The 113,020-nt window shown below is 68.9% G+C and carries 100 protein-coding genes and 4 tRNA genes (2 of these 104 cut by a window edge); 41 read left to right on the top strand and 63 right to left on the bottom strand.

The annotated features are described in order from the left end of the window. The 5 genes from panD to pcnB all read right to left on the bottom strand — a co-directional run. Nucleotides 1-79: the start of an aspartate 1-decarboxylase gene (gene panD / locus NUG20_RS09790; protein ID WP_003470181.1), read on the bottom strand. 302 nt of this gene lie to the left of the window's left edge; the window shows 79 of its 381 coding nt (coding positions 1-79); the start codon lies at nucleotides 77-79; its stop codon lies off the left edge, out of view. Nucleotides 80-702: 623 nt separating this feature from the next. Beyond that, nucleotides 703-1,542 carry a pantoate--beta-alanine ligase gene (gene panC / locus NUG20_RS09785; RefSeq protein ID WP_263398129.1) on the bottom strand — a complete coding sequence of 280 codons (840 nt, stop codon included), beginning with the start codon at nucleotides 1,540-1,542 and terminating at the stop codon, nucleotides 703-705. Then, complete coding sequence (gene panB, locus NUG20_RS09780; RefSeq protein ID WP_263398128.1) at nucleotides 1,539-2,357, bottom strand: 3-methyl-2-oxobutanoate hydroxymethyltransferase; 819 nt, start codon at nucleotides 2,355-2,357, stop codon at nucleotides 1,539-1,541. The genes panC and panB overlap by 4 nt, the downstream gene beginning before the upstream one ends. A gap of 31 nt (nucleotides 2,358-2,388) precedes the next feature. Further along, a complete protein-coding gene (folK, locus tag NUG20_RS09775) occupies nucleotides 2,389-2,901 on the bottom strand; it encodes a 2-amino-4-hydroxy-6-hydroxymethyldihydropteridine diphosphokinase (RefSeq protein ID WP_263398127.1) in 513 nt (170 codons plus the stop codon). Further along, nucleotides 2,898-4,241 carry a polynucleotide adenylyltransferase PcnB gene (gene pcnB / locus NUG20_RS09770; RefSeq protein WP_263398126.1) on the bottom strand — a complete coding sequence of 448 codons (1,344 nt, stop codon included), beginning with the start codon at nucleotides 4,239-4,241 and terminating at the stop codon, nucleotides 2,898-2,900. The genes folK and pcnB overlap by 4 nt, the downstream gene beginning before the upstream one ends. Nucleotides 4,242-4,344: 103 nt before the next feature. Between pcnB and NUG20_RS09765 the strand changes: the two genes are divergently transcribed. Next, nucleotides 4,345-4,419 (top strand) — tRNA-Glu (locus NUG20_RS09765). 192 nt (nucleotides 4,420-4,611) lie between these two features. On the opposite strand, the gene NUG20_RS09760 is transcribed toward NUG20_RS09765, so the two are convergent. From NUG20_RS09760 to NUG20_RS09710, 11 genes are all read right to left on the bottom strand, one after another. Beyond that, nucleotides 4,612-6,042, bottom strand: a complete 1,431-nt coding sequence (locus NUG20_RS09760; protein WP_263398125.1) for a sugar porter family MFS transporter — start codon at nucleotides 6,040-6,042, stop codon at nucleotides 4,612-4,614. A 90-nt stretch (nucleotides 6,043-6,132) separates the two neighbouring features. Further along, nucleotides 6,133-7,473, bottom strand: coding sequence for a xylose isomerase (gene xylA, locus NUG20_RS09755; protein ID WP_263398124.1), 1,341 nt, complete (start codon nucleotides 7,471-7,473; stop codon nucleotides 6,133-6,135). A gap of 39 nt (nucleotides 7,474-7,512) precedes the next feature. Continuing rightward, a complete protein-coding gene (gene xylB, locus NUG20_RS09750; protein WP_263398123.1) occupies nucleotides 7,513-9,006 on the bottom strand; it encodes a xylulokinase in 1,494 nt (497 codons plus the stop codon). Further along, on the bottom strand, nucleotides 9,003-11,411 hold the full coding sequence (locus NUG20_RS09745) for a glycoside hydrolase family 95 protein (RefSeq protein WP_263398122.1): 2,409 nt from the start codon (nucleotides 11,409-11,411) through the stop codon (nucleotides 9,003-9,005). The genes xylB and NUG20_RS09745 overlap by 4 nt, the downstream gene beginning before the upstream one ends. Before the next feature lie 37 nt (nucleotides 11,412-11,448). Beyond that, a complete protein-coding gene (locus NUG20_RS09740; protein WP_263398121.1) occupies nucleotides 11,449-14,343 on the bottom strand; it encodes a TIM-barrel domain-containing protein in 2,895 nt (964 codons plus the stop codon). 53 nt (nucleotides 14,344-14,396) lie between these two features. After that, nucleotides 14,397-16,121, bottom strand: a complete 1,725-nt coding sequence (locus tag NUG20_RS09735) for a DUF5597 domain-containing protein (protein ID WP_263398120.1) — start codon at nucleotides 16,119-16,121, stop codon at nucleotides 14,397-14,399. A 17-nt stretch (nucleotides 16,122-16,138) separates the two neighbouring features. Next, nucleotides 16,139-18,010, bottom strand: a complete 1,872-nt coding sequence (locus NUG20_RS09730; protein WP_263398443.1) for a sialate O-acetylesterase — start codon at nucleotides 18,008-18,010, stop codon at nucleotides 16,139-16,141. Between the two features lie 168 nt (nucleotides 18,011-18,178). Further along, entirely contained in the window at nucleotides 18,179-20,362 is a 2,184-nt protein-coding gene (locus NUG20_RS09725) for a cellulase (RefSeq protein WP_263398442.1), read from the bottom strand. Between the two features lie 187 nt (nucleotides 20,363-20,549). Further along, a complete protein-coding gene (locus NUG20_RS09720) occupies nucleotides 20,550-23,282 on the bottom strand; it encodes a TonB-dependent receptor (protein ID WP_263398119.1) in 2,733 nt (910 codons plus the stop codon). 376 nt (nucleotides 23,283-23,658) lie between these two features. After that, nucleotides 23,659-26,511 carry a TonB-dependent receptor gene (locus NUG20_RS09715; protein WP_263398441.1) on the bottom strand — a complete coding sequence of 951 codons (2,853 nt, stop codon included), beginning with the start codon at nucleotides 26,509-26,511 and terminating at the stop codon, nucleotides 23,659-23,661. Nucleotides 26,512-26,990: 479 nt separating this feature from the next. Next, a complete protein-coding gene (locus NUG20_RS09710) occupies nucleotides 26,991-27,950 on the bottom strand; it encodes a LysR substrate-binding domain-containing protein (RefSeq protein ID WP_263398118.1) in 960 nt (319 codons plus the stop codon). Nucleotides 27,951-28,277: 327 nt separating this feature from the next. Between NUG20_RS09710 and NUG20_RS09705 the strand changes: the two genes are divergently transcribed. The 5 genes from NUG20_RS09705 to fdxA all read left to right on the top strand — a co-directional run bounded on the left by NUG20_RS09705 (nucleotide 28,278) and on the right by fdxA (nucleotide 32,329). Next, the gene (locus tag NUG20_RS09705; RefSeq protein WP_263398117.1) at nucleotides 28,278-28,898 is read left to right on the top strand and encodes a 2-dehydro-3-deoxy-6-phosphogalactonate aldolase; all 621 of its coding nucleotides are present in this window, start codon (nucleotides 28,278-28,280) and stop codon (nucleotides 28,896-28,898) included. Further along, entirely contained in the window at nucleotides 28,895-30,046 is a 1,152-nt protein-coding gene (gene dgoD / locus NUG20_RS09700) for a galactonate dehydratase (protein ID WP_263398116.1), read from the top strand. Before NUG20_RS09705 ends, dgoD begins: the two co-directional genes overlap by 4 nt. A 4-nt stretch (nucleotides 30,047-30,050) precedes the next feature. After that, on the top strand, nucleotides 30,051-30,974 hold the full coding sequence (locus tag NUG20_RS09695; RefSeq protein WP_263398115.1) for an SMP-30/gluconolactonase/LRE family protein: 924 nt from the start codon (nucleotides 30,051-30,053) through the stop codon (nucleotides 30,972-30,974). Further along, nucleotides 30,971-31,870 carry a 2-dehydro-3-deoxygalactonokinase gene (locus NUG20_RS09690; protein ID WP_263398114.1) on the top strand — a complete coding sequence of 300 codons (900 nt, stop codon included), beginning with the start codon at nucleotides 30,971-30,973 and terminating at the stop codon, nucleotides 31,868-31,870. Before NUG20_RS09695 ends, NUG20_RS09690 begins: the two co-directional genes overlap by 4 nt. A 135-nt stretch (nucleotides 31,871-32,005) precedes the next feature. Further along, nucleotides 32,006-32,329 (top strand): ferredoxin FdxA, encoded by a 324-nt coding sequence (gene fdxA, locus NUG20_RS09685; protein WP_046980845.1) that lies wholly within the window; start codon nucleotides 32,006-32,008, stop codon nucleotides 32,327-32,329. Nucleotides 32,330-32,659: 330 nt separating this feature from the next. Here the strand turns inward: fdxA and NUG20_RS09680 are convergent, their stop codons facing one another. Further along, complete coding sequence (locus NUG20_RS09680) at nucleotides 32,660-33,193, bottom strand: hypothetical protein (protein WP_263398113.1); 534 nt, start codon at nucleotides 33,191-33,193, stop codon at nucleotides 32,660-32,662. A gap of 17 nt (nucleotides 33,194-33,210) precedes the next feature. Beyond that, a complete protein-coding gene (dapA, locus tag NUG20_RS09675) occupies nucleotides 33,211-34,119 on the bottom strand; it encodes a 4-hydroxy-tetrahydrodipicolinate synthase (RefSeq protein WP_263398112.1) in 909 nt (302 codons plus the stop codon). A 156-nt stretch (nucleotides 34,120-34,275) separates the two neighbouring features. On the opposite strand from dapA, the gene NUG20_RS09670 reads away from it, so the two are divergent. The 9 genes from NUG20_RS09670 to NUG20_RS09630 all read left to right on the top strand — a co-directional run bounded on the left by NUG20_RS09670 (nucleotide 34,276) and on the right by NUG20_RS09630 (nucleotide 40,193). Beyond that, nucleotides 34,276-34,851, top strand: coding sequence for a glycine cleavage system transcriptional repressor (locus NUG20_RS09670; protein ID WP_003475101.1), 576 nt, complete (start codon nucleotides 34,276-34,278; stop codon nucleotides 34,849-34,851). Nucleotides 34,852-34,912: 61 nt separating this feature from the next. Then, on the top strand, nucleotides 34,913-35,392 hold the full coding sequence (locus tag NUG20_RS09665; protein WP_263398111.1) for a peroxiredoxin: 480 nt from the start codon (nucleotides 34,913-34,915) through the stop codon (nucleotides 35,390-35,392). Nucleotides 35,393-35,476: 84 nt separating this feature from the next. Next, a complete protein-coding gene (locus tag NUG20_RS09660; RefSeq protein WP_179564215.1) occupies nucleotides 35,477-36,877 on the top strand; it encodes a PhoH family protein in 1,401 nt (466 codons plus the stop codon). Continuing rightward, nucleotides 36,874-37,365: a hypothetical protein gene (locus NUG20_RS09655; protein ID WP_263398110.1), complete on the top strand. Its 492-nt coding sequence runs from the start codon at nucleotides 36,874-36,876 to the stop codon at nucleotides 37,363-37,365. The genes NUG20_RS09660 and NUG20_RS09655 overlap by 4 nt, the downstream gene beginning before the upstream one ends. A 69-nt stretch (nucleotides 37,366-37,434) precedes the next feature. Continuing rightward, the gene (locus NUG20_RS09650) at nucleotides 37,435-38,103 is read left to right on the top strand and encodes a YoaK family protein (RefSeq protein ID WP_263398109.1); all 669 of its coding nucleotides are present in this window, start codon (nucleotides 37,435-37,437) and stop codon (nucleotides 38,101-38,103) included. A 43-nt stretch (nucleotides 38,104-38,146) separates the two neighbouring features. Next, on the top strand, nucleotides 38,147-38,956 hold the full coding sequence (thiD, locus tag NUG20_RS09645; protein WP_263398108.1) for a bifunctional hydroxymethylpyrimidine kinase/phosphomethylpyrimidine kinase: 810 nt from the start codon (nucleotides 38,147-38,149) through the stop codon (nucleotides 38,954-38,956). Next, nucleotides 38,953-39,804, top strand: coding sequence for an alpha/beta hydrolase family protein (locus NUG20_RS09640; RefSeq protein ID WP_263398107.1), 852 nt, complete (start codon nucleotides 38,953-38,955; stop codon nucleotides 39,802-39,804). The genes thiD and NUG20_RS09640 overlap by 4 nt, the downstream gene beginning before the upstream one ends. A gap of 63 nt (nucleotides 39,805-39,867) precedes the next feature. After that, nucleotides 39,868-39,944 (top strand) — tRNA-Arg (locus NUG20_RS09635). A gap of 172 nt (nucleotides 39,945-40,116) precedes the next feature. Then, nucleotides 40,117-40,193 (top strand) — tRNA-Arg (locus NUG20_RS09630). A gap of 89 nt (nucleotides 40,194-40,282) precedes the next feature. Here NUG20_RS09630 and NUG20_RS09625 read toward each other — a convergent pair. Both NUG20_RS09625 and NUG20_RS09620 read right to left on the bottom strand, forming a co-directional pair. Next, complete coding sequence (locus NUG20_RS09625; RefSeq protein WP_263398440.1) at nucleotides 40,283-41,272, bottom strand: DedA family protein/thiosulfate sulfurtransferase GlpE; 990 nt, start codon at nucleotides 41,270-41,272, stop codon at nucleotides 40,283-40,285. 110 nt (nucleotides 41,273-41,382) lie between these two features. Next, entirely contained in the window at nucleotides 41,383-42,309 is a 927-nt protein-coding gene (locus NUG20_RS09620) for a LysR substrate-binding domain-containing protein (protein WP_263398106.1), read from the bottom strand. Between the two features lie 161 nt (nucleotides 42,310-42,470). On the opposite strand from NUG20_RS09620, the gene NUG20_RS09615 reads away from it, so the two are divergent. The 5 genes from NUG20_RS09615 (at nucleotide 42,471) to NUG20_RS09595 (ending at nucleotide 48,955) form a co-directional block, all read left to right on the top strand. Continuing rightward, complete coding sequence (locus NUG20_RS09615) at nucleotides 42,471-43,172, top strand: pirin family protein (protein WP_263398105.1); 702 nt, start codon at nucleotides 42,471-42,473, stop codon at nucleotides 43,170-43,172. Between the two features lie 301 nt (nucleotides 43,173-43,473). Beyond that, nucleotides 43,474-43,869: an NAD(+)--rifampin ADP-ribosyltransferase gene (gene arr, locus NUG20_RS09610; protein WP_343237623.1), complete on the top strand. Its 396-nt coding sequence runs from the start codon at nucleotides 43,474-43,476 to the stop codon at nucleotides 43,867-43,869. Between the two features lie 205 nt (nucleotides 43,870-44,074). Then, nucleotides 44,075-44,692, top strand: coding sequence for a TetR/AcrR family transcriptional regulator (locus tag NUG20_RS09605; RefSeq protein ID WP_263398103.1), 618 nt, complete (start codon nucleotides 44,075-44,077; stop codon nucleotides 44,690-44,692). Nucleotides 44,693-44,771: 79 nt separating this feature from the next. Beyond that, a complete protein-coding gene (locus NUG20_RS09600) occupies nucleotides 44,772-45,890 on the top strand; it encodes an efflux RND transporter periplasmic adaptor subunit (RefSeq protein WP_263398102.1) in 1,119 nt (372 codons plus the stop codon). Further along, complete coding sequence (locus NUG20_RS09595; RefSeq protein WP_263398101.1) at nucleotides 45,887-48,955, top strand: efflux RND transporter permease subunit; 3,069 nt, start codon at nucleotides 45,887-45,889, stop codon at nucleotides 48,953-48,955. The genes NUG20_RS09600 and NUG20_RS09595 overlap by 4 nt, the downstream gene beginning before the upstream one ends. Before the next feature lie 172 nt (nucleotides 48,956-49,127). Here the strand turns inward: NUG20_RS09595 and NUG20_RS09590 are convergent, their stop codons facing one another. Beyond that, the gene (locus NUG20_RS09590; protein WP_263398100.1) at nucleotides 49,128-50,018 is read right to left on the bottom strand and encodes a class I SAM-dependent methyltransferase; all 891 of its coding nucleotides are present in this window, start codon (nucleotides 50,016-50,018) and stop codon (nucleotides 49,128-49,130) included. 412 nt (nucleotides 50,019-50,430) lie between these two features. Between NUG20_RS09590 and NUG20_RS09585 the strand changes: the two genes are divergently transcribed. Both NUG20_RS09585 and NUG20_RS09580 read left to right on the top strand, forming a co-directional pair. Continuing rightward, a complete protein-coding gene (locus NUG20_RS09585) occupies nucleotides 50,431-50,844 on the top strand; it encodes a hypothetical protein (RefSeq protein WP_263398099.1) in 414 nt (137 codons plus the stop codon). A gap of 102 nt (nucleotides 50,845-50,946) precedes the next feature. Further along, nucleotides 50,947-51,408 (top strand): GNAT family N-acetyltransferase, encoded by a 462-nt coding sequence (locus NUG20_RS09580; RefSeq protein ID WP_263398098.1) that lies wholly within the window; start codon nucleotides 50,947-50,949, stop codon nucleotides 51,406-51,408. 24 nt (nucleotides 51,409-51,432) lie between these two features. Here NUG20_RS09580 and NUG20_RS09575 read toward each other — a convergent pair whose 3' ends face one another. Further along, a complete protein-coding gene (locus tag NUG20_RS09575) occupies nucleotides 51,433-52,590 on the bottom strand; it encodes an MFS transporter (protein WP_263398097.1) in 1,158 nt (385 codons plus the stop codon). A 245-nt stretch (nucleotides 52,591-52,835) separates the two neighbouring features. Here NUG20_RS09575 and NUG20_RS09570 point away from each other — a divergent pair, with 245 nt between their 5' ends. Beyond that, on the top strand, nucleotides 52,836-53,747 hold the full coding sequence (locus NUG20_RS09570; RefSeq protein ID WP_263398096.1) for an AraC family transcriptional regulator: 912 nt from the start codon (nucleotides 52,836-52,838) through the stop codon (nucleotides 53,745-53,747). Between the two features lie 118 nt (nucleotides 53,748-53,865). On the opposite strand, the gene NUG20_RS21845 is transcribed toward NUG20_RS09570, so the two are convergent. The 15 genes from NUG20_RS21845 to rlmE form a co-directional block, all read right to left on the bottom strand. Next, nucleotides 53,866-54,297, bottom strand: coding sequence for a DUF6538 domain-containing protein (locus tag NUG20_RS21845; protein WP_317852740.1), 432 nt, complete (start codon nucleotides 54,295-54,297; stop codon nucleotides 53,866-53,868). Nucleotides 54,298-54,377: 80 nt separating this feature from the next. Then, nucleotides 54,378-54,470, bottom strand: a tRNA-Ser gene (locus NUG20_RS09565). Nucleotides 54,471-54,551: 81 nt separating this feature from the next. Continuing rightward, on the bottom strand, nucleotides 54,552-54,764 hold the full coding sequence (gene csrA, locus NUG20_RS09560; RefSeq protein ID WP_263109581.1) for a carbon storage regulator CsrA: 213 nt from the start codon (nucleotides 54,762-54,764) through the stop codon (nucleotides 54,552-54,554). A 133-nt stretch (nucleotides 54,765-54,897) separates the two neighbouring features. Continuing rightward, a complete protein-coding gene (alaS, locus tag NUG20_RS09555; protein ID WP_263398095.1) occupies nucleotides 54,898-57,546 on the bottom strand; it encodes an alanine--tRNA ligase in 2,649 nt (882 codons plus the stop codon). 106 nt (nucleotides 57,547-57,652) lie between these two features. Continuing rightward, nucleotides 57,653-58,147, bottom strand: a complete 495-nt coding sequence (gene recX / locus NUG20_RS09550; protein ID WP_263398094.1) for a recombination regulator RecX — start codon at nucleotides 58,145-58,147, stop codon at nucleotides 57,653-57,655. A gap of 118 nt (nucleotides 58,148-58,265) precedes the next feature. Continuing rightward, entirely contained in the window at nucleotides 58,266-59,315 is a 1,050-nt protein-coding gene (recA, locus tag NUG20_RS09545) for a recombinase RecA (RefSeq protein ID WP_263398093.1), read from the bottom strand. Between the two features lie 196 nt (nucleotides 59,316-59,511). Then, nucleotides 59,512-60,147 carry a transcriptional repressor LexA gene (lexA, locus tag NUG20_RS09540; protein WP_263398092.1) on the bottom strand — a complete coding sequence of 212 codons (636 nt, stop codon included), beginning with the start codon at nucleotides 60,145-60,147 and terminating at the stop codon, nucleotides 59,512-59,514. A gap of 306 nt (nucleotides 60,148-60,453) precedes the next feature. Beyond that, entirely contained in the window at nucleotides 60,454-62,130 is a 1,677-nt protein-coding gene (locus NUG20_RS09535; RefSeq protein WP_263398439.1) for an ABC1 kinase family protein, read from the bottom strand. Nucleotides 62,131-62,156: 26 nt separating this feature from the next. Beyond that, nucleotides 62,157-62,651, bottom strand: coding sequence for a CinA family protein (locus tag NUG20_RS09530; protein WP_263398091.1), 495 nt, complete (start codon nucleotides 62,649-62,651; stop codon nucleotides 62,157-62,159). 361 nt (nucleotides 62,652-63,012) lie between these two features. Then, complete coding sequence (gene hflX / locus NUG20_RS09525; protein WP_263398090.1) at nucleotides 63,013-64,338, bottom strand: ribosome rescue GTPase HflX; 1,326 nt, start codon at nucleotides 64,336-64,338, stop codon at nucleotides 63,013-63,015. 26 nt (nucleotides 64,339-64,364) lie between these two features. Further along, nucleotides 64,365-64,640 carry an RNA chaperone Hfq gene (gene hfq, locus NUG20_RS09520; RefSeq protein ID WP_009604477.1) on the bottom strand — a complete coding sequence of 92 codons (276 nt, stop codon included), beginning with the start codon at nucleotides 64,638-64,640 and terminating at the stop codon, nucleotides 64,365-64,367. A 118-nt stretch (nucleotides 64,641-64,758) separates the two neighbouring features. Further along, complete coding sequence (miaA, locus tag NUG20_RS09515) at nucleotides 64,759-65,709, bottom strand: tRNA (adenosine(37)-N6)-dimethylallyltransferase MiaA (protein WP_263398089.1); 951 nt, start codon at nucleotides 65,707-65,709, stop codon at nucleotides 64,759-64,761. Beyond that, complete coding sequence (gene folP / locus NUG20_RS09510) at nucleotides 65,709-66,608, bottom strand: dihydropteroate synthase (protein ID WP_263398088.1); 900 nt, start codon at nucleotides 66,606-66,608, stop codon at nucleotides 65,709-65,711. The genes miaA and folP overlap by 1 nt, the downstream gene beginning before the upstream one ends. Nucleotides 66,609-66,947: 339 nt before the next feature. Continuing rightward, complete coding sequence (gene ftsH / locus NUG20_RS09505; RefSeq protein ID WP_263398087.1) at nucleotides 66,948-68,882, bottom strand: ATP-dependent zinc metalloprotease FtsH; 1,935 nt, start codon at nucleotides 68,880-68,882, stop codon at nucleotides 66,948-66,950. A gap of 59 nt (nucleotides 68,883-68,941) precedes the next feature. Continuing rightward, on the bottom strand, nucleotides 68,942-69,574 hold the full coding sequence (gene rlmE / locus NUG20_RS09500; RefSeq protein ID WP_263398438.1) for a 23S rRNA (uridine(2552)-2'-O)-methyltransferase RlmE: 633 nt from the start codon (nucleotides 69,572-69,574) through the stop codon (nucleotides 68,942-68,944). A 66-nt stretch (nucleotides 69,575-69,640) separates the two neighbouring features. Here rlmE and yhbY point away from each other — a divergent pair, with 66 nt between their 5' ends. Together yhbY and NUG20_RS09490 are read left to right on the top strand one after the other, a co-directional pair. Further along, the gene (gene yhbY, locus NUG20_RS09495) at nucleotides 69,641-69,946 is read left to right on the top strand and encodes a ribosome assembly RNA-binding protein YhbY (protein WP_263398086.1); all 306 of its coding nucleotides are present in this window, start codon (nucleotides 69,641-69,643) and stop codon (nucleotides 69,944-69,946) included. Nucleotides 69,947-69,965: 19 nt separating this feature from the next. Beyond that, complete coding sequence (locus NUG20_RS09490; protein ID WP_263398085.1) at nucleotides 69,966-70,340, top strand: Mth938-like domain-containing protein; 375 nt, start codon at nucleotides 69,966-69,968, stop codon at nucleotides 70,338-70,340. 378 nt (nucleotides 70,341-70,718) lie between these two features. Here the strand turns inward: NUG20_RS09490 and NUG20_RS09485 are convergent, their stop codons facing one another. From NUG20_RS09485 to surE, 4 genes are all read right to left on the bottom strand, one after another. Continuing rightward, nucleotides 70,719-71,531, bottom strand: a complete 813-nt coding sequence (locus NUG20_RS09485) for a peptidoglycan DD-metalloendopeptidase family protein (protein ID WP_263398084.1) — start codon at nucleotides 71,529-71,531, stop codon at nucleotides 70,719-70,721. Continuing rightward, a complete protein-coding gene (locus NUG20_RS09480; protein ID WP_263398083.1) occupies nucleotides 71,510-72,124 on the bottom strand; it encodes a YqaA family protein in 615 nt (204 codons plus the stop codon). Before NUG20_RS09480 ends, NUG20_RS09485 begins: the two co-directional genes overlap by 22 nt. A gap of 79 nt (nucleotides 72,125-72,203) precedes the next feature. Beyond that, the gene (locus tag NUG20_RS09475) at nucleotides 72,204-72,881 is read right to left on the bottom strand and encodes a protein-L-isoaspartate(D-aspartate) O-methyltransferase (RefSeq protein WP_263398082.1); all 678 of its coding nucleotides are present in this window, start codon (nucleotides 72,879-72,881) and stop codon (nucleotides 72,204-72,206) included. Beyond that, nucleotides 72,878-73,657 carry a 5'/3'-nucleotidase SurE gene (gene surE / locus NUG20_RS09470; protein WP_263398081.1) on the bottom strand — a complete coding sequence of 260 codons (780 nt, stop codon included), beginning with the start codon at nucleotides 73,655-73,657 and terminating at the stop codon, nucleotides 72,878-72,880. Before surE ends, NUG20_RS09475 begins: the two co-directional genes overlap by 4 nt. Nucleotides 73,658-73,758: 101 nt before the next feature. On the opposite strand from surE, the gene NUG20_RS09465 reads away from it, so the two are divergent. Beyond that, complete coding sequence (locus NUG20_RS09465) at nucleotides 73,759-74,292, top strand: Smr/MutS family protein (RefSeq protein ID WP_263398080.1); 534 nt, start codon at nucleotides 73,759-73,761, stop codon at nucleotides 74,290-74,292. A 271-nt stretch (nucleotides 74,293-74,563) separates the two neighbouring features. On the opposite strand, the gene truD is transcribed toward NUG20_RS09465, so the two are convergent. The 10 genes from truD to NUG20_RS09415 form a co-directional block, all read right to left on the bottom strand. Next, nucleotides 74,564-75,628: a tRNA pseudouridine(13) synthase TruD gene (truD, locus tag NUG20_RS09460; protein WP_263398079.1), complete on the bottom strand. Its 1,065-nt coding sequence runs from the start codon at nucleotides 75,626-75,628 to the stop codon at nucleotides 74,564-74,566. Further along, entirely contained in the window at nucleotides 75,625-76,125 is a 501-nt protein-coding gene (gene ispF, locus NUG20_RS09455; protein WP_263398078.1) for a 2-C-methyl-D-erythritol 2,4-cyclodiphosphate synthase, read from the bottom strand. The genes truD and ispF overlap by 4 nt, the downstream gene beginning before the upstream one ends. 42 nt (nucleotides 76,126-76,167) lie before the next feature. Beyond that, a complete protein-coding gene (locus NUG20_RS09450; RefSeq protein ID WP_263398077.1) occupies nucleotides 76,168-76,638 on the bottom strand; it encodes a hypothetical protein in 471 nt (156 codons plus the stop codon). After that, a complete protein-coding gene (ispD, locus tag NUG20_RS09445; protein WP_263398437.1) occupies nucleotides 76,638-77,336 on the bottom strand; it encodes a 2-C-methyl-D-erythritol 4-phosphate cytidylyltransferase in 699 nt (232 codons plus the stop codon). The genes NUG20_RS09450 and ispD overlap by 1 nt, the downstream gene beginning before the upstream one ends. Next, the gene (gene ftsB / locus NUG20_RS09440; protein WP_263398076.1) at nucleotides 77,333-77,686 is read right to left on the bottom strand and encodes a cell division protein FtsB; all 354 of its coding nucleotides are present in this window, start codon (nucleotides 77,684-77,686) and stop codon (nucleotides 77,333-77,335) included. Before ftsB ends, ispD begins: the two co-directional genes overlap by 4 nt. 3 nt (nucleotides 77,687-77,689) lie before the next feature. Further along, entirely contained in the window at nucleotides 77,690-78,982 is a 1,293-nt protein-coding gene (gene eno / locus NUG20_RS09435) for a phosphopyruvate hydratase (RefSeq protein ID WP_263398075.1), read from the bottom strand. Nucleotides 78,983-79,107: 125 nt separating this feature from the next. Further along, nucleotides 79,108-79,395 (bottom strand): hypothetical protein, encoded by a 288-nt coding sequence (locus tag NUG20_RS09430; protein WP_317852739.1) that lies wholly within the window; start codon nucleotides 79,393-79,395, stop codon nucleotides 79,108-79,110. Between the two features lie 71 nt (nucleotides 79,396-79,466). Beyond that, nucleotides 79,467-80,297 carry a 3-deoxy-8-phosphooctulonate synthase gene (gene kdsA / locus NUG20_RS09425; protein ID WP_263398073.1) on the bottom strand — a complete coding sequence of 277 codons (831 nt, stop codon included), beginning with the start codon at nucleotides 80,295-80,297 and terminating at the stop codon, nucleotides 79,467-79,469. A 173-nt stretch (nucleotides 80,298-80,470) separates the two neighbouring features. Continuing rightward, nucleotides 80,471-82,135, bottom strand: coding sequence for a CTP synthase (locus NUG20_RS09420; protein ID WP_263398072.1), 1,665 nt, complete (start codon nucleotides 82,133-82,135; stop codon nucleotides 80,471-80,473). A 138-nt stretch (nucleotides 82,136-82,273) separates the two neighbouring features. Then, a complete protein-coding gene (locus tag NUG20_RS09415; protein ID WP_185826391.1) occupies nucleotides 82,274-82,528 on the bottom strand; it encodes a hypothetical protein in 255 nt (84 codons plus the stop codon). A gap of 168 nt (nucleotides 82,529-82,696) precedes the next feature. Here NUG20_RS09415 and parE point away from each other — a divergent pair, with 168 nt between their 5' ends. Then, a complete protein-coding gene (parE, locus tag NUG20_RS09410) occupies nucleotides 82,697-84,586 on the top strand; it encodes a DNA topoisomerase IV subunit B (RefSeq protein WP_263398071.1) in 1,890 nt (629 codons plus the stop codon). Between the two features lie 205 nt (nucleotides 84,587-84,791). On the opposite strand, the gene NUG20_RS09405 is transcribed toward parE, so the two are convergent. Further along, on the bottom strand, nucleotides 84,792-85,244 hold the full coding sequence (locus tag NUG20_RS09405; protein WP_263398070.1) for a hypothetical protein: 453 nt from the start codon (nucleotides 85,242-85,244) through the stop codon (nucleotides 84,792-84,794). On the opposite strand from NUG20_RS09405, the gene NUG20_RS09400 reads away from it, so the two are divergent. From NUG20_RS09400 to NUG20_RS09390, 3 genes are all read left to right on the top strand, one after another. Further along, nucleotides 85,243-86,181 carry a hypothetical protein gene (locus NUG20_RS09400; protein WP_263398069.1) on the top strand — a complete coding sequence of 313 codons (939 nt, stop codon included), beginning with the start codon at nucleotides 85,243-85,245 and terminating at the stop codon, nucleotides 86,179-86,181. The two genes, NUG20_RS09405 and NUG20_RS09400, sit on opposite strands and share 2 nt — an antisense overlap. 52 nt (nucleotides 86,182-86,233) lie before the next feature. Continuing rightward, a complete protein-coding gene (locus NUG20_RS09395; RefSeq protein WP_263398068.1) occupies nucleotides 86,234-87,811 on the top strand; it encodes a hypothetical protein in 1,578 nt (525 codons plus the stop codon). An 89-nt stretch (nucleotides 87,812-87,900) separates the two neighbouring features. Continuing rightward, nucleotides 87,901-89,424 (top strand): hypothetical protein, encoded by a 1,524-nt coding sequence (locus NUG20_RS09390; RefSeq protein WP_263398067.1) that lies wholly within the window; start codon nucleotides 87,901-87,903, stop codon nucleotides 89,422-89,424. Here NUG20_RS09390 and NUG20_RS09385 read toward each other — a convergent pair. Then, nucleotides 89,369-90,250, bottom strand: a complete 882-nt coding sequence (locus tag NUG20_RS09385; RefSeq protein WP_263398066.1) for a CDP-diacylglycerol diphosphatase — start codon at nucleotides 90,248-90,250, stop codon at nucleotides 89,369-89,371. The genes NUG20_RS09390 and NUG20_RS09385 overlap by 56 nt on opposite strands. A gap of 226 nt (nucleotides 90,251-90,476) precedes the next feature. Here NUG20_RS09385 and NUG20_RS09380 point away from each other — a divergent pair, with 226 nt between their 5' ends. Beyond that, complete coding sequence (locus NUG20_RS09380) at nucleotides 90,477-91,931, top strand: S10 family peptidase (protein ID WP_263398436.1); 1,455 nt, start codon at nucleotides 90,477-90,479, stop codon at nucleotides 91,929-91,931. Nucleotides 91,932-92,029: 98 nt separating this feature from the next. Here NUG20_RS09380 and NUG20_RS09375 read toward each other — a convergent pair whose 3' ends face one another. Further along, nucleotides 92,030-93,151, bottom strand: coding sequence for an inorganic phosphate transporter (locus tag NUG20_RS09375; protein WP_263398065.1), 1,122 nt, complete (start codon nucleotides 93,149-93,151; stop codon nucleotides 92,030-92,032). 97 nt (nucleotides 93,152-93,248) lie between these two features. Next, the gene (locus NUG20_RS09370; protein ID WP_263398064.1) at nucleotides 93,249-93,878 is read right to left on the bottom strand and encodes a DUF47 domain-containing protein; all 630 of its coding nucleotides are present in this window, start codon (nucleotides 93,876-93,878) and stop codon (nucleotides 93,249-93,251) included. A 251-nt stretch (nucleotides 93,879-94,129) separates the two neighbouring features. On the opposite strand from NUG20_RS09370, the gene NUG20_RS09365 reads away from it, so the two are divergent. Continuing rightward, the gene (locus tag NUG20_RS09365) at nucleotides 94,130-95,473 is read left to right on the top strand and encodes a hemolysin family protein (protein WP_263398063.1); all 1,344 of its coding nucleotides are present in this window, start codon (nucleotides 94,130-94,132) and stop codon (nucleotides 95,471-95,473) included. After that, nucleotides 95,457-96,107, top strand: a complete 651-nt coding sequence (locus NUG20_RS09360) for an exopolysaccharide biosynthesis protein (protein WP_263398062.1) — start codon at nucleotides 95,457-95,459, stop codon at nucleotides 96,105-96,107. Before NUG20_RS09365 ends, NUG20_RS09360 begins: the two co-directional genes overlap by 17 nt. 246 nt (nucleotides 96,108-96,353) lie before the next feature. On the opposite strand, the gene NUG20_RS09355 is transcribed toward NUG20_RS09360, so the two are convergent. Further along, nucleotides 96,354-96,518, bottom strand: a complete 165-nt coding sequence (locus tag NUG20_RS09355) for a hypothetical protein (protein ID WP_263398061.1) — start codon at nucleotides 96,516-96,518, stop codon at nucleotides 96,354-96,356. A 194-nt stretch (nucleotides 96,519-96,712) separates the two neighbouring features. Continuing rightward, complete coding sequence (locus tag NUG20_RS09350) at nucleotides 96,713-97,708, bottom strand: LLM class flavin-dependent oxidoreductase (RefSeq protein ID WP_263398060.1); 996 nt, start codon at nucleotides 97,706-97,708, stop codon at nucleotides 96,713-96,715. A 346-nt stretch (nucleotides 97,709-98,054) separates the two neighbouring features. Here NUG20_RS09350 and NUG20_RS09345 point away from each other — a divergent pair, with 346 nt between their 5' ends. After that, nucleotides 98,055-98,861 carry an SDR family oxidoreductase gene (locus NUG20_RS09345; RefSeq protein WP_263398059.1) on the top strand — a complete coding sequence of 269 codons (807 nt, stop codon included), beginning with the start codon at nucleotides 98,055-98,057 and terminating at the stop codon, nucleotides 98,859-98,861. Between the two features lie 344 nt (nucleotides 98,862-99,205). Here the strand turns inward: NUG20_RS09345 and NUG20_RS09340 are convergent, their stop codons facing one another. Beyond that, nucleotides 99,206-99,961, bottom strand: coding sequence for a sulfurtransferase (locus tag NUG20_RS09340; RefSeq protein ID WP_263398058.1), 756 nt, complete (start codon nucleotides 99,959-99,961; stop codon nucleotides 99,206-99,208). Nucleotides 99,962-100,146: 185 nt separating this feature from the next. Beyond that, the gene (locus NUG20_RS09335; protein ID WP_263398057.1) at nucleotides 100,147-100,512 is read right to left on the bottom strand and encodes a DUF6164 family protein; all 366 of its coding nucleotides are present in this window, start codon (nucleotides 100,510-100,512) and stop codon (nucleotides 100,147-100,149) included. Nucleotides 100,513-100,577: 65 nt separating this feature from the next. Here NUG20_RS09335 and NUG20_RS09330 point away from each other — a divergent pair, with 65 nt between their 5' ends. Next, nucleotides 100,578-101,021, top strand: a complete 444-nt coding sequence (locus NUG20_RS09330) for an FKBP-type peptidyl-prolyl cis-trans isomerase (protein WP_263398056.1) — start codon at nucleotides 100,578-100,580, stop codon at nucleotides 101,019-101,021. Nucleotides 101,022-101,034: 13 nt separating this feature from the next. After that, nucleotides 101,035-102,288, top strand: a complete 1,254-nt coding sequence (locus tag NUG20_RS09325) for a TIGR03862 family flavoprotein (protein WP_263398055.1) — start codon at nucleotides 101,035-101,037, stop codon at nucleotides 102,286-102,288. Nucleotides 102,289-102,497: 209 nt separating this feature from the next. Here NUG20_RS09325 and NUG20_RS09320 read toward each other — a convergent pair whose 3' ends face one another. The 3 genes from NUG20_RS09320 to NUG20_RS09310 all read right to left on the bottom strand — a co-directional run bounded on the left by NUG20_RS09320 (nucleotide 102,498) and on the right by NUG20_RS09310 (nucleotide 106,048). Further along, on the bottom strand, nucleotides 102,498-103,007 hold the full coding sequence (locus tag NUG20_RS09320) for a GNAT family N-acetyltransferase (protein ID WP_263398054.1): 510 nt from the start codon (nucleotides 103,005-103,007) through the stop codon (nucleotides 102,498-102,500). Further along, entirely contained in the window at nucleotides 103,004-104,629 is a 1,626-nt protein-coding gene (locus NUG20_RS09315; protein WP_263398053.1) for an FMN-binding glutamate synthase family protein, read from the bottom strand. The genes NUG20_RS09320 and NUG20_RS09315 overlap by 4 nt, the downstream gene beginning before the upstream one ends. 126 nt (nucleotides 104,630-104,755) lie before the next feature. Next, nucleotides 104,756-106,048: a nucleotide sugar dehydrogenase gene (locus tag NUG20_RS09310; RefSeq protein ID WP_263398052.1), complete on the bottom strand. Its 1,293-nt coding sequence runs from the start codon at nucleotides 106,046-106,048 to the stop codon at nucleotides 104,756-104,758. 318 nt (nucleotides 106,049-106,366) lie between these two features. On the opposite strand from NUG20_RS09310, the gene NUG20_RS09305 reads away from it, so the two are divergent. Together NUG20_RS09305 and NUG20_RS09300 are read left to right on the top strand one after the other, a co-directional pair. Further along, on the top strand, nucleotides 106,367-106,690 hold the full coding sequence (locus NUG20_RS09305; protein ID WP_263398051.1) for a transposase: 324 nt from the start codon (nucleotides 106,367-106,369) through the stop codon (nucleotides 106,688-106,690). An 18-nt stretch (nucleotides 106,691-106,708) separates the two neighbouring features. After that, a complete protein-coding gene (locus tag NUG20_RS09300; RefSeq protein ID WP_263398050.1) occupies nucleotides 106,709-106,885 on the top strand; it encodes a hypothetical protein in 177 nt (58 codons plus the stop codon). A 193-nt stretch (nucleotides 106,886-107,078) separates the two neighbouring features. Here the strand turns inward: NUG20_RS09300 and NUG20_RS09295 are convergent, their stop codons facing one another. Next, complete coding sequence (locus NUG20_RS09295; protein WP_263398049.1) at nucleotides 107,079-108,059, bottom strand: LacI family DNA-binding transcriptional regulator; 981 nt, start codon at nucleotides 108,057-108,059, stop codon at nucleotides 107,079-107,081. Nucleotides 108,060-108,216: 157 nt separating this feature from the next. On the opposite strand from NUG20_RS09295, the gene ptsP reads away from it, so the two are divergent. The 3 genes from ptsP to NUG20_RS09280 form a co-directional block, all read left to right on the top strand. Then, nucleotides 108,217-110,736 carry a phosphoenolpyruvate--protein phosphotransferase gene (ptsP, locus tag NUG20_RS09290; protein ID WP_263398048.1) on the top strand — a complete coding sequence of 840 codons (2,520 nt, stop codon included), beginning with the start codon at nucleotides 108,217-108,219 and terminating at the stop codon, nucleotides 110,734-110,736. Then, nucleotides 110,733-111,686, top strand: coding sequence for a 1-phosphofructokinase (pfkB, locus tag NUG20_RS09285; protein ID WP_263398047.1), 954 nt, complete (start codon nucleotides 110,733-110,735; stop codon nucleotides 111,684-111,686). The genes ptsP and pfkB overlap by 4 nt, the downstream gene beginning before the upstream one ends. Before the next feature lie 97 nt (nucleotides 111,687-111,783). Further along, a protein-coding gene (locus tag NUG20_RS09280) for a PTS fructose transporter subunit IIC (RefSeq protein ID WP_263398046.1) crosses the window boundary here: on the top strand, nucleotides 111,784-113,020 show its 5' portion. 491 nt of this gene lie beyond the right edge of the window; the window shows 1,237 of its 1,728 coding nt (coding positions 1-1,237); the start codon lies at nucleotides 111,784-111,786; its stop codon lies off the right edge, out of view.

The following is a 113,020-nucleotide window of genomic DNA, read 5'->3' as shown; positions in this document are numbered from 1 at the left end:
CGATCGACCCTTCGTAGTTGAGCTCCGAATGGGTGACGGTGGCGCGGTGGATCTTGGTCTTCAACAGGCTCAGTTGCATGCTTGCGGTGCTGCGGTGGGGAAAGGCGCAGTTTAGCAGCCGGGGGGTTAAGCGGCAGTGGCAGCAGGGCTTGGCGGCAGGTGTATGCGTTGTCCGCTGCGCGTCCCGGCGTGCCGGCCGCAGGACATGATTTGGCTGCCGGATGCGGCAATGCGCACTGCGAGCGACGCCAGCCGTGGCCGGCCGAGCGGCGGATCCTGCTATTGCGGATGGCATCGCCAAGCGGTGGCCTGACAGCTTCGGAAAGCGTCGGGGCTGAAGCCCCTCCCACAATGCACCCAGCCGGCTCGCCGCAAGTCTCTATAGGAGCGGCTTCAGCCGCGACGAACGAAACGGCAGGCGCGACGGCTTCGGACACAGTCGGGACTGAGGCCCCTCCTACAGTGCACCCAGCCGGCTCTCCGCAAGTCCCTGTAGGAGCGGCTTCAGCCGCGACGAACGAAGCGGCAGGCTCGGCGGCTTCGGACACAGTCGGGGCTGAAGCCCCTCCTACAGTGCACCCAGCCGGCTCACAGCAACCCCTGTGGGAGCGACTTCAGTCGCGACGCGCAGCCCCAACCGACATTGCGCATTCCAAACGATGCGTCCGACACCTATCGACGCATGCGCCGCACCAGTCGCGCTCAGAACTCCAAGTTGTCGATCAACCGGGTGCGCCCCAGGCGCGCGGCGATCAAGGCCACGCGCGGGCCTTCCTGGTCGTGCGGTTCGCTCAGGTCGAGCAGCCGCAGCACGGTGTAGTCGACGTCGAAGCCGGCGTCCTGCAACTGCCTGGTCGCCGCCGCCTCGATCTCGGCGCGCGGGTTCCCGGCCAGGTGGCCGTCGCGCATCGCCAGCAGGGTCTGGCGGATCTGCGCCGCGCGCGGCCGCTCCTCGGCCGACAGGTACTGGTTGCGCGAGCTCATCGCCAGGCCGTCGGCCTCGCGCACGATGCTGCCACCCAGGATCTCGATCGGGAACGCCAGGTCGGCGACCATCTGCCGGATCACCGCCAACTGCTGGTAGTCCTTCTTGCCGAACGCGGCCAGGTCCGGCTGCACCTGGTTGAACAGGCGCGCGACCACGGTGCAGACGCCATCGAAATGGCCGGGCCGGCAGGCGCCCTCCAGCACTTCGCTGACCCCGGGCGTGTGCATGCGCAACGCCAGCTCCACGCCCAGCGGGTACATGCTCTCCACCGTCGGCAGCCACAGCGCGTCGCATCCGGCGTCTTCCAGGCCGCTGGTGTCGGCTTCGGGCGTGCGCGGATAGCGGGTGAAGTCCTCGTTCGGGCCGAACTGGGTCGGGTTGACGAACACGCTGGACACCACCCGGTCGGCGTATTGCCGGGCCAGCATCACCAGCGAGAAATGCCCGGCATGCAGGTTGCCCATGGTCGGCACGAAGGCCACGCGCAGGCCCTGCCGCTTCCAGCCGGAAACGACGGCGCGCAGCCGGGCCAGGTCGGTGATGGTCTCGATCATTTGGCGTAGGCGTGTTCGGCGTCGGGGAAGGTGCCGGCGCGCACGGCGTCGGCGTAGGCGCGCACGGCGCCGGCGATGGAGCCGCCTTCGGCCAGGAAATCCTTGACGAAGCGCGGGCGGCGATGGCCGCTGTCCAGGCCCAGGAAGTCGTGCAGCACCAGCACCTGGCCGTCGCAGTCCGGGCCGGCGCCGATGCCGATGGTGGGGATGTCGACTTCGGCGGTGATCCGCGCGGCCAGCGGCGACGGCACGCATTCGAGCACCAGCAGCGTGGCGCCGGCCGCGGCCACCGCCTTGGCATCGGCCAGCAGCTTGGCCGCGGCGGCCTCCTCGCGGCCCTGGATCTTGTAGCCGCCGAAGGTCAGCACCGACTGCGGGGTCAGGCCCAGGTGCGAACACACCGGGATGTCGCGCTCGCTGAGGAAGCGGATTACCTCCAGCTTGTGCCCGGCGCCCTCCAGCTTGACCATCTCCGCGCCGGCCTGCAGCAACCGGGTGGACGCGTCCAGCGCGCGCTCGGGGGTGGCGTCGGACTGGAACGGCAGGTCGGCCACCAGCAGCGCGCGCTGCAGCACCCGCGCTACCGCGGCGGTGTGGTAGGCGATGTCGTCCACGGTCACCGGCAGGGTCGAGTCGTGGCCCTGCACCACCATGCCCAGCGAATCGCCGATCAGGATCAGGTCCACCCCGTTGGCGTCGAACGCGCGCGCGAACCCGGCGTCGTAGGCGGTCAGCATCACCAGTTTCTTCCCGCGGCGCTTGGCCTCGGCCAGGGCGGGGACGGTCCAGGGCTTGCTGTCGGCGTGGCTGCTCATAAGCTCATGCGGTGCGGTGATAAGCCGGGCATTATCTACCGATTGGCACGATCCCGTCGGTTTCGATGCGGTCGCGTATGTCACGCACCGTTCCATGGCCGGGGACCGTCGCGTCGGCCGCGATCTCGGCCAGCGGCAGCAGCACGAAACCGCGCTGGTGCAGGTAGGGATGCGGCACCTGCAACCCGGGCAGGTCGATCACCGCCTCGGCGTACAGCAGCAGGTCCAGGTCCAGGGTGCGCGGCCCCCAGCGCTCGCCGGGGGCGCGCTGGCGGCCGTGGCGGCCTTCCAGCGCCAGCAGCGCCTGCAGCAGCTCGGGCGCCGGCAGCGCGGTGCTCAGCACGGCGGCGGCATTGATGAAGTCCGGCTGCGCTTCATTGCCCCACGCCGGGCTGCGGTACAGCTGCGAGGCGCGCAGCAGGCGGGTGTGCGGCAGCGTGTCCAGCGCGGCGATGGCCGCGCGCAGGGTCGCGGCGGCATCGCCGAGGTTGCCGCCCAGGCCGATGCAGGCCTGCACCGGCGCGGCGGAAAGCGGCTCGCTCACTCGGCCGGGGCGGCGGCATCCGGACGCCGGCGCCGGCGCCGGCGGCGCTTGGGGGTTTCCTCGCTGTCGGCCGGGGCCATCGCCACCTCGTCGCCGACGTAGTCGATTTCCGGGTCGAAGCCGCGCGGCGGCGGCGCGTAGCCGGGCTGCTGCTGCAGTTCGCGCCAGTAGGCGATATCGGCCTCGTGCTCGGCCGAGGCCGACTGGCGCAGGATCAGGAAGTCGAATGCGGCGCGGAAGCGCGGGTGCGACAAGGTCCGCACCACCCGCTTGCGCTGGCGCGAGGTGAAGCGCGACTGCAGCAACCAGATCTCCTGCATCGGCAGCGAGAACCGCCGCGGCAGCGCGACCGTGCTCAGCTGGTGCAGGGTCACCCGGTCGGCGGCGCGGCGCTGCGCCTCCTCCAGCTGCATGCCCTGCTTCTGCAGCGCCATCAGCGCGCGGCAGTAGGCCGGCCAGAGCAGCAGCGCGAACAGGAACGCCGGCGACACCGGCTCGTCGTTGGCCACCCGCGCATCGGTGTTGCGCAGGCCTTCGATCAGCATCCGCCGCAGCGCGCCGCTGCGGTTGGAGGCGAGCGCCGCCGCGCTCTCCGGGAACAGCGCGGCGAGCAGGCCGTAGCGCTCCAGGCCTTCGAAGCTGGCCACGCCGTCGCCGGACAGGAACAGCTTCAGCACTTCCTCGAACAGCCGTGCCGGCGCCGCTTCGGCCAGCAGCCCGGCCAGGCGCGGGATCGGTTCGGCGGTGGTCGGCTCGATCTCGAAATCCAGCTTGGCGGCCAGGCGCACCGCGCGCAGCATGCGCACCGGGTCTTCGCGGTAGCGCTGCTCGGGGTCGCCGATCATGCGCATCAGCCGCGCCTGCACGTCGGCGAAGCCGCCGGTGTAGTCGCGCACCGAGAAGTCCTCGATCGCGTAGTACAGCGCGTTGCAGGTGAAGTCGCGGCGCACCGCGTCGTCCTCGATGCTGCCGTAGACGTTGTCGCGGACCAGGCGGCCGTTGTCGAGCTCGCGGTCGCCACTGCCGTCGTCGACGTTGGCGCGGAACGTGGCCACCTCGATGATCTCGCGGCCGTAGACCACGTGCGCCAGGCGGAAGCGGCGGCCGATCAGGCGGCAGTTGCGGAACAGCTGCTTGACCTGTTCGGGGGTGGCGTCGGTGGCGACGTCGAAGTCCTTGGGCTGCAGCTCGACCAGCAGATCGCGGACCGCGCCGCCGACCAGGTACGCGCCGAAGCCGGCTTCGCGCAGCCGGTACAGCACGCGCAGCGCATTGGGACTGATGTCCTTGCGCGAGACGTTGTGCTGATCGCGCGGGATCAGCTGCAGAGTGAACGGCACAGGAACTGGCGGGTTGATGATGGCGCTTCCGTATCGAGTTGCGGGATTGCCGGCGGGCGGCTAGCCCCATATACTAGCGCCCTGCAATCGATGCGACCAACCTGCTCCCTTCGTCTAATGGTTAGGACGTGGCCCTCTCAAGGCTAAAACAGGGGTTCGAGCCCCCTAGGGAGCACCATCGCCGCCTCGCCTGCAGTGAAAACCACAAAAGCCCCGCATCTGCGGGGCTTTTGCGTTGTGGGGCCGGCCGAGGCGGCGCCCCGCACTGAGCGAGGCACCGCGCGCTGCGAAACCGGCCGTGGCCGCGATCCGCCCCACCGGCGGCCGTTTCGCCCGGCACCGGCGCGGCCTGGGCCGCGCCGGCGCGGACTCAGCCCTGCATCTGCTCCAGCTCGCGACCCTTGGTCTCGTACACATACTTGAGCACGAAGAACACCGAGATGAACGCGGCCACGGTGTAGATGCCGTAGGCGCCAGCCAGGCCGATGCTGCCGAGCAGAATCGGGAACGACACGGTGATGGCGAAGTTCGAGGTCCACTGCGCCGCGCCCGCCACCGCCAGGCCGGAGCCGCGGATCTGGTTGGGGAACATCTCGCCCAGCATCACCCACATCACCGGGCCCCAGGACATGTTGAAGAAGATCACGTAGACGTTGGCCGCGATCAGCGCCAGCCGGCCCATGCCCGGCGACATCGCCAGCTTGCCGGCTTCGTCCAGCGAGGCGCTGGCGAAGGCCAGCGTGACCAGCGCCAGCGACACCGCCATGCCGGCCGAGCCGACCCACAGCAGCGGTTTGCGCCCGATCTTGTCGATCAGCATCACCGTGATCAGGCAGGCGCCGATGCTCAGCGCGCCGGACAGCACGTTGATCAGCAGCGAATCGCTCTCGGAGAAACCCACCGCCTGCCACAGCACCGCACCGTAGTAGAACACCACGTTGATGCCGACCAGTTGCTGGAAGGTGGCCAGGCCGATGCCGATCCACACGATCGGACGCACCTTGCCGGTGACCTTGCTGACCAGGTCCGACAGCTTCGGCTTGTGCTGGTCGGCCGCCAGCGAGGCGGAGATCTCGGTCAGCTTGGCCTGCGCCTCGCGCGGGCCGTAGAGCTTGGTCAACACCACCAGCGCGGCGTCGCGGCGGCCCTTGACCACCAGGTAGCGCGGGCTCTCCGGGATCGCCAGCAACAGCAGCAGGAACACCAGCGAGGGGAACGCCTGCATCCAGAACATCCAGCGCCACGCGGCCTGGCCCAGCCACAGCGGCTCGGTCGAGGCGCTGGCCAGCTTGACCAGCACGTAGTTGCTCAGGAACGCGGTGAACAGGCCGCTGATGATGGCGATCTGCTGCACCGTGGCCAGCCGGCCGCGGTAACGCGCCGGCGCGACCTCGGCGATGTACGCCGGCGACATCACGCTGGCTGCGCCGACCGCGAAGCCGCCCATGACCCGGGCGAAGACGAAGAACAGGGAGCTGTGCGCGGCGCCGGCGCCGATCGCCGACAGCAGGAACAGCACCGCGGAGATGATCAGCACCGCGCGGCGGCCGAGGCGGTCGGCCAGCCAGCCGGCGAAGAACGCGCCGAACGCGCAGCCCAGCAGCATCGAGGCGACCTCGAAGCCGGTGCCGGCGGCGCTGGAATGGAAGGTCTGCTTGAGGCCGTCGACGGTGCCGTTGATCACGCCGCTGTCGAAGCCGAACAGGAACCCGCCGATGGTGGCGACGCAACTGATGAGGATGATGAGACGCGTGTTCTCGCCTGCGCCATCGGCGTGGCGGTCTAGGGATACGCTGGACATTGAGTCACCTGGTGTCGTGCAGAAAGGAGAACGGCCATCGCGGGAAGAGACGGCACGGCCGGCGGTCGCGCGACCGCCGGCCGTCGCGCATCAGCGGATCAGGTACTGGTTGATCAGGTTCTCGTAGGCTTCCTGGCGGCCGCTGACCTGCTTGGGCGCGCCGGCCTTGGCCGCGTGCGCCGCCAGGTCTGCCAGCGTGCTGCTGCCGGCCGCGAACGCCGCGCCGGCGCCGCTGTCGAAGCTGCTGTAGCGCTCGGCGCGCCACTGCTCCAGCGGCGAGGACGTCAGCAGCGCGTGGGCAACCTCCAACCCGCGCGCGAACGCGTCCATGCCGCCGATGTGCGCCAGGAACAGGTCCTGCGGATCGGACGACTCGCGCCGCACCTTGGCGTCGAAGTTCAGCCCGCCCGGCGCCAGCCCGCCCTGCCGCAGCACCACCAGCATCGCCCCCACCGTGTCGTACAGGTCGGTCGGGAACTGGTCGGTGTCCCAGCCGTTCTGCGGGTTGCCGCGGTTGGCGTCGATGCTGCCCAGCAGGCCCGCATCGGACGCCACCTGCAGGTCGTGCTCGAAGCTGTGGCCCGACAGCGTGGCGTGGTTGGCCTCGATGTTGAGCTTGAAGTCCTGGTCCAGCCCGTGCTGGCGCAGGAAGCCGATCACCGTGGCGCTGTCGAAGTCGTACTGGTGCTTCATCGGCTCCATCGGCTTGGGCTCGATCAGGAAATTGCCGGTGAAGCCGATGCTGCGGCCGTAGTCGCGGGCGATGGTGAGGAAGCGCGCCATATTGTCCTGCTCGCGCTTCATCTGCGTGTTGTGCAGGCTGGCATAGCCTTCGCGGCCGCCCCAGAACACGTAGTTCTCGCCGCCCAGTTCGACGGTGGCGTCGAGCGCGGCCTTGACCTGCACCGCCGCGCGCGCGACCACGTTGAAGTCCGGGTTGGTCGACGCGCCGTTCATGTAACGCGGGTGCGAGAACAGGTTCGCGGTGCCCCAAAGCAGCTTGATGCCGGTGTCGGCCTGGCGCTGCTTGGCGATGCCGACCATGTGCGCGAGGTTCTTCTCGTACTGGCCGACGTCGTCCGCGTCCGGCGCCAGGTCGATGTCGTGGAAGCAGTAGTACGGCACGCCGAGCTTGGTGAAGAACTCGAACGCCGCATCGGCCTTGGCCTCGGCGCGGCCCAGCGCATCGCTGCCGGCGTCCCACGGATAGGCGCGCGTGCCCGGCCCGAACGGATCGGCGCCGTTGCCGCAGAAGCTGTGCCAGTACGCCACCGCGAAGCGCAGGTGCTCGGCCATGGTCTTGTCGCCGATGCGCTTGGTCGCATCGTAGACCTTGAACGCCAGCGGGTTGTCCGAGGCCTTGCCTTCGAACGCGATGCGGCCGATGCCCGGGAAGTATTCCTTGGCGCCGATGTAGACGGAGTTGCTCATGACGAAATCCTGGTGTGCGTTTGCGGGGGAAAGTGGGGGTCAGCCGGCGTAGAGCGGGCCAATGGCGTGCAAGTGTTTCAGGAAGGTCTGGTAGTGCGCCTGGTACTGCGCGCCGCGTTGCGGATCCGGCTGCGCGGACAGCGCGGCCTCGTCCTGCTGGTGCTGCAGCACCACCTCGGCCAGGCTGGCGCGGTCGCCCTGCGCGTGGCCGTCGGCCCACAGCGCCTGCAGCGCGGCGCCGAACGCGGCGCCCTCGGCCTGCGCCGGCACGTGCACCGGCAAGCCGAACAGGTCGGCGATGAGTTGCCGCCACCCTGCACTCTTGCTGCCGCCGCCGGTGACGTAGATCGAGTCGAACGCCAGCCCGGCATCGACGAAGGCGTCATAGCCGTTGCGCAGGCTGTAGGTCGCGCCTTCCATCGCCGCGCGGTAGAAATGCGCCGGGGTGGTGTTGTGCAGGTCCATGCCGGTCATGCAGCCGCGCGCGGCCGGCAGGTTCGGGGTGCGCTCGCCGTTGAAGAACGGCAGCAGCACCAGTCCGCCGGCGCCAGGCGCGGTGGCGTCGAGCAAGGCCTCGCCCTGCCCGGTCTTGATCCCGAACAGGCGCGAGATGGTCTCGGTGGCCACGGTGCAGTTCATCGTGCAGATCAACGGCAGCCAGCCGCCGCTGGACGAGCAGAACGCGGCCCAGCGCGCGGCATCGTCGACCACCGGCCGGTCGGCGTACGCGAACAGCGTGCCGGAGGTGCCCAGGCTCATCGTCAGCCGCCCGGGCACCACGTTGCCGGTGCCGATCGCGGCCATCATGTTGTCGCCGCCGCCGGTGGCCACGCGCACGTCGCCCGGCAGCCCCAGGGTCTGCGCCGCGGCCGCGGACAGGGCGAAGGTGGTCTCGGTCGGCACCAGCGGCGGCAGCGCCGCGGCCAGGTCGCGCTGCGGATCGATCGCCTGCAGCAGCGGCGCCGACCATTGCCGGGTGCGCACGTCCAGCCAGCCGCTGCCGGAGGCGTCGCCGAACTCGGTGTAGCGCTCGCCGGTCAGCCAGAAATTGACGTAGTCGTGCGGCAGCAGCACCGAGGTCATGCTGGCGTAGGCCTCGCTGCGGTGCTTGCGCGTCCACGGCAGCTTGGAGGCGGTGTAGCCGGCCAGGATCGGGTTGCCGGCCAGTTCCACGCAGCGCTGTTCGCCGCCGGCGGCCTGCATGATCTCCTCGCACTCGCGCTGGGTGCTGGTGTCGCACCACAGCTTGACCGGCGCGGTCACCTGTCCTTGTGCATCCACCGGCACGAAGCCGTGCTGCTGGCCGGACACCGAAATCGCGCGCACCTGCGCGCGTTGCTCGGCGCTCAGCGCGGCGAAGCAGGCGACGATGCCGTCGATCCACCACTGCGCCTGCTGCTCGCGGGTGCCGTCGTCGCGGCTGATCAGTTCCAGCGCGTGGCCGTGCGTGGCGACCACGCGCCGGCTGTCCGCATCGTAGGCCAGCAGCTTGACGCTCTGCGTGCCCACGTCCAGGCCGATGTACAGACTCATTGCCGCACCAGCCGATCGTTGCGCAAACCCAGTTCCATCGTCGCTCCAGGGGAAAGGTCGGCGGTCAGGGTCTGCCCGCCGTAGACCAGAGTGTAGTGCCCGCCGCGGTCGCTGCTCAGTCGCGCATGCTGCAGGCGACCGTCGCGCCACGCCAGATCGACACCGGCCGCGCCGCGCACGCGCAATCCGCGCACCTCGCCGCGCGGCCACGCCTGCGGCAGCGCCGGCAACAGCCAGATGCTGTCGCCCCAGCTCTGCAGCAGCATCTCGGTGATGCCAGCAGTGCCGCCGAAGTTGCCGTCGATCTGGAACGGCGGATGCGCGTCGAACAGATTCGGGTAGGTGCGCTCGGGCGACAGCAGCATCGCCAGAATACGATGCGCGTGCTCGCCGTCGTGCAACCGCGCCCACAGGTTCAGGCGCCAACCGATGCCCCAGCCGGTAGCGCTATCACCGCGGATCTGCAAAGAGCGCCGCGCCGCGGCGGCCAGCTGCGGGGTGTCGCGTAGATTGATCTGGCTGGAGGGATGCAGCGCATACAGGTGCGAGACGTGGCGATGGTGGATTTCCGGGGCCTGCATGTCCCAGTCCTGCTGCCATTCCTGCAGCTGCCCGGCACGGCCGATCCGGTCCGGCGGCAGCTGCGCGCGCAGTTCGGCCAGGCGCGCGCCGAAGGCCGCATCCACGCCCAGCAGCTCGCCCATTTTGATGCACTGCGCAAAAAGATCGCGCAACAATTGCGCATCCATCGCCGGGCCGGCGCACAGTGCGGCACCGAACGGATGCTGGTTCTCCGGCGACAGCGACGGGTTGGTCACCATCGCACCGGTGTGCGGATCGCGCACCAGGGTGGCGACGAAGAACTCGGCCGCGCCCTTGAACAGCGGATAGATGCGTCGCAGGTAGGCGCGGTCGCGGCCGTAGTCCCAGCGGTCCCACAGCTGCTGCAGCAGCCACACCCCGCCCATCGGCCACAGGCTCCACTTCACGCCGTCGATCGGTCCGGCCTGGCGCCACAGGTCGGTGTTGTTGTGCACCACCCAGCCCGGCGCGTCGTACATCGCCCGCGCGGTGCGGGCACCGGTTTCTGCCAGATCGAACAACATGGATTCCAGCGGCTCCACGCATTCGTGCAAGGCGTTGGCTTCGCTGGGCCAGTAGTTCATCTGCGTGTTGATGTTGATCGTGTACTTGCTCTCCCACGGCGGCTGCATCAGGTCGTTCCAGATGCCCTGCAGGTTGGCCGGCTGGCTGCCCGGCCGCGAGCTGCTGATCAACAGGTAGCGGCCGTACTGGTGGTAGAGCGCGGCCAGCGCCGGATCGTTGCCGTCGGCGAAGCGCTGCACGCGTTCGTCGGTGGGCAGCTGCGCGGCGTCGCTGCTGCCCAGGTCGATCGCGACCCGGCGGAACAGCCGCCGGTGCGCGGCCAGGTGCCGTTCCAGCAATTGCGCGTAGGGCAATGCGGCCGCCTTGCGCAGCTGCGCGGCGCTGAGCGCGAGCGGATCGCCGCCGACGTCGTCGTAGCGGCGGTAGCTGGTGGCCGCGGTCAGCAGCAGCACCACCTCGTCGGCGCCTTCGATGCGGATCCGCCCGCGCTCGACGCGGGTCTGGCCGCCAGTGGCCTGCGGCAGCACGCGCAACGCAAAGCGCAGCCCGCCCTCGATGCCGGCGAATCCGGCATTGCGCCCGGCGTACAGCAGCGCGCCCTGCTCGTCGCTGACCTCGCCCGCCTGCGGACTGTCGATGCCGATGCGCAGCGAGATGCGGCCGGGTTTGTCGCAGGACAGCCGCACCACGATGCACTGCTCGGTCGACGAGACGAACACCTCGCGCAGGTGGGTGGCGCCGCCGGAGGCGAAGCGGGTGCTGGCCAACGCCGTGTCCAGGTCCAGTTCGCGCCGATAGCCGTCGATGCCGTCGGCACGGTCGTAGTCGAGCAGCAGGTCGGCCAGCGGCTGGTACGGCATCTGCTTGCGCGGGCGCGACAGCATCTTCGCGTCGGCCAATGCCTCGGCCTCGGCGTAGCGGCCGGCGAAGATCAACGCGCGCACCTGCGGCAACGCCGCCAACGCCTCCGGCGAGGTCGCATCGTAGGGCTGGCCCGCATACAGCGTGTCTTCGTTCAACTGCAGGCGTTCGTGGGCGATGCCGCCCCACACCATCGCACCGAGCCGGCCGTTGCCGACCGGCAGCGCCTCCACCCACTGCGTGGCCGGGCGCGGGTACCACAGGGTCAGCGCGGCCGGATCGGCAGGCGCTGCCGCAGTCGCGGCCGCGTCCCCGGCCGCCGACGGTGTGCGCTCGGCGGCCGCGGCTGCGCCGGCCGCGACCGGCACGGACAGCCCGGTCACCAGGCCGGCGCCGATCGCCTTGCACAGTTCGCGGCGGGTCAGCGCGATGCTCATCCTGCCTCCCCGCGCGGATGGGCGTACGCCGCGGGCATCACTTCGCCTTGCCCTTGCGCTTGGCGCCCTTCGCCGCCTTGCGCGCCACGCTCAGGCTCTTGCCGCTGTACTGCACGCTGGCATCGGCCTTGGGCTCCAGCGCGCCGGTCTCCTCGCGCACGCCGTCGACGAAGCGCACGTTGATGGTGCGCTTGGCCTGCATGCCCGGCCAGCTGCCCTGGCGCGCGCCGATGGTCAGTACGCCCTTGGCCTGGTTCCAGCTCAGCGGAATGCGGCTGAACTCGCCCTTCTCGTAGCCATAGCCCTTGCCGTCGTCCTCGTACAGCGAGAACTGGCCGTCGGCGCCGGTGTAGACGACCACGGTCAGCGGCGCGTTCGGCACCTCGTCCACGTATTGCTGCACGGTGGTGGTGGGCACGATGGAACCGGCGCGCACGAACAGCGGCATGCGCTGCAGCGGCGCGGCGGCATCGATGCGCTGGCCGCCTTCGTAGCGCTTGCCGCTGTTGAAGTCGATCCACGAGGTACCGGCCGGCAGGTAGACCTGGCGCGAGGTGGCGCCGAAGCGGGTCACCGGCGCGACCAGGAACGCCGGCCCGAACAGGTACTGGTCGTTGATGTCGGCGACCTTGGGATCGTTGGGGAAATCCATCGGCAGGCCGCGCATCATGCTGCCGTCGCGATGGTAGGTGTCGCCGGCCAGCGTGTAGATGTACGGCAGCAACGCATAGCGCAGGCGGCTGTAGTACGCCATGCTCGCGTAGTACGGCGTGCCTTCCGGGGCGATGTTCCAGATCTCGCGGAACGGGAACTGGCCGTGCGAGCGGAACAGCGGCACGAACGCGCCGAACTGGAACCAGCGCGTGTTGAGTTCGCGCCATTCCGCCTGGTGCGCCGGCTCCTGGTCCTCATAGCGCTTCTCCACCGCGAAGCCGCCGATGTCGAAGGTCCAGTTCGGCAGGCCCGACATGGAGACGTTGACGCCGGCGGAGATCTGGTCGCGCATGTCGTCCCAGCGCGAGACGATGTCGCCGCTCCACACCGCCACCGCGTTGCGCTGGGTGCCGGCATAGCCCTTGCGCGAGAGGATGAACACGCGCTTGCCGTCGGCGGCGCGGTCGCCCTCGTAGACGCCATGGGTATGCGGCAACGGGTAGGAATTGAAGAACTCGGTGGACGGCCCCAGCGCGGTCGGCGTGGTGCGCGCCTTGCGCTCGCCGATGTCCAGGTTGGAATGCACGTCCGGCTCGTCGGCGTCCATCCACCACGCGTCGAAGCCCTTGCTGTTGAGCTTGTCGTTGATCTGCCGCCAGTAGATCGCCTGCGCGTCGGCCGAGTACGGGTCGTAGAACGAGTTCTTGTAGCCCTTGCCGATCCAGTCCAGCTCGCCGACCTCGACGTTGCGCTTGTACATGTGCCCGGCGGCATCGAGTTCCTTGTAGTTGGCGGTGGTCGGATAGAACTTGGGCCAGATCGAGATCATGATCTGCGCGTGCATGTCGTGCACCGACTTGACCATGCCGTCCGGGTCCGGGAAATGGGTCTTGTCGAAGTCGTGCGAACCCCACGCGTTCTCCGGCCAGTACGACCAGTCGAGCACGATGTTGTCGATCGGCAGCTTGCGCTTGCGGTACTCGGCCAGCGCGCCGACCAGTTCGTCCTGGCTCTTGTAGCGCTCGCGGCTCTGCCAGAAACCGTAGGCCCACTTCGGCAACAGCACCGCCTTGCCGGTCAGTTCGCGGTAGCCGGCGATGACCTGATCGGCGTCGGCGCCGGCGACGAAGTAGTAGTCGATCATCTGCCCGGCCTCGGACCACAGCGACAGGTCCTTGGCTTCGGCCGCCGGCAACGGGTCGCGGTGCAGCAGCGCGATGTAGCTGGGGTCGATCAGGTCCCATTCGACCTTGACCTTGTGGCGCTGGCCCGGCTGCAGCGCGAGGGTGAATTCGTTGTGCCACGGGTTCCAGTTCTGGCGCCAGCGGTCGACCACCAGCTTGCCGTCCACGTACAGCTTGGCGTATTCGCTGGCGTACAGCGAGAAGCTGTGCTCGCCGCCGCTCCTGGCTTCGATCTCGCCTTCCCAGGTGACCTGCATGCGGCTCTTGTCGCTGGGCTTGGCCTTCTTCGGGAACTTGCCCAGGTCCTTCAGGTACTGGTAGTTGAGCTCTTTTTCGCGGCGTTCCAGCACCTGCTTGCCGTTGACCGAATAGCGCGCGGTCAGCGCGCCCGGCTTGCCCTTGGCGTCGTACAGCTTCAGCGACGCCGGCAGCGGCTGCAGGCCGCGCGGGTCGCCCATGCGGGTGATCGAATTGTTGTCCCACAGGATGCCGTAGTTGCGGCTGGACACCAGGTACGGCACCGCCAGGTCGATATTGCTCTGCAGCAGCTCGACGTTGCGGCCTTTCTGGTTCATCCAGCCCTGCTGGTGCTGGCCGAAGCCGTAGAAGGCCTCGTCGTCGGGCGAGGCGAAGCGCTGGCGCGTGCTCAGGTAGGACTTGCCCTCCACCTTCAGCGGCGCGAAGCTGCGCCCGCCCGCCACTTCCGCCAGCAGCGGCTTGCCGCTGGCATCGGCGAAGCTGACGTGGCCGTCGACGGCGGACACCTGCGCGGTGACCTTGGCGGTCTTGACCCGCACCGTGCCGCCCTGCTCGTCCAGCTGGAACGCGGTATCGCCCTGCACCGGCACCCGCATCAGGCTCGGGGTGCGCTTGAAGTCGCCGTCCGGATCGGCGCTGACGCGGATGATGCCGCTGTCCACCACCTGCAGGCGCACCGGCGCGGCGCCCTTGGCGCTGGGACGCACGGTGACGCCGTCGGCGTCCTTCTTCACTTCCTGCGCGTGGGCGCCGGCGGCGAGCACCGCCAGCGACAGGGCCAGCAGGCGCGGCAGCGGCTTCAGTGCCAGGCGGATGGGTCGGTTCGAGTTGTGCATGTTCACTCCCTCTGTAGCGGGTGACGGCGCCGCACGCTGGCGGCGCCGAGGTATCAGTAGGTGGCCAGCTTGATCTTCAGCAATTGCGGCCTGTCGGAGAAATTGACCCCGTAGTCGGTCTGGTCGCCGTTCCAGTTGCGCTGGAACCGCCACTGCTCGCCATCGTAGAAGCCTTCCTCGACGCGGTCGTAGACCATGTTGGCGGTGGCCTCGCTGGCCGGATGCAGGGTCACCCGCACGTGGTAGCCGGTGACCAGGAATTCGTCCGGGCCCAGCTCGGCGATCAGCGCCGCACCGCTCGGCTCGGGGTTGCCGGGCGGCGTGCCCTTGAACCAGAACTGCGGCACGCCGTAGGTGATGGTCGCGCTCCAGCGCTCGTTGAGCCGCAGCTCCTGCACCGGCTGGCCCGGCTCCTCGGCGGTGCCGTGCAGCTTGCCCTGCGAGGCGGCCTTGGCGAACGGGCGCATGCCCAGGCTCACCGACTTGAAGCCCAGCGCGAACGGCGCCATGGTCGGCTCGTCCACGGTCTTGGCGCCCAACGGCCAGTTGGAATACCCGCTGTAGTCGATGCCGAAGGTGGACCAGCCGATGCCGTCGTGGCCCAGCGTCGGGTACAGGTAGCGCGCGTACTCCGGGCGGTTGCCGGTCTCGGCCACGAACAGCGCGTTGTCCGGGCGCGCGTAGCGTTCCAGCACCGTGGTGTACATGCGGTACTCGGGCATGTAGATGTCCGGGGCCAGCAGGTCGATGTGCGGCGCGGCCGCCTTCCACACGTCGAGCACGTTGTCGGTGGGGCCGCCGCTGGCGTACTGGCCCGGCTGGCCGGGATTGAACGGACCGCGCAGCGCCGCGTTGACGTACATCGGCAGCGGGTACTCGGCCTTGCCGGCCGCGGCCACCTGGTCGATGAAGCGGCCGATGTGCCAGGCATGGAAGAACTCGTCGGCATCGGCGCCGAACACCTGCGCCCAGGTGCCCGGCTGCCGGCCCAGTTTCTGCAGCAGCGCCTCGGGCACCGGACCGTCGAAGGCCTGCTGCGCCAGCGGCGAGAAGTCGCGCACGCTGCCGTAGGTGCCTGGTTCGTTCTCCGGCTGCACCATGATCACGGTGCGCTGCGGATCGGCCTGCTTGAGGTGCTTCATGAAGGCGACGAAGGCCTTGCGGTCGGCCTCCAGCGTGGCCGGCGCCAACGGCGACAGCGAGCCGATGTGCTTGCCGTCGCGGGTGACCACGCGCGGGAAGCGCGCGTTGTCGGTCTTGACCCAGTGCGGCGTGTAGGCCGGGCCGTTGTTCTTCCAGGTGCCGAACCACAGCAGCACCAGCCGCACCTTGCGCTCGCGCGCCTGCGCCAGCAGCGTGTCGACGAAGGAGAAGTCGAACGTGCCCTCCTCCGGCTCCACCTGCTCCCAGGCGATCGGCACCTGCACGGTGTTGGGACCGAGGAACTGCATCGCCGGCCATACCTGTTCCAGCGCCGCCGGGTAGTTGCTGGAATTGTTGACCTGCGCGCCGAGGATCAGGAACGGCGCGTCGTCGACCAGCAGCGTGTGCTTGCCGTCCTTGCTGACGAACTGCGGGATCGGCGCCTGTTGGGCCGGCGCAGGCGCAGGTGCCAGCGCGGCGCCGGGCTTGGCCGTGGACGCGCCGGCGGCGGCATCGGCGGCGGGCGGCGCGGACTGGTCGGACTGGCATGCGGCCAGCGCCAGCGACAGCGCGCAGGCCAGCAGCGGACGCCAGCGCAGGGCGGCTGCGCGAGTGCGCGGAACGGGGGATTTCATGCGGTCAGCACTCCGTGTCACCAGGTGTCGGTTCGGAAAGGGGAGACAGGCAATTGTTCGCGATTGACCAGGTTGGCCTCGGCCGGGTTCTCGCTCCAGGCGTAGCGCAAGGCCTGCGGCTGCGTCACCTCGGCGCTCTCGACCAGCACGCTGTCGCCGTCGATGCGCGCCTGCGCCGGATGGAAGCGGCGATCGGCGCCGGCGACGCTGAAGCCGCGCAGCGGGCCGCCGCCGCGCACCGCCAGCGCGCTGCCCATCGGATCGAACTGCAGCCTCGCCGTGCGCCCATCGAACTCGGCGCGGCGCAGCGTCGGCGCGCTGTAGACCAGCGCTTCGCCGTAGGCGACGTGGCGCGCGGCCAGCGCCAGGCGATGGCCGACGTCCTGCTTGTTGGTCGGATGGATGTCGCCGGGCTCGCCGATGTCGATGGTCACCGCCTGCGCGGTCGCCGGCAGCGCCAGGGTCTTGGACTGCGACTCGCGCAGCAGCGCCCACGGACTGAGATCGCCCTTGTCGGCGCCGGCGCGGAAGTTGGCCAGCTGCACCCACAGGAACGGCAGCTGCGGCTGTCCGCGTTCGGTGCGCCAGTGCCGGATCATCGCCGCGAACTGCTCGCGGTAGCGCAGCGCACCGCCAGCGTTCGCGTTGCTCTCGCCCTGGTACCAGATCACCCCCTTGAGTGGGAACGGCTGCAGCGGATGGATCATGCGGTTGTACAGCAGCGTCGGCTGCTGGTTGCGGCTGTCGTCCAGCGCCACCACCACCTTGGCCGGACGGAACGTCCAGCCCTGCAGCGGGCGCCGGGCTCCCTCGCCGGCCTGCACGAAGCGCTCAGCGTCGTCGCCGTGCAGGCCGCCGCCGCCGCTGAGGTCGGTGACCCGCACCGCGACGTGGTTGACGCCGGCCCGCAGCGCCGCCGCCGGTACGCGATACACGCGCGGCAGGTTCCATTGCTTTTCGGTCTGCCCGACCGGCTGGCCGTTGACGTAGGTGACATCCGAATCGTCGATCTGGCCGACGCCCAGGGTGACGCCGGCCTTGGCTTCGGCGGCGCTGAGGGTGAACGAGGTGCGGTACCAGGCGATGCCGTCCATGCCGTCGTAGCCGCTGGCTTCCCAGTTGCGGTCGACCGGGATGCGGTCCCAGTCGCTGTCGTCGAGGTCGGCCGCGCGCCACGCCTCGGCGCCGTCCTGCACCGCCGGCCAGCGCGCGATGCGCTGCCGCACCGCGGCCAGGGTGCGCGCATCCTTGGCCTTCATGTCGGCGACGCTGCGTGCGGTCTGCGTCGCATCCATGCCCAGTGCGGATGCGTCCATCCACGCCTCGATCGCGCTGCCGCCCCAACTGCTGTCGACGATGCCGATCGGCACGCCGGTGCGCTGGCGCAACTCGCGCGCGAAGAAATAGCCCACCGCGGAGAACGCGCCGGCGTCGTCGGGCGTGGCGGCTTTCCACTCGCCGCCGGCCAGTTGCCGTTCCGGCTGCGCCGACCACGACTTGGGGATCTTGAAATGGCGCAGTTGCGGATCGGCGGCCGCGGCCACTTCGCGCGCACCGTCGCGCGCCTGCGCCAGCGGCCACTCCATGTTGGACTGGCCGCTGGCCAGCCACACGTCGCCGACCAGCACGTCGCCGATGCGGCGCCGCGTGCCGTCGCCTTCCACTTCCAGCACGTACGGGCCGCCGGCCGCATGCGTCGGCAGTTGCACCTGCCAGCGCCCGTCGCCTGCGGCGACGGCGCTCGCCGCGGCGCCGTCCAGGCGCACCTGGATGCGCGCGCCGGGCGTGGCCCAGCCCCACACGCGCATCGGCACATCGCGCTGCAGCACCGCGCCGTCGGCGAACAGCAAGGGCAGTTCCAGCGTCGCCCAGGCCGATGCAGGCAGCATCGCCAGTGCCAGCGCGGCCAGCCATTTCGCGGCGGGAGGCAGAGAGAGGGTCATGGCGTCGATCCTGTGCTGTTCGATACGGAGGGATGCGGACGCGGCATCGCCACGCCCGCGCGCCGGCAGGCGCCGTTGCTCCCCGGCCGCGCCATCAGGCCGCTGTGCGGGCGACTATCGCGCATCGCCATAGAAGATGCCTCGGCCGCCGGTAGCGAAGTAGACGCGGCCGATCACGCGCGGATCGCCGGTGACGGCATAGGGACGGCCGAAGCCGTGCGCGTCGTCGTCGATGCGCCGCCAGCGCCGGCCCTCGTCCTCGGAGCGGAACAGCCCGCTGACGCCATCGACGCTGCCGGCGAGGAACAGCATCGGCGGCGCGCCGTCGCGCGGCGCGCGGCCCAGGCCCAGCGAACGCGCCTCCACCTTCGCCAGCACGGCGAGCGTGCCGTGTTGCCAGCGCATCACGCCGCGGCTGGGGCTGGCCAGGTACACCACGCCGGCGCGCAGCGGGTCCGGGCGCAGCTGCGGGCGGGTGCGCTCGGCGTCCGCCGGCACGCCGATCCCGACGCCGCTGTCGCGGAACCGGCGACCGCCGTCCTCGCTCAGATAGAAGCGCCCGCTGGCCGCATCGACCGCGTACCAGCGCTGCGCATCGACCCGGTCGGCTTCGATCAGCAGGGTGCCGGAGGAACCTTCCACCCGCTCCCAGTGCCGGCCCCAGTCGTCGCTGGCCCAGGCGCTGCCGCCGTTGCGCGGCGACCAGATCACGCGGCTGCCGTCGGCGTTGATGGCGATATGCCCGGCGCCCTCGCCCGCCGGCGGTTCGTTGGCGAATGCGCTCCAGCTGGCGCCGCCATCGCGCGACCAGGCGGCACGGACCTCGCCGTCGCGCCGCTCGCGCAGCGTGCCGCTGCGCACCACCAGCTGCGGCGCCTGGCCGGCGGCATCGATGCTCTCGCCGTTGGTCAGCCGCGGCCCGGCGAACTGCGACTGCGCGCGGTCCAGCGTGTCGTGGCGGAAACCGTCGATATCGCCGAGCGCGCTGAGCAACGGCGCGCCCTGCGCCGGACTGAGCAGATCCAGCGGCACCGTCTCCTCCAGCCCCGCGTCGGCGAACCACCACTGCACTACGCCCTCGGCCGCATCGAACGCGCGCAGGTTGCACGAGGCCCAGACCCCGTAACCGGTGACGAACCAGGCGCGATCGCTGTCGAACGGATCGATGGCCAGCGACGCCATCCAGTGCGGGCGGGCCTGCGCGGTCCATGGGGCGGTGTCGTGAGCGAAGCGCGAGCGCGGGAACAGCGGTGCCCAGCGGCGTCCGCCGTCGGTGCTGCGGTAGATGTCGTCGCCCGGCGTGTAGCGGCGGAAGGTGCTGGCGATCAGCGTCTGCGGCTGGCGCGGATCCACCGCCACCGCGCCCCAACCGAAGCCCGGCCCGGCATGCGGCTGCGGCACCGGGCTGATGTCGGTCCAGCGCTGCGCGGCCGGCTCGTATTTCCAGACCGCGCCGTCGGCCATCAGGTCCGGGCCCGGCTGGTCGCCGTAGCTGAGGTAATAGATGCCGTCGCTGGAGCGCACCATGTGGCTGGGACGCAATCCGGTGGGCTGCCCAGGCACCGGCTGCCAGCTACGCCCGCCGTCCTCGGACACGAACACGCTGCGTTCCTGCGTGGACACGCCGACGTAGATCCGCTGCGAAGCGCCGCCGCCGGCGGCGCTGGCAGGGTCGAACACGACGAAGGCGATACCGACCTGCTGGCGGCGCCCGGCGTGGTTGACCGCGCTGGCGGCCGCGCTGGTGGCGACTGCCGGAAAGGACGTCACCCGCTGCCAGTGCACACCGCGGTCGTCGCTGCGCCACAGCCCGGCATCGCGCGAACCGAGCAGCAGCACGCGGCCATCGTTCGGATCCACCGCCAGCCGTTCGCCATTGCCGCGGCCCAGTTCGTTGCCGCCCAGCTTGAACGGCAGCTCGGTGCGCGCGAAGCTGCGCCCCTGGTCGTGCGAACGCAGCAACGCGGCATTGCCGGCGCGCGGGTGCAGGTAGGTGCCTGCGGCCAGGTACAGCGCCTGCGGATCGTGCGGATCGATCGCGAACGCGTCGATGCCCATCAGATTCTGGTCGGCCGCACCGAGCCAGTCGGTCAACGCGACCCAGTGCGCGGCCGCCGCATCCCAGCGGTACGCGCCGCCGACGTCGGTGCGCGCATACAGCAGGCCCTGCTGCGCCGGATGGAACAGCAGGCCGGAGACGAAACCGCCGCCGCCGATGGCGACGCTGCGGAACTGGTACGGCAGCGGCGCCGCGGCGAGCGCCGGCAACGCGCTCCACAACAACGCCAACAGCAGCAGCGCCGGCCATGCCGAGCGCGACCGCACTGCGCGCTGCCACTTGCCCGGCCACGCATCAGGTTTCAGCACGCGATGTTGCCGCATCGTGCGTTGCGCTCCGATTGCAGCCGACGGCCAGGCCATCGGCAGGAACTCCCCCGCCCCGGCGCGCGCGGCGCCGGAGCGGAGGACCGTGCCTGCGCCGTCCTCAGAAGCTGGCGCGCAGGGTCAGGCCGTAGCGACGGTCGTTGATGACGAAGTCGCGGTAGCGCGATTCCACGCCCAAGTAGCTCTCGTTGCGGGTATCGAGCAGGTTGACCCCGTCCACCGACACCGACCACACATCGTCGATGTTGTAGCGCACCGACGCGTCCAGCTGGCCGAAGCCCTTGTTGTAGACCGGCAGGTTGCCGGTGCCGTTGCCGGCCGTGGTCACCAGCCAGTCGCTGCGCCAGTTGTAGGCCACGCGCGCCTGGAAACGCGACAGCTCGTAGCTGAGGATCAGGTTGTAGCTGTTTTTGGACAGCCCCTGCAGCGGCACCGTCAGCGCCTGGCCGTTGGTGTCGGTGGCGGTCGGGCTCGGCGCCTCGCTGTCGACGTAGGTGTAGTTGGTCTGCAGGCCGAAGCCGCTCAGCCAGCCCGGCAGGAAGTCGAAGAACTGGGTGTAGCCCACTTCCACGCCCTTGATCCTGCCGTCCTTGCCGTTGACCGGACGGGTGATCTCCCAGGTGTCGCCGCCGTAGACCTCTTCGAACACCGCGTCGGCGATGAAGCCTTCGACCTTCTTGTAGAAGACCGTGCCGTACATCATCGAGCCCTTGCCGAAGTACCACTCCAGCGCGGTGTCGAACTGGTCGGCCTTCATCGGCGCCAGGTCCGGATTGCCGGCCGACCCGGTGCGCCGGGTCACGCCGTCGCCGCCGGTGGTGGTGCCCAGACTCAGGTTCGGGTTGAGCCGGTTGAGGTCCGGGCGCGAGATGCCGCGCGAGGCGGCGAAGCGCCACTGCAGGGTATCGGTGAGCATCCAACGCAGGTTCAGGCTCGGCAGCACGTCGGTGTAGGTCTGCTGCACGTCCACCGGCAGCAACCCGCCGCCCTCGGCGTCGGTGCCGGTGCGCACGCCCTGCGAATCGACCTTGGTGCGCACGATGCGGATGCCGATGTTGCCGTCGAACGGGATCGCGCCATCGTCCACGCCGAAGCGCAGCACGCCATAGGCGGCGTAGGTCTTCTCGCCCTGGCTGTTGATGTTGTTCGGCGCGAAGGTCAGCGGCGAGGCGCCGAACAGCGCCAGCGTCTGCTCGTAGTTGCCGACCAGCGCATCGGAGGCGGTCAGCGTCGGGCCGAACGCGCGCGAATCGCCGCGGAAGAAGTCGGTGATCGGGTTCTGCACCAGCTCCGCGTCCGGGTACTGCGAGAACGGCGCGCCCAGCCACATGTAGCGCCACACATTGCCTTTGTTCTCCGCATCGCGGTCGGTGTAGCGCACGCCGGCCTTGAAACTGCGCGCGAAGCTGTCGTCGAACGCCAGGTCCATGTCCGAGCGCCAGGCGAACTCGGTGCCCTTGTTGTCGTCCTGGTTGTCCAGGTGGAACTTCCAGCCGCTGTAGTTGGCCGCGTCGGTCAGGTAGCCCTGGTTGCCGCTGGCGTCGGTCACCGACAGCCGCGGCAGGTCGCCGCGGAAGTCGATGGTGTAGAACGGCACGCTGGTCATGCCGGTACCGACGATGTAGCGGGTGCCCTTGGTGGTGGCGTCGACGTACTGGAAGTCGGTGCTCAGGGTCAGGTTCGGGGTCACCGTCCACTTGGCGCCCAGCGAGTAGTCGGTGGTCACCGACTTGCGCCGGGTCAGGCTGGTGTTGGAATCGGCCGGGGTGTTCTGGAAGGTGCCGCTGACGAACTCGTTGCGGTCGTTGACCACGATGTCGTCGTAGCCCTGCATCGGGTCCTGGCCGCTGTAGGCGAAGAACGAATAGTCGTGCCAGCTGAAGTCGTAGTCCGAGCGCAGCACCTGCGCGGTGACCTCGACGTCGTCGTTCGGGCGCCACTGCAGCGCGAACGCGCCGGTCTTGCGCTTGCGCTCGCCGACCGTGGTGTTGATGCCGGCGCCGTGCGGCACCGAGATGCCCTGCCCTTCGTAGCCCGGCAGGTCGGTCTGCGTGTACCACGGCTCGACCGAGATGGTGTCCTGGCGGAACGGGCTGGTCTGCTGCGAATAGTTCACCAGCAGGCCGATCTCGCCGATGCCGGTCTGCCAGCGGTCGCTGTACATGCCCGAGAACGCCGGCTTGCTGTCGTCGGCCAGGTCGTAGTGGTTGTACTGCACGCTGCCGGCGATCTTGCGTGCGTCGTAGTCGAACGGCAGGCGCGTGCGCAGGTCGACGGTGCCGCCCAGGCCGCCTTCGATCATGTCGGCGGACGGGTTCTTGTAGACGTTGACGCCGGCCAGCAGTTCGGCCGAGACGTCCTCGAAGCTCAGCCCGCGGCCGTCGTTGGCGGTGAAGATGTCGCGGCCGTTGAGCTCGGTGCGGACCTGGGTCAGGCCGCGGATGGCGATGCTGCTGCCCTCGCCGTAGTTGCGCGCGATCTGCACGCCGGAGATGCGTTGCAGCGCCTCGGCGACGTTGTTGTCGGGCAGCTTGCCGATGTCCTCGGCCACGATCGAATCGACCAGTTGCTCGGAATTCTGCTTGACCAGCTGCGCCTTGGTCACGCTGCTGCGGGTACCGCTGACCTGCACGGTGTCCAGCTGCGTGGTGGCGTCGTCGGCCTGCGCAGGCGGGGCCTGCTCGGCTTGCTGGGCCTGCGCGGCGGATGCGGCGACCAGCGCGGCGACGGCCAGGGCGATCGCGGAACGGCGCACGCCGCGGTCGGAAACAACACGGGTAGAACGGAGCGCCACGGTCCGCGCAAGCGGACAATGGCTATGAGACGCTGACATGGTGCTTCCCTCCCAGGACACATGTGCAAACGGGTTCGGCGATCGCGCCAAGGGCGACGTCGCCGTGTCTGATTGTGCGGACGCACCTGCTTGATGGGTGCTGGCCGCAAGTCCGGCGCGGCGGGGTGCCGCAGCGCGCATGCGATCCAAGAAGATCACGACTCGGTCACGAGAATAGGGGCCCGTAGACATGCCATCCAATGAAATATTCACAGTTAGCTATACGTTTTCCACATACGAAACGCCGGTGCGTCTGTGAATCGCGGCATCCGCCGCTGCGCCGGCGTCTCCCGCCGGCTGCGACGCCGGCGGCGCCACAAAAAAGCCCGCATGCTCAGCGCATGCGGGCCTAGGGAAACGCCTTGGGCGGCGCCGCTTACCAGTTGGCGCGCAGCACCAGCGAATAGCGGCGGTCGTTGACGAACCAGCTGCGCGTGTACAGGTGGTTGTCGACTTCGCCGTCGGCATAGGAAGTCGGCCCCATCAACACCTTGGTCACCGTATTGGTCAGGTTGTTGGCCTGGATACCGAGCTGCAGATGCGGGGTGAAACGATAGAACGCCGAGGCGTCGAGTTGGCCGTAGTCGTCCGACCAGGTCGGCAGCTTGGTCGCCACGTCGCTGGCGGTCAGCAGGTAGCGCGAACGCCAGTTGTAGGCCAGGCGCATCGACAGCGGTCCCTTCTCGTAGATGCCGGCGAAGTTGTAGCTGCGCCGCGACAGCCCCTCCAGCGGCAGGCTCACGCCGGTGACCGTGGTCTGGGTGTAGGGATCGGTCGCCGAATTCACGCCACCGCTACTGTCCACGAAGGTGAAGTTGGCATTGACGCCGAAGCCACTCAGCCAGCCCGGCCACGAGTCGAAGAACTGCGTGTAGCCGTATTCGAAACCGCGGATGCGGCCCTTGGCCATGTTGTACGGCCGCGTCACCAGCCAGTCCTGGCCACCGTAGCTCTCGGTGGTGGTCTGGGTGGAGAAGTAGTCCTTGACGCTCTTGTAGAACAAGGTCAGGTACATCATGTCGCTGGTGTCGAAATACCATTCCAGCGCGGTGTCGTACTGGTTGGCCTTCATCGGCTTGAGGTTCGGATTGCCCGCGGTGCCCGTCCATTTGGACACCGTGCCGTCGTCCTCGGTGGTCGCTTCCAGCAGCAGATACGGCTGCAGTTGGGTGTAGTCCGGACGCGCCATCGCCTTGGACGCGGCGATGCGCCACTGCAGCGCATCGGAGAACTTGAAGCGCATGTTGAAGCTCGGCAACACGTTGGTGTAGCTGCCCTGTGCGTTGTTGGGGAAGAACTGGCCGGTGTACTGCGCCTTGAGCGCGTCCGACGCTGCGGTGGCCGACAGGTCGGGGAACTGGCCGTAGCCGGTGGCCTCGGTCTTGGTCTGCACGATGCGTACGCCGACGTTGCCGTCCACCGGCACGCCCAGTGCCTCGTCGTTGCCGAAGTACAGCACCGCGTAGGCGGCCTGGGTACGCTCGAACTGGCGGTTGGTGTCCTGCAACTGGTACTGGTCCGGCGCCCAGCCCCAGCCGCGCAGCGCCACCAGCTGCTCGATCAGCTTGGAGGTGCCGGCATAGTCCTTGACCGCGGCATTGGTGGGGAAGTACAGGCTGTTGGGCACGCTGATCTTGCCGCGGAACAGGTTCGAGTACGAATACAGCTGCGAGGACGCGGGCGAGTAGTTGGCCAGGTCGGCCAGGCCGGTCCCGTTCGCGGTACCGGGAATCATCGCCCAGTTGTCGCTGATCACGCCCCAGTTGTAGCCGGAATTCTTGTTGGTCTGGGTACGGTCGGTGGCGCGGATGCCGGCGCGGAAGCTGCGCAGCCACGGATTGTCGTCGTAGGTGTATTCCAGGTCGAAGCGCGTGGCCAGTTCGCGGCCGCGGTTCTTCGCCAGGTGGTCCATCGCCGCGCTCCAGAAATAGTTGGAGGGGTCGGAGGTATAGCCGGTGTCGGCGATCGATACCGCCGGGTACTTGCCGCTCAGGTCGAAGTTCAGGCCCGGCAGGTAGATCGAGCTGAACAGGGTGAAATCCAGCGCATCGCTTTCCGACCGCACCAGCTGCATGTCGCCGCGCACGGTGAGGTTGCTGGTGAGCTTGTGGCTGAAGCCGCCGGACAGGTCGGAGGTGGTGGTGGTCTGCTGCGCGTAGCGGTTGTCGGTGTAGAAGCGCACGCCATCATTGCCGGTGATGTTGCCGCGCCAGGAACTGGACACCGGCGAGCCGCTGACGAAACGGCCATCGGCGTCGTAGGTGAAGGTGCTGCCGGGGGCGGGACTGACCGCGTTGGTGTCGTCGTTGAAGAACGCCGCGCGCTCCTGCCAGTTCATGTCGTAGGTGGAGCGCATGTACTGCACGTAGATCTCGCTGTCGTCGCTGGGCCGCCACTGGAACGCTCCGGCCACGCCCTTGCGCTTGCGTTCGAAATCCAGCTGCCGCCAGTTGACGCCGCCGGGCACGTAGACCTTGTCGAAATCGGTGCCGGCCAGCAGCGCCGGATCGGTACGGCGCACGAACGGCTCCACCTGGATGCCGTCGCTGCGGGTGGCCAGTTCCGAATAGGCCAGGTCCAGCATCAGCCCCATCTCACCGACGCCGGTGTTCCAGCGATCGCTGATCAGGAACGAACCGGACGGCTTGTAGGTCTTGCTGAAGTCGCCGTAGTTCTCGTCGGCGGTGAAGCCGATCACCCGGCCCGGCTGGTCGAACGGCATGCGCGTGCGCAGGTTGACCGTGCCGCCGAGGCCGCCTTCGATGATCTCGGCCGAGGGGTTCTTGTACACGTCCACGCCGGCCATCAGTTCGGCCGGCACGTCCTCGAAGCTGAGTCCGCGGCCGCTGGCGGCGCTGAAGCTGTCGCGGCCGTTGAGTTCGCCGCGCACCTGGGTCATGCCGCGGATCATCACGCCGCTGCCTTCGGCGGAGAAGTGGTCCGGGTCGTTGCGCGCCATGAAGTGGTCGATGGTCACGCCGCTGACCCGCTGCAGGGTCTCGGTGACGCTGCGGTCGGGCAGCGCGCCGATGTCCTCGGCGCTGACCGAGTCGACGATCTGCTCGGCATCGTGCTTGATCGTCTGCGACTTGATCAGGCTGGCGCGCACGCCCTTGACCTCGACCGCGTCGAGCTGGGTCACCGGATCGGCGCCCTGCTTCCTGGTGGCATTGTCGGCGTCCTGCGCCAGCGCTTGCGCGCTCAGCAGCACGCAGATGCTCAGCGCCATGGCCGAGCGACGCAACACGCGGGTACTGCGAACCGCTGCGGTCGGCGAGGCCGGACCACGGTAATGACGCGATGACATGACGCTTCCCTCCCAGGAGACATGCATACACGGATGACGGCCGCGCAAGTGCGGCGTCCTTCAGGTTGTGACGGCGTCGCACCGTGGCCCGCTGCCGTATCGCTCGCGCCGGTGCGCCCCCCGGTGGATTGGGTGGCGCGACCCGATCTGGTCACGATCGGCCGAGCCTAGGAGTGGCCTCCACGTCAAACAAATGAAATATTTACACCAAGCTATGCGTTTTTCGACTAGCTGAGCGCATGAAATTTGATAGCGCAGCGCCAGTCACATACGCAGCGGCTGCTGTGTCCTATCCCTGGCCGCCGGCCATCGCGCCTTCCGATGGACAGCGTTCCGGGCAGCAAGCGGTCCAACGGTCGCTGCCTTCGGCCGCGGCGGACGACCCCATCGCGCAACCTCGCTCAGCCCGGCGCGCGCTCCGGATACAGCCGCTTGGCCGCATTGCGCAGCGCCAGCAGGATGCGTTCGGCGCCCGGCGGCAGCATGTAGTCGCGGCGGCGGATGATGCCGAACGACTCCATCCGCACCCCCAGCGCGATCGGCAGCACGGTCAGCAGCTTGGCCTGCACGTACGGCGCCACCGCGTCGGCCGGCAGCGCCGCCAGCAGGTCGCTGCCGCGCAGCAGGCTGGTCATCACCGGCAGCGACGAGGTCTCGATGACGTTCTGCGGCGTGGGCACGCCGTGCTCCAGGAACATCGCGTCCAGCCGCGCGCGCAGCACGCTGTCCACCGGCGGCAGCACCCAGCCGTAGCGCGCCAGGTCGGCATGGCGCAGGTCGGTGCGCGCCGACAGCGGATGCCCGGCGCGCGCCACCGCCGAATGCGGCTCGTCGGCCAGCGGCTCGAATTCCAGTTCGTCGCCGCCATATGGGCCGAGGATGCGCCCGATCACGATGTCGAGCTGGCCGTCCAGCAGCTTGGCCACCAGCGGCCGGCTGTAGTCCATCTCCACCCGCACCAGGATGCCGGGGAACTCGCGCTTGACCTCGGCGATCGCCTGCGGCACCAGGTTGGTGCCGGGATTGACCACGGTGCCGATCGAGACCTGGCCCATGCGCCCCTCGCGCAGCGCGGCGATCTCCTCCTGCGCGCGGCCGATCTCCGACATCGCCGAACGCGCGCGGCGGATCAGCACCTGTCCGTACCAGGTCGGCTCCACCCCGCGCGCATGCCGCTCGAACAGCTTGACCCCGAGCAGATCCTCCATTTCCGCCAGCAGTTTGGAGGCCGCCGGCTGGGTCATGCTCGCCGCCTCGGCCGCGCGCAGCACCGAGCGGTGCTCGTGCAGCTGCAACAGCAGCAACAGGTGCCGGGTCTTCAGGCGTGCGGCGTTGAACCAGGGATTGGCGGAAGCGGTCATAGCGGAGCGAGATCCTGGGGAAGATGCGTATTCACCAACGGAATAGCATATGTCTAAAATTTCATTTGCCGAGCATATCTCACACGCGCAGGCTATCGAACAGTCGCAGCTCCGGCCGCGATCCGTCCCACCGCCACACCCGCCTCGTGAAGGCGCCGGCGCGCCGCGCCAGCGTAGATGAGCAGGACGATCGGCCAGCGCAACGGCCGATGGCGCCCGCCAGTTCGTCGCCAACGGGACGGCCGCTCGACTGCGCGCCGCTGCGGCCGTGCGACGACGGCGTCGCGGTGGACGCCCTCCGCTCCACGCCCGTTGCCAGGTAAGCCGATGTCCGCCGTCTCCCCGTTCCACTTCCCCCTGATCGCGATCCTGCGCGGCATCGCCCCCGACGCCGCGCTGGAGCATGTCGGCGCGCTGGCCGACGCCGGCTACGACGCGATCGAGATCCCGCTCAATTCGCCGCGCTGGGAAACCAGCATCGGCGCAGCCGCGCAGGCGTTCGGCCAGCGCTGCTGGATCGGCGGCGGCACGGTGTTGAAGATCGCCGACGTCGACACCCTCGCCGACCTCGGCGCACGCTTCATCGTCACCCCGAACACGCGTCCGCCGGTGATCCGCCACGCGGTCGCGCGCGGCCTGCAGGTGGTGGCCGGCTTCGCCACCGCCACCGAGGCGTTCGACGCGCTCGATGCCGGCGCGCAGATGCTCAAGCTGTTCCCCGCCGCCACCTACGGTCCCGGCCACCTGCGCGCGCTGCGCGCGGTGCTGCCGGCGACGGTGCCGCTGTTCGTGGTCGGCGGGGTCAGCATCGACACCCTCGGCGATTACCTGGCCGCCGGCGCGATCGGCGCCGGCATCGGCGGCGAACTGTACCGGCCCGGCCAGGCGCTCGCGCAGACCCAGGCGCAGGCCGCCGCCTTCCGCCAAGCCTACTTGGACCACGCATGAAGATCGTTCGCCTCACCACCTATCACGCCGCGCCGCGCTGGCTGTTTCTGAAGATCGAGACCGACGAGGGCATCACCGGCTGGGGCGAGCCGGTCATCGAAGGCCGCGCGCGCAGCGTCGACGCCGCGGTGCACGAGCTGGGCGGCTACCTGATCGGCAAGGATCCGTCGCGGATCAACGACATCTGGCAACTGCTGTACCGCAGCGGCTTCTACCGCGGCGGGCCGATCCTGATGAGCGCCATCGCCGGCATCGACCAGGCGCTGTGGGACATCAAGGGCAAGGCGCTGGGCGTGCCGGTGTACGAACTGCTCGGCGGGCTGGTGCGCGACCGCATGAAGACCTACCGCTGGGTCGGCGGCGACCGCCCGTCGGCGATCATCGCCCAGATCCAGGGCTACCGCGAGCTGGGCTTCGACACCTTCAAGTTCAACGGCACCGAGGAGATGAAGCTGATCGACGGGCCGCGCGCGGTGGACGCGGCGGTGGCCAAGGTCGCGCAGATCCGCGAGGCGTTCGGCAACAGCATCGACTTCGGCATCGACTTCCACGGCCGCGTCTCCGCGCCGATGGCGCGCGTGCTGCTGCGCGAACTGGAGCCGTTCAAGCCGCTGTTCGTCGAGGAGCCGGTGCTGCCGGAACTGGCCGAATACTATCCGCGCCTGGCCGCCGCCACGCCGATCCCGCTGGCCGCCGGCGAACGCATGTTCTCGCGCTTCGACTTCAAGCCGGTGCTGCAGGCCGGCGGCCTGTCGCTGCTGCAGCCGGACCTGTCGCATGCCGGTGGCATCACCGAATGCCTGAAAATCGCCAGCATGGCCGACGCCTACGACGTCGGCCTGGCCCCGCACTGCCCGCTCGGCCCGGTCGCGCTGGCCGCCTGCCTGCAGGTGGATTTCGTCTCGCACAACGCGGTGCTGCAGGAACAGAGCATCGGCATCCACTACAACGAAGGCGCCGACCTGCTCGACTACGTGATCAACAAGGACGACTTCGCCTGCGACAATAGCGGCAGTATCGCCGCGTTGCCCAAGCCCGGCCTCGGCGTGGAAATCGACGAGGAGCGCCTGCGCCATGCCAACCAGAACCCGCCCGACTGGCACAACCCCGTCTGGCGCCATGCCGACGGCAGCATCGCCGAATGGTGACCCCATGAGCGCAACCCGATCGCCCGCGCACACCGCCACGCTGGCGGTGGACAGCCGCTGCATCCACGGCGAAGGCGTGGTCTGGTGCGAGCGCCGGCAGGTGCTGTTCTGGGTCGACATCAGTGCGCGCCAGCTGTGGCGGCACGATCCGGCCAGCGGCGCCACCCGCCACTGGAACCTGCCCGACCGTCCCGGCTGCCTGGGCCTGTACGACGACGGGCGCCTGCTGCTGGCGCTGGCCAAGGGCGTGTATGCGGCCGATCCCGATGCCAGCCCCGCCGACGCCACCGAACTGCCGCTGCACAAGCTCGCCGAGCTGGAGCCGGAGCGCGACGACACCCGCAGCAACGACGGCCGCGCCGACCGCCACGGCAACTTCGTGTTCGGCACCATGAGCGAACGCGCCGACCAGGCACCGGTCGGCAGTTTCTACCAGTGGTCCACGCGCCACGGCCTGCGCCGCCTGCCATTGCCCGGCGTGGCCATCCCCAACGCGATCTGCTTCAGCGCCGACGGCCGCACCATGTACTACTGCGACTCGGTACGCCCGCAGATCCTGTGCTGCGACTACGACGCCGCCAACGCGCAGACCAGCAACAGCCGCGTCTTCGCCGAACTCGAACATCCCGACGCCGAACCCGACGGCGCCATCATCGATGCCGACGGCCACCTGTGGAACGCGCAATGGCGCGCCTGGCGCGTGGTCCGCTACCGGCCCGACGGCAGCGTCGAGCGCAGCGTCGCGCTGCCGGTCAAGCACCCCACCTGCCCCGCGCTGGGCGGCGCCGACGGCAGCACGCTGTACCTGAGCACCTCGCGGATGGACCACAGCGACGAGGAACTGGCGCGTACCCCGCAGGCCGGCGGCCTATACTTGGCCGCGGCCGGCGTCGCCGGGCTGCCCGAAGGACGCGTCGCCAGCGCATGATCGCCATCGATTGGGGCACCAGCAGCCTGCGCGGCTACCGGCTCGCGGCCGATGGCCGAGTACTCGAGCAACGCCGCAGCGACCAGGGCATCGGCGCCTGCCAGGGCCGCTACGCCGCAACCCTGGCGGCGCTGGTCGAGGGCTGGCCCGGCGACGTGGTGCTGTGCGGCATGATCGGCAGCCGCAACGGCTGGATCGAACTGCCGTACGCGCCCTGCCCGGCCGACGCCGACGCGCTCGCCGCGGCGATGCAGCCGCTGCAGGATCCGGCGCTGCCGGGGCGCACGCTGTGGTTCGTGCCCGGCGTGGCCAGCAGCGCCGAGGCGGTGCCGGACGTGATGCGCGGCGAGGAGACCCAGTTGATCGGCCTGCTCGACACGCTGGCGCAACAGGCGCAAGACGCAAATCGGCACAGCGTGTGCCTGCCCGGCACCCACAGCAAATGGGTCGAGCTGGAACACGGCCGCATCGCCGCCCTGGCCACGATGATGACCGGCGAGTTGTACGCGCTGCTGCGCCAGCACAGCCTGCTGGCCCGCCTGATGGACGCCGACGACGCGCATTTCGACGCGGCCGGCTTCGAGGCCGGCCTGCAGCGCAGCGGCGAGCCCGGCGGCCTGCTGCACCATCTGTTCGGCGTGCGCAGCCTGGGCCTGTTCGAGCGGCTGAGCGCGGCCGCCGCGCCTTCCTACCTGTCCGGCCTGCTGATCGGCCACGAACTGCGCGCGCGCCTGCCGCTGGCGCCGCAGGTGCACCTGATCGGCGGCAGCGGCCTGCTGGACCGCTACGCGCATGCGCTGCGCGCGCTGGGCAGCCAGGTCCACACCCACTCCGAAGACCTGGCCGCGCGCGGTTTGTACCGCCTGGCGCAACGCCGCGGCGGCATCGGCGATTGATCCGCCGCGGCCTGCGCCGCGTGCCGGGCCTGGCGCCGAGGCCCTGACAGGCCGCTCCGACGCCGGTCAACGCGCATTCTCCACGCACCGACGCCGACTGCTTTAGAATTGCGCGGTTAATCGCCGGATCGAACCATGCCTTTTGTCGTCACCGAAAACTGCATCAAGTGCAAATACACCGACTGCGTGGAAGTGTGCCCCGTGGATTGTTTCCACGCCGGCCCCAACTTCCTGGTGATCGATCCGGACGAGTGCATCGACTGCACCCTGTGCGAGCCGGAGTGCCCGGCCAACGCGATCTACCCCGAGGACGACGTGCCGGCCGGCCAGGAAGGCTTCGTCGCGCTCAACGCGGAACTGGCCAAGGCCTGGCCGGTGCTGACCACGCGCCAGGAACCGCTGCCCGACGCCGCCGACTGGGACGGCAAGCCGAACAAGCTGCCGCTGCTGCTGAAGTAACGTTCCACATCCCGCCCCGCGTCGGCCGCGCACAGCGCGCTGCCCTGCCCCGCGCACACGCTGCCGGGCCGCTCCGGCCATTACCGCGGGACGTGCGTTACCCGCACCGCCATCGACGCCACTAGCGCTTGTTGTGGGAGCGACTTCAGTCGCGACGGGCCTTCTCGGTAAAGCCGGTCGCGACTGAAGTCGCTCCCACAGTCGCGCAGTCAAGCGCCAGCGCCGTCTGCGCAACGCTTTTACCTGTCCCCAAAACGAAAACGGGCGCCCTGCGGCGCCCGTTTCTGTTCATCGCAACGGCCGGCGCGAACGCCAGCCGGCGACGTCGGCTCAATGGCCGAGCTTGGCCTTCAGCGCCGCGATCAGCTTGACCGGCGCTTCGCCGCTGGCCGGCATGCCGCGCGGATCGACCGCCGACACGTAGACGCCGGATTCGACCGCGACCACGCGGACCAGGAAATTGCTGCCTTCGTAGGCCACGTCGTAGGAGCCCAGCACCTGCGCGCGGCTGGCGATGGTGACGCCTTCGATGCCGCCCAGCGCGTCGCCGACCTGGCCGAACACCTGGTCGCGCGCGCCCGGCACCACGAAGCCGCTATTCGACGCCGCCGGCGCCTGGCCCGGCGCGCTGCTGGCGCCGGGGCGCGGCGCGGCAGACGCCAGCGCCGGCACCTTCATCGCCGCCGAGGTATCCGGCGTGGTCAGGTCCGGCGGCACTTCCAGCGGACGCATCTCGGGGGCCAAGGCATAGTCGCCGCGCGGCTTGCCCTTGTGGAACCAGCTGCAACCGCTGGTGGCCGCGACCATGGTGGTCGCCAGCACGGCGGCCGACAACACGCGGACGTAGGGAACGGAAGCACGCATCGATAAATCTCCTGAGGTCAGGCCGCGAGCGTTTCGCGGCTGGATAGTTCTTCCAACGCGGCTGCGTCGGTGGCGAGACGGTCGGCCGTGGCCTGGTGCGCCGCGGACAGCGGCAGCAGCGGCAGCCGCAGTCCGTGGCCGATGCCGGCGCGCTGCAGCAGCGCCTTGACCGGGATCGGGTTGGATTCGATGCCGCAGAACGCGTGGAACGGCTGCAGCCGCGCGTCCCAGGCCTGCGCCGGCTCGGTCTGGCGCGCACGCGCCAGGTCGCACAGGCGCCGGTAGGCGGCCGGCAAGGCGTTGGAGGCGACCGAGATCAGCCCGTCGTAGCCGCCGAGCATGGCCTGCGCGGCGCTGCCGTCGTCGCCGCTGAGCACGGCGAAACGGTCGCTGCGCAGGGCCAGCAGCGCAGCGATGCGCTGCGGGTCGCTGCTGGCTTCCTTGATGCCGACGATGTTCGGATGCTGCGCCAGTTGCGCCACCGTCTCCGGCAGCAGATCGCAGCCGGTGCGTCCGGGCACGTTGTACAGCACCACCGGCAGGCCGCCGTGCTCGGCCACCTGCAGGTAGTGCGCGAGCAGGCCGGCCTGGGTCGGGCGCACGTACGGCGGCGTCACCACCAGCGCGTACTGCGCGCCGTTGGCCGCGGCGCGGCGGGTCAGCGCGACCGTCTTGGCGGTGCCGGACAGGCCGGTGCCGGCCAGCAGCGGCACGCGCCCGCCCAGCGCCTGCGCCGCTTCGCGCAGGATCAGGTCGTACTCTTCGTCCAGCAGCGTGGCCGCCTCGCCGGTCGATCCCGCCACCACCACGCCCTGCACGCCGCCGTCCAGCTGCCGTTTGAGCAGCCGCTGCCAGGCGTCGAGGTCGAGGTCGCCATTGCCCTGGAAGGGCGTGGCCAGGGCGGTGATGATGCCGGAGAGGGACAAGATGCCTGATGCTCGCTGTGAGAGAGGGCCGCGTGCGGCCTGCACGGACGGGATTCGTCCCGCATGTTACTTGCGGCCCGAAAGCGCGGGCAAGTATGCTGCATACTGCGCCGAGCGACCGCCCGGACGCCGTTCAGCCTTACGCAATCCTACGCAATGCCGGAAGCCCCTTTGACCGACACCACGCCCCGGCCCGCGCCGACCGAAAACCACCTCCTGATCAACGCCTATACGACGCATCCGGAGTCGCCGCTGTTGCCGGTGACGCGCCGTATCGCCGACAGCGGCTGCAATCTCGTCGATGCGCGCCTGGCCACGGTCGGCCGCGACGTGTCGGTGACCGCGCTGGCGACCGGCTCCTGGGACGCGGTGGCAAAGCTGGAAGCCATGCTGACCCGGCTCGACCGCGAGGAAGGCATGAAGCTGGTGTGGTACCGCACTGGCGCCAAGCAGGCGCAATCCAACCTGCTGCCCTACATCGTCGAGGTCATCGCCGCCGACAAGCCGGGCATCCTGTTCCAGCTGGCGGACTTCTTCGACCGCCAGGGCATCACCATCGAGAACCTGCAGAGCACCCGCTACCGCGCGATGCAGACCGGCGCGGAGATGTTCTCGGCGCAGGTGACGATCGGGGTGCCGGCGAACATGCACATCGCCGCGCTGCGCGACGATTTCCTCGAGTTCTGCGACCACCTGAACCTGGACGCGATCATGGACCCGATGAAGTTCTGAGCCGCGCTGGACATCGACGCAGGCGAACGCAGATGATGGCGATGCACGCGGAGGACACCCGATGAAGGACGGCGACACCCTGGACCGCACCACGCTGGCGTTGCCGCTGGCGTTGTCCGGCGGCGCCAGCGCCACGCTCGGCGACTACGCCGGCCGCTGGCTGGTGCTGTATTTCTATCCGAAGGACAGCACCCCCGGCTGCACCACCGAGGGCATCGACTTCAACGCGCTGCTGCCGCAGTTCGAGCAGGCCAACGCCGCCGTGCTCGGCGTCTCGCGCGATTCGCTCAAGTCGCACGACAACTTCTGCGCCAAACAGGGTTTCCGCTTCCCGCTGGTCAGCGACGCCGACGAGGCCCTGTGCCGCGCCTTCGACGTGATCAAGCAAAAGAACATGTACGGCCGCCAGGTGCTCGGCATCGAGCGCAGCACCTTCCTGATCTCGCCCTCAGGCCGGCTGCTGCGCAGCTGGCGCAAGGTCAAGGTTCCCGGCCACGCCCAGGCCGTGTACGACGCACTGCAGGCCGCCGCCCAGCAGTGATCATTCGCGCTTCCCGCACGCCGCATCCCCCTGCCCCGCGCAGGCGGTGATGGTCTGTCCCTGTCCCCTTCCCAGGAATCCACGATGACCCGAGGCAAGCGCATCTACGTGCTGGATACCAACGTGCTGATGCACGATCCGACCGCGCTGTTCAAGTTCGAGGAACACGACGTGTTCCTGCCGATGCAGGTGATCGAGGAGCTGGACAACGCCAAGAAGGGCATGTCCGAGGTCAGCCGCAACGCGCGCCAGGTCAGCCGTTTCCTCAACGAGCTGATCGAAGGCGCCGGCGCCGAGCAGATCGAGTCGGGCATCCCGCTCAGCCATCCGCAGGGCATCCAGCTCAAGAGCAGCGGCAGCATCGGCCGGCTGTACTTCCAGACCCGCCCGGTCGAGCCCGGGCGCAGCTTCGGCACCGTGGCGCCGGACAACAAAATCCTGGCCGCGGTGCTGGCGCTGCGCGAGGACGGCCCGGAAACGCCGGTGATCCTGGTGTCCAAGGACATCAACCTGCGGATCAAGGCGGCGATCAGCGGCCTGATCGCCGAGGACTACGAGAACGACCGCGCGCTGGACGATTTCAGCCTGCTGTACACCGGCGCGATCGAACTGCCGGAGGACTTCTGGCAGAAGCACAACCAGGACCTGCGCAGCTGGAGCGACAAGGGCCGCACCTGCTACGAGATCGCGCTGGCCGACGACGAGGACTGGTATCCGAACCAGTACCTGTACCTGCCCGGCGACGACGAGGTCGAGCTGCGCGTGGTCAAGGTCAGCGGCGAGCGCAAGGCGACGCTGGCGCTGGTCGACGATTTCCGCAGCGGCCAGCACGCGGTGTGGGGCATCGCCGCGCGCAACCGCGAACAGAACTTCGCGCTCAACGCGCTGATGGACCCGGAGATCGACTTCGTCACCCTGCTCGGCACCGCCGGCACCGGCAAGACCCTGCTGGCGCTGGCCGCCGGCCTGGCGCAGACCATGGACCAGCAGCGCTACCGCGAGATCATCATGACCCGCGCCACGGTCAGCGTCGGCGAGGACATCGGCTTCCTGCCCGGCACCGAGGAAGAGAAGATGACGCCGTGGATGGGCGCGCTGACCGACAACCTGGAAGTGCTGACCCACAACCAGGAAGGCGGCGCCTGGGGCCGCGCGGCGACCAACGACCTGCTCGCCAGCCGGATCAAGATCCGCTCGATGAACTTCATGCGCGGGCGCACCTTCCTGTCGCGCTACCTGATCCTGGACGAAGCGCAGAACCTGACCCCGAAGCAGATGAAGACGCTGATCACCCGTGCCGGCCCCGGCACCAAGATCGTGTGCCTGGGCAACGTCGAGCAGATCGACACCCCGTACCTGACCGAGACCACCTCGGGCCTGACCTACGCGGTGGACCGCTTCAAGGCCTGGCCGCACAGCGCGCACGTGACCCTGCGCCGCGGCGAGCGCTCGCGCCTGGCCGACTACGCCTCGGAGGTGCTGTGAGCGCCGCCGGCGCGCGCCTGGGCGGCGCGGCGCTGGCGCTGGCCCTGCTCGGCGCGTGCACCACCACGCGCGGACCGGCCAGCGTGCCGACCGCGATCAAGGCCGGGCAGTCGTGGGTCGTCACCCGCAACAGCACCGCCGCGCAGGTGCTCGACACCTGTTCGCGCGACAGTCCGGCGCGTCACGACGGCGCGGTGAGCGGTTACTGGGCGCCGAGCCTGGAGCAGATCGCGCAGCTGGAAACGCGGCTGGCACAACTGCAGCCGAGCATCGCCGAGCCGGCCAGCTACGACCGCCAGTACGTGGGCATTCTCTACCGCGGCAAGCAGGCGATCTACGTCAACGCGTTCAAGCCGAACGACGACAGCGACCTCGACCCCAGCGTCGATGCGGTGCGCGTATGTGGCGGCGGCAGCGGCTTCTGGGGCGCGGTGTTCGACCCCGCCAGCGGCAGCTTCTCCGAGATCGCCGTCAACGGCGCGAAGTAGGCCACAGCGCATGCGCCGGCCGCCTCCGTCCAGCCCGTCGCACGCGGCGCGCCGGCGCGGCGCCGGCGCATGAACTTCGAGCTGCCGCGCTGGGCCTGGGCGTTCGCCGGCGCGCTGGCCTGCGTGGCCGGCATGGTCAACGTGGTCGGCTATCTGGGCTTCGAACACCAGGCGGTGACCCACCTGACCGGCACCACCACCCTGCTCGGCGCGGCGCTGGCCGACGGCGACATGCGGGTGATCGGCAACCTGCTCGGCGTGGTGCTGGCCTTCCTCGGCGGCGCGGTGCTCAGCGGCATCGTGGTGCAGGACAGCCGACTGCGGCTGGGCCGCCGCTACGGCGTGGCGCTGGCGCTGGAAGCGCTGCTGCTGTTGGCGGCGATGCAGGCGTTCAAGCAACAACAACTGGTCGGCGCGCTGCTCGCCGCCGCGGCCTGCGGCCTGCAGAACGCGATGACCACCACCTACAGCGGCGCGGTGGTGCGCACCACCCACCTGACCGGCATGTTCACCGACCTGGGCATCGGCCTGGGCCAGGCGCTGCGCGGCCTGCCGCTGCCGCGCCGGCGCATCCGCCTGAGCCTGCTGATCATCGGCGGCTTCCTGCTCGGCGGCGTGCTCGGCGCCTGGGCCTATCGCCGCGTCGGCTTCGATGCGCTGCTGGCGCCGGCGCTGCTGACCGGGCTGGTCGGCACCACCTATGCGCTGCAGGCCCATTACCGGCGCCAGCAGCGCTGAACGCGCGGTCGCCAAGCAGCAGCCGACGCTGCACAATCGGCGCATGAGCGAACCATCCGTCGTCTCCGCACTGAGCATCGCCGGCACCGACTCCGGCGGCGGCGCCGGCATCCAGGCCGACCTGAAGACCTTCGCCGCGCATCGCGTGCACGGCGTGTCAGCGATCGCCGCACTGACCGCGCAGCACACCCGCGGGGTCAGCGCCGTGCACGTGCCGCCGCTGGCGTTCCTGCGCGCGCAGATCGACGCCTGCTTCGCCGATTTCGACATCGCCGCGGTCAAGCTCGGCATGCTCGCCAATGCCGCGGTGATCCACTTGGTCGCCGACGCGCTGGAGGAATACCGCCCGCCGTTCGTGGTGCTGGACCCGGTGATGGTCGCCACCAGCGGCGCCAAGCTGCTCGAAGACGAGGCGCTGGATGCGCTGCGCAGCCGCCTGTTGCCGCTGGCGACGCTGGTCACCCCGAACACGCCGGAAGCGCAGCTGCTGCTGGGCCGTCCGATCGAGAACGCCGACGATGCCGAGCACGCCACCGCCGCGCTGCTGCAGGCCGGCGCGCAGGCGGTGCTGCTCAAGGGCGGCCACCTGGCCGAAGGCCACCGGGTGATCGATCGCTACGACGACGGCGTCAGCCGCAGCGAATTCAGCCATGCGCGGCTGGCGCTGCAGGCGCACGGCACCGGCTGCACCCTCGCCTCGGCGATCGCCGCGCAGCTGTGCCAGGGCCTGGCGTTGCCGGTGGCCTGCGAAGCGGCGATCGACTACGTCGCCCGCGCGCTGCAGGGCGGCTACCGCCCCGGCCGCGGCGATGTGGTGGTGCTGGACCACTTCGGCGCAGCGCGCGGCGCATGAGCGTGCAGGCGATGACGGACCAGGCGCTGCCGGCCAGCGCCGGCGACGGCCATCGCTGGAGCGTGCTGACGCGCATTCCCGCCGCGCCGCGCCAGGCGCTGCTGTGGCTGCCTGCGCTGGGCGTGGCCGCGCGCCACTACCTGCCGTTGGCCGAGGCGCTGGCCGCACGCGGCGTGGCCGTGTTCCTGCACGAATGGCGCGGCAACGGCAGCAGCACGCTGCGCCCGTCGCGCGCCTGCGACTGGGGCTACCGGCAACTGCTGTGCGAGGACCTGCCGGCCAGCCACGCGGCGCTGGCGCAGCACAGCGCGCTGCCGCTGACCGTCGGCGGCCACAGCCTCGGCGGGCAGCTCGCCTGCTGCTACGCCGCGCTGCATCCGCAGGCCTTCGCGCAGCTGTGGCTGGTCGCCAGCGGCACGCCGTACTGGCGCCATTTCGCCGCGCCGCGTCGCTATCTGCTGCCGTTGGCGTACCGCCTGATGGCATGGCTGGCGCAGCGCCAGGGCGTGCTGCACGGACGCCGACTCGGCTTCGGCGGCACTGAGGCGCGCGGCCTGATCGCGGACTGGACGCGCGTGGGCCTGAGCGGTCGCTATGCGGCCGTGGGCATGACCGCCGATCTGGAAGCGCTGCTGGCGCAACTCACCGCACCGGTGCGCGGCGTGCTGTTGCAGGACGACTGGATGGGACCGGAAACCTCGCTGCGCGCTTTTATGTGCAAGCTGGCGCCGCGCAGGCTCGAGGTGCAGTCGCTGGATGCGGCGCAACTGGGCACCACGGCCGACCATTTCGCCTGGATGCGGCGGCCGGCGGCGGTGGCGCACGCCCTGCTCGGCGCCGCAGGATGAATTTTTTGCGCGAAGGGCATTGACGGGTCCGGGGGACTCGGTAATAATTCCGCTCCTGACGACGCGCCCGTAGCTCAGTTGGATAGAGTACCTGGCTACGAACCAGGCGGTCGGGAGTTCGAATCTCTCCGGGCGCACCAGTCAGATGAAAAACGACAAACTCGGTTTGTCGTTTTTTTTTGCGTGTCCGCCGGCCATTCGCGGACATGCGACACCTACATCGCCGCGCACGGCCATCGGCCTTTCCGCGCATCGGCGCACGCCGGTGTAGACGGATCGGCAGAACTCGGGAATAATCCCGCGCCTGACGACGCGCCCGTAGCTCAGTTGGATAGAGTACCTGGCTACGAACCAGGCGGTCGGGAGTTCGAATCTCTCCGGGCGCACCAGTCAGATCAAAAACGACAAGCCTGCGCTTGTCGTTTTTTTGCCTTTCGATTCGCTGGTGCCCGCACCGCAAGCGCTTGCGCGCAGCCGCTTACGCAGCGACCTTGCCGCCGATGCCCGGGGCCGGCGCTGCCGTCCCGCCACCCAGCTCGATCACCGCGTAACCCGCCGCGCGCCATGCATCCAGGCCGCCGCGCAGCGGCACCACGTCCTCGTAGTGATGCTGGCGCAGGCGCGTGGCCAGCACCGCCGCCGATACTTCGTTCGGGCAGGCGCAGTAGATGACGATCTTGCGATCGCGCGGCAGCGCCGCGACGATGGCGTCGATGCGGCGATCGTCCACTTCCATCGCGCCAGGAATCGCATACGGCTCGAGCGTGCGATAGCCCGGTGCGCGGATGTCCAGCACCATCGGCGTGGCCTCGCCCTGCATCAGCGCATACAGCTCGTCCACGTCGATGCGCAGCGTCTCCATCGACTTCAGCAGCGTATGCCGGCGCCACGCGCGATAACCGATGTAGAGCACCAGCAAGCCCGCCAGCAGCAGCACCGCGCGCGTGCCGAGCAGGCTCAACCAGTCCAGCACGTCCTCCACCTGGTCGGCGAACGCCAGGCCGAGCAGCAAACCGCAGCCGGCCCACAGCGCCGCGCCCAGCGCGTCGTAGCGCAGGAACGCGCCCGGCCGCGCCCGCATCGCCCCGGCCATCGGCACCGACACCATCGACAGGCCGGGCACGAACTTGGCCACCGCCAGCACGCGCACGCCCCAGCGGGTGTAGAAGCGCTCGGTCCGCTTCATGCAGGTATCGCGCGACAGCGACAGGCGGCACAGCGACTGCAGCGTGCGGTTGCCGTAGCGGCGCCCGGCGCCGAACCAGACCAGATCACCGATCAGGCTGGCCGCGATCGACACCGACAGCGCGGCCAGCAGGCTGCTCCAGACCGCGCTGCCGTCGAGCAGCGCATAGGTCGCACCGACCAGGATCAGGGTCGGCAATGCCGGCACCGGCAGGCCCAGCGACAATGCCAGCACGTTGACGAAGACCAGACCCAGGCCGTAACGCGCGATCAGTTCCTGCATGGCCATGCCCGCGCCGGGGAGAAGAAGGGATGCGGCATTATCCTCCGGTCATCGGCGTCCGGCGCGCACGACGGCGCATCACCGGCGGAACAGACCCGCCCATCGGGCGCTCACTCCAGCCGCGACTGCAGCCGCGCCAGCCACGCCTCGAACACCCCGGGCTGGCGCATGCGCGCGCGCCACCACGCCAGCGCCGCGCCCTCCTCGCCGCTGCGCCACGCCAGCTGGAATACCTCGTCCGGCTTCGGCTCCTCGACCTGCTTGCGTACCAGCGCGCCGCGCGCCAGCGCCGCCCGCGCGTAGGGCTCGGGCAGGAATCCGAACCCCAGCCCGGCCAGCTGCAGGCGGTACTTGCTGGGCATATCCGGCACGGTCAGCGTGTCCTGGCCGAACAGCAGCCCGACCGTGCGCGGCAGCAGCCGCCGCGCCGAATCGGCGACCGCGACCGCACGGTGCTCGGCCAACTGGCTGCGGCCGAGCGGCTCGACCGCCTGCGCCAGCGGATGCGCGGGCGCGACCACGAACACGAACGGCAACGTGCCGAACGGCTCGGCGACATAGCCGCCGCCGCTGGGCCCCTCCCCGGCCGCGCCGACCAGCAGGTCCACGCGCCGGTCCAGCAGCGCCTCCCAGGTGCCGGACAGCGATTCCTGCACGATCCGCAGCCGGGTCTGGTCGGCGACCGCGTAGAACGCGGCCACGTCCTCTGCCAGGCAGTCCGGCGCGAACACCGAGTCCAGGCCCAGCGCGAACTCGGTCTCCCAGCCGGAGGCGACGCGGCGCACACGCAGTTCCAGATCGCTGGCCGCGCGCAGCAGGTGCCGGCCCTCGCGCAGCAGCTCGGCCCCGGCCGCGGTGAGCGCCACCTTCGGCCCCAGCCGCGCGAACAGCTGCACACCCAGGTCCTCCTCCAGCTTGGCCACCGTGTAGGAAATGGTCGATGGCACCTTGTACAGCGCCTTGCCGGCCGCCGAGAACGAGCCGCGGCGGTCGATGGCGTCGAGGATCTGCAAGGCGTCGAGGCTGATCTTGAGCATTCGAATTTTTCGATGATAGAGACCGAATCTATCCGTTTTTCAAATCCGGGACCAGTGCGGATACTTGTCCTCACCGCAAGGCAGCCACGAAATCCAACCGATATCGCCGCCGCCCTGCCTATCGATCCACTTGCACATACCGCCACTATCAGGAGCTTCTCATGCTGCAGATCCGCCCCAGCGACACCCGCGGCCGCGCCGAGCACGGCTGGCTGTCCTCGCGCCACACCTTCTCCTTCGGCCACTACCACGACCCGCGCCACATGGGCTTCGGCCCGCTGCGGGTGATCAACGAAGACCGGGTGCAGCCGGGCCAGGGCTTCGGCACCCATGCGCACAGCAACATGGAGATCCTGTCCTACGTGCTCGACGGCGCGCTGGAACACAAGGACAGCATGGGCAACGGCTCGGTGCTGCGCTACGGCGACGTGCAGCGCATGAGCGCCGGCTCCGGGGTCAGCCACAGCGAGTTCAATCACTCGGCCAGCGAGCCGGTGCACTTCCTGCAGATCTGGCTGATGCCGGAACGCGCCGGGATCGAACCTGGCTACGAGGAAAAGCACTTCGCGCCGGAGACCAAGCGCGGCCAGCTGCGCCTGATCGCCGCGCCGCAGGGCGAGGACGGCGCCGTGCGGATCCACCAGGATGCGCGCATCTACGCGGCGATCCTGGACGGCGACGAGCGCGTCGACTACCCGCTGGCCGACGGACGCGGCGCCTACGTGCAGGTCATCCGCGGCGCGCTCACGGTCAATGGCCAGGCACTGAAAGCCGGCGACGCGGCGCAGGCCGTGGACGAGGCGCAGCTGCACTTCGCCGATGCGCAGGACACGGAATTCCTGCTGTTCGACCTGCCGCGCTGAGCTCCGTAACGCGCGCCTTTCCGCAAGGCGAGGCGCGCAACGGAACAGACCCGCCCTCGCGGCGGGTTTGTCCGTGCGCGTGATGCGCCGGCGACGCGCTCGCCGGCGCCCGCGCAGCCCTACCCGCCTGGTGCCAGATCGGCACCACGCTGCCCAGTGCGCCGCCATGCCATAAAAAAAGGGAGACGCCACGCGCCTCCCCACCATGAATTTATATAACGCATGGGGGCTTGCGGCAAGGCCCTGCGCTTCATGCAGCATCGCCGACCTGTCGATACGGCAGGGAACCGGAGCAACGATGATGGACACGCAGACGTACTACCACGGCACCAAGGCCGACCTGCAGCCGGGCGATCTGATCGAGCCCGGTTACGCCTCCAACTACGGCAAACGGAAGCCGGCCGCTTTCGTCTACCTGACCGCCACGCTGGACGCGGCCATCTGGGGAGCCGAACTGGCCATGGGCGAAGGTCGCGGCAGGATCTACCTCGTGGAACCCACAGGACCGATAGAAGACGATCCGAACCTGACCGACAAGCGCTTCCCGGGCAACCCCACCAAGTCCTACCGCTGCCGGCAACCATTGCGCGTCCTGGGCGAGGTCGCGGAATGGGAGGGTCATGCCCCCGGCAGGCTCAAGGAGATGCACGATCACCTTGAGCAACTCAAGCAACAAGGGATCGAGGCGATCGACTAGCCCAGCGCTGTTCGGCCGCGGGCACTTCGCCCAGGCCGACGCCGTTCGCGGCGCGGCTTGCCCTGGCAAGCTGCAAGGCCGGCGCCCCTGGCGCCTGCAGGATCGACGCTTGAAGCGCCGGCGTTCGGCGCCCTTAGTTGGAAGTGACCAGTATTCCATTCAGTCACAATTTGCCAGCCCGACTACCCGTCGATAAAGTGCCCGCATGAGCATCGATACCGATAACCCGGCGCCCACGCGCGGCCCCGGGGACCATGAGGTCCGCGACCAGATCGTCGCCGCCGCGACCGAGCACTTCAGCCACTACGGCTACGAGAAAACGACCGTGTCCGACTTGGCACGGGCGATCGGCTTCTCCAAGGCCTACATCTACAAGTTCTTCGCTTCGAAACAGTCGATCGGAGAAGCCATCTGCGGCACCTGCCTGCGCGGCATCGAGCAGCAGATCGAGGCGGCCATCGCCAGCACCGACAGCGCACCGGAGCAGCTGCGGCGCATGTTCCGTGTAGCCGTGGAAGCGAGCGTGGAGCTGTTCAATGAGGACCGGAAGCTCTACGAGATCGCCGTCGCGGCGGCTTCGGAGGGCTGGCCCACAGCTGTCGCCTACGAGGCCCGGGTGGGTGCGCACCTGCAGAAGATCCTGGAGCTGGGCCGGGCCGCGGGCGACTTCGAGCGCAAGACGCCGCTGGACGAGGCGTCTCACGCCATCTATCTGGTCATGCGCCCGTACCTGAACCCGTTGCTGCTGCGTCACAGCCTGCAGTACAGCGAAGAGGCGCCGACGCGGCTCTCTAGCCTGATCCTGAGAAGCCTGTCGCCTTGATCGCAAGTTAGTGACCATTGACAATATTGGTCACTAGGAACACCATACCGGCATCAATAGTTCCTTTCCGGGTTCTTCCATGCCGCGGCACCGTTCTCCAGGCCTGCTGTCACTTTCCCTGCTCTCCCTCGCCCTGGCCGCCTGCAGTGGCAAGCCGCCGCCGGATCCCAGGACCGCGCCGCCGCTGGTGCGGGTCGAGGCCGTGCGTGCCGGGTCCACCGAGACCCGTTCCTTCACCGGCACCATCCAGGCACGGGTGCAAAGCGACCTAGGCTTCCGCGTCTCCGGCAAGGTGCTGGAGCGGTTGGTGGATGCGGGGAAAGACATAAAACGCGGCCAGCCGCTGATGCGCATGGACCCCGCCGATCTGGACCTGGCCAGCAGTGCGCAGCGCCAAGCGGTGGCTGCCGCCAGGGCGCGCGCGACGCAGGCCGGCCAGGACGAGGTGCGGTACCGGAAGCTGGCGGCGAGCCAGGTGGTTTCGCAGTCCGCTTACGACCAGATCAAGGCCGCGGCGGACACCGCGCAGGCGGAACTGCATGCCGCACAGGCGCAGGCGGCGGTGGCTGCCAACGCCAGCGGCTATGCGACGCTGCTTGCCGATAGCGATGGCGTGGTCGCCCAGACTCTGGCCGAGCCGGGCCAGGTCGTTGCCGCCGGACAGGTGGTGGTGCGCCTGGCCCGTTCCGGTCCGCGCGAAGCGGTCGTGCAGTTGCCGGAGACAGTGCGTCCAGCGCTGGGTTCCACCGCCACGGCCAGCATCTATGGCCGCTCCGGCGCCCCGGAGACTGCGCGCCTGCGGGTGCTGTCCAGCGCGGCCGATCCGCTGTCGCGCACCTTCGAAGCGCGCTATGTGCTGGATGCGCAGGAGCAGCCGCCGCCGTTGGGTGCCACGGTGACGCTGCAGCTGCCCAGCCAGGACGCGGCGACCGTGGCCAGCGGCGTGCTCGTCCCGCTGGCCGGGCTGAGCGACAGCGGCAAGGGTCCGGGCGTCTGGCTCATCGACGGCCAACCGGCGAAGGCGAGTTGGCGGCCGGTGAAGGTGCTGCGCATCGGCGATGACAGCGCATACGTGTCCGGCAACCTCAAGGACGGCGACCGCGTCGCCGCACTGGGCGCGCACCTGCTGCGCGAAGGCCAGCCGGTGCGCATTCTGGAGCGTACGGCCGCAGCCCGTGCCGGAGTGCCCGCACCGTGAGCGGCTTCAATCTTTCCGCGCTGGCAGTGCGGGAACGCTCCATCACCGTGTTCCTGATCCTGCTGGTGTCGCTGGCCGGCATCGTCTCGTTCTTCAAGCTCGGCCGCGCCGAGGATCCGGCGTTCACGGTGAAGGTGATGACCGTCGTCACCGCCTGGCCGGGCGCCACGGCCCAGGAAATGCAGGACCAGGTGGCCGAGAAGCTGGAGAAGCGGCTGCAGGAACTGCGCTGGTACGACCGCAGCGAGACCTTCACCCGCCCCGGCCTGGCGTTCACCACGCTGAGCCTGCTGGACAGCACGCCGCCTTCGCAGGTGCAGGACGAGTTCTACCAGGCGCGCAAGAAAATGCAGGACGAGGCGGCGAACCTGCCGGCCGGCGTGATCGGGCCGATGGTCAACGACGAATATGCCGACGTCACCTTCGCCCTGTTCGCACTGAAGGCCAAGGGCGAGCCGCACCGTGTCCTGACCCGCGACGCGGAGACGCTGCGCCAGCGGATCCTGCACGTGCCCGGCGTCAAGAAGGTCAACATCATTGGCGAACAGCCCGAGCGCATCTTCGTCGAGTTCTCCCACGAGCGCCTGGCCACCCTGGGCATCAGCCCGCAGGACGTGTTCGCCGCGCTGAACGGGCAGAACGCACTGACTCCGTCCGGCTCGGTGGACACCAAAGGCACGACGGTATTCGTCAGGCTCGATGGCGCCCTGGACGAACTGGACAAGATCCGCAACACGCCGATCGTGTCTGGCGGCAAGACAGTCAAGCTGGCCGACATCGCCACCGTCAAGCGTGGCTATGAAGACCCTGCCACCTTCCTCATCCGTAACGGTGGCGAGCCTGCGCTGCTGCTTGGCGTGGTCATGCGCGATGGCTGGAATGGACTCGACCTCGGCAAGGCGCTGGACGGCGAAATGGCGGCGATCAACAGCGAGCTGCCGCTGGGCATGGCGCTGAACAAGGTGACCGACCAGTCCGACAACATCAGCGCGTCGGTCGACGAATTCATGGTGAAGTTCTTCGTGGCGCTGGTGGTGGTGATGCTGGTCTGCTTCGTCAGCATGGGCTGGCGGGTCGGCGTGGTGGTGGCCGCCGCGGTACCGCTGACGTTGGCGGCGGTGTTCTTGATCATGGCCGCCACCGGCAAGAACTTCGACCGCATCACCCTGGGTTCGCTGATCCTTGCGCTGGGCTTGCTGGTGGACGATGCCATCATCGCCATCGAGATGATGGTGGTGAAGATGGAAGAAGGCTTCAGCCGCGTGGCCGCCTCGGCCTACGCGTGGAGCCATACCGCCGCACCGATGCTGTCCGGCACGCTGGTCACCGCGGTCGGCTTCATGCCCAATGGCTTCGCGCGTTCGACGGCCGGCGAGTACACCAGCAACATGTTCTGGATCGTCGGCATTGCGCTGATCGCGTCGTGGGTGGTCGCGGTGGTGTTCACGCCGTATCTGGGCGTGAAGCTGCTGCCGCAGCTCAAACAGGTGGAAGGCGGCCACCAGGCGATGTACGACACGCCGCGCTACAACCGCTTCCGCCGCCTGCTGAACGGGGTGATCGGACGCAAGTGGCTGGTGGCGGGTTCGGTGGTGGTGCTGTTCGCGCTGGCGATCCTCGGCATGGGCGCGGTGAAGAAGCAGTTCTTCCCGATCTCAGATCGCCCGGAAGTGCTGGTGGAAGTGCAGATGCCGTATGGCACCGCGATCGCGCAGACCAGCGCGGCCACGGCCAAGGTCGAGGCCTGGCTGGCCAGGCAGAAGGAGGCCCGCATCGTTACCGCCTACATCGGCCAGGGCGCTCCGCGCTTCTTCCTGGCCATGTCGCCGGAACTGCCCGACCCCGCGTTCGCCAAGATCGTCATCCGCACCGACAACCAGGAGGAGCGCGAAGCATTGAAGCACCGGCTGCGCACGGCAGTGGCCGCAGGCCTGGCACCGGAAGCGCAGGTGCGCGTAAGCCAACTGGTGTTCGGCCCGTACTCGCCGTTCCCGGTGGCCTACCGGGTGAGCGGCCCGGACCCGGACGTGCTGCGCGGCATCGCCAGCCAGGTCGAAGCGCAGCTGCGTGCCAGCCCGACGATGCGCACGGTCAACAGCGACTGGGGTGCGCGCACGCCGGCGCTGCACTTCAGCCTGGACCAGGACCGCCTGCAGGCGGTCGGGCTGAGCTCCAGCAGTGCCGCCCAGCAGCTGCAGTTCCTGCTGAACGGCGTGCCGGTGACCACCGTGCGTGAGGACATCCGCACCGTGCAGGTGCTGGCGCGTTCGTCCGGCACGACCCGCCTGGACCCAGCCAAGGTGCAGGATTTCACCCTGACCGGTGCGGCGGGGCAGCGCATTCCGCTGTCGCAGATCGGCACGGTGGACGTGCGCATGGAAGAACCGTTGATGCGCCGCCGCGATCGCGTTCCCACCATCACCGTGCGCGGCGACATTGCCGAGGGCCTGCAGCCGCCGGATGTTTCCAAGGCGATGACCGCCGCGCTCGCGCCGCTGCGTGAAACGCTGCCCAAGGGCTACAGCATCACTGAGGCGGGCGCGATCGAGGAATCCGGCAAGGCGATGGCGGCGATGCTGCCCCTGTTCCCAATCATGCTGGCGCTGACCCTGCTGATCATCGTGCTGCAGGTCCGCTCGATGTCGGCGATGATCATGGTGTTCCTGACCAGCCCGCTCGGCCTGATCGGCGTGGTGCCGACGCTGCTGCTGTTCCAGCAACCGTTCGGCATCAACGCGCTGGTCGGCCTGATCGCGTTGTCCGGCATCCTGATGCGCAACACGCTGATCCTGATCGGGCAGATCCACCACAACGAACATGAAGGTATGAACGCGCGCCAGGCGCTGGTGGAGGCCACCGTGCAACGTGCGCGGCCGGTGATCCTGACCGCGCTGGCAGCGGTGCTCGCCTTCATCCCGCTCACCCACTCGGTGTTCTGGGGAACCCTGGCCTACACCCTGATCGGCGGCACGATCGCCGGCACAGTGCTGACCCTGGTATTCCTGCCGGCCATGTATTCCATCTGGTTCAAGATCCGCGCCGATGCGGCGCAGGAAGCGAAGTGATGCACACGACCAACGACGTCCAAACGTAGGCAACCGGCATCAGCGGGAGCGCCGCGTTCTCTGTAGTCGCAGCGCGGCTCGACGAAGCATGAATCCACATACGATTAAACCAACACAACAATCGCCAATCCCTGCATTAATCTTAGGCGCTGATCGCCTTTGGTTAGGCTATCTACCGCGAAACGGCATATCCCTTGGGGACAGCGACCATGGAAAAAGCCGTTGACCAGCTGTAATCGTGAAGATCCGTCTGGGCAATCACGTCATAGCCTGCTTTTTCGAGTTCCGCTGCCCAGGCGTCTGCGGGTTGCTCATAATTTGACGGAACGATGGACCGAAGTTGCCCCAGCAGCATTGGCGCAAGAAAGCCTCCGGCTACAAGCGCGGCGTTCTGGCCATACTCAGATGCAGCGCGCTCATAGCGCTGAGCGAGCGACTTGTAATAGACCAAGCTTCCAGATGTAAGCGCCGGAACATCGAATTCGACAATGACGAGCCTTGCCACATGCCGGGCCAAGGTTGCCAATGCCTGCTCACGCGCCTTCGTCTCGATTGATTGGAGCGCGAATGTGGATTGAGCCAAATCCCAGCGATCTTCCGCACCGATATCTCCGACAAACTTCTCCAATGTCATACGATGCCCGCGGGCAAAAGGCAGAGATGCAGTGAGATTGCCCAAAAGCACATCGTTGGGCTCAACAACGTCAAGCCGCGCAAGCACGTGCGCGCTGGAAGTGATCGCAGGGATCAGCGCCATGCCGTCACCCGCGCCGATATCTAGCAACGTGCTTGGCCGAACAGCGTCGTAAAGCTTGGCCAGATCGGCGCTGACCGCTGCGTACAGCGCCAGGTTGCCCCCACCGCGAATGAATACTTCAAAGGCGCGCGGTTCGTCGTAGGCGTTGCGGGAGCCCCCATGATTGAGAACATCGCTTAACGCACGACCCATGATGGATCCTTGCTGCGCAGCACGCTCAAGAAGGCGCTTACTCTCTGCGACGTCTTTGGAACCGATGGCAAGCAACGCATCGGCAAGATCGTCACCAGAGGCAACGTCATTCATACTTTCCCACCTGATTTTTGGCCTGAAGGGAGGCGTGGCTTGGGGCAACAAAGGCAAGCTGGGTCATGGGTTGGATCGGCGGATACACAACTCGGCCTGCCCGACGCGCTGCTGACCTGCTCCGTGTTCCTACGAGCGACAGCGCCAGGGCAACGCGTCTTCTAAAACGTGATGCGTGAGTTGGGGAAGCTGCCGAAGCCTACCATGCTGGCGCGTAGCCGCTCGACCCGTGGATGCGCGTGGAGACGTGGCAAACCTTTCATCGCTGGGCGCGCAACGCCTGCAGTTTGAGACCGCAATGCTGGCGCTCGCGAGAGCACCATGGTGAAGTGATGCTGCATCACATTGAGGCGATCCATCCATGAGCACAGTTTGCCGAGGCCATCGGCTTCTATCTCCACAACACGCGAGCATGACCACCGCCATGGAACGTATCCATTCCATCCGAACTCTGGTGCTTGCCTCGCTTGTGGCCATCTCGCTTGCAGGATGCGCGGCAGGTGATCCCGTCGCGAGCCGGCCTATCGAAGGCCCTGTGCGTCTGGGAGAAATTGCGGCGGTCGATGGGCCCAGGGTGCGTCCCGAACGCGTCATCGAGGACAGCCGCTGTCCGGCCGACGTTCAATGCATTCACGCTGGACGGCTGATCGTCAAGGTAACCGTACTCGGTGGCGGCTGGTCCAAGCAGATTGACCTCACGCTCGGCGCCCCGGTACCCGTTGCCGGTGGAACGTTGACGCTGGTGGACGCTACCCCCGTTCCCATCGATGGGGACGCCGCGGCATCCGCCGCTCGCTTCACCTTCAAGTTTCAGGGCGGCCGCTAGCCAAAGCGACCGACTGCTCTGAACACACTTTTAGTCGACGCGGGTGACTCGCTACCGCAATCCTCCTTCGTGCAGCGTGCCTGTCTGCGGCAAACTGGAGGCATGGATACGATTCGGACCTACCGTCCTGACGACTTCGGCGCCTGCCTGTCGCTGTTCGATGGCAATGTACCGGCGTTCTTCAGCGCTGAGGAACGCCCTGACTTCGTGCGATTTCTAACACACCATGCCGCTGCCTGGCACTACCAAGTCATTGAGCGCGCGGATGAAGTGATTGCGTGCGCGGGCTACTCAATCGGCACGGACGGCACGACAGCCAGCCTCTGCTGGGGCATGGTCCATCCAAAGCTGCATCGGCAAGGCCTGGGGACAATGCTGCTCTTGGCTCGGCTGGAAGCCCTGCGCCTGAGGCCGGACGTCGCGCAAGTCGTGCTGGACACCAGCCAACACACACAGGCCTTCTACGCTCGCTTTGGCTTTGTGGTGAAGCAAGTAGTGCCAGATGGCTATGGTGCGGGCCTGGACCGGTGGGATATGGCGCTCGACCTGAAGGTGCCGGCATAGCGCTGCTCAGAGGGCTGATGACAGCTAGATGTGAAACGCCGGAACTGCCGAGAGCGTCGGCGAGTTCATCCTGACTCGGAATGCAATGAGCAGGCTAGCGAGGAGCATCACTGTCGCGGCAACAATGAGGACTGCAACGATACCCCCCAGCCCGAACACAAGCCCGCCCAAGGCGGCCCCCGCCGCGATGGAGGACTGCACCGCGGCGACCACCATCCCGCCGGCACTCTCGGCCTGATCGGGCACCGCACGCGCGACCCAGCTCGACCAGGCTACGGGCACGCCACCGAAGGCCAGGCCCCAGAGCGCGACAAGGATCGATAGCCCACCAACGCCCACCGGCAACAGGACCATGCCGAGCGCGGCTACGCCCACCAAGGCAGGCATGATCACCAACGTGACTTTCAAACTGCGCTCCATGAGCCAGCCGGCCAGTAGTGTGCCGACGAAGTTCGCCACGCCGAAACCGAGCAGAATCAGCGCTAGGCCATCGGCGCTCATCTGCCCCAGGCTCTCCAACGTTGGGCGGATATAGGTAAAGAGCGAATACTGGCCGGTGTGCGCCAGGACGCAGCCGAGCATTCCGAGCGCAACGCCTGGCCGGCGCAAGAGTCCCACCACCGACTCTGGGAGTGCCTCCTCACGCGGGGCCATTCGGGGCAGCGTGAACCACTGGAACGCAAAAGTGAGTCCACCTACCGCCGTCGCAGCCCAAAAGGCGCTGCGCCAGCCCAGCAGGCCTCCCAGGTAGCTCCCCAAAGGAACGGATACCACCGTGCCGACCGCAATCCCGCTGAAGATGATGGAAAGCGCGCGAGGCACGCGCTGTGGCGGCACCAACCGCATGGCCACCGCCGCTGCCATGCTCCAGAAGCCGCCCAGCGCCACGCCCAGAAGGACTCGCATCACCAGCAGGACTCCCATGCTGGAAGACAGCGCCACCAAGGCGTTGGAGAGGATCATCAGGCCCGTGAAACTCAACAGCACCCGGCGCCTGTCTATCGAACGGGTCAGCCGAGGCACAAGCAGTCCAGCGAACAGGGCCACCACAGCAGTGACCGTCACCGCTTGACCGGCCAGCGCCTCCGACACAGCCAGATCCGCCGCCATCGGCGTCAACAGGCTGGCAGGCAGATATTCGGCCGTGAGCAGCCCAAAGACACCCATGGCCAGCGAAAACACGGCCACCCATGCCGATGAAGACGGCTCCCTGCTACCCCATACCACAGAATCAGGCGCGTCTGCGGCATCAACTACCTCATTACTCATCAAAGATCCCAGTGCAATCGTGCAGCCGAGAGTCTATGGAGCCGAGTCAGGATGATCTATGATTGTCTGACCTGTATTTTTGATCGAAACCCCTGTCCGCCTCAATAAGCCACGCTCCACCCCAGCCCACCGATCTGATCAGTCAGCTGCTGACCGGCATGCGGTTACATGGCGTCCAATACCGACGCATTCAGACCGGGCCGACCTTTGGGCTTGGATTTCCCCTAAAGCCAGGGCATGCCTACTTCCACTACTTGGCGGTGGGCAATGCGATTCTTCGTAGCGCGGACGGCAGCCAACACCGTCTATCCGCCGGGGATGTCGTGCTTGTTCCCCGCGGAGAAGGACACGCGTTGTTGTCTGGTGAGGACCATCCAGTCCAGTGCCTAGAAACGATAGACGCAGCCCCACTAGGTGACGCGGTGAGCGGGATAGACACGTGCCCGAGCACACATCCCGTGCCAAGCGCCGTGCTCTTCCACGGATGCATGGTGTTCGATCTAGGTGGCATGCATGGGCTGAGCAAGTTGATGCCGACCGTGATGTTGGCCGATGGCAACGCCGCTCAGTTTTCTGGGCTGTTGCCGATGGTCGACGCGATGAAGCGCGAAGTGTGCTCAGGACGTATTGGATTTGCCGGAATACTCGCCCGGCTGGCGGATGCAGTCGCCGCCATGATCGTCCGTGATTGGGTCGAGCGCGGTTGCGAAGCAGCATCGGGCCTGGTCATGGCCATGCGCGACCCTCGTCTATCGCTGTCGTTGCTTGCCCTACACAAAGACCCCGGGCGCGACTGGACCGTCGAAGCGCTGGCTGCAGAATCAAACGTCTCACGATCCGTGTTTGCCGATCGGTTCCAGAGCGTCATTGGAACCGCGCCCCTGCGTTACGTGACTGAACTGCGAATGCAGTTGGCAAGTCAATGGCTGACCCACCAAAGCCTATCGATAGAGGCCGTGGCAGAGCGTCTCGGCTACGCGTCGCAGGCAGCTTTCAGTCGCGCCTACAAGCGCGTCATGGGGCACTCTCCTGGCGCGACTCGGCGGGAGCGCCGCTTGGCCTCGCCATAGGAGGCCGCCGCACTGCCTTCGAACCATCGCCTCCCGCTTCGCGGCTCATCGCCGCTGCGCCGTCGGTGCTTGACCAGCCTTGAGCTTGGAGCACGCCACTATCCGAGCCAGGGCCGCCCTAACCCCAGGCGAGTGTTCGTTCCACGCCCTCAACCGAGCCAGGAGCGAAGACGCCCGGGCTGCGCAGGTGATCTCGCAGAGGTAGCCGGCCCGCTCCTTGAAGCTCACGGCCAAAGCGTCGCAATACCATGCGGGCCGCAAGTGCCCGGGTTGGCGCCCTCGTTGAGCAGCTCGAGCGACGACTTCCCTCCAAGCTCCTCAAGAGCTCATCCAGTTCCGACCCCATGCTGCCGTTCCTGATGACTGCAAAGGCCCGAGCTACGCACTGCTGCACCAGCAGCGCGCAGCCAAGCGCGGCTCGATCGCAGGTCGTGCCGGTGCTGCGCTTGACGACTTTGCGGCCGAGGCGCGCCTGCAGATCGGCAGGAATGCGCAAACGAACGTAGAAGCGGCCGGTCTCGCCGCGGGTGAGGTGATGCGCGACTCGCATGGAAGTGTCCAAGCGAGTGGCCAAGGTGGCCGAAAAGAAAAACGCCCGCAAATCGTTGATTTGCGGGCGTTCCTTGACACTGGCGGAGTGAGAGGGATTCGAACCCTCGATAGAGCTTTTGACCCTATACTCCCTTAGCAGGGGAGCCCCTTCAGCCGCTCGGGCATCACTCCGGATTCATGCGTTGCGGATATTCCGCGACCGGGCGCGAAGGATAACGGTTTGTAGGGTCTCAGGTAAACCCTTTCGACGCATCAATCGGCAGATTGATCGCCATGGCCGCCGCCGTGCGAGGTCGGCTCATCGCCGCGCTGGATGCGCTGATAGATCTCTTCGCGATGCACCGCCACATCCTTCGGCGCGGTGATGCCGATGCGCACTTGATTGCCTTTGACCCCAAGCACCGTCACGGTGACCGAATCGCCGATCATCAAGGTTTCGCCTACCCGGCGAGTCAGGATCAACATGTTTTAAATTCTCCAGGGAACCGGTGATTCCCACCGGTACGGCGTCCGACTCGGGCGCCCCATAACGAAAGGGAAAAGAAGATCGATGTTAAGGGAAGCCGCGCCCTGCCAGCAAGGCAGTGCGGCTTCGTGTTCAGGGGAGATGTTGCTTGACCCAGTCGGGTACGCCCTCGAGCGCAAGGGCAAGGGCGGGCCCGTCCTCGCCACCACCCTGGGCGAGATCCGGGCGGCCGCCGCCCTTGCCGGAGATCTGACCGGCGATATGGCTCAGCAGTTCCCCGGCCTTGACCCGGCCCATTGGGCTGCCGTTCACCCCGGCGACCAGGGCGGCCTTGCCCTCGCTGGCCCCGGCCAGCACGATCACGCTGTCGCCCAGCTGCTGCTTCAGGCGGTCCATCGCATCGCGCAATGCCTTGGCATCAAAGCCTTCGAGGCGCACCGCAAGCACCTTCACCCCCGCCACCTGGACCGCCGCGGCGGCCAGATCGGCGGTGGCGCCGGAGGCCAGTTTGGCCTTCAGCGCTTCCAGTTCGCGCTCCAGCCGCTTGTGCTTGTCGCCCAGCTGGCGAATCTTGTCGACCACGTCGCCGGCGCTGCCGCCGACCAGCTCGGCCGCCTCGCGCAGCTTGGCTTCTTCCGCCGCGACATGGTCCAGGGCGCCCTGCCCGGTCACTGCCTCGATGCGGCGCACGCCGGCGGACACGCCGCCTTCGCTGGTGATCTTGAACAGGCCGATGTCGCCGGTGCGCGCCACATGGGTGCCGCCGCACAGCTCGGTGGAGTAGTCGCCCATCCGCAGCACGCGCACGCGCTCGCCGTACTTCTCGCCGAACAGCGCCATCGCGCCGAAGTCCAGCGCTTCCTGCATGCCCATGTGGTGCACTTCGACCGCATGGTTGGCGCGCACCTGCGCGTTGACCTTGCGCTCGATCACCGCCAGTTCTTCGGCGCTCATCGGCTGGAAGTGCGAGAAGTCGAAGCGCAGCCGATCCGGGGCGACCAGCGAGCCTTTCTGCTGTACATGGGTTCCCAGCACTTCGCGCAACGCGGCATGCAGCAGGTGGGTGGCGGAATGGTTGAGGATGGTGGCGCCGCGACGGTCGCTGTCGACCTGCGCCGACAACGTGGCGCCGATCTGCAGGCGGCCGCTGCGCAGCTGGCCGACATGGCCGTGGAACTGGCCGGCGAACTTCTGCGTTTCCTCGACCTGGAACAGCACGCCGTCGGCGCTCAGCTGGCCCAGATCGCCGACCTGGCCACCGGATTCGGCGTAGAACGGGGTGCGATCGAGCAGCACGATCGCCGCATCGCCAGCCTCGACCGACTCGACCGGGCGCCCATCCTTCAATAGCGCGACCACTTTCAGCGCGTCGGCCTGCAAGGCGTCGTAGCCGAGGAAGCCGGTGGGCGCCAGCTGCGCCACCAGGTCGGCCGGCAGCGAGGTGCCGCCGCCGAACTTGCCGGCCGCGCGCGCGGTCTCGCGCTGGCGCTCCATGGCGCTGTCGAAACCGGCCATGTCCACGTCCATGCCGCGCTCGCGCGCGATGTCCGCGGTGAGGTCGACCGGGAAGCCATAGGTGTCGTAGAGGCGGAACGCGTCCGCACCGGGGATGCTGCCATTGGCACGGGCGGCGATCTCGTCGAAGATCTTCATGCCGGCGTCGAGGGTCTCGGCGAAGCGCTCCTCCTCGGCCTGCAGCGCCCGCTGCACGGTGGACAGCGCCGCCGGTAGTTCCGGATACGCCTCGCCCATCAGCTCGGACAGGGTGGCCGCCATCTTGTGGAAGAACGGCTGGCGCACGCCCAGCATCCAGCCATGGCGCAGGGCGCGGCGGATGATCCGGCGCAGTACGTAGCCGCGGCCTTCGTTGGACGGCAGCACGCCATCGACGATCAGGAACGAGCAGGCGCGGATATGGTCGGCGATCACGCGCAACGACTTGTTCTCCAGGTCGGCCATGCCGGTCAGCTCGGAGGCATGGCGGATCAGCGTCTGGAACAGGTCGATCTCGTAGTTGCTGTGCACGTGCTGCAGGATCGCGGCCAGCCGCTCCAGGCCCATGCCGGTATCCACGCACGGCGCCGGCAGCGGCACCAGGGTGCCGTCGGGCTGGCGGTCGAACTGCATGAACACCAGGTTCCAGATCTCGATGAAGCGGTCGCCATCCTCGTCCGGCGAGCCCGGGGGACCGCCGGCGAGGTGCGCGCCGTGATCGTAGAAGATCTCGGTGCACGGGCCGCAGGGGCCGGTGTCGGCCATCTGCCAGAAGTTGTCCGAGGCGTACGGCGCGCCCTTGTTGTCGCCGATGCGCACGATCCGCTCCGGCGGTACCCCGATCATGTCGCGCCACAGCTCGTAGGCCTGCTCGTCGGTGTGGTAGACGGTGACCAGCAGGCGTTCCGCGGGCAGCTTCCAGACCTGGGTCAACAGTTCCCAGGCCCAGGCGATGGCTTCTTTCTTGAAGTAGTCGCCGAACGACCAGTTGCCCAGCATTTCGAAGAAGGTGTGGTGACGCGCGGTATAACCGACCGAATCCAGGTCGTTGTGCTTGCCGCCGGCGCGCAGGCAGCGCTGCACGTCGGCCGCGCGCACGTAGCTGCGCTTCTCGGCGCCAAGGAACACGTCCTTGAACTGCACCATGCCGGAATTGGTGAACAGCAGCGTCGGATCGTTACCCGGCACCAGCGGCGCGGACGGAACGATGGTATGGCCCTTCCCGTTGAAGAACTCGAGGAAGTCGCTGCGGATCTGGGAGGTGGAGAATTTGGCGGGTGCGTTCATGGGCTGGCTATAGACGAGCGGACGGATTTCCGGGCGTACCCCCTCAAGATGAGGGCGTGCGGAAACCGGACAAGACAATCCGCCAAGGTTAGCAGGCCCGGCCCGCTCAGTCCTCAGGCTCGTAGCGCGTGGCCGCGCGGATGCTGTCGCCATCGAAACCGCGCCGCGCCAGCAGATCGGCGGCCTTGCGCCGCTGCTGCAGGTCCACCGGGCCGGCCGCACCGAAGCGCCGCTGCACCAGATCGCGGGCGTTTTCGGTCCAATCGCCCTCGAATGCCGCCATCGCGGTGGCGACGGCCTCGCTGTCCAGGCCGTGGGTGCCCAGTTCGGCGCGAATGTGCAAAGGTCCGTAGCCGGTATTGGCGCGGCTGCGCACCAGCAGTTCGGCGAAGCGGCCATCGTCCTGCCAGCCCTCGCCCGCCAGGCGGTCCACCGCGGCGGCGGCGGCATCCGGCTCCACGCCGCGCACCCGCAATTTGCGGGTCAGTTCCTTGCGCGAATGCTCGCGGCGCACCAGCAGGCCCAAGGCCTTCTGCAGCGGCGTCTGTTCCGGCTGCCGGCGGCGCCGGCGCGGTTCCTGTGCTTGTTCGTCGTCACCCATGCAGGCTCACCGCCACGATCATCAATGTGCCGTCCTTGGCACCTGCCCTCCTGGCTTGCTCAAGACTGCCGAGGGAGACGAGCGGCACTGACTCCACCGCTCCCCCGGCAGAAGACCATCACGCCTCGGCGTCGGCGTCGGCATCCTCGGCTTCGGCCGCACTCGGCGCGATTTCCGTAGGCTGGAACTTCTCGCGCAGCTCGCTTTCCAGCTTCGCCGCCACCTGCGGGTTGTCGCGCAGGTACTGGCGCGAATTGTCCTTGCCCTGGCCGATGCGCTCGCTGCCGTAGCTGTACCAGGCACCGGCCTTCTCGACCAGCTTGGCTTCCACGCCCATGTCGATCAGCTCGCCTTCGCGGCTGATGCCTTCGCCGTACAGGATCTCGGTGATGACCTGCTTGAACGGCGGCGCCAGCTTGTTCTTGACCACCTTGATCTTGGTCTGGTTGCCGATGATCTCGTCGCCCTTCTTGATCGCGCCGATGCGGCGGATGTCCAGGCGCACCGAGGCGTAGAACTTCAACGCGTTGCCGCCGGTGGTCACTTCCGGGCTCTGGCCCGGCATCATCACGCCGATCTTCATGCGCAGCTGGTTGATGAACACCACCAGCGTGTTGGAGCGCTTGATGTTGCCGGTCAGCTTGCGCAGCGCCTGGCTCATCAGGCGGGCCTGCAGGCCCGGCAGCTGGTCGCCCATCTCGCCTTCGATCTCGGCCTTCGGGGTCAGCGCGGCGACCGAGTCGACCACGACGATGTCGACCGAGCCCGAGCGCACCAGCATGTCGGCGATTTCCAGGGCCTGCTCGCCGGTATCGGGCTGCGACAGCAGCAACTCGTCGACGTTGACGCCCAGCTTGGCCGCATAGATCGGGTCCAGCGCATGTTCGGCGTCGATGAACGCGGCGGTGCCGCCCTTCTTCTGGCACTCGGCGATGGCCTGCAGGGTCAGCGTGGTCTTGCCCGAGGATTCCGGGCCGTAGATCTCGACCACACGGCCCTTCGGCAGGCCGCCAATGCCCAGCGCGATGTCCAGCATCAGCGAGCCGGTCGGAATCACTTCCACGGCTTCGATGACGCGATCGCCCATCCGCATCACTGAGCCCTTGCCGAACTGCTTCTCGATCTGGCTCAGGGCAGCGGCGAGCGCGCGCTTCTTGTTCTCGTCCATTTTGGTGTCCTTCGGAGGTGAGGGTGATTTGCGGGGTAGGTTCAATTTAGCGGCCAGGTATCGCACAGGCTGAGACGGTGTGCGGCGATGAAAAAATAATCCGTCCGAGCCCGTGTACGACAGCGGCGAATGGCGATGTACCAGGTCGGAAAAATCCGGCTGGCGGTGTAGTGCATTCCTTGCTCGCGCAAGGATTTCAGCGGTTGGGCCGCAGCAGCCCGCAATACAGGCCTTCGATCGCGAAGTCCTGGTCGGGCAGGACCTCGATCGGTGCGTAGTCCGGGTTGCGCGGCAGCAGGCGGATGCGGTCCTTGCCGATCTTCAGCAGCTTGACCGTGATCTCCTCGTCGATCCGCGCCACCACGATCTGTCCGGAGCGGGCGTCGCGGGTGCGGTGCACGCCGATCAGGTCGCCGTCGAAGATGCCTTCGTCGCGCATGGAGTCGCCCTGCACCTTCAGCAGATAGTCCGGCGCCGGCGAGAAGAACACCCGGTCCAGCACCACGAAGTCGTCCGAGCCGATGTCCGCCCCGATCGGCAGACCGGCAGCGACCCGCCCCAGCACCGGCAAGCGCAGGATGTCGGCGCTGTCGACCTGCGGCGCCGGCGCCGGTGCGGCCGCGCCGGTCACCAGCCGGATCCCGCGCGCCTGGCCCGGTATGCGCCGGATCGCGCCGGCCTGCTCGAGGGCTTCCAGATGGTATTGGGCGGCGCGGACGCCCTTGAAGCCGAAGGCGCGGGCGATCTCGGTCTGCGACGGCGGTGCGCCGTCGTGTTCGATGCGCTCGGCGATCAGGTCGAGGATCGCTTGCTGGGTTTCGGTCAGTTCCATGGTTAGTAGTAATACTACTAAAAACGGAAATGGGCAACTGTTACGTGACCTGCCAGGACGTCCGGCTACGGGGCGGATCGGGCGAGCGGCAGGAGTGGAACCTGCCGTGCTTCAACGGCGGCGGGCGTCGCCGGCCAGGTTTGGATCGGCGATCAGGCTGTGTGGATCAACCGAAAACGCAGCCACGCGCCCCACAATGGCCGGCAAATCCTGGATCGACGGCCGCTCGCGACCAATCAGACAGCCACGGAGATCATCGCGGCCGCGCACCGCACCGGCCCCTCCCGCCGGCGCACCCCGCCCCGCTCAGCGCCCGCTGCGCCAGATCGAGATCAGGATCCATACGCCCGACAGCGCCGCGCCGATGAAGCCGCCCACGCCGATCGCCAGCAACCAGCGGCTGGAGACGCCGCCGACGCTGTTCATCACGATCGACGAGCCGATGATCAATGCCGCGGTGACGATGCCCATGGTCAGCCGGTTGGCGGCGCGGTTGACCTGGTCGCCGAAGCCCTTCAGCGAGGTGGTTTCGACGTTGAGCTGCAGCCGCCCGCGCCGCGCCGCCTGCAGCAGCCGGCGGGTATCGCGCGGCAGGTCGCCGAGCAGTTCCAGCGCGCCGAGTACGGTGCGGCGGCCGCGCTTGGCCATCGCGCGCGGGGCGAAGCGCTGCAGCATCACCCGTTCCAAGTACGGCGCCGCGGCGCTGGCCATGTCGAAGTCCGGATCGAGCTGGCGCCCTACCCCTTCCAGGGTCAGGAAGGTCTTGATCATCAACGCCAGGTCGGCCGGCAGCGCCAGCGCGTGCTGGCGCAGGATCGCGGTGACGTCGCCGAGCATCGCGCCGATCCGCAGTTCCTTCAGCGGCACGCCGCGGTACTGGTCGACGAACCCGGCGATCTCCAGCTGCAGCCGCGCCTCGTCGATCTCGACGTCGCCATCGGTCCATTCCAGCAGCACGTCGGCGACCGACTCGGACTCCTGCGTGACCAGCCCGTGCAGCAGTTGCACGACCTGGTAGCGGCGCTGCTCGGAGATGCGCCCGACCATGCCGAAATCGATCACCGCGATGCGCTCGCCCGGCAGGTAGAAGATGTTGCCGGGGTGCGGATCGGCGTGGAAACAGCCGTCCTCGAGCACCATCTTCAACACGATGTCGGCACCGACGCGCGCCAGCCGGCGCCGGTCCAGCCCGGCGGCATCGACCCCGGCCAGATCGCGCCCGCCGATGCCGGCGACGAAGTCCTGCACGTTGAGGGTTTCGCAGGTCCACTGCCAGTGCACGCGCGGGATCACGATCTGGTCGTGGCCCTGGAAATTGGCGGCGATGCGCTCGGCGTTGCGGCATTCGCCGGCGAAGTCCAGCTCGCGCCGCAGCGACAGGGTGAACTGGTGCACCACCTCCGCCGGGTGGTAGCGCTTGAGGTCGGCCGCACGCGCCTCGACGATCTCCGCCAGCCGCGCCAGCAGCCGCAGGTCGGCCTCGATCACGTCGCGGATGCCGGGGCGGCGCACCTTCATCACCACCGGCGTGCCGTCGTGCAGCCACGCGCGGTGGGTCTGCGCCAGCGAGGCGGCGGCCAGCGGCGCTTCCTCGACCTGGGCGAAGATCGCCGACGGCGCTTCGCCCAACGCCTCGATCAGCTGCGGCAGGATCTGTTCGTAGGGCAGCGCAGGCGCCGCGTTCTGCAATTCGCCGAGTTCGTCGATCCACTCCGGCGGCAGCAAGTCCACGCGCGTGGCCAGCACCTGGCCGAGCTTGACGAAGGTCGGGCCGAGATCCTGCAGCGCGCGCCGCACCCGCTGCGGCGCGGACATGCGCAGCATTTCCTCGGCGTTGTGCCAGTGCAGCAGGCGCCCGGCGCGCTCCAGCACGTCGGCCATGCCGATGCGGCGGACCACGTCGCCGAATCCGTAGCGGATCAGCACCGAGGCGATTTCCTGCAATCGCCCCAGGTCGCGGACCGTGCTCAGCGCTTCCCACATCGCGGTCGCCATCTAGCCGCCGGCGCTCACAGCAGCGCGCCGAGTCCGCGCAGCGCCGCGGCGACGGTCTGCCGGCGCACCGCGTCGCGATCGCCATCGAAATGGAACAGCTGCGCGCTGGCGTAGCCGCCGCGCCGCTTCCAGCCCACCCACACGGTGCCGACCGGTTTGTCGGCGGAGCCGCCGCCGGGACCGGCGATGCCGGTCACCGCCACCGCGATGCTGGCGCCGGAATTGACCAGCGCGCCGGACACCATCTCGATCACCGTCTCGCGGCTGACCGCGCCATGGTGTTCCAGCGTCTGCGGACGCACGCCGAGCAACGCCTGCTTGGCTTCGTAGCTGTAGGCGACCATGCCGCAGTCGAACCAGTCCGAGGAGCCGGAGATATCGGTCATCGCCTTGGCGATCCAGCCGCCGCTGCAGCTCTCGGCGGTGACCAGGCGCTCGCGCGTGGTGCGCAGCTGGTCGCTGAGCGCAGTGGCGAGCTGCAGGAGTTGCGAATCGGTGGGGACGTTCATGGCACAGCTCGGGAAACCAATGCGCTTTGTAGCCCAATTCGCTACGGCTGTCGCGCCTGCGCGGTGCGAGGCCATGCGTGGCTTCAGCGATGCTGGCGCAGGCGGGGTAGCTGGCGCTTGTGGGTCAGATACAACCTAGCCGGCATGGCTGCGCCAGCATTGTCTTCGCGGCGCAGCGAAGAAGAACAGCGACGTTGCGATTGAGAGAACGCCACTGCAGGAGCGGCTTCAGCCGCGACCGGCGCTACCGGTACGGCCTGTCGCGGCTGAAGCCGCTCCTACAGAACTTGCGCGAGCTGTAAACGACTGAGCCGAAGATGCGCCTCGGCGAGTTGACAACAACGTCATCCGCGCACGGCGACTAACGCTGTTGCCATTCCTCTTCCTCGCGCGGCGGCAGCAGCGCGCGGATCGGCGCTCCATCGGCGCTGGCGGCCAGGCGCTCGGCCTCGGTGATCGGGATGTCCACCTGCAGCAGCCAACCGTCCTCGTCGGCCTGCTCGCTGCGGATCACCTGCAGCTGGTGCAGTTGCGAGCGCAGGCGACCGGCGCTGGACGGCAGGCGCAGGCTGCCCTGCACGTGCTGCAGGCCCAGGCGTTGGCCGAGCACGCTCTGCAGCAAGTCCAGGCCGCGTCCGTCGCGCGCCGAGATCCAGACGCGTTCGCGGCGCGCGGCGTCGGGCACGCCGTCCTGCGCGTCGTGGCGCACGTCGGCGCCTTCGATGCGGTCGATCTTGTTGAACACCAGCAGCTGCGGCAGATCGCCGGCGCCGACCGCGTGCAGCACCTCGTCGACCTGGGCGATGCGCTCCTCGCGCAGCGGGTCGGCCGCATCGACCACATGCAGCAGGAAGTCGGCCTCACGCGCCTCGGACAGGGTCGAACGGAACGCGGCGACCAGTTCGTGCGGCAGGTTGCGCACGAAGCCGACGGTGTCGGCCAGCATCGCATTGCCGCCAGGCAGCGCGATGCGGCGCACGGTAGGGTCCAGCGTCGCGAACAGTTGGTCCGCGGCGTAGGCCTCGGCGCCGGTCATCGCATTGAACAGGGTCGACTTGCCGGCGTTGGTATAGCCGACCACCGCGATCCGCGGCAGTTCGCTGCGCACCCGCGCACGGCGCATCTGGGTGTGCTGCACCTCGACCTTTTCCAGCCGCTTCTGCAGCTGCTCGACCCGCTTCTGCAGCAGGCGGCGATCGGTTTCCAGCTGGGTTTCGCCGGGGCCGCGCAGGCCGATCGAACCGCCGCGCTGACGCTCCAGGTGGGTCCAACCGCGTATCAGCCGCGTGGCCATGTGCCGCAGCTGCGCCAGCTCGACCTGCAGCTTGCCCTCGTGGCTGCGCGCGCGCTGCGCGAAGATGTCCAGGATCAACCCGGTGCGGTCGATCACCCGCCGCTCCAGGTATTTCTCCAGATTGCGCTCCTGGCCCGGGCTCAGTGCGTGATTGACCAGGATCAGGTCGGCGCCGGTCGCCTCGGCCGCGGCCTTGACCTCTTCCAGCTTGCCGCTGCCGATCAGCGTCGACGGGCTCGGCTTGTCGATGCGCGCGGTCAGCGTGGCGGCGATCGTGGCACCGGCGGAGCGCGCCAGATCGGCGAACTCCTCCAGCACGTCGTCCTCCACCGGTCCTCCCGCGTAGGGCTGGATCAGCAATGCATGCTCGCCGCGGCGGGAACGGTCAAACACCCGCGGCTCCGTTCTTCAACTGCGTGCTACTCGGCTTCGTCATCTTCCGCACTGCCACCCTCGTTCTGCTGCACATAGCCACCGCCCGGTCCGACGCGCACGTTGCGCGCGGGCACCACGGTGGAAATGGCGTGTTTGTAGACCATCTGGCTCACGGTATTGCGCAACAGCACCACGAACTGGTCGAAGGACTCGATGGTACCCTGCAGCTTGATGCCGTTGACCAGGTACACCGAAACCGGCACCCGTTCGCGACGCAGCGCGTTCAGGAAAGGATCCTGCAAGGATTGCCCCTTGGACATGCTTCACTCCCGTTTATAGTTTTTATGTGCCCGGGTCGGCACTGCAGCTCCCCTGCCGTGGCCCGGACCGCCGATGTTACACAACCGCGGGCACAAGCACAGCGCGGTGCGTAGCCAATCAGCCGAGAAAGTCCGCCACCGCCCCATCCAGACGCGCGCCGTCGCGTTCGGGGTCGAACCAGCGCGCGTCCAGCTCCCCGCGCAGCCAGGTCAGCTGCCGCTTGGCCAGCTGGCGGGTGGCGAAGATCGCGCGCTCGCGGAACGTCGCCGCGTCGCTGGCGCCGTCCAGGTGTTCCCAGGCCTGGCGATAGCCGACCGCGCGCACCGCCGGCAGCTCCAGCGGCTGCGCCGCCTGGCGCATCGCCGGCAGCGCGCGCAGCGCACGCACCTCGTCGAGGAAGCCCTGCGCCAGCATCGCGTCGAAGCGCAGTTCGATGCGCCGGTGCAGCAGCGCGCGCTCGGCCGGCGCCAGCACCAGCTTCAGCACCCGCAACGGCAGCCGCGGCGGCCCCGGCTGCGCCTGCCATTCGCTGATCGGGCGGCCGCTGAGCTGGAATACCTCCAGCGCACGCTGGATGCGCTGGGCATCGCCGGGCCGGATCCGCTGCGCGGCCAGCGGATCGACCTGCCGCAGCTGCGCATGCAGCGCCGCCCAGCCTTCGGCCTGTCCGCGTTCGGCCAGCGCCGCGCGCAGTTGCGGATCGGCCGGCGGCATCGGCGCCAGGCCTTCCAGCAGCGCCCGGAAATACAGCCCGGTGCCGCCGGCCAGGATCGGCAGGCGGCCGCGGGCGACGATCGCGTCCAGCGCGGCGCGCGCGTCCACCGCGAACTCGGCGGCCGAATACGGTTGCCAAGGATCGCGCAGGTCCAGCAGATGGTGCGGCACCCGCGCCAACTGCTGCGCATCGGGCTTGGCCGCACCGATGCTCAAGCCGCGGTACACCAGCGCCGAATCGACGCTGACGATCTCGCCGCCGTAGCGCTCGGCCAGGGCGATCGCCGCGGCGGTCTTGCCGGACGCGGTGGGGCCCATCAGCGCGATCGCGCGCGGGCGCCGGTCCGCCGCCATCAGTCCTCGTCCGGCCAGCGGATCGCGGCGGGCGCGGCGCCGGCGCGCGGCAGCGGCACCGCCGCCAGCGCCTGCCAGACCTTCAACGCGTCCACCGTGGCGGCGACGTCGTGCACGCGCAGCAGCAGCGCGCCGCGCTGCGCCGCCAGCAGGTGCGCCGCCACCGAGCCGGCCACGCGTTGCTCCGGCGCGGTGCGTCCGGTCAGCTCGCCGATGCTGCGCTTGCGCGACAGCCCGGCCATGACCGGCACGCCGAGTTCGACCAGGCGCGACAGCTGCGCCAGCAGTTGCAGGTTGTCGGCGGTGCCCTTGCCGAAGCCGAAGCCCGGATCGACCAGCAAGCGGCGTTTGTCGATGCCGGCCATTTCCGCGGCGAAGATGCGCTCGGCCAGGAACCGGTGCACCTCGCCGACCACGTCGTCGTAGTGCGGCGCGCTGCCCGCGGCGTAGGCGTCCGCGGGCATGTGCATCAGCACCACCGGCACCTGCAGCTGCGCCGCCGCATCCAGCGCGCCGGGCCGGCGCAGAGCCTGGACGTCGTTGATCATGCCGGCACCGGCGGCGACCGCCGCGCGCATCACTTCCGGCTTGAAGGTGTCCACGCTCAACGGCAACGCGGTCTGCGCCGCCAGCCGCTCGATCACCGGGATGACCCGCCGCAATTCCTCTTCCACCGGCACCGGGGTGGCGCCGGGGCGGGTCGATTCGCCGCCGATGTCGAGCAGGTCGGCGCCCTCCTCCGCCAGGCGCAGCCCGTGCGCGACGGCGGCCTCCACCGTCGCATGCGCGCCGCCGTCGGAGAACGAGTCGGGGGTGACGTTGACGATGCCCATCACCCGCGGGCGATCCAGCAGCAGGCGGCGTCCGCCGCAATCCAGGCTCGGCGAAGTGTCGAACATCAGCAGTGCTCCTGGTGGTTGCCGCGATGCACGGGGATGCTGTGCGTGTCCTTGCTTGCCACCGGCGCAGCAGCGCGGAGCATCGTGGCGACCGCGGCGTTGGCAAGCGGCGGCAGCGAAGGACAAGCGAGCGATGGCATAGGCGGACAGTGATAACGGAACGCCATTGTCGCCCAGTCGCAGCGCCTACGACGACCGGCGGCGGGGATGCGCCAAAAGATCGGCCGGAGCGATGCCATCCCTACGCCGGCTGCCCCCCTGCACCGCCAGAGGTGCAAAGCAGACAACAAAAAAGCCAGGGATCGCTCCCTGGCTTTTTTCGGACGGACCTGATCGCGCTTAAAGCTGCTCGGCCGGCCCGGCGATCGGCGGCAGCGGCCGCGAATTGCCCTTGTCGTTGCCGCCGTCCTTGCCGGACTTGCTCCAGCCCACCGGCGGCGGCGGATCGCGGCCTTCCATGATCGCGTCGATCTGCGGCACGTCGATGGTCTCGTACTCCAGCAGCAGGTTGGCCATCACATGCAGCTTGTCCAGATTCTCGGTCAGGATCTGCGTGGTCTTCGCATAGGCCTTGTCGAGGATCGAACGCACCACTTCGTCGATGCGCCGCGCGGTGTCGTCGGACACGCTCTTGTGCTGGGTGACCGAGCGCCCCAGGAACACCTCGTCGTCTTCCTCGCCGTAGGCGATCGGCCCCAGCTCGTCGGACAGGCCCCACTTGGTGACCATGTTGCGCGCCATCTTGGTCGCGCGCTCGATGTCGTTGGAGGCGCCGGTGGTGACCTTGTCGGTGCCGAAGATCAGCTCTTCGGCGACGCGGCCGCCGTACAGCGAGCACAGCTGCGACTGGATCGCGACGCGGTTGATCGAGTACTTGTCGCCTTCCGGCAAGTACATGGTCACGCCCAGCGCACGCCCGCGCGGAATGATCGTGACCTTGTAGACCGGATCGTGCTCCGGCACCAGGCGGCCGACGATCGCGTGGCCGGCCTCGTGGTAGGCGGTCAGCGTCTTCTCTTCCTCGCTCATCGCCATCGAGCGGCGCTCGGCGCCCATCAGGATCTTGTCGCGGGCGCGGTCGAAGTGGTCCATGCGGACTTCCTTGACCGTCTCGCGCGCGGCGAACAGCGCCGCCTCGTTGCACAGGTTGGCCAGGTCGGCGCCGGAGAAACCCGGGGTGCCGCGCGCGATCACCATCGGCTCGACGTCGTCGGCCAGCGGCAGCTTGCGCATGTGCACCTTCAGGATCTGCTCGCGGCCGCGCACGTCCGGCAGGCCGACCACCACCTGGCGGTCGAAACGGCCCGGGCGCAGCAGCGCCGGATCCAGCACGTCAGGACGGTTGGTCGCGGCGATCACGATCACGCCTTCGCCGCCCTCGAACCCGTCCATTTCCACCAGCAACTGGTTCAGGGTCTGCTCGCGCTCGTCGTGACCGCCGCCCAGGCCGGCGCCGCGGTGACGGCCGACCGCGTCGATCTCGTCGATGAAGATGATGCACGGCGCGTGCTTCTTGGCCTGCTCGAACATGTCGCGCACGCGGCTGGCGCCGACGCCGACGAACATCTCGACGAAGTCCGAGCCGGAAATGCTGAAGAACGGCACCTTGGCTTCGCCGGCGATGGCCTTGGCCAGCAGCGTCTTGCCGGTGCCGGGCGGACCGACCATCAACACGCCGCGCGGGATCTTGCCGCCGAGCTTGGTGAACTTGGTCGGATCGCGCAGAAAGTCGACCAGCTCGCCGACCTCTTCCTTGGCCTCGTCGCAGCCGGCGACGTCGGCGAAGGTGATCTTGATCTGGTCCTCGCCCTGCAGCTTGGCGCGCGACTTGCCGAACGACATCGCGCCCTTGGCGCCGCCGCCGCCGCCCTGCATCTGGCGCATGATGAACAGCCAGAAGCCGATGATCAGGATGACCGGCAGGAAGTTCAGCACCAGCGACCAGAAGCTCGGGCCATTGGCCGGCTTCTGCCGGGTCATCTCCACGTTCTTGCTGTACAGCACGTCGACCAGCTTATCGTCGCGCGGCCCGTAGACCGTGCTCTCGCTGCCGTCGCTGCGCTTGAAGCGGATCGCGGTCACCGACAGCCCGGTGTCGTCGGTGAAGTCGACCGACTTCACCCGCCCGGAATCCACTTCCTTGAGGAACTGGGTGTAGGTCACGGTGTCGTTGCCGGCGCCGCCGGCCAGGCGCGGTGAGAAGCTGTTGAACACCACCATCAGCACGACGGCGACGACTACCCACAGCAACAGATTCTTGGTCAAGTCGTTCATCCTCATTGGCTCCGGTGTCCCTTCAACTCGTTCTCGATGCGTGATGCGACGGGTTCAGCTTACTTGATCTGGGCACGCTTGCCCTGCCCGAGGGCATAGACCTCCGGCGAACGCTTGCGCGACGCCGCCGGTTTGCGGATGGACACCTTTTCGTAACGGCGGCGCATCTCGCGGATGTAGTCGTCGGACCCGACGCCCTGGAACAGCTTGATCAGGAACGCCCCGCCCGGTTTGAGGTGGGTATCGGCGAACGCCATCGCCAATTCGGCCAGATGCATCATCCGCGGCTGGTCCACCGCATCCATGCCGCTTTTATTGGGGGCCATATCCGACAGCACAAGGTCTACCGGGTTGCCGCCCAGCATTTCCTCGAACTGCGATAGCACCTCCTCCTCCCTGAAGTCGCCGTGAAGGAACTCCACGCCGGCCAGCGGCGGCATCTCCAGGATGTCCAGCGCCAGCACCCGGCCGCGCTCGCCCAGCGACTTGCGCACCTGCTGCGACCAGCCGCCCGGCGCGGCGCCGAGATCGACCACCAGCATGTCCGGCTTGAGCAGCTTGTCGCGCTGCAGCAACTCTTCCAGCTTGTAGGCGGCACGCGAACGCATGCCTTCGGCCTGGGCCTTCTTCACGAAGGGGTCGGCGAAATGTTCGCGGAGCCAGCGTTGGCTGCTTTTGCTGCGGGTTGCCATGGGATCGCGGTCGTAGTGGACGGCCATGATACCCTGATCGCCCTTGGCAACCCCGTTCCCGCCTGCATGTCGATCAGCCTGACCCCGTCCCAGAACCGCTTCCTGCGCGGCCTGGCGCACGACCTCAAACCCCTGCTGCAGATCGGCGGCAAGGGCATCACGCCGGCCTTCCTGGCCGAACTGGACGAGGTGCTGGAGCGCCACGAACTGGTCAAGGTGAAGGTCGGCGGCGACGACCGCGAGGCCCGCGACACGAGCATCGCCAACCTGGTCGAGCAATCGCACAGCGTGCTGGTGCAGCGCATCGGCCACACCGCGATCCTGTACCGCCCGGCCAAGGAAGACCGCCAGATCGTGCTGCCACGCGGCTGATCCACTGCTCGGTGACATCATGCAGCTGACCCAGGACCTGCCCGACTACGCCTACACCCTGCGCATGGCCGACGGCCGCCAGGCGAAGGTGAACGACCGCTTGCTGACCCGCAGTTTCATCCTCGCCCCGGACACCCTGGTCGAGCACTGGGACGCGCCGGCCGCGGCCGAGCTGCAGCCGCAGCAACTGCAGCCGCTGCTGGAGCTGAACCCGGCGCTGGTGATCCTGGGTACCGGCGAACGCCAGGTATTCCCGCCCGCCGCCGCGCTGGCGCTGTTCCTGACCCGCGGCATCGGCATCGAAGTGATGAACAACGCCGCCGCCGCCCGCACCTACAACGTGCTGGCCGCCGAAGGCCGGCGCGTGGCGGTCGGGTTCCTGCTCGAAGGCTGAGCGACGCCGCGGCCGCCGTCTGCTCTGGTCGCGTTGTCTCCCAATCTGCCGGCGCACTGCGCCGGACCGGCCCGATCGTGATTTCTTGCTCAGCAGGCACAACAGCGGGCTCGACCGTTTGCCCGCTGTAGCGGGCGAATCGACGCCGCTTGCGGTCCACCGGACCGCGCATCGCTGAGCGCCCGGCGCGCTGCACCGGGCCGGGGATCCGCCCAATCGACGACGTGCCGATTACTTGCTGGGCAGATACAACAGCGGGTCGACCGGTTTGCCGTTGTAGCGGGCGAAGCGGCGCCGCTTGCGGTCCACCGGACCGCGCCGCTGAGCGCCCGGCGCGCTGCGCCGGGCCGGGGATCCGCCCAACGAACGACGTGCCGGTTACTTGCTGGGCAGATATAGCAGCGGGTCGACGGGCTTGCCGTTGTAGCGGATCTCGAAGTGCAGCATGTCGCGCGCGGCACCGCTGCGGCCCATCTCGGCGATCTGCTCGCCGGCCTTCACGTTCTGGCCTTCGTTGACCAGGCGCTTGCGGTTGTGGCCGTAGGCCGACAGCCATTGCTCGTTGTGCTTGATGATGATCAGTTCGCCATAGCCGACCAGGCCGGCGCCCGAGTACACCACCACGCCGTCGGCGGCCGCGCGCACCGCCTGGCCGCTGCTGCCGGCGATGTCCACGCCCTGCTTGGTGGTCTCGCCGACGACGAAGCGGCTGACCACCGCGCCTTCGGCCGGCCAGCGCCAGTTGAAGCCGCTGCTGACCGGGGTCGGCGCCGCGACCGGCGGCCGCGTGACGGTTCCCGCGGAACTCGGCGGCGGTACCACTGCAGTGCTACCGGGTCGCGCCACGACCGTGCCACCACCGCCGCCTGGGGGATACAGCTTCAGCGACTGCCCCGGGTAGATCGTGTACGGCGGCGGCAGGCGGTTCCAGGCGGCCAGGTCCTGCGGGCTGATGTTGTTGACGCGGGCGATCGCATACAGCGTGTCGCCGCGGCGCACGCTGACGCTGACCCCGGGCTTGGGCACCGAAGGACGCGCCGCCGGTGCGCCGGACTTGCCGGGCGCGCCGGACGTGCGCACCACGGTGGCGCTGCTGCATGCGCCCAATCCTGCTGCCACCAGCAACCACACGCTGCAACGCAGGCCGTTACGCACCACCCGATCGACGCTCATCCGTACTTCGCTCTCCATAGGACCCACACCACCAGCAGCGCCAGGATCGCCATCGCGATCCAACCGAGCGGTTCGATCCAGCGACGCAACGCGGCTTCCGCGCGCGGCCCGCCCAGGCGGATCGCGCCGGCCACCAGATACACGCGCTTGCCGCGGCCGACCAACATGCTCGCCAGGAACGGTAGCAGCGGGATTCCCACGATGCCTGAGGCCCAGGTAAATATCTTCAGCGGAATCGGGGTGAAACCGGCCAGCACCAGCAGCCAGAAGGCGCGCCACGGCGATTCGGCAACCACTTCGCGCAGATGGCTCACCTGCGCATCGATCTTCTGCGTCCAGCCCAGCCATTCGATCAGCGGCTGCACCGCGGCGAAGGCGAAATGGCCGAGCATGTAGCCGACCAGCGCGCCGGCCAGCGAGCCCATCAGGCTCAGCGTGGCGAACCACAGCGCACGCCGCGGCTGCGCCAGCGACATCGGCGCCAGCATCACCTCTGGCGGCACCGGGAACACGATCGCCTCGGCGAAGCTGAGCCCGGTCAGGAACGCCGGGGCGCGGCGGTGCCGCGACCAGCCGATGGCGCGTTCGTACAACGGCCCGAATATCTTCATCCAACGCAACTCCACTGATTCAATCTGGGGTGATTCAATTCAGGCTGATTCAATTCAGCATGATTCAATCCAGCATGACTCAATCCAGCATGCCCGACAGCAGCGGGACGAAGGTCACCGGCGCCAGGATGTCTTGCTCGATCCGGCCGTCGGCGTCGCGGCGCAGGCGCACCAACGATTGCGACGAAGGGCCGCCGACCGGCGCGACCAGGCAGCCGCCCGGGGCCAACTGCGCGACCAGCGCATCGACCAGCGCCGGCGCCGCGGCGGTGACCACGATCGCATCGTAGGGGCCGTGCTCGGCCCAGCCGATGCGGCCGTCGTCGTGCTTGCTGCGCACGTTCATGCCGAGCTGGCGCAAGCGCTTGCGCGCCTGCCGCAGCAGGTCGCCGATGCGCTCCACCGTATAGACCTCCAGCCCCAGCGCGGCCAGGATCGCGGCCTGGTAGCCGGAGCCGGTGCCCACTTCCAGCACCTTCTTCGGCGCCGCCTCGAGCACGGTCTCGGTCATCCGCGCCACCACCCACGGCTGCGAGATGGTCTGGCCATGGCCGATCGGCAACGCGGTGTCCTCGTAGGCGCGCGAGGCCAGCGCTTCGTCGATGAACAGGTGCCGCGGCACGGTACGCACCGCGTTGAGCACGGCCTCGTCGCCGATGCCGGCCTCGCGCAGGCGCTCGACCAGGCGGTCGCGCACGCGCTGCGAGGTCATGCCGATGCCGATCGCTTCCGGTTGCAGGCGCAGCCGCGGGGTCATGCCGGGTTGTCCAGCGCGGCGGTGAGGCCGCCGACCCAGCTGGCGACTGTCTCCAGCGCCTGGTAGCGGGTCAGGTCGACCTGGATCGGGGTGATCGAGATGAAGCCGGTGCGCACCGCGTGGAAATCGGTGCCGGGGCCGGCGTCCTGCTCGCGGCCGGCCGGGCCGATCCAGTACACGGTGCCGCCGCGCGGGTCCGGCTGCGGCAGGCACGGCTCGGAACGGTGGCGGTTGCCGAGCCGGGTGACCTCGAAGCCCTTGATCTCGCTCCACGGCAGGTCCGGCACGTTGACGTTGAGGATGGTGTCCGCCGGCAGCGGATCGGCCTTCAGCCGCGCCACGATCTCGACCGCGGCGCGCGCGGCGGTCTGGAAGTGCTTCGGCTCGTGGTTGTGGGTGACCAGCGACATCGCCACCGCGGGCAGGCCGAGGAAGCGGCCTTCCATCGCCGCCGACACGGTGCCCGAATAGATCACATCGTCGCCCAGGTTGGCCGAGTTGTTGATCCCGGAAACCACCATGTCCGGCTCGTCGTCGAGCATGCCGGTGAGCGCCAGGTGCACGCAGTCGGTCGGGGTGCCGGCGACGCTGCAGGTGTGCGGGTCGATGCGCTTGATCCGGATCGGCAGATCCAGGGTCAGCGAGTTGCTGGCGCCGGAACGATCGCGGTCGGGTGCGACCACGGTCACTTCGTGGCCCGCACTGCGCAGTTGCTCGGCCAGCATCTTGATGCCGGGGGCGTCGACGCCGTCGTCGTTGCTCACTAGTACGCGCATGGGACTCCTCGGATAACCCGACCATGATACCGGATGCGTCCCCCGCCTTCCGCCCTCATGCACGGCTTGCGCCGCGTGACTGGCGGGTTACGCTGTGCGCCATGTCGCATCCCGAAGACGAAGATCCCGCCGCCCTGTTCCGCGCGGCGATCGGCGCGGTCACGCCGCTCAACGCGACGCCGCCGGCCAACGCCAAGCCGCGGCCGAAGCCGCGCGCGCGCATGGCCGAGCGCGACGACGCCGAGGCGCAGAGCGAATTCCAGCGCCTGCTGCGCGACAGCGCGCCGCTGGAGGCCGGTGACGTGGCCAGCTACCGCCGCGAGAACGTGCCGGCGCGGGTGTTCCAGCGCCTGCGCCGTGGCCAGTTCTCGGCCCAGGACGAACTCGACCTGCACGGCGCCAACGCGGCGCAGGCCGAGGCGCTGCTGCGCCAGTTCATCGCCGAGGCGCATGCGCACGAGTACGGCTGCGTGCGCATCGTGCACGGCAAGGGCCTGCAGTCCGGCGGCATTCCGCTGCTGAAGAATTTGGTCGACCGCCTGCTGCGCCAGCGCAACGACGTGCTGGCGTTCCATTCGGCGCCGCCCACGCAAGGCGGCACCGGGGCGATGCTGGTGCTGCTGGCGCGGCGCTGACCTAGGGCGTGTCATCAATCCCCGAGCAGCCCGCGCCACTCTTGCGCATACATGCGCGGGCAGGGGGAGGGAGGAAGTGAGCTACAGCGATGACACGGCACCGCGCGCGCAAGAGCGGCCCTGCGGGTTGGGTCTGTCAGGCCGCCAGCCGGCGCCGCGCGGCTTGACCTGACCGCCAGTCAGGCGCTGCGCCACGCAGCACCGGCTGGCGACCTGACAGACCCAACGCGACCTGCTCGGGGATTGATGACACGCCCTAGCGCTGCACGGCTCATTCCTGCGCCGCCGGCTCGGCCTGCGCGCCCTGCCCCGCGTCGGCGATCTCGCCCAACTCGTGCAGCACCGCGGTGGCGTAGCTGCCCGGCGGTAAGGCGAAACGCAGCTCCAGCGCGCCATCGTCCGCGTCCAGCCAGCGCCATTGCAGCTCGGCCGCGCGCAAGCGGGTGGCGCGCCGCTCCTGTTTCAGGCCTTCGCGCTCCAGGCCCTCGCGCAGACGCGCCGAGGTCGCATCGTCCAACGCCGCCAGTTCCAGCGCACGCGCCGCATCGGCGCTGCGCAGTTCGCCGGCGCCCCACAGCGGCGCCGAGGGATGGATGTCGAAGCGCTGCAGCCGCTCGGCCAACACCTCGGACCAGGGCTCCGGGCCGAACACGCTGCGGCTGCCGTCGAGCAGCCACACCTCGCCGTCCAGCGCGGCGTCCCAGTTGCCCGCCGCCACGCGCGCGGCCAGCACCCGGTTGAACAGTTCCGAACGGGCAGCCGACAACAGCAGCGAGCGCTGCTCGCGCCGGACCCTGCGCCCGTCGAACATCGCCAACGCGTTGCCGACGTTGCCGCCGTCGCGGCCGAAGCGCTGCTCGCCGAACCAGTTGGGGATGCCGCGCGCGCTGATCTGCGCCAGCCGCGCCTCGATCGCAGCGCGCTCGCCGCGCACCTCGCGCAACACCAGCACGAAGCCATTGCCGGCCAGCGCGCCGCGCGGCAGCTTGCGGTTGTGCCACTGCGCCTGCAGTACCTGCAGGTCCTCGCTGTGCAGCGCCTCCAGCGCCGGCGCCACGCGCTTGGGCAGGTGCACCGAGAAGCGCTGGGTGGTGACCGCGTGCCGGTCCTTCATGCCGGCATAGCCGATCGCCATGTCCGCCACGCCGGCCCATTGCGCCAGGCGGCGCGCGGCGAAGGCGGTGTTCATGCCGCGCTTGCGCACGGTCAGCAACAGGTGCTCGCCCTCGCCGCTGGGCTCGAACGCGGGCAGTTCGTCGACCTGAAAGTCTTCGGCGACGCTGCGCATGCGCGCCTGCAGCGGCGCGGCGCCGAACGCGCGCGGCAAGTCGCTCACAGCGCCACCAGCAGCACCGCCGCCTGCGCCGCGATGCCTTCGCCGCGGCCGGTGAAGCCCAGCTTTTCGCTGGTGGTGGCCTTGACGCTGACGCGGTCGATGCCGACCTGCAGCAGCGCGGCCAGGCGTTCGCGCATCGCCAGCGCATGCGGGCCGACCTTCGGCCGCTCGCAGATCACGGTGACGTCGGCGTTGCCGAGCTGCCAGCCGCGCTCGCGCAGCAGCTGCTCGCAATGGCTCAGGAACTGCGCGCTGTCGGCACCCTTCCAGCGCGCGTCCGACGGCGGGAAATGCTGGCCGATGTCGCCCAGCGCCAGCGCGCCGAGCAGCGCGTCGCACAGCGCGTGGATCACCACGTCGCCGTCGCTGTGCGCGAGCACGCCGCGTTCGTGCGCCACGCGCACGCCGCCGAGCATCACGTGGTCGCCCTCGCCGAAGGCGTGCACGTCGTAGCCCTGGCCGATGCGGAAGGGGGGAAGCGCGGCGTTGTCGGCCATATCGATCCTATGTGTGAGTGCCGGCGACCGGTCGCATCGCCATCAGGCGCGACCGTTCAACGCGAGCACGAATGCCTGAAATTCGGCGGGCGGCGCAGACCCGGAACCGGAATCGTCCTGCGCGCCCCAGGCCGGGTTGAGCCAGTCGTCGTGCACCACGCTGGCGACGACATCGCGCAGCGCCACCGCTATGGGCGCGCGCGCGAACGGCAGGCGCCCATGCGAGGACGAGACCAGGCTGAAACGCAACTGCCGCACCTGGCGGTCGTGCCAGCAGTAAAAGGTCATCGCCGGTGCCGCGGCGTCGATCAATGCGGCATGCCGGCTGGCGGCGACCGCCTCCACGAAGCGCGTCACCGTCTCCGTGTCGATGCCTGCGTTCTGGTCCTCGCGCGGCGAGAACGCCCACAGGTTGGCCTGCGCCTCGCGCGCGATGTCCAGCGGGTCGCGCACGATCGCGTCGCATTCGGCCAGCTGCAGCCACGCATGGGCGACGGACACTTCGAACCTCATCACCCGTTCCGCTGGAACAACGCGAACTCGAAGCGCGCCAGATCCGCCGGGGTGGTGACCTTGAAATTGTCTTCGGCGCCCTCGACCAGCAGCGGCCGCAGGCCCAGCAACTCCATCGCCATCGCATCGTCGGTGACCTCGACCCCGGCCGCCGCGGCCTGTTCCAGCGCCCGGGTGAGCTGCAGGCGCCGGAACAGCTGCGGGGTCAGCGCGCGCCACAGCCGCTCGCGCGGCTCGGTGGCGTCGATGCCGCCATCGTCGCCGGCACGCTTGAGCGTGTCGCGCACCGGTGCGGCCAGGATCGCGCCGACCGGATCGCCGCGCCCGGTTTCCAGCAGCCGGTCCAGGTCGGCCAGCGCCAGGTTCGGCCGCGCCGCATCGTGCACCAGCACGAAATCGTCCGCCTTGACCGTCTCCGGCAAGGCCTCCAGCGCGGCCAGCACCGAATCGGCGCGACTGCTGCCGCCGACGCAGGTCAGCACCGGCTTGCCGGCCACATCGGTCCAGCCCGGCCAGTCGGCATCGTCGGCGCCCAACGCGACCATCGCCCCGGCCACCGCCGGATGCGCCAGCAAGGCCTGCAGCGCATACGCGATCAACGGCTGCCCGCCGGCCTGCAGATACTGTTTGGGCACGGGACTGCCGAAGCGGTTGCCGCGACCGGCGGCCGGCACCACGGCCCAGACCGTGGCCATCAGGGTTGTTCGCTCGGCGCAGCCGGCGCCTGCGCCGGCGCGCCGTCGGCGGCCGGCGCGGTCGGCACCGGCGCATCCTCGACCACGCGGTAGAACTTTTCGCCCGGTTTGATCATGCCCAGTTCGCTACGCGCGCGCTCCTCGATCGCCGCCTCGCCGTCCTTGAGGTCCTTGACCTCGGCGGCGAGTGCGGCATTGCGTTGCTGCAGGCCTTCGTTATCGCGCTTCTGGTGCTCGACCTGGCTTTCAAGCACCAGGACCTCGCCGGAATTGCCCGGACCGAACCAGAAACGGTACTGCAGCCACGCCAGCAGTCCGGCCAGCACCAGCAGCAGCCAGCGCCAGTTGCGCACGGCCTACCGCTTGAGCGAGACGAATGCGTCGCGCCCCGCGTAGCGCGCACCGCTGCCCAGCGCTTCCTCGATCCGCAGCAGCTGGTTGTACTTGGCCACGCGGTCGCTGCGGCACAGCGAGCCGGTCTTGATCTGGGTGGCGGTGGTGGCCACGGCGATGTCGGCGATGGTGGTGTCCTCGGTCTCGCCGGACCGGTGCGAGACGATCGCCGCGTAGCCGGCCTTGTCGGCCATCGCGATCGCTTCCAGGGTCTCGGTCAGGGTGCCGATCTGGTTGACCTTGATCAGGATCGCATTGGCGGTGCCGGATTCGATGCCCTGCCTGAAGATCTTCGGGTTGGTCACGAACAGGTCGTCGCCGACCAGCTGCACCTTGCTGCCGAGGCGGTCGGTCAGCAGCTTCCAGCCGGCCCAGTCGTCCTCGGCCAGGCCGTCCTCGATGCTGACGATCGGGTACTGCGCGGCCCAGTCGGCGAGGAAGTCGACGAACTGCTCGCTGGTCAGGCGCTTGCCCTCGCCCACCAGGTGGTACTTGCCGTTGTCGTAGAACTCGCTGGAAGCCACGTCCAGGCCCAGCAGCACGTCTTCGCCGGCGGTGTAGCCGGCCTTGCCGATCGCCTCGAGGATGGTATCCAGCGCTTCCACGTTGCTGCGGAAGTCCGGCGCGAAGCCGCCTTCGTCGCCGACCGCAGTGGACAGGCCATGGCCCTTCAGCACCGCTTTGAGCGCGTGGAAGATCTCGGTGCCGGCGCGCAGCGCCTCGGAGAACGAAGCGGCGCCGACCGGCAGCACCATGAATTCCTGGAAATCGACGTTGTTGTCGGCATGCGCGCCGCCGTTGATGATGTTCATCATCGGCACCGGCAGTGCCACGTTGGCGGTGTTGGCGCCGGCCAGGTACTGCCACAGCGCCTGCTTGCGCGAAGCCGCCACCGCGTGCGCGTTGGCCAGCGAGACGCCGAGCAGCGCGTTGGCGCCCAGGCGGCCCTTGTTCTCGGTGCCGTCGAGGTCGATCAGGCGCCGGTCCAAGCCCTGCTGGTCGGCCGCGTCGAAGCCCTGCAGCGCGTTGGCGATGGTGGTGTTGACGTTCTCCACCGCCTTGCGCACGCCCTTGCCCAGGTAACGGGTCTTGTCGCCGTCGCGCAGCTCGACCGCTTCCTTGGTGCCGGTGGACGCACCCGACGGCACCGCGGCGCGGCCCAGCGAGCCGTCGGCCAGCGTGACTTCCGCTTCGAGCGTGGGATTGCCGCGGGAATCGAGGATCTCGCGGGCGTGGATCTTGGCGATAGTGGTCATAGGTCCGATCGGTTACCAGTAAGGGGGAAAGTACACCGGAAACAAGCTGCCGGATTATCGCCGCACACCGTCCCATTGCCAAATCGCACGGGGCTGAGACGCGCGACGGGCCGGCCAATGCGCCGCTAGGCCGTCAAGCCCAGCAGCGACACGCCAAACAAAAGCGCCAACACCAGCAGCAGCGCGAGCGCGATGGCCGCTGCGGCAGGTTGGCGACGTAGCCAGAACGCCGCCGGGCTGGCGATGAGGCACGCCACGGTCAGCAGCGCGCCCACCACCAGCGTGACCAGCATCGGGATCCGCGTGGCCTGCATTGCATGGCTGCCGTCGCCCGGCATGCCGATGCTGGCGGCGACCAGGAACGCCATGACGGCCAGACAGGCCCAGGCACCGATCGACAGGGCCAACGCCATCCAGCCCCAGGGCCAATGGCGCCAGTGCCGGCGCTGCCGGCGCGACGCCGCCAGCGCCCATGGGTCGGACGTCATGCGAAGCGCGCGAACCCGTGCTTCTTGGTTACCGTGTCCAGTTCCATCAGCGTTTCGAGCAGCTCTTCCATACGGTCCAGCGGCCAGGCGTTGGGGCCGTCGGACAGGGCCTTGGACGGGTCCGGATGGGTCTCGGCGAACAGGCCGGAGATGCCCACCGCCACTGCGGCACGCGCCAGCACCGGCACGAATTCGCGCTGGCCGCCGGAGCTGCTGCCCTGCCCGCCCGGCAACTGCACCGAATGGGTGGCGTCGAACACCACCGGGCAACCGGTGTCGCGCATCACGCTGAGCGAGCGCATGTCGCTGACCAGGTTGTTGTAGCCGAAGCTGGCGCCGCGTTCGCAGACCATGATCTGCTCGTTGCCGGTCGACTTTGCCTTGTCCACCACCGGCTTCATGTCCCACGGCGCGAGGAACTGGCCCTTCTTGATGTTGACCGGCTTGCCGGCGGCGCAGACGTTCTTGATGAAGTCGGTCTGGCGCACCAGGAACGCCGGCGTCTGCAGCACGTCGACCACCGCAGCGACTTCGTTCATGGGGGTGTACTCGTGCACGTCGGTCAGCACCGGCACGCCGATCTGCCGCTTCACCGCATCCAGCACCTTCAGGCCTTCTTCCAGGCCCGGGCCGCGGAAGCTGGTGCCGGAGGTGCGGTTGGCCTTGTCGAAGCTCGACTTGAAGATGAAGTTGATCCCCAGCCTGCCGGTGATCTCCTTGAGCTTGCCGGCCACGTCCAACTGCAGCTGCATCGACTCGATCACGCACGGGCCGGCGATCAGGAACAGCGGCTGGTCAAGGCCGACTTCGAAGTCACACAGTTTCATCAGGTCACCTATTGGGTTGAGCCCCTCTCCCATTGGGAGAGGGGTTGGGGTGAGGGTGCGGGCGAAGCCTCGAGGAGTTCAGGCGCGCGAGGCTTCGCCCGTACCCTCATCCGGCGCTTCGCGCCACCTTCCCCCGAAAAGGGGGCCATGGTCCCGGAGGGAGAAGGGATCAATCAGGCGCGCGCTTCCTTCAACAGCTTGCCGCCGGCCTTGCGCTCGCGCGCGGCGCGCACGAAGCCGATGAACAGCGGGTGGCCGTCGCGCGGGGTGGACAGGAACTCCGGGTGCGCCTGGCAGGCCAGGAACCACGGGTGGGTCTCGCGCGGCAGCTCGACCATCTCCACCAGCGTGTCGTCCATCGACTTGGCCGAGACCACCAGGCCGGCGTCCTCCAACTGCGTGCGGTAGCGGTTGTTGAACTCGTAGCGGTGACGGTGGCGCTCGGACACCACGTCCTTGGCGTACAGCTCGCGCGCCAGCGTGCCCGGCTTGAGCCGCTGTTCCTGCAGGCCCAGGCGCATGGTGCCGCCGAGGTCGGACTTCTCGTCGCGCTTCTCGACGTCGCCGGTGGCGGTGCGCCACTCGGTGATCAGTCCGATCACCGGGTACGGCGACTGGCGGTCGTTCTCGGTGCTGTTGGCGCCGTCCAGGCCGGCGACATGGCGCGCATAGTCGACCACCGCGGCCTGCATGCCGTAGCAGATGCCGAAGTACGGCACGCCGTGCTCGCGCGCATAGCGCGAGGTCAGCACCTTGCCTTCGAAACCGCGGTCGCCGAAGCCGCCGGGGACCAGGATGCCGTCCACGTCGGCCAGCGCCGACAGGTCGCTGCCTTCCAGTTCCTGCGCCTCCAGCCACTTCAAGGTGACCTTGGTGCGCTGGCGCAGGCCGCCGTGCTTGAGCGCCTCGCCGACCGACTTGTACGCGTCCTGGTGGTCGACGTACTTGCCGACCACGGCGATGGTGACCTCGTCGAGCGGATGCTTGGTTGCGTCGACCACCGCTTCCCATTCGGACAGGTTGGCCGGGCCGACCTTGTCGCGCAGCTTGAACTGGTCGATGACGATCTCGTCCAGGCCCTGGCGGTGCAGTTCCAGCGGCATGCCGTAGAGCACGTCGATGTCGGCGGCGCTGATCACCGCGCGCTCGGAGACGTTGGTGAACAGCGCGATCTTGCGCCGCTCCGAATCCGGGATCGCCTTCTCCGAGCGGCACAGCAGCACATCGGGCTGGATGCCGATCGAGCGCAGTTCCTTGACCGAATGCTGGGTCGGCTTGGTCTTCAGTTCGCCGGCGGCGGCGATGTACGGCACCAGGGTGAGATGCATGAACATCGCCCGTTCCGCACCGCGCTCGGTGCGCACCTGGCGGATCGCCTCCAGGAACGGAAGCGATTCGATGTCGCCGACGGTGCCGCCGATCTCCACCAGGGCCACGTCGAAACCGGCGGTGGCTTCGTCGACGCAGCGGCGGATCTCGTCGGTGATGTGCGGGATCACCTGCACGGTGGCGCCGAGATAGTCGCCGCGGCGCTCCTTGCGGATCACGTTCTCGTAGATGCGGCCGGTGGTGACCGAATTCTTGCGCGACAGGCGGGTGCGCACGAAGCGCTCGTAGTGGCCCAGGTCCAGGTCGGTTTCGGCGCCGTCGTCGGTGACATACACCTCGCCGTGCTGGAACGGGCTCATCGTGCCCGGGTCGACGTTGATGTAGGGGTCCAGCTTCATCATCGTGACCGACAGGCCACGTGCTTCGAGGATGGACGCAAGCGAAGCGGCCGCGATGCCCTTGCCAAGCGAGGACACTACGCCGCCGGTAACGAAGATCAGGGGGGTCATGGCTCTAAGGCCTCCCGGAAAGCCATAGTTTAACGGGTGAAGCCGATTTGCCCAAGCGCTTTCGGACGAATCGACCGCACATAAAGAAAAACGCCCCGGCGGCAACCGGGGCGTCGCAAGGCAAAACAGGGCGCGCGATCAGGGCTTGCGCGCTTCCTCTTCTTCCTCTTTCTTCGGCGCGGCCGCGTCCTTGCCGGCCTTGTGCTCGGCCGCTGCGGCGGCGCGGCGCTTGGCCTTGGCGTCGGCTTCGGCCTTTTCCTTCGCGACCTGCGCCTCGTAGGCGGCAGCGCCGGAGGTGGCCGGATCGGGGCTCTGCGCCTGGGCCATCGCCACCGGGATTGCCACCGCGGCGGCGACCAGCGCGGCCAGGGTCAACAGCTTGCGAACGTTCATGGCGTACTCCTTGGGTGAGGCTGCAACGACAATGGGGATGCCGCCGCGGTTTTTCCAGAGCCAGGCTAGCCCATCGCCACGGCACCGGCCCTGAACACCGGCGACGTGCAAAAAACCGCCGCAGACCGCACACTTTCCGAATCTGCTTCGCGCCACCTGTTGAGACGCATGAATACCCGCTACAACGCCGCCGACATCGAAGTTCTCTCTGGCCTGGACCCGGTCAAGCGCCGGCCGGGCATGTACACCGACACCGCCCGCCCCAACCACCTGGCGCAGGAAGTCATCGACAATGCGGTGGACGAGGCGCTGGCCGGCCACGCCCGGCACATCGAGGTGACCCTGTTCAAGGACGGCAGCTGCGAAGTGTCCGACGACGGCCGCGGCATGCCGGTGGACATCCATCCGGAGGAGAAGATTTCCGGCGTCGAGCTGATCCTGACCCGGCTGCATGCGGGCGGCAAGTTCAACGACCGCAACTACACCTTCAGCGGCGGCCTGCACGGGGTCGGCGTCAGCGTGGTCAACGCGCTGTCGAAGAAGGTCGAGTTGTTCATCAAGCGCGACGGCAACGAATACCGGATGGAATTCGCCGACGGCTTCCCGGCGTCCAAGCTGGAGATCGTCGGCAGCGTCGGCAAGAAGAACACCGGCACGCGCCTGCGCTTCTGGGCCGACCCCAAGTATTTCGACACGCCCAAGTTCGCGGTGCGCGCGCTGCGCCACCTGCTGCGCGCCAAGGCGGTGCTGTGCCCCGGGCTGACCGTGAAGCTGCACGACGAGGCGACCGGCGAGCAGGACACCTGGTATTTCGAGGACGGCCTGCGCGATTACCTCAAGGGCGAGCTGTCCGAGCGCGAGCTGCTGCCGGCCGACCTGTTCGTCGGCAACCTGAAGAAGGACCGCGAGATCGTCGACTGGGCGGTGGCCTGGGTCGCCGACGGCGAGCTGGTGCAGGAAAGCTACGTCAACCTGATCCCGACCGCGCAGCACGGCACCCACGTCAACGGCCTGCGCAGCGGTTTCACCGACGCGCTGCGCGAGTTCTGCGACTTCCGCAACCTGCTGCCGCGCGGCGTCAAGCTGGCGCCGGAAGACGTGTGGGACCGCGTCACCTTCGTGCTGTCGCTGAAGATGACCGACCCGCAGTTCAGCGGCCAGACCAAGGAACGCCTGTCCTCGCGCCAGGCCGCCGGCTTCATCGAAGGCGCCGCGCACGATGCCTTCAGCCTGTGGCTGAACCAGAACGTGGAAACCGGCACGCGCATCGCGCAGATCGCGATCGACCGCGCCAGCGCGCGGCTGAAGACCGAAAAGCAGATCACCCGCAAGAAGGTCACCTCCGGCCCCGCCCTGCCCGGCAAGCTGGCCGACTGCATCAGCCAGGACCTGTCACGCACCGAGCTGTTCCTGGTGGAAGGCGACTCGGCCGGCGGCAGCGCCAAGCAGGCGCGCGACAAGGACTTCCAGGCGATCCTGCCGCTGCGCGGCAAGATCCTCAACACCTGGGAAGTGGCCTCCGGCAGCGTGCTGGCCTCCGAGGAAGTGCACAACCTGGCGATCGCGATCGGCTGCGATCCGGGCAAGGACGACATCAGCGGGCTGCGCTACGGCAAAGTGGTGATCCTGGCCGACGCCGACTCCGACGGGCTGCACATCGCCACCCTGCTGACCGCGCTGTTCCTGCGCCACTTCCCCGCGCTGGTCGATGCCGGCCACGTGTTCGTGGCGATGCCGCCGCTGTTCCGCGTGGACGTGGGCAAGCAGGTGTTCTACGCGTTGGACGAGGAAGAGAAGCGCTCGCTGCTGGAGAAGATCGCGCGCGAGAAGCTCAAGGGCCAGCTCAGCGTGACACGCTTCAAGGGACTGGGCGAAATGAACCCGCAGCAGTTGCGCGAATCGACCATCCATCCGGACACGCGGCGGCTGGTGCAGCTGACCGTCGACGCAGGCGACGAGACCGCATCGCTGATGGACATGCTGCTGGCCAAGAAGCGCGCCGGCGACCGCAAGCAGTGGCTGGAGAGCAAGGGCGACCTGGCGTCGCTGGAGGTCTGAGGCGTTTCGTCGGGATCGATGCTTCGGGATTCGGTGCGGTCGCCCGCTTCTTGCGACCCGCTGCTTGATCGCCGCTCGATGATCCGCGACCGCGATGCAATAGCGACAGGTATTGCATTGCGCGCCTGGCCTCATTGCAGTCGGGACTGAAGTCCCTCCCACAGTGCACCGGCTACACGACGAAGCACTGCAGGAGCGACTTCAGTCACACCATGCGCATGCCGAAAGGCGGTGCTGCTGCAATATCGGTTGAACCCATCCAGCCAACCGCATGCCGAGCCGCCCTTTGTGGAGCGACTCCAGTCGCGACGAGCGAGCGGTAACCGCCGCGTCCTACTACATGGCTTCGGGGCCGAAGCCCTCCCACGGCAGCCGACACGCGCCTTGCTGTCGGCGAAAACGCAATGGCCCCGCCGTTGCGCTTGCATGCATTGATCAGGCGCATCAGCTCGCATTGCCTGCGCACACGCAAAGAATGGCTCGCGCGCGGCATGCGCGTACGTGATCGCCGCGCAAAGCGGCCACGCTCGGCAACACCTCCGGCCTCAAAAAATTTCGCACAGGACTGTCCGCTTTTTTTCGCATGCGGCGTTGTTGATGGGGTGGCCCGCATTGCGCCGGCCGCATCAGGAATCAACCACGAAAAGGAAGCCATCATGGGCTACAGCTCCGACACCCCGGCGTTCGACGATCTCACCCAACTCGACGCCCTGCTCACCGACACCCGCGCCACCGACACCCGCAGCGTCTCCGACATCGACGAAGCGCGCGATGTCATCGCCACCTTCCGCGACACCGACGGCAGCGGTTCCTGGAATGGACTGGATCGCACCGAAGTGGCCGACCGCCTGCTCGACCTGGTCAACAACCCGCGCCTGATCCGCCAGGGCTATTTGAACCTGTGCGGGCCGGCGGCGCTGCTGGTGATGTGGGCCAGCCGCGATCCGCTGGGATTCGCCAACTTCGCCACCACGCTGTACGACGACGGCAGCGCCGACCTGGGCGATCTATCCATCGTGCCCAAGGACACGCTGCTGGCGCAGGATTACAGCAACCTTAGCACCAACACCTACGGCGCGGATTGGATGCTGCTCAGCGCGATCCGCAACACCGACCAGCCGTTCTGGCAGAGCAGTTGGGTCGGCGATCCGGAGCAGCAGCTGGCCGCACTGACCAGACCGGAAGAACTGGCAAGCTGGCTGCGCGCCACCGGCATCTATGCGCAGGTCAGCGACGAGGGCAACTGGGCCGCGCCGGCCGGTATCCCGCACGCCACCGGCATCGAGTTCCGCGAAGGCCGCGACGTGTCGCTGTTGATCAACACCAATCTGCTGCACGACGCCCGGCGCAGTGCGGCGTCGATCGACGAGCGGTTTCTGCTGAACCTGTTCCCCAACCACTACATCGTCGGGCTCAACAACATTACCGTGGCGGTGATGGACGGCCCGCAGAACGATGACGGCACGCTCAAGTTCCACAAGGACGACGTGCTGCTGTCGATCTGGTCGTGGGGCGAGAACAGCGTCGACCTGGCGGTGCCGCAGCAGTCGTTCGTCGACAACTACTACGGCGCGGTGATCGCCGATCTTCCGTGAACTCCAGGGCGGCGGGAACGCCGCCCATCTTCCTATCGCAAGGAGCACTTTCATGCCACTCGTCACTCCCGACGTCATGCTCAACTCGGTCATGGGCAAGGTCTACAACGTCCTCACCAACGGCGACGATACCGTCCCCAAATCCGAGGACAATTTCTTCAGCTGGGCCACGCCCGGCATTCCGCTGCAGCCCGAGGACGTGCGCTTCATGAAGCAGGGCCTAACCGGCGTGGTGCGCAAGGCCGCGCTGGAGGAAACGCGGACGGCCCAGCCCGATGGCAGCACCACCGCACCGGAAATGACCCCTGCACAACTTGAAGAGTACAAAGGCAGCGATGCAGGGCAACTGATCCTACAGGCAGAAAATTTCGCGCGTCTGGTCGACTTCGTGCCCGACTTGGCCGCCAACGTCAACAACCAGTTCGCCGCACTGAGCGTGATGAACAACGAAGGCACATTGTCCGAGCGCTACGACTACATCCTGCGCATGAGCCAGGTCATGCACAACGAGCTGCCGGATGACATCAAGAAGAAGATCGAGAAGTTCCGCGGCCTGCTGCAGACAACAACCAAGAAAAAGAACCTGATCGACGACAGCGAGGTCGAGGTCACCGAGCCAAGCCCGCTGGTCAAGGCCTACAACGAGAAGATGGTCGACTACATGAGCGCAGCGCTGGAATACAACAATCAGCGCATCGACGCCCTGGCTGCGTCCACGCAGCGCGCAGTGCAGAACTGGGCGATCAACGCCAACATCCTGCGCAACAAGGTCAAGGCGGCGATGTCCGACTGGGTGTCCAACGGCTACAAGAACGACTACGAGCAGATCGCCGCGTTCATCGACCAGGTGATGCAGCGCGACATGGCCCTGCTCAAGCAGCAGTACCGTGACGACCTGGAAAAGGCACGGTTGACCGGCGGCCCGTCCGGCAGCGACTTCTTCTACAGCTCGGTGGTGCCGGGCAACTTCATGGACAACGCCGGCTGGACCGAATTCGGCTTCAGCTCCGCCGATTACAACAACTCCAGCAACTCCAGCTATGCGATGCGCCGCTCCAGCACCAGCGCCGGCGGCGGGTTTCTGGGCATCTTTGCCGGCGGCGGCAAGGCCAGCAGCGCCAGCGGCGAAAGCCAGTCGCACGTGCAGTTCGATTCTGAGCACTTCAGCATGAAGTTCAGCATCGCGCAGATGCCGATCGTGCGGCCCTGGTTCAAGACCTCGTTCCTGATGAGCAAGAGCTGGCGCATGGACCAGAACAACCCCGAGGCCAAGGGCCAGTTCGCCTCCGACGGCGCGACCCCGGCCAAGGGCCTGCTGCCGGCCTACCCGACCTCGCTGATCCTGGTCCGCGACCTCACCTTGTGCTTCGCCAAGTCCTCCGGCTTCAGCGACATGGCCGAGTCCTGGCAGCGCTCCTCCGCCAGCGGCGGCGGCGTGTTCTCGTTCGGTCCGTTCCATATGGGCGGTTCGCACGGGCGCAGCTCGGCCAGCGGCGAGCGCTCCAGCCAGGGGCACTACGACCGCGAAAGCCAGACGATGAAGGTCGACGGCACCCAGATCATCGGCTTCAAGTGCCACGTGTTCCCGAAGTCGCCGGATCCGCTGCCCAGCATCACCGACTGGATCTGAGCGGCGCCGCGTCGCAGTGGCGGGCGGCCGAACGGCCGCCTGCCGCCTTGCGCACGCCCGATGTTCCCTTCTTCAAGGAATCGCCTGCAATGGACGCAGCCGCCCAACTGGCCTTGATGGCCAAGGCCGAACACGTATTCGGCAGCGACGACACCGACCTCAGCTTCCCGGTCACGCCGTTGGCGTTCGCGCCTGCGGCGCTGGACCTGCTCGGCGACGGCACGATGCAGCACCTGATCGAATTTTCGTTGCTGGCCAACCGTATCCCCGAAGGCCCTGCCTGGAGCGGCGACAGCCAGACGCTGCTGTGGGACATCTACGCGCAGGTGCTGCGCGAAGCCGAATTCGCCCAGTCCACCCGCAGCGCGCAGGAAGAGGCCGACTACCAGGCCGCATCGGCGGTGCTGTACCGGCAGGACGAGGACGGCCGGCGCCTGCCGACCGACGCCGCGCTCGCCTACCGCAGCTATCGCGATCGCTACCTGCTGCTGCAGCAGGACTACCTGGGGCAGCAGGCCACCGCCACCGCTGGCGACGCGGCGCAGGTGCAGGCCTGGCACGACCTGCAGCAGCCTGCCCTGCAACGCGGGCTGGACGATGCCATGGCCGACTGGGCGGCGCTGGGCTACCGCGATGCGGTCGAACAGGCGCAGGCCCAGGTCAGCGGGCTCGGCGCAAAATCACCGTGGCAGACGCTCAGCGAATGGAAAGGGCGCTGCAATCCCGACATGGACACGCTGACCCGCGCCAGCGACCAGTTGCAGGTGTACCCGACCAGCTATGCGCCCGGAAACGCACTGGAGGAAGGGTCCTGGCGCCGCTTCGAACTCAGCGGCGCGGAAATCGATGCGGCGCTGGCCGAGGCGCCGGCAGAGATGCGCGCACGACTGGGAGCCGGCGGCGACGCGGGCATCGCCTCACTGCGCTTCGAGTTCAGTTCGGCGGCGCTGATCCGCCCCTGGTTCAGCGCTGACGCCTTCGCGGCACGCTTCTGGCGCTTCGCCGATGCCAACCGGCAGCTCAGCGACGGCCAGTCTCCTGCGCAAGGCCTGTGCACCGCCTATCCGGTGGCCGTGGTGTTCGCGCGCGACATCCAGGTGCAGCGCAAGCCGAGCGCGCCGGCACCGACGGCGCCCAACGCCGCGCTGGGGTTCGACCCGATGCTGCTGCGGCAGCTGCGGTTGAGCCCGACCCGGATCGTCCGGCCGCGGCTGCTCCCGCGCGTGCCCGAGGGGCCGATCGGGATTCGCCGGCGGCCGGCGATCATGATTGCGCCGCGCGGCGCCCCGGAGATGGCGGCGCCGGCCGCCGCCACGACGCTGCGCATGCCGCTGCGCGCCGTCGCCGCATCGACGCTGCGGCCGCGCATCGCGATCGGGCGGCCGGCACCGGTCGCGGCGCAGCCGGTGGCCGCGCAGGCGACGTTGCGGCGCTTGCGCCTGGATGCGTATGCGCGCGACCTGCGCGTGGCCGAGGTCGCGCCCGTGGCTCCCACGGCGCCGGCCGTGCCCGCGCAGGCAGCGGCGCCACGCGACGACAGCATCTACATCCTGGCCTTCATCTGCCGGCCGCTGCCGCGCTGCCCGGATCCGGATCCGGCGCTGGCCTGGTAGACCCCATCGCGGCGCCGGCGCGCGGTGCCAGCGCGGTGCAGCCGTGATCCTGCAGTTCCTCCGCGCCGCCGCCGCCATCGCCCTGGTCCGCCTCCCCGGCCAGCAACAGGAACCCGGGGCGGCCGTCCCCGAAACGCGCCCCGACCACCGCCAGCGTCTGCCGCGCCATGGCCTGCGGCGTCGGCAGGCTGCCCGCCAGCAACGCCAACGGGCGCGCGTTGAGGTCCGCGCCGTCCAGGCGCATCGCGCGATAGACATGGCCATGCAGGCGCTGCGGCAACGGCGCCCAATCCGGCCCGATCCGCGCCTGCAGCGTGTCCAGCTGCGCGCGCACCTGCGGATCCAGGCAATCGATGTGCACGTGCAACTGGTCCTGCGAGCGCGCGACCGGCGCATTGATCGCCAGGCTGGCGTAGGTGCGCGGCAATGGCCGGCGCAGCACCCGCTCGACCCGCGACCGCGCCTGCCAGGCCAGCGCTAGCCAGTTCGGCGCGGTCGCGGCCCGCGCGCGCGGGTCTTCGATGCCGCTGACCGGCACGGTCGGGATCAACAGGTATTGAGAGGCGCCGCGCAGGTCCTTCATCAGCGCGTAGCGTTGTCCGCGTTGCGGATGCACCTCGCTGCATGGCGCCGGATCGCGGCCGGCGCGCGCGGCCGGCAGGCACTGCGTGTCCAGCAGCCGCCACAGGCGCTGGCGATCATGCGCATGCGGATCCTGTGCGGCCGGCGAGCCGGGCGACACGAGTGGCGCGGGCGGCGGCGTGGCGCAGCCGACCAGCAGCAACAGCGGCAACGCGGCCTGTGGCCACGAGCGAGCGGCGAACATGACGACCGACCGGGCAGCGCGAAGACGGCGGCGATTGTAGCCGGCGCCGATAACGCTTCGCGCCGAGGCCGGCACGCACGCCGGCGACCCGCCTCGACCATGCCTTTGTGCACATCCGCCAGCGCCTCGGCGCGGCCTAGCATGCCGGCTTCCCTTCTGCCGAGCGCCCACCGTGCCGACCCTGTCCAAGCCCCTGCTGGCCGCGCTGTTGCTGGCCGTTCTGCCGATGACCGCTGCACTGGCCGCCGATGCCGACAAGACGGACAAAACGGACAAGGCCGACAGCGCCGAACAGGCCAAGCCGGCCGCGCTGCCGGCCGATGCGAAGGTGCGCCAGGTCACCCGCGTCGACGGCAAGTCGCTCAGCTACACCGCCACGGTCGGCACGCTGCCGGTGAAGGACGCGCAGGGCAAGGTCGTCGCCGACGTGGTGTTCACCGCCTACACCGTGGACGGCAAGGACCGGCCGGTCACCTTCGCCTTGAACGGCGGCCCCGGCGCCGCGTCGGTCTACCTCAACCTGGGCGCGATCGGGCCGAAGGTGGTCGCCTTCGGCAGCGAGGGCGACAGCGCCTCGGCGCCGGCGACGCTGCACGACAACCCCGGCACCTGGCTGGATTTCACCGACCTGGTGTTCATCGACCCGGTCGGTACCGGCTTCAGCCGTTCGCGGATCGGCGACGAGGAGGCCAAGAAACAGTTCTACAACCCGCAGGCCGACGTCGAGTACCTGTCGCGCACGATCTACGACTGGCTGCTGAAGAACCAGCGCCTGCAGTCGCGCAAGTACCTGGTCGGCGAGAGCTACGGCGGTTTCCGCGGCCCGCGCATCACCCACTACCTGCAGACCCAGTTGGGCGTGGCGATGAACGGCGTGGTGCTGGTCTCGCCGTACCTCAACCCGACCCTGGACGACAACGGCGACGTGTCGCCGCTGGCGTGGATGCTGACCCTGCCCTCGATCGCCGCCGCGCACCTGGAGCGCGAGCAGCGACTGACCCCGGAAGCGATGCGCCAGGTGATCGACTACACCCGCGGCGACTACGTCACCGCGCTGCTGCGCGGGCGTTCGGACACGGCCGGCAGCGAGCGCATGGTGCAGCAGGTGGCGGCGATGACCGGGCTGGACCCGGTGTACGTGCGCCGCGCCGGCGGCCGCCTGGAAACCCAGGCCTACCTGCGCGAGGTGTTCCGCGACAAGGGCCAGCTCGGCAGCCGCTACGACTCCAACGTGACCGCGTTCGATCCGTTCCCGAACGCGCCGGAGCAGCGCGCCAACGATCCGCTGCTGGACAGCATCATCGCCCCGACCACCACCGCGATGGTCGACTTCGTGACCCGCGTGGTCGGCTGGAAGGTCGATGCGCGCTACCAGGCGCTGAACTACGGCGTGAACAAGCTGTGGGACTGGAACGACGAACTGCGCAAGGGTTCGGTGACCGAACTGCGCCAGGCGGTGGCGATCGACCCCAAGCTGCGGGTGCTGATCGTGCACGGCTGGAACGACCTGTCGTGCCCGTTCATGGGCTCGGTGCTGACCGTGGACCAGATGCCGGTGATGGGCAACGACCCGACCCGGGTGCAGGTCAAGAACTACCCCGGCGGCCACATGTTCTACAACCGCGCCGACAGCCAGCGCGCGTTGCGCGGGGATGTGCTGGCGATGTATCGCGCCAACTAGCCGGGATTCGGGATTGGGGATTCGGGATTGGCAAGAGCAAGGTTCCGGAGCACGCCAGACCCGCTTCTACGCATCCCTAATCCCGACTCCCCAATCCCTCACGTCCAACCAAACAGCGCAAACAATCGGAAAATCAAATACGCCACGCCGGCGGCCGCCGGAATCGTCAGGATCCAGGCCCAGACGATGCGCTCGATCACGCCGAAGCGCAGCGAGCGCGGGTTCTTGGCGAAGCCCACGCCCATGATCGCGGTGGAGATGCTGTGGGTGGTGGACACCGGCATGCCGAAGTGCGCGGCCAGGGTCAGGATCGTCGCCGAGCTGGTCTCCGCGGCGAAGCCGTGGATCGGGTGCAGCTTGACCATCTTGTGGCCCAGCGTCTTGATGATCTTCCAGCCGCCCGAGGCGGTGCCGGCGGCCATCACCACCGCGCAGGTCAGCACGATCCAGGTGGCGATGCCCTGGCCCTGGCTGGCGGCCGGGTGCAGGAACGCCAGCCACGCCGGCAGGTCGTCCAGCGCGCCGGTGCTCTGCGCGCCGACCAGGGTCATGGCGATGATGCCCATGGTCTTCTGCGCGTCGTTGTGGCCGTGCGCGTAGCCCATGTACGCGGCCGAGGCGATCTGCGCCTTGCCGAAGAAGGCGTTGACCCAGCGCGGCCGCGCCAGCCGGCCGATGCGCCCGCCGACCTTGGACAGGCCGGCGATCAGCGCCCACAGCAGCAGCATCACCGCGATGCCGAGCAGGAAGCCGGCGATCGGCGAGGTGATCATCGGCACGAACACCTTCCACAGCAGGCCCTTGTTCTTGGCCCAGTCGCCCACGTTCTGCGACCAGATCAGCGCGCCCCAGTTGTTGTGCGCCGCGCCCAGACCGGCGCCGCACAGGCCGCCGATCAAGGCGTGCGAGGACGAGGACGGCAGGCCCTTCCACCAGGTGATCAGGTTCCAGACGATGCCGCCGAGCAGCGCGCACAGGATCACCTGCGGGGTGACCGTCACCACGTCGGTGTTGAGCAGGCCCGAGGCGATGGTCATCGCCACCGCGGTGCCGGTCAGCGCGCCGACCAGGTTCATGCCGGCGGCCAGGGTCACCGCCCAGCCGGGGCTGAGCACCTTGGTCGCGACCACCGTGGCGATGGAGTTGGCGGTGTCGTGGAAGCCGTTGATGAACTCGAACACCAACGCGGCCAGGATCACGATCAGGACCAGCGTCAGCATCGTGCGCTCCTCGCGCCGGCGGCAGCGCCGAAGGCCGACGTCGCGGCGGCGGGCATGGCGGCACGGCCGCGCATGCAGCGGATCCGGACCGTACCCATTACGAGTTCTTCAGCACGATCTGGTAGACCACCACGCCGGCCTCGCGGCAGCGGTCGATGGCCTTCTCCAGGATCTCGAAGAACTCCTTGAGCAGGAACATCTGCAGGTTGTCCAGGCGCCCGGAATAGATGTCGCGGTACAGCTCCAGCATCAGCCGGTCGGCCTCGTTCTCCAGCGAGCGCAGCTTGTCGTTGAGCGCGCTCATCCGGTCCAGGTGCATGTTGCGCAGGTCGTGGACCATCTCCACCACCACCGCCGCGGCCTGCTCCAGCATCGCCGCGCGCGGGGCGAAATCGATGTGCTCCAGGTGCTGCACCGCCAGCGAATAGCGGTCGGCGAACTTCTCCACCTGCTTGGGGATCTTGTACAGCGCCGAGCCCAGCGCCTCGATGTCCTCGCGCTCGATCGGGGTCATGAAGCTGTCGACCAGCGCCTGGCCGATCTTGTCGGACGCGGCGCGCTCGCGCAGCCGCGCCAGCTTGAAGGCGTCCAGCGCCGGCTGCCGGTCCGAGGCCTGGCGCATCATCGAATGCAGTGCCTTGGTGCTGTCGTAGGCGGCCTGCGCCGCTTCGTCGAGCAGGGTGTAGAACTGCTTGCCGGAACCGAAGATGGTCTGCAACGAGAACATGAAACGCGCTTCCCGCCGTCGCGGGAGGGACGGCACCGGGGCGGAATTATGACTGTTTGCTGACAAAACGGGGTAATCCGGCGACCGGTGGCGTCGCGTCAGCGCGATGTGGACGCGGCGGCCGCCCGGGTTTGCTACCATGCCGCCGCGCCGTCGCTAGGCGCACCCTATGGACGACCACCCCAGCCCCCCTCCCCCGCGCCGCCTCGGCGCCCGTGTCCTCGCCTCCCTTGCCGCCAGGGAGCGCGCGCATGCTTGAACTGTTGATCGTGGCCGCCCTGGTGCTGCTGAACGGCTTCTTCGCGATGTCCGAGATGTCGCTGATGACCTCGCGCAAGAGCCGCCTGAAGCAGATGGCGCAGTCCAGCACGCGCTCGGCCAAGGCGCTGGCGCTGGCCGAGAACCCGGAAAACTTCCTGTCCACGGTGCAGATCGGCATCACCGCGATCGGCATCCTGACCGGCGTGTTCGGCGGCGAGGCCATCGGCGAGGCGATCGCGACCAAGCTGCAGTCGCTGTTCCCGGCGTTGTCGGCCACCTTCAGCCTGGTCGGCCAGCCGCAGCCCTACTCGGCGATGATCGGCAAGACCCTGGCGATCGTGCTAATCACCTTCCTGACGCTGATCTTCGGCGAACTGGTGCCTAAACGCCTGGCGCTGACGCGCTCGGAAGCCATCGCCGGATTCGTCGCGGTGCCGATGAGCTGGCTGGCCCTGATCGCCGCGCCGGCGGTGTGGGTGCTGTCGCGCTCGACCCGGCTGGTGCTGCGCGTGCTCGGCCTGGGCAACGAGCAGTCGGCGTCGGTGACCGAAGAGGAGATCCGCATGCTGGTGGCCGAAAGCCACGAAGCCGGCGTGATCGACACCCACGAGCGCGACATGATGAACCGGGTCATGCGCCTGGGCGACCGCACCGCCGACAGCCTGATGACGCCGCGCAACCGCATCGCCTGGCTCGACGCCAATGCCGAGGCCGAGCGCAATTTCCAGACCATGCGCGAGCACGAGTTCTCGCGCTACCCGGTGTACCGCGGCAGCGACCAGGACATCGCCGGCGTGCTGGAAGTGAAATCGCTGGTCACGCGCATGGACGGCAACGCCACCCAGCTGTTCCAGAGCCTGCGCGACGCCCTGTTCGTGTCCGAATCCACCCACGCGATGAAGCTGCTGGAGATCTTCCGCGAGGAACAGCAGTCGATGGCGCTGGTGGTGGACGAGTACGGCGAGATCCAGGGCCTGGTGACCATCAGCGACCTGATGGGCGCGGTGGTCGGGCGCCTGCAGTCGGTGGACAACGCCGACGAGGACGCGCTGGTGGTCACCCGCGCCGACGGCTCGCTGCTGATCGACGGCTCGCTGGCGATCGAGGATCTGCGCGAACTGCTCGGCGGCGCCGAGCTGCCCAACGCCGAGGAAGGCGACTACAACACCCTGGCCGGGCTGTGCATCTACTACTTCGGCCGCATCCCGCATGCCGGCGAGTTCTTCGACTGGGCCGGCTGGCGCATCGAGGTCGTCGACCTGGACGGCGCGCGCGTGGACAAGCTGCTGCTGAGCAAGCTGCAGGACGAGAACAGCGATGACATCACCGGGTGACACGCCCGGCGCGGAGGCCGCCGACGGCTACCGCGCCGAAGGCATCCGCACCCTGCTCGACACCTTCATCCTCGGCGATCCGGACGAGCAGCTGCGGCTGCGGGTGATCCTGGCCGACCTGCAGCAAAGCGCGTTCGGCATGTTCCTGTTCGTGGCGATCCTGCCGGCGTTCCTGCCGGTGCCGGGCCTGGCCGGCGGCATCAGCGGGCCGCTGGTGACGCTGATCGGCGTGCAGATGCTGATCGGCCTGCGCAAGCCCTGGCTGCCGCGCTTCATCGGCGAACGCGGCCCGCGCCGGCGCACCATGCAGCGCTTCGTCGGCCGCATCGCGCCCTGGCTGCGACGGCTGGACAAGCTGCTCAAGCCGCGCCTGCCGGTGCTGGTCGAGTCGCCGCCGGCCTGGGCCTTCAGCGGCCTGCTGCTGGTGGTGCTGGGGATCCTGCTGTCGCTGCCGATCCCGTTCACCAACTATGCCTTCGGCGCGATCCTGCTGCTGTTCTCGCTGGCCCTGCTGGAACGCGACGGCGGCCTGATGCTGGTGTCGTGGCTGGGCGGCATCGCGGTGGCGGTCGGCCTGGGCCTGGCCTCGGACCAGGTGGTGGATCTGACCCGCGAATGGATGCACAAGCTGTAGCCCGAGGCGCGCCGTCGTAGCGGCACGCACCGCTTCGTGACGACCTTGTAGGGTTTGCGCCTGCGTCGTTCGAGAGTCAGCTGAAGCGATTCGGATAGGCCGCGCCACGTTTGAACAGACACGGGCGGCGGCGCCATCGGTCACTCCGACATGCGCACCCTCGCGCTCGCTCCCGCACACGGTCCAGGCGCCGCATGGCCTGCCAAATCGCGTCAGCCAATGCGCGTACCCGCGGCGACGGCTCTCTCAGTCGGAACTCGGAGACTCTGCGAACACCTGCATCCGCGACGGCTGCGCAGCCCGGGCGCCGTGCGTGTCGCGCTGCAGATGTTCCAGATGCAGCGCGAGCTGCTGCAACGCGGCCTCCAGGCCGCAGCCGCGCGCTGCCGGCGGCTGGTAATCGGATTCCATGTGTCGCCCCCTGTCGCGATCCCCATCTGCGTGCCAGGACATGGCGCGCCGTCCGATCTGATCCCAGGCGCAAGCAAGACGAAGTGAAAACCGGCGACGTGGCGCGACTTGTCTACGCCGCGCGCCGCAGCGGCAGCCGCGCAGCCATGCCGGTCGCGAACGCGGCTGCGCGAGGCTGCGGTGTGGAACGATGCCTACGCGGCCGCGGCCTGGGCCCAGGCCGCGGCAGTGATTTCGAACGAGCGCAGCCGCGCCGCGTGGTCGTAGATGTTGGCGGTCAGCAGCAGTTCGTCGGGCCGGTGGCGGGCGACGAAGTCGGCCATGCCGCGCGCGACCTCGGCCGGGTCGCCGAGCACGGTGCAGGCCAGCGCGCGCTCCACGCCCAGCTTCTCGTGCGGCTGCCAGAACGCCTCGATGTCGTCGATCGGCGGCGGGATCAGGCCCGGGCGGCCGCGGCGCAGGTTGACGAAGCTCTGCTGCTGGGTGGTGAACAGGCGCCGCGCGGCGGCGCTGGAATCGGCGCCGACCACGTTCAGCGCCAGCACCGCGTACGGATCGCGCAGCCGTGCCGATGGGCGGAACTCGCGCCGGTAGACCGCCAGCGCTTCGTCCATCGCATCCGGGGCGAAGTGCGAGGCGAACGCGAACGGCAGCCCCAGCGTCGCCGCCAGGCGCGCGCTGAACAGGCTGGAGCCGAGCAGCCACACCGGCACCTCGATGCCGGCACCGGGCACCGCGCGCACCAGCTGGCCGGGTTCGGCCGGTTCGAAATAGCGCAGCAGCTCGGCGACGTCGTGCGGGAACTGGTCGGCGCTGTCGAAATAGCGGCGCAAGGCACGCGCCGTGGCCTGATCGGTGCCGGGCGCGCGGCCCAGGCCCAGGTCGATGCGTCCCGGATACAGCGAGGCCAGCGTGCCGAACTGCTCGGCCACCTGCAGCGGCGCGTGGTTGGGCAGCATGATGCCGCCGGCGCCGACCCGGATCCGGCGCGTGCCGCCGGCCACATGCCCGATCAACACCGCGGTGGCGGCGCTGGCGATGCCGGGCATGTTGTGGTGCTCGGCCAGCCAATAGCGGTGATAGCCCCATTGCTCGGCGTGCTGCGCCAGGTCCAGCATGTTGGCGAAGGCCTGGGTGGTGTCGCTGCCTTCGCAGACCGGGGCGAGATCGAGGACGGAGATCGGCATCATGGAGCGTGTTCCTGCAAGACGATTCGCCAGAACTGGGGGCGCTGGACGCCGATTGCAGCGGCTGGTGCCGGAACGCTGATTTGCGGTGGCGGCGTGGCTGCGCCGGGGTTTGCGTGCGGGCGTACCCTCACCCCAACCCCTCTCCCGGGGGGAGAGGGGCTCAAGCACGCGCTTCCCTTCTCCCACCGGGACCATGGCCCCCTTTTGGGGGAAGGTGCCCCGAAGGGGCGGATGAGGGTACGGGCGCCCCGCTATCTGTCGTCACTACGCGCGGACGCGCAACGGCAACGCCGACTGCACGGCCGCCTGGCTACGCTAGCCGCCTTCCCCCCTGCCGGTATCCGCCATGTCCCTGATCCCGCCGCCATCCGCCGCTCCCGCCCTGCCGCTGCGCGACCGCGTGGTGCTGGTCACCGGCGGCGCGCAGGGCATCGGCCGCGGCGTGGTGCAGGCGGTGCTCGGCGCCGGCGGCCGGGTCGCGTTCGGCGATCTGGACGCCGAGGCCGGCCGCGCCTGCCTGGCCGAACTGGACGCCGGCGAGCGCGCGCTGTTCCGGCGCCTGGACGTGGCCGCCGAGGCCGGCGTACGCCGCTTCGTCGACGCCGCGCTGGCGCGGTTCGGCCGCATCGACGGCCTGGTCAACAACGCCGGCATCGCCGATCCGCATACCGGTCCGCTGGAGCGCCTGTCGCTGCGCGAATGGAACCGGCGCCTCGGCGCCAGTCTGGGCGGCGCCTTCCTGTGCAGCAAGCATGCGCTGGCGCCACTGCGCGACAGCGAGGGCGGCGGCGCGATCGTCAACATCGCCTCGACCCGCGCCTCCCAGTCCGAACCCGACAGCGAGGCCTACGCGGCGGCGAAAGGCGGCCTGCTCGCCTTCACCCACGCGCTGGCGATCAGCGCCGGGCCGGCGGTGCGGGTCAACTGCATCAGCCCGGGCTGGATCGCCACCGACGCCTGGCGCAAGCCGAGCGCGCGGCGCAAGCCGGCGCTGTCGCGGCAGGACCATGCGCAGCACCCCGCCGGCCGCGTCGGCACGCCGCAGGACATCGGCGCGCTGGCGGTGTACCTGTTGTCGAACGCTGCCGGATTCGTCACCGGCCAGGACTTCGTGGTCGATGGCGGGATGACGCGCAAGATGCAGTACGCCTGACGGCGTCGGGATTGGGGATTGGGAATTGGGGATTCGTTAAAGCGGCTGCTGCCTGACCTGAGGGGCCGAGTGCGCCATCGCGCCACTGGCTTCCTGCTCCTGGAGAACACTACGGCTCGGAGCGCTGACCGGGCGCTTGCCAGGCCAGACCCGTTTTACGGGCTTCGTCGCTGAGGATTGGGGATTCGCTAGAGAGGATTCCTTTGAGGCGCTGATATGACGCGGCGACAACCCAGCTTGCAGAGCGCAAATTTTTGGTCAGTCGCGTGGCAGACCGCCTTTGCCAATCCCCAATCCCCAATCCCCAATCCCCAATCCCGACTCCCCAATCCCTGCCGCGGCAATCAATCGCTCACCGGCGCCGCGAAATCCACCAGCGGCTGCAGCTGCGGGTCCAGCGCCACGCGTTCGTCGAACACGAAGCAGCGGCCGTCGTAGCCCTCGCCGCCCACTTCCTCGAAGTAGCCGAGGATGCCGCCGTCCAGCTGCAGCACGTTGTCCATGCCGTCGGCGCGCATCCACAGCGCCGCCTTCTCGCAGCGGATGCCGCCGGTGCAGAAACTGACCACGGTGGCGTCGGCCAGTTCGGCGCGATGCGGCGCCAGCGCCTCGGGCAAGTCGGTGAACTTGACGATCGGCAGGGTCAGCGCGCCGGCGAAGCTGCCGTACGCCACTTCCTGCGCATTGCGCGTATCCAGCAGCACCACGCGGCGACCGGTGTCGTCGTGGCCCTGGCGCAGCCAGCGCTGCAGCGTGGCCGGCGCCACCGCCGGGGCGCGTTCGGCGGCCAGCGGCGAGGCGGCATCGCGGCGGAAGCTGATGATCTCCGGCTTGACCTTGGTCTTCAGCCGCGCGAACGGCTGCTGCGCGCTGCTGCTGGTCTTGACCCGCAGCGCGGCGAAACGCGGGTCGGCGCGCAGCTGCGCGTAGAACGCGTCGATCGCCTGCGGCTCGCCGGCCAGGAACAGGTTGATGCCCTCGCCCGCGACCAGGATGGTGCCGCGCAACCCGCCGGCCTGCGCCCGGTCCTGCAATTGCGCGGCGAGCGCGTCGGGATCGGCGATGGCGACGAAATGGTAGGCGGCGGTATTGGCGATCATCGGCGCATTTTAGCCTGCGGCGCACCGGCGAAGCCGCCGTCGCAAGTGCTCCAGGCCTCCGCGTTCGCGCGCGAGCGGGCAAGGAGAACGTGGGAACGATGTCGATGAGGCGCTGACCGACGGCCCCCCGCCGGACACGCGACCGTGCCCAGGATTGCCGTGCCCTATCTGATCGCGCGCCGGCCCTAGCCGCGCAACAGGAAGAACGGCAGCAGCACCAGCGAGGCGATCAGCAGCATGCCCAGCAGCGTGGCCAGCACGAACAGCGGGCGCCGCCGCCGCAGCGTCGCGAAGGTCTCGGCGCTGCCGTCGCGCAAGGCGGCGGCGCGCTCGGCGCGGGCGCGTTCGCCGCGCTGGGCCTGGTAGTCGGCCAGCAACGCCTTGGCCCGCGCCTGTTCGGCGTCCTCGCGCAGCCACACGCCGCCGGAAGAAATGCCGAAGGTGCCGGGACGCGTCTCGTAGTAGTCGATGCGCGCGGCATCCAGCAGCGCGCGCACGTCGGCGAGTTCGTCGTCGGGGACGTTGCGCAGGTTGAGCAGCAGTTTGGCCATGCGCCGATGATAGCCGCTGCGGCGATGCGCTACCCTTGCATGCCCTGTTCGCCATGGATGACCGCATGCGCCGTGTCCTGTTGCTGTTGAGCCTGTCGTTGCCGGTGTGGCTGCTGAGCGGCTGCACGCCGCCGGGTCCGCCGCCCGGCGGCAGCATCGCCGCGTTCCAGATGATCGACGAGCGCGTCGGCAGCGGCGCCGAGGCGCGGCCCGGCAGCCAGGTGACCGTGCACTACACCGGCTGGCTGTACGACGAGAACGCCAAGGACCAGCGCGGCGAGAAGTTCGACGCCTCCGCCGACCATGGCCAGCCCTTCAGCTTCGCGCTCGGCGGCGGCCAGGTGATCCGCGGCTGGGACGAAGGTGTGGCCGGCATGCGCGTGGGCGGCAAGCGCAAGTTGATGATTCCGTCCGACTACGGCTACGGCGCCAGCGGCGCCGGCGGGGTGATCCCGCCGAACGCCTCGCTGGTGTTCGAGGTCGAGCTGCTCGACGTCAAGCCGCGCTGAGCCGGCAACGCCGATGCCCGCCAGCAAGCTCGCCGCCGCCGTGCGCGGCCGCATCGCCATCGTCGGCGGTGGCCCGGCCGGGCTGATCGCCGCCGAGACCGCGCGCGCCGCCGGCGCCGAGGTCGACGTGTATGAGGGCAAGGGTTCGGTCGGGCGCAAGTTCCTGATCGCCGGCAAGGGCGGGCTCAACCTGACCCACTCCGATCCGTTCGCGCTGTTCGTCTCGCGCTACCGCGAGCGCGCCGCGCAGGTCGGCGCGTGGCTGGCCGACTTCGATGCCGACGCGCTGCGCGCCTGGGCGCAGGCGCAGGGCGTGGAGACCTACGTCGGCAGTTCCGGTCGCGTGTTCCCGCTGGACCGCAAGGCCGCGCCGCTGCTGCGCGGCTGGGTGCGGCGGCTGAAGGAGGCCGGGGTGCGCTTCCACGTGCAGCACCGCTGGCTGGGCTGGAACGGCGACGGCACGCTGCGCTTCGCCAGCGCCGAGGGCGAGCGCGCGGTCCACGCCGACGCCTGCGTGCTGGCGCTGGGCGGCGGCAGTTGGCCGCAACTGGGTTCCGACGGCGCCTGGCAGGACACGCTGCGCGCGCGCGGCGTCGAGGTCGCACCGCTGCAGCCGGCCAACTGCGGCTTCGATATCGACTGGAGCGCGCATTTCCGCGAACGTCATGCCGGCGCGCCGCTGAAGCCGGTGGTCGCGCACTGGCACGATGCACAGGGACGCGAACACGCCTTGCAGGGCGAGTGCGTGGTCGGCGAACACGGCATCGAAGGCAGCCTGGTCTATGCGCTGTCGGCGGACCTGCGCGAGGCCATCGCCGCGCATGGACCGACCACGTTGTGGCTAGACCTGGCGCCGGGCCGCGATCTGGCACGGCTGCAGGCCGAGCTGGGCAAGCCGCGCGGCGGGCGCAGCTTCGGCGAGCACCTGCGGCGCCAGGCCGGCATCGACGGGGTCAAGGCGGCGCTGCTGTTCGAGGTCCTCGGCAAGCAGGCCGGCGACGATCCGGCGCGCGCGGCGGCCACGCTGAAACGGCTGCCGCTGACCCTGCAGCGCCCGCGCCCGCTGGCCGAGGCGATCAGCAGCGCCGGCGGCGTGCGCCTGGAGGCGCTGGACCCGGCGCTGATGCTGCACGCTCTGCCCGGCACCTTCTGCGCCGGCGAGATGCTCGACTGGGAAGCGCCCACCGGCGGCTATCTGCTCAGCGCCTGTTTCGCCAGCGGGCTGCGCGCCGGGCGCGGGGCGGTGGCGTGGCTGGGGCGTGGATAGGGACTCGGGACTCGGGACTCGGAAAAGCTTGCGCTTTCGCGATGGGCTTGGAACGGTGCTATTGCGGTGCTTGAGCGGATATCGCGCTCAGTGGGTTCGCGCGCAATAACTGTTCTACCAGCGGAGATGCGCGAGCGAGTATGCCGTGCCATGCCGCGGTCGCCGTGCAGCGCGACCAGGCCATGCTGGCTGCAATAGCACCCGGCGCCTCATGCGCCTGATGCCGCTGCGCCAAACTTTTCCATGTACACACATTCCAGCGTGATTCCGCTGGGATGCGCGTAGCTGCCCTCGCGCACCACCACGTAGCCGTGCGCGCTGTAGAACGCGACCGCATTGAGCGCCGCCGCCATGTGGATGCGTGTTGCCGGTGGCAGCTTCGCTTCCAGCGCGCGCAGCAGGCGGCCTCCCAGGCCGGTGCCCTGCGCCTCTGGCGCGACGAATAGGCCGTCGATCTCGTTGCCGGCCAGGTCGGCGACGCCGAAACCGAACAGACGGCCGGCGCTGTCTTCGGCGAGGACGCCGGCGCCGCTGCCGAGCACTTGCTGGTAGTTCGCCGGCGCGGGCGCCGCCGCCCAGGCCTCGATCACTGCCGGCGGATAGTGCGAACGGCACACCTCGCGCACGCAGCGCGTGCGCAACGCCCACATCGCGTCGATGTCCGCCGGCGTCGCCGGCCGCAGCTGGAACGGCGGCGCCGGCGCGGTGTCGGCGCTCATCGCGACTTGCTCTCGCGCAGGCTGCGGATCCGCGCCGGCGGCTGGAACGAATCGCTGCGCGCGTCGGCCCAGTACTCCTGGAACACCGCGTGGTCGGGCACGCCGTCGCGCAGCAGCTCGCCCGGCTCCAGGTAGCGGTACAGCGACGCCAGCGAGCGGATCTCGACCTGCGAGATGCGGCGCAGGATGTGCTCCGGCCCCAGCTGCGACGGATCTTGCAGGCCGGCGGCGCTGAGCAGTTCGCGCAGCGCCTTCAGCGTATTGGCGTGGTAGTGCTGCACGCGCACCGCCTTGTCGGTCGGGTCCAAGTGCTTCCAGCGGCGCTGGTCCTGGGTGGCGATGCCGGTCGGGCAGCGGTCGCTGTGGCAGCTCAGCGACTGGATGCAGCCCAGCGCGAACATGAAGCCGCGCCCGGCGTTGCACCAGTCCGCGCCCAGCGCCAGGGTGCGCGCGATGTCGAACGCGCTGGTGATCTTGCCGGCCGCGCCGAGCTTGATCCGCTCGCGGACGTCCAGCCCGACCAGGGTGTTGTGCACCAGCAGCAACGCCTCGTGCATCGGCACGCCGACGTGGTCGATGAACTCGGCCGGCGCCGCGCCGGTGCCGCCCTCGGCACCATCGATCACGATGAAGTCCGGGTACAGCGCGCTTTCCTGCATCGCCTTGGCGATCGCGAACCACTCCCACGGATGCCCGATCGCCAGCTTGAACCCGGTCGGCTTGCCGCCGGACAGCTCGCGCAGCCGGGCCACGAACTGCAGCAGCTGCAGCGGCGTGGAGAACGCCGAATGCCGCGACGGCGACACGCAGTTCTGGCCCATCGCCACGCCGCGGGTGGCGGCGATCTCGGCGCTGACCTTGGCCGCCGGCAGCACTCCGCCATGGCCGGGCTTGGCGCCCTGCGACAGCTTGATCTCGATCATCTTGACCTGCGCCAGCGCGGCGTTGGCGACGAAGCGTTCCTCGCTGAAACGCCCGTCCGCGTCGCGGCAGCCGAAGTAGCCCGAGCCGATCTCCCACACCAGGTCGCCGCCGCATTCGCGGTGGTACGGCGAGATCGAGCCTTCGCCGGTGTCGTGGTAGAAGCCGCCGCGGCGCGCGCCTTCGTTGAGCGCGCGCACCGCGTTGGCCGACAGCGCGCCGAAGCTCATCGCCGAGATGTTGAACACGCTGGCCGAGTACGGCTGCGCGCAGCCGGCGCCGATGGTGATGCGGAAATCGTGGTCGGCGATCTCGCTGGTGGCCAGCGAGTGGTTGATCCACTCGTAGTCGGTGGCGTAGGCGCTGCGCAGGGTGCCGAACGGGACCACGTCCATCACGTTCTTGGCGCGCTGGTAGACCAGCGCGCGCTGCTGGCGCGAGAACGGCGCCTCCTCGATGTCGCTCTGCAGGAAATACTGGCGCATCTCCGGGCCCACCGATTCCAGCCCGTAGCGGAAATGCGCCAGGATCGGATAGTTGCGGCGCAGCGTGCTGCGGGTCTGCAGCAGGTCCCAGGTGCCGAGCAGCGCCAGGACCGCGAACGCGGCCACGCCCCAGCCCCACAGCGGCCAGATCGCGCACAGGGCGATGGACAGCGCCAGCAGCACGCAGCTGGCGACATAGGCTAGGTAGCGGTGCATCGCGTTCCTCGCGGAATTGTGAAGGCAGCGAGTGTAGGCGGTGCAGGCCGGCAATGGCGCTGGCGCGGCCTATGGTCCGCTTGGGCGGGGTACAGCTTGGCGGTGCACAGCGTCCGGCGCTGTCGGCTACAGCCGATCGTCCACCGCCTCGCGCGGCCACACCGATTTGACGTCGTAGACCACCAGGTTCGGCGTGCCCAGCGCGCGGATCTGCGCGGCGTCGAAACCGCGGTATTCGGCGTGCGCCACCGCCAGCACCACCGCGTCGTAACGGCCGGCGACCGGCGCCGGCGCCAGCTCCACCCCGCCGTGCTCGCGCGCCAGCTGCGGCTCGGCCCACGGGTCGCAGGCATCGACCCGCGCGCCGCTGGCGGCCAGCGCCTGCACCAGTTCCAGCGCGCGGCTGTTGCGCAGGTCCGGGCAGTTCTCCTTGAAGGTGACGCCGAGCACCAGGATCGTGGCCGCGGCCATGTCCACGCCCTTGTCCGCCAGCAGCGCCTGCACCCGCGCGGCGACATGCGCGCCGACCCGGTTGTTGACTTGGCGCGCGGTGTGGATCAGGTCCGGGTGGTAGCCCATGCTCTCGGACTTGTGCAGCAGGTAGTACGGATCCACGCCGATGCAGTGGCCGCCGACCAGGCCGGGGCGGAACGGCAGGAAGTTCCACTTGGTGCCGGCCGCCTCCAGCACGTCCTGGGTATCGATGCCGAGGCGGTCGAAGATCAGCGCCAGTTCGTTGACCAGGGCGATGTTGACGTCGCGCTGGATGTTCTCCACCACCTTCGCCGCCTCGGCCACGCGGATCGACGGCGCGCGCCAGGTGCCGGCGGTGATGATGCTCGCGTACAGCGCGTCGACCGCGTCGGCCGCCGCGGCGCTGGAGCCGGAGGTGATCTTGCGGATGTCGGCCAGGCGCCGCTGGCGGTCGCCCGGGTTGACCCGCTCCGGGCTGTAGCCGCAATGGAAGTCTTCGTTGAAACGCAGGCCCGAGCCCTGTTCCAGCAGCGGCACGCAGACCTCTTCGGTGGTGCCCGGATACACCGTGGATTCGTAGATCACCAGGTCGCCGCGCTTGAGCACGCCAGCGAGCAGTTCGCTGGCCTGGCGCAGCGGCTGCAGGTCCGGCTGCTCGTAGGCGTCGATCGGCGTCGGTACGGTGACGATGTAGACGTTGCGGTCGCGCAGCGCGGCCGCATCGTCGCTGTAGCGCAGGTGCACGCCGGCGCGCAGTTCGTCGGGTTCCATCTCCAGGGTCTGGTCGTGGCCGACACGCAGCTGCGCCACGCGCTGGGCGTCGATGTCGTAGCCGAGCGTGTCGTAGCGCGCGCCGAACGCCACCGCCAGCGGCAGGCCGACGTAGCCCAGGCCGATGACGGCGATGCGCAGCTGCGCGGGATCGAACGCGATATCGACGGGCATGCCGTTCCTTTCGGGGCGCCGCGGCGGCATGCGCCGACGATGCGGGTGGTTGCGGGAGTGCGGATGTCCGCAACGCGGACGCACGGCCATGGTAAGCGCCGCGGCAGCGCGCTCCAAGCGCCGCCGCCAGGCGGCGTCTTCACGTCCGGCGCGGCGTCGCGTGTCGCCCGGAATGTGACGCAGCGTCGCCGGCGCTGTCACGCCGTGCCAACGCGAGATGACCTGATCTTGACGTGGCCGGGTCTAGGGTGGCGAAGCGCCTCCGCGCAACTTAGCTCATCCCCAATTCAAAGCACCTCAATTACAGGAGAACTCGCCGTGAGCCATGCTCCATCCCTGCTCGTGGATGTCGAAGCCGAACTGGCGCATTGGAAGATGCTGCACGGTGAAGGCAAGCTGGGGCCGCAGTCCTTCAGCGAGCATGCGCGTCTGATCAAGATGGCGTGCGATGTGTTCCTGCAACTTCCGCGCGAATCCAACGAGGTGCGCATGCAGCGCCTGCGCCAGCGCTACGACGCCGAGCACCCGTGGCCGCGGATCGCCTGGAGCGACGCCGAGTCCTTCGTTCGCGCGTGCTGGGCCAGGCTGGACGGCACCGGCCAGCACGAACCCTACCCCGCGCCCGCGGGGAGCCCCGCCTGACCCTTCCGGAGACAGCGCATGTCGACCACGCGCAAGCAAGAGAACGCCCACAGTCACCAGCAGCAGAGCCACACGGCCGACAAGCTGCACAACGACGATGCGAAGTGGAAGGACCGGGACCAGCCGGACAGCGATCCGGAACGCAACCACGCCGACCCCGAGCACGACTACCCGCGCCCAGACGGCAGCGAATGATCGCGGTGGCCTTTGCCGCCGCACAGTGAAGGCGCACCCGTACCAGCCGGCGCCGCGACAGGCCGGCATACAGGCCGGACCAACCCGCTGACCCCGAAAGAACTCGCCCCGGTCGGTGCCGGTCCGCTGCAGACACGCCGACGCCGGCGCCGGCGGCTACCCTGTCGGACCACCTCCCGCGAACGCGGGAATGTCAGCGCAGGCTCGAACCGCGCACGATGCAGCGCCCGCTCAACACCACCTTGCGCATCGGCAGCGTCGGCGCATTCAGCCGCTCCAGCAGCAGCGACATCGCGGTGCGGCCCATCTCCTCCACCGGCTGCTCGATCACGGTGATGCCCGGCTCGACCAGCTCGGTCCAGCTCTCGTTGTCGAACCCGGCCAGCGCCAGTTCCTGCGGAATGCGCAGGCCGGCACCGCGCGCGGCCTTCAGCGCGCCCATCAGCAGCAGGCTGTTGCTGGCCACCAGCGCCTCCGGGCGTTCGGGCTGCGCCAGCCACGCCTGCACCTCGGCGGTCGCCGCCTCCGCGCTCGGCGCCACCTCGCGGTAGCTCGGCGCCAGGCCGTGCGCCTGCATCGCCGCCAGGTAGCCGTCGCGGCGCTCGGCGGCGGTGCTGCTGGTCTTGCCGAACAGCCCGCCGATGCGTTGGAACCCGCGCTCGGCCAGGTGCTCGATCAGCGCGCCCATCGCCGCGGCGTTGTCCAGCACCACGCTGTCGTGCACGCCGGCCTTGCCGGCGCGGTCGATCAGCACCACCGGGTAGTCGAAATTCAATTTCGGCAATTGGCTCTGGGTGGTGCGGGTCGGCGCGAAGATCAGGCCGCTGACCCGCTCTTCCTGCATCAGCTGCAGGTACAGCGCCTCGCGCTGCGGATCCTCGTCGGTGTTGCACAGGATCACGCGCATGCCGGCGCGGTAGGCCACATCCTCGACCGCGCGGATCGCCGCGGTGAAGAACGGGTTGCGGATGTCGGCCACGATCAGCCCGACGATCCCCGAATGCTGCGAACGCAGCCGCCGCGCCATCAGGTTGGGCCGATAGCCGGTCTCGCGCACCGCCGCCTCGACCCGCGCCCGCACGTCCTCGCTGACCGGGCCCTGGCCCAGCGCTCGCGACACCGTCGAGGTGGAGACGCCGGCCACCCGTGCCACGTCGTGGATGCTGACTGTCACTGGCAACGTTCCCGCAAAATTTCCACTCCCACTCCTTTCCTGGTGGCCGCATTCGATAGTAACACCGGCATTTCCCCGATAAATTGTGCAGTGCACATTGACTCAGGAGTGGGAACGTTCCCACACTCCACCCACTCGCCGCTCCCAGACCCGAAGGATGTCCCGCGTGACCCAGACGAATCCCCCCGTATTGGTCGCCAGCGAGCTGGTCCGCGTCAACGTCCAGGTCCGCGACAAGGCCGACGCCATCGCCCAGGCCGCGCAGCTGCTGGTCGCCGCCGGCTGCGTGCCGCCGGCCTACGCGGCCAGCATGCTGCGCCGCGAAGCCCTGGCCAACACCTTCCTCGGCCACGGCGTGGCGATCCCGCACTGCACCGGCGAGGACCGCCACCTGGTCCAGCGCGACGGCATCGCGGTGCTGCAGATCCGCGACGGCGTGGAATGGAATCCCGGCCAGACCACGCACCTGGTGGTCGCCATCGCCGCGCAGTCCGACACCCACATCACCCTGCTGCGGCGCCTGACCCGGCTGATCCAGGACCAGCCGCGGCTGGACGCGCTGTTCGCCAGCGACGACCCGCAGGCGATCGTGGCCGCGCTGAGCCAGGATCCGGCCACGGTCGCGAGCGGCGCCCCGGTCGCCGACCTGGCCGAGCGCTTCGACTGGACCGTGGCCTACCCCACCGGCCTGCATGCGCGCCCGGCCACGCGCTGGGTGGAGACTGCGCGCGGCTTCGCGGCGCGGATCCAGGTGCGTGCCGGCGCGCAGACCGGCGACGCCAAGAACCTGGTGTCGCTGCTGCAGTTGGGCCTGCATGCCGGCGACACGGTGACGATCTCGGCCGAAGGCCAGGATGCCGCCGCCGCGCTGGCGCGGCTGCGCAGCGTCATCGACGGCCTCACCGCGCAGGAGAAGGCCGACGCGCAGGCCGCGGCGCAGCGCCGTGCCGCCCCGGTCGCCGGCTGGACCCCGCCGCAGGCGCAACCGGCCATCGTCGGCATCGGCGCCAGCCCGGGCCTGGCGATCGGCGTGGTGCACAAGCTGGCCGGCAACGACGGCCCGGTGCCCGACGCGCCGGTGCCGCTCAGCGACGGCGGCGCGCTGCTGCACGACGCGCTGCTGCGCACCCGCCAGCAGCTGCAAGCGATCGAGGACGACACCCGGCGCCGGCTCGGCGCCGGCGACGCGGCGATCTTCCGCGCCCAGGCCGAGCTGCTCAACGACACCGATCTGATCACCCTGGCCTGCCAGCTGATGGTCGAAGGCCACGGCGTGGCCTGGTCCTGGCAGCAGTCGGTGGAGCGGCTCGCCAACAAGCTCTCGGCGCTGGGCAACGCGGTGCTGGCCGGGCGCGCCAGCGACCTGCGCGACGTCGGCCGCCGGGTGCTGACCCAGATCGATCCGAGCCTGGCCAGCGGCAGCCTGGAACACCTGCCCGACCGCCCCTGCATCCTGCTCGCCAGCGACCTGTCGCCGTCGGACACCGCACACCTGGACACCAGCCGCGTGCTCGGCCTGGCCACTGCGCTGGGCGGGCCGACCTCGCATACCGCGATCCTGTCGCGCACCCTGGGCCTGCCGGCGCTGGTCGCCGGCGGCGCCGACCTGATGGACCTGGAGGATGGCGCCACCGTCATCGTCGACGGCAACAGCGGCCGCCTGTACCTGGCGCCGTCGGAGGCCGATCTGGCTTCGGCGCGCGCCTACATCGACGAACAGCGCCAGCTGCGCGAGCGCGAGGCCGAGCAGCGCAATCAGCCGGCGCAGACCCAGGACGGCCACCGCGTGGAGATCGGCGCCAACGTCAACCTGCCCGAGCAGGTGCCGATGGCGCTGGCGCAGGGCGCCGAGAGCGTGGGCCTGATGCGTACCGAATTCCTGTTCCTGGAGCGCGGCAGCACGCCGAGCGAGGACGAGCAGTACGCCACTTACATGGCGATGGCCAAGGCGCTGGACGGCCGTTCGCTGATCGTGCGCGCGCTGGACATCGGCGGCGACAAGCAGGTCGCGCACCTGAACCTGCCGCGCGAGGACAACCCGTTCCTCGGCGTGCGCGGCGCGCGGCTGCTGCTGCGCCGCGCCGACCTGCTGCAACCGCAGCTGCGCGCGCTGTACCGCGCGGCCAGGGACGGCGCCAAGCTGGCGATCATGTTCCCGATGATCACCTCGGCGGCGGAGATCGTCGCGCTGCGCGCCGAGTGCGAGCGCCTGCGTGCGGAGCTGGACGCGCCGGAGGTGCCGCTGGGCATCATGATCGAAGTGCCGGCGGCGGCGATCCAGGCCGACGCGCTGGCGCGGCATGCCGACTTCTTCTCGATCGGCACCAACGACCTGACCCAGTACACGCTGGCGATCGACCGGCAGAACCCGGACCTGGCCGCCGAGGCCGACAGCCTGCACCCGGCGGTGCTGCGCCTGATCCGCACCACCGTCGAAGGCGCCGCCACGCACGGGCGCTGGGTCGGCGTGTGCGGCGGCCTGGCCGGCGATGCGTTCGGCGCGGCGCTGCTGACCGGACTGGGCGTGCACGAGCTGTCGATGACCCCGAACGACGTGCCGGCGGTGAAGGCGCGCCTGCGCGGCAGCCGCCTGGACGCGCTGCAGGCCTTGGCGCAGCGCGCGCTGGCGTGCGAGAGCGCAGCCGACGTGCGCGCCCTGGACGGAGCCGGCGCATGAGCGTGCAGGCGCTCAGCGTGACCCTGAATCCGGCGATCGACCTGACCGTGGCGATCGACCGGCTGCAGCCCGGCCAGGTGCATCGCGCCAGCAGTGCGCACGCCATCGCCGGCGGCAAGGGCATCAACGTCGCCGCCTGCCTGGCCGATGCCGGCATCGCCAGCGCCGCGCTCGGCGTGCTCGGCGCCGGCAACGCACACCTGTTCGAAACCCTGTTCGCCGCGCGCGGCATCGACGACCGCTGCCTGCGCGTGCCCGGCGATACCCGCACCAACCTCAAGCTGGTCGCCGCCGACAGCGGCGCCACCACCGACATCAACCTGCCCGGACTGCCGCTGGGCGCGGACGAGCTGCACGCGGTCGGCGCGCGCCTGGCCGAGCTGCTGCGCCCGGGCCTGCCGGTGGTGCTGACCGGCAGCCTGCCGGCCGGCTTGGCCGAGGACAGCTGGCGCACGCTGCAGGCCCAGGCGGCCGCGGCCGGCGCGCGGGTGCTGCTGGATACCAGCGGTACGCCGCTGCGCGCCGCGCTGGCCGCGCCGCGCGCGCAGCTGCCGTTCGCGATCAAGCCCAATCGCCACGAACTGGAAGACTGGGCGGGCACGCCGCTGCACAGCACCGCTGAGGTGCTGGCGGCCGCGCGCGCGCTGCTGGCCAGCGGCATCGCCCTGGTGGTGGTGTCGCTGGGCACCGACGGCGCGCTGTTCGTGCGCGGCGAGCAGGCGCTGCTGGCGCATCCGCCGCAGCTGGCCGGCGGCAGCAGCGTCGGCGCCGGCGATGCGATGGTCGCCGGGCTGGTCGCGGCGCTGCTCGCCGACGCCGACCTGGCGACCTGCGCGCGCCAGGCCACCGCCTTCGCCGTGGCGACGCTCGGCAGCGGCGCGGTGCGCCGGCTGCCGCGCGAACAGGTCGACGGCATCGCCGCCGCGGTGCGCATCGAGGCGCTGCAATGAACCCGACGCCGCACGCCATGTCCTCGAACTCCACGCCGTCGAATTCCACGCCGCCGCCTTCGCGCGCGGCGTCCCCCTGCGTCCATCGGGAGCAAGCATGAATCCTATCTTCGTGGTGATCGTCGCCGGCGAGCGCAGCACCGAAGCCGTCCTCGCCGCCGAAGCGCTGCGCCATGCGGCCAGTGCGCGCGGCGCGGTGCTGCACGCCGAGGTGCGCACGCCGCAGGGCGTGATCGCGCCGCTGGATTTGGCCGCGGCCGACACCAACGCTGCGCTGCTGCTGGTCGGCGATGGCGATGCCGATGCAGCACGCTTCGACGGCGCCGCGCCATTGCGCGCCAGCCTGGATGCGGTGCTCGACGATGCCGCCGGCGTGCTGGCGCCGCTGCTGGCCGCGGCCAGCGCCGCGCCGGCGGCGACCGCCAACACGGCCACGCAGACGGATGGTCCCAAGCGCATCGTCGCGGTCACCTCCTGCCCCACCGGCATCGCCCACACCTTCATGGCCGCCGAAGGCCTGCAGCAGGCGGCCAAGACCCTGGGCCACCGGATCCGGGTCGAGACGCAAGGCTCGGTCGGCGCACAGGACACGCTCAGCGACGCGGAAATCACCGAGGCAGACCTGGTGCTGATCGCCGCCGACCGCGAGGTGGACCTGTCCCGCTTCGGCGGCAAGCGCCTGTTCAAGAGCGGCACCAAGCCGGCGATCAACGACGGCCCGGCACTGATCCGCAAGGCCCTGGCCGAGGCCGGCGTGCACGCGACCAGCGGCACCGGCGCCACGCCGGCGAACAGCGAGCGCGGCCGCTCGGCCGGCCCGTACAAGCACCTGATGACTGGCGTGTCGTTCATGCTGCCGTTCGTCACCGCCGGCGGCCTGCTGATCGCGCTGGCGTTCGCGCTGGGCGGCATCTACGCCTTCGACGACGCGCACAAGGGCACGCTGGCCTGGTCGCTGTTCCAGATCGGCGCCAAGGCCGGCTTCACCCTGATGGTGCCGGCGCTGGCCGGCTACATCGCCTACTCCATCGCCGACCGCCCCGGCATCGCCCCCGGCATGATCGGCGGCATGGTCGCGGCCAACCTCGGCGCCGGCTTCATCGGCGGCATCTTCGCCGGCTTCATCGCCGGCTACGGCGTGGCCGCGCTGAACCGCGCGATCAAGCTGCCGCGCACGCTGGAAGGACTCAAGCCGGTGCTGATCCTGCCGGTGCTGGGCACCTTGCTGGTCGGCCTGACCATGCTGTACGTGGTCGGCCAGCCGGTCGCCGAAGCGCTGGCCTGGCTCACCGACTGGCTGCGCGGCATGCAGGGCAGCAGCGCGGTGCTGCTGG

It is taken from the genome of Xanthomonas sp. CFBP 8443 (assembly GCF_025666195.1).
Taxonomy (GTDB): domain Bacteria; phylum Pseudomonadota; class Gammaproteobacteria; order Xanthomonadales; family Xanthomonadaceae; genus Xanthomonas_A.
The sequence above is the reverse complement of the archived record's forward strand: the minus strand, read 5'-3'. Positions and strand labels throughout refer to the sequence as shown.

Bases quoted from the DNA above. Each gene is read 5' to 3' on its own strand.
- NUG20_RS09680 (WP_263398113.1), bottom strand. From the start codon at position 33,193: ATGCGTGCTTCCGTTCCCTACGTCCGCGTGTTGTCGGCCGCCGTGCTG.
- NUG20_RS21845 (WP_317852740.1), bottom strand. From the start codon at position 54,297: ATGCGAGTCGCGCATCACCTCACCCGCGGCGAGACCGGCCGCTTCTAC.
- yhbY (WP_263398086.1), top strand. From the start codon at position 69,641: ATGTCGATCAGCCTGACCCCGTCCCAGAACCGCTTCCTGCGCGGCCTG.
- alaS (WP_263398095.1), bottom strand. From the start codon at position 57,546: ATGAACGCACCCGCCAAATTCTCCACCTCCCAGATCCGCAGCGACTTC.
- recX (WP_263398094.1), bottom strand. From the start codon at position 58,147: ATGGGTGACGACGAACAAGCACAGGAACCGCGCCGGCGCCGCCGGCAG.
- NUG20_RS09335 (WP_263398057.1), bottom strand. From the start codon at position 100,512: ATGGCCAAACTGCTGCTCAACCTGCGCAACGTCCCCGACGACGAACTC.
- NUG20_RS09590 (WP_263398100.1), bottom strand. From the start codon at position 50,018: ATGAATGACGTTGCCTCTGGTGACGATCTTGCCGATGCGTTGCTTGCC.
- ptsP (WP_263398048.1), top strand. From the start codon at position 108,217: ATGTCCCGCGTGACCCAGACGAATCCCCCCGTATTGGTCGCCAGCGAG.
- hfq (WP_009604477.1), bottom strand. From the start codon at position 64,640: ATGTCCAAGGGGCAATCCTTGCAGGATCCTTTCCTGAACGCGCTGCGT.
- NUG20_RS09710 (WP_263398118.1), bottom strand. From the start codon at position 27,950: ATGACCGCTTCCGCCAATCCCTGGTTCAACGCCGCACGCCTGAAGACC.
- NUG20_RS09475 (WP_263398082.1), bottom strand. From the start codon at position 72,881: ATGACCCCGCGGCTGCGCCTGCAACCGGAAGCGATCGGCATCGGCATG.
- NUG20_RS09450 (WP_263398077.1), bottom strand. From the start codon at position 76,638: ATGAGGTTCGAAGTGTCCGTCGCCCATGCGTGGCTGCAGCTGGCCGAA.
- kdsA (WP_263398073.1), bottom strand. From the start codon at position 80,297: ATGAAACTGTGTGACTTCGAAGTCGGCCTTGACCAGCCGCTGTTCCTG.
- eno (WP_263398075.1), bottom strand. From the start codon at position 78,982: ATGACCACTATCGCCAAGATCCACGCCCGCGAGATCCTCGATTCCCGC.
- NUG20_RS09705 (WP_263398117.1), top strand. From the start codon at position 28,278: ATGTCCGCCGTCTCCCCGTTCCACTTCCCCCTGATCGCGATCCTGCGC.
- NUG20_RS09355 (WP_263398061.1), bottom strand. From the start codon at position 96,518: ATGGAATCCGATTACCAGCCGCCGGCAGCGCGCGGCTGCGGCCTGGAG.
- parE (WP_263398071.1), top strand. From the start codon at position 82,697: ATGAATACCCGCTACAACGCCGCCGACATCGAAGTTCTCTCTGGCCTG.
- NUG20_RS09605 (WP_263398103.1), top strand. From the start codon at position 44,075: ATGAGCATCGATACCGATAACCCGGCGCCCACGCGCGGCCCCGGGGAC.
- pfkB (WP_263398047.1), top strand. From the start codon at position 110,733: ATGAGCGTGCAGGCGCTCAGCGTGACCCTGAATCCGGCGATCGACCTG.
- NUG20_RS09385 (WP_263398066.1), bottom strand. From the start codon at position 90,250: ATGTTCGCCGCTCGCTCGTGGCCACAGGCCGCGTTGCCGCTGTTGCTG.
- NUG20_RS09730 (WP_263398443.1), bottom strand. From the start codon at position 18,010: ATGCTGCCTGCATCGGCCTGGGCGACGCTGGAACTGCCCTTGCTGTTC.
- NUG20_RS09640 (WP_263398107.1), top strand. From the start codon at position 38,953: ATGAGCGTGCAGGCGATGACGGACCAGGCGCTGCCGGCCAGCGCCGGC.
- NUG20_RS09490 (WP_263398085.1), top strand. From the start codon at position 69,966: ATGCAGCTGACCCAGGACCTGCCCGACTACGCCTACACCCTGCGCATG.
- lexA (WP_263398092.1), bottom strand. From the start codon at position 60,147: ATGGAACTGACCGAAACCCAGCAAGCGATCCTCGACCTGATCGCCGAG.
- NUG20_RS09300 (WP_263398050.1), top strand. From the start codon at position 106,709: ATGTCGACCACGCGCAAGCAAGAGAACGCCCACAGTCACCAGCAGCAG.
- NUG20_RS09325 (WP_263398055.1), top strand. From the start codon at position 101,035: ATGCCCGCCAGCAAGCTCGCCGCCGCCGTGCGCGGCCGCATCGCCATC.
- NUG20_RS09375 (WP_263398065.1), bottom strand. From the start codon at position 93,151: ATGCTGACGCTGGTCCTGATCGTGATCCTGGCCGCGTTGGTGTTCGAG.
- NUG20_RS09310 (WP_263398052.1), bottom strand. From the start codon at position 106,048: ATGCCCGTCGATATCGCGTTCGATCCCGCGCAGCTGCGCATCGCCGTC.
- NUG20_RS09390 (WP_263398067.1), top strand. From the start codon at position 87,901: ATGGACGCAGCCGCCCAACTGGCCTTGATGGCCAAGGCCGAACACGTA.
- NUG20_RS09720 (WP_263398119.1), bottom strand. From the start codon at position 23,282: ATGTCAGCGTCTCATAGCCATTGTCCGCTTGCGCGGACCGTGGCGCTC.
- NUG20_RS09380 (WP_263398436.1), top strand. From the start codon at position 90,477: ATGACCGCTGCACTGGCCGCCGATGCCGACAAGACGGACAAAACGGAC.
- NUG20_RS09690 (WP_263398114.1), top strand. From the start codon at position 30,971: ATGATCGCCATCGATTGGGGCACCAGCAGCCTGCGCGGCTACCGGCTC.
- arr (WP_343237623.1), top strand. From the start codon at position 43,474: ATGGACACGCAGACGTACTACCACGGCACCAAGGCCGACCTGCAGCCG.
- NUG20_RS09420 (WP_263398072.1), bottom strand. From the start codon at position 82,135: ATGACCCCCCTGATCTTCGTTACCGGCGGCGTAGTGTCCTCGCTTGGC.
- NUG20_RS09395 (WP_263398068.1), top strand. From the start codon at position 86,234: ATGCCACTCGTCACTCCCGACGTCATGCTCAACTCGGTCATGGGCAAG.
- xylB (WP_263398123.1), bottom strand. From the start codon at position 9,006: ATGAGTCTGTACATCGGCCTGGACGTGGGCACGCAGAGCGTCAAGCTG.
- NUG20_RS09360 (WP_263398062.1), top strand. From the start codon at position 95,457: ATGACATCACCGGGTGACACGCCCGGCGCGGAGGCCGCCGACGGCTAC.
- NUG20_RS09670 (WP_003475101.1), top strand. From the start codon at position 34,276: ATGCCGGAAGCCCCTTTGACCGACACCACGCCCCGGCCCGCGCCGACC.
- NUG20_RS09320 (WP_263398054.1), bottom strand. From the start codon at position 103,007: ATGAGCGCCGACACCGCGCCGGCGCCGCCGTTCCAGCTGCGGCCGGCG.
- NUG20_RS09660 (WP_179564215.1), top strand. From the start codon at position 35,477: ATGACCCGAGGCAAGCGCATCTACGTGCTGGATACCAACGTGCTGATG.
- NUG20_RS09345 (WP_263398059.1), top strand. From the start codon at position 98,055: ATGTCCCTGATCCCGCCGCCATCCGCCGCTCCCGCCCTGCCGCTGCGC.
- NUG20_RS09430 (WP_317852739.1), bottom strand. From the start codon at position 79,395: ATGGCGTTGGCCCTGTCGATCGGTGCCTGGGCCTGTCTGGCCGTCATG.
- surE (WP_263398081.1), bottom strand. From the start codon at position 73,657: ATGCGCGTACTAGTGAGCAACGACGACGGCGTCGACGCCCCCGGCATC.
- fdxA (WP_046980845.1), top strand. From the start codon at position 32,006: ATGCCTTTTGTCGTCACCGAAAACTGCATCAAGTGCAAATACACCGAC.
- NUG20_RS09625 (WP_263398440.1), bottom strand. From the start codon at position 41,272: ATGCAGGAACTGATCGCGCGTTACGGCCTGGGTCTGGTCTTCGTCAAC.
- folP (WP_263398088.1), bottom strand. From the start codon at position 66,608: ATGTTCGACACTTCGCCGAGCCTGGATTGCGGCGGACGCCGCCTGCTG.
- NUG20_RS09650 (WP_263398109.1), top strand. From the start codon at position 37,435: ATGAACTTCGAGCTGCCGCGCTGGGCCTGGGCGTTCGCCGGCGCGCTG.
- panB (WP_263398128.1), bottom strand. From the start codon at position 2,357: ATGAGCAGCCACGCCGACAGCAAGCCCTGGACCGTCCCCGCCCTGGCC.
- NUG20_RS09530 (WP_263398091.1), bottom strand. From the start codon at position 62,651: ATGAACGTCCCCACCGATTCGCAACTCCTGCAGCTCGCCACTGCGCTC.
- NUG20_RS09715 (WP_263398441.1), bottom strand. From the start codon at position 26,511: ATGGCGCTGAGCATCTGCGTGCTGCTGAGCGCGCAAGCGCTGGCGCAG.
- NUG20_RS09465 (WP_263398080.1), top strand. From the start codon at position 73,759: ATGTCGCATCCCGAAGACGAAGATCCCGCCGCCCTGTTCCGCGCGGCG.
- NUG20_RS09570 (WP_263398096.1), top strand. From the start codon at position 52,836: ATGCGGTTACATGGCGTCCAATACCGACGCATTCAGACCGGGCCGACC.
- NUG20_RS09760 (WP_263398125.1), bottom strand. From the start codon at position 6,042: ATGTCCAGCGTATCCCTAGACCGCCACGCCGATGGCGCAGGCGAGAAC.
- NUG20_RS09330 (WP_263398056.1), top strand. From the start codon at position 100,578: ATGCGCCGTGTCCTGTTGCTGTTGAGCCTGTCGTTGCCGGTGTGGCTG.
- NUG20_RS09615 (WP_263398105.1), top strand. From the start codon at position 42,471: ATGCTGCAGATCCGCCCCAGCGACACCCGCGGCCGCGCCGAGCACGGC.
- dgoD (WP_263398116.1), top strand. From the start codon at position 28,895: ATGAAGATCGTTCGCCTCACCACCTATCACGCCGCGCCGCGCTGGCTG.
- NUG20_RS09535 (WP_263398439.1), bottom strand. From the start codon at position 62,130: ATGTGGGAAGCGCTGAGCACGGTCCGCGACCTGGGGCGATTGCAGGAA.
- NUG20_RS09370 (WP_263398064.1), bottom strand. From the start codon at position 93,878: ATGTTCTCGTTGCAGACCATCTTCGGTTCCGGCAAGCAGTTCTACACC.
- NUG20_RS09400 (WP_263398069.1), top strand. From the start codon at position 85,243: ATGGGCTACAGCTCCGACACCCCGGCGTTCGACGATCTCACCCAACTC.
- NUG20_RS09485 (WP_263398084.1), bottom strand. From the start codon at position 71,531: ATGGAGAGCGAAGTACGGATGAGCGTCGATCGGGTGGTGCGTAACGGC.
- NUG20_RS09350 (WP_263398060.1), bottom strand. From the start codon at position 97,708: ATGATGCCGATCTCCGTCCTCGATCTCGCCCCGGTCTGCGAAGGCAGC.
- ftsH (WP_263398087.1), bottom strand. From the start codon at position 68,882: ATGAACGACTTGACCAAGAATCTGTTGCTGTGGGTAGTCGTCGCCGTC.
- NUG20_RS09665 (WP_263398111.1), top strand. From the start codon at position 34,913: ATGAAGGACGGCGACACCCTGGACCGCACCACGCTGGCGTTGCCGCTG.
- thiD (WP_263398108.1), top strand. From the start codon at position 38,147: ATGAGCGAACCATCCGTCGTCTCCGCACTGAGCATCGCCGGCACCGAC.
- NUG20_RS09740 (WP_263398121.1), bottom strand. From the start codon at position 14,343: ATGCACAACTCGAACCGACCCATCCGCCTGGCACTGAAGCCGCTGCCG.
- NUG20_RS09585 (WP_263398099.1), top strand. From the start codon at position 50,431: ATGACCACCGCCATGGAACGTATCCATTCCATCCGAACTCTGGTGCTT.
- NUG20_RS09745 (WP_263398122.1), bottom strand. From the start codon at position 11,411: ATGAGCATCGCGCTGACCCGCCGCGAACTGTGCAAGGCGATCGGCGCC.
- miaA (WP_263398089.1), bottom strand. From the start codon at position 65,709: ATGGCGGCGGACCGGCGCCCGCGCGCGATCGCGCTGATGGGCCCCACC.
- NUG20_RS09365 (WP_263398063.1), top strand. From the start codon at position 94,130: ATGCTTGAACTGTTGATCGTGGCCGCCCTGGTGCTGCTGAACGGCTTC.
- NUG20_RS09415 (WP_185826391.1), bottom strand. From the start codon at position 82,528: ATGAACGTTCGCAAGCTGTTGACCCTGGCCGCGCTGGTCGCCGCCGCG.
- NUG20_RS09735 (WP_263398120.1), bottom strand. From the start codon at position 16,121: ATGAAATCCCCCGTTCCGCGCACTCGCGCAGCCGCCCTGCGCTGGCGT.
- NUG20_RS09600 (WP_263398102.1), top strand. From the start codon at position 44,772: ATGCCGCGGCACCGTTCTCCAGGCCTGCTGTCACTTTCCCTGCTCTCC.
- rlmE (WP_263398438.1), bottom strand. From the start codon at position 69,574: ATGGCAACCCGCAGCAAAAGCAGCCAACGCTGGCTCCGCGAACATTTC.
- NUG20_RS09405 (WP_263398070.1), bottom strand. From the start codon at position 85,244: ATGATGGCTTCCTTTTCGTGGTTGATTCCTGATGCGGCCGGCGCAATG.
- NUG20_RS09620 (WP_263398106.1), bottom strand. From the start codon at position 42,309: ATGCTCAAGATCAGCCTCGACGCCTTGCAGATCCTCGACGCCATCGAC.
- NUG20_RS09695 (WP_263398115.1), top strand. From the start codon at position 30,051: ATGAGCGCAACCCGATCGCCCGCGCACACCGCCACGCTGGCGGTGGAC.
- NUG20_RS09315 (WP_263398053.1), bottom strand. From the start codon at position 104,629: ATGCACCGCTACCTAGCCTATGTCGCCAGCTGCGTGCTGCTGGCGCTG.
- NUG20_RS09480 (WP_263398083.1), bottom strand. From the start codon at position 72,124: ATGAAGATATTCGGGCCGTTGTACGAACGCGCCATCGGCTGGTCGCGG.
- NUG20_RS09580 (WP_263398098.1), top strand. From the start codon at position 50,947: ATGGATACGATTCGGACCTACCGTCCTGACGACTTCGGCGCCTGCCTG.
- csrA (WP_263109581.1), bottom strand. From the start codon at position 54,764: ATGTTGATCCTGACTCGCCGGGTAGGCGAAACCTTGATGATCGGCGAT.
- recA (WP_263398093.1), bottom strand. From the start codon at position 59,315: ATGGACGAGAACAAGAAGCGCGCGCTCGCCGCTGCCCTGAGCCAGATC.
- NUG20_RS09340 (WP_263398058.1), bottom strand. From the start codon at position 99,961: ATGATCGCCAATACCGCCGCCTACCATTTCGTCGCCATCGCCGATCCC.
- panC (WP_263398129.1), bottom strand. From the start codon at position 1,542: ATGATCGAGACCATCACCGACCTGGCCCGGCTGCGCGCCGTCGTTTCC.
- xylA (WP_263398124.1), bottom strand. From the start codon at position 7,473: ATGAGCAACTCCGTCTACATCGGCGCCAAGGAATACTTCCCGGGCATC.
- ispF (WP_263398078.1), bottom strand. From the start codon at position 76,125: ATGGCCGACAACGCCGCGCTTCCCCCCTTCCGCATCGGCCAGGGCTAC.